Source organism: Halomonas sp. 3A7M, assembly GCF_014897875.1.
Taxonomy (GTDB): Bacteria; Pseudomonadota; Gammaproteobacteria; order Pseudomonadales; family Halomonadaceae; genus Vreelandella.
The window spans coordinates 1-107,170 of the sequence record NZ_JABUZD010000166.1; the positions used below are offsets into that span (position 1 = coordinate 1).

Genomic DNA, 107,170 nt, shown 5'->3' on the forward strand with positions numbered 1-107,170 from the left:
AATTTCAGGGCGTGGCTGTAGGTGCTGATTTATGGGCGCTTACGTAAAGCAGGTTCATCCCACTCAAAGTGCAGCCAATTGCGTTGTTCCCAGATATACATGAGACGATTGCCCCGCCTATTCAGATCATATTATGAGCCGATTATGGTTGATATTCGGCTCATGGGCTAGTGATGCAACTTTGATAGGCTAGCTATGGATCAACTAGGGGGTAACTGTGTCTACTTTAAAATCCGAATAGCGTCAATTGCGAGCCGCTTCGGATAAGATTTTGTCACTGTATGGATTGCCTCAAGCATAATGATGCACTTTTCTATGCAGCTGCCGATTTCCCCAAACAAGCAGCCATTATCGACGGTGAAGCGCACCACTACCAAGGGTGCTATTTCTGCCTAGTATGAGGTTCATCAGTTTTGGGTTAGTGAGAAATAAATGGAATATAATCTACCCACACTGGATACAAATAATCAGTTGGATCCAGTGCGCGCGCTTTATGGCATTCACTGTTGACAATGCCCGTCATAACATCTTGTTATTAACACAAGAAACCAACAACTTGGAATTGTCGACTAAAACAAAACCTATACGGTTTAAAATAAGATATTTATAAAACTCTACCTTATAAGATCATTGGGATCATCCCAGCCATCAAGATAACTATCTTTGTAAAGACCAGCTTCGAAATCGCTTAGACTACTATAATTATTAAAAATCTCTAAATGTCTTGGCCTTTTACTTTTAGTAGTATTTTTTATCATAGCGTCGAGTGTTATACGAGCTCTTTTTATACTTCCATACCTGTTATAACAATTTTCTATCAAAGAACAAAAATCATTTTCTTGAGCATATAAGCATAGAGTCCCCCTCCACCAATCATCAAACAAAAGCTCAAGTATATCTACTTCTCTATTAGAGCTAATCTCTTCTGAAGCCAAATGTTCTTGATACCTAAAATGCCCAAACGTGTAGCTGTCCGAATGAGAATCGTAAACAATAACATTACAAGGATCAATTAAATCAACAACGCAACTTTCCAACAATTTCTCATTGAAACTTTCACCAAAGTCAGATTTTATATATTTTATAATTTCGTTTTTTTGCATACTCCTTACACCTTTTCTATGCATAGAAAATGCTATTTTCTTTGCGCATCGTCTAAGCATATCACTAGTATTTTTTTGTCTATTTATTTTTTTATGAACATCATAGTCTCCAGTTAACAAACGCAATCTTTGCGAATATATTTCATTTTCTGTAGAAGGTGCATCAATACCTTTTTCTACTAATGAACAAGTTATAGTCGCTAAAAGTGGAGTTCTTATATTTTCAAATATATCTTTTTTCTCTATAGCACTAATTAATTTATTGGCTTGAGCACCATCACCAAACCATCCATTAATAAACCTTATAAGCTGAGGCTTCGTAAACGGGAGCAACGTTATACCTAAGAAACTTATATCTTTCAAATAACTTACGCAGTCTCTACTTGATACTATCAACTGAAGATTAGGCTTTTTTGACTTCAAACTAGATATTTCTAAAAGTATATTAGGAATAGTATTATACACCTCATCCAGACCATCTAGAATTAGCGTACCGCCTAGCGAAAAAATATTATTCACTTCTCGAATATTTTCTTTATTGACAATCAAACTTTTGCTCATAAGAACTAATGAGGCTATTAAATTACTTTCTAAAATATTTACACTTTCATTTGATTTTAAAAAATTGCTATATTTAGAAACCAAGCTATTGAGTGGAACATAAATAACTTCAGGCTTGTCTTTTTTAGCATACCTACTTGCATACATTTTTAAGGTTGTTGTTTTACCAACTCCTGCTCCCCCGTATATAGCAATATCATGTTTAGTTTCAAACACATCATGGGGAGAAATTGATACTCGATCCTTACCTGACGCACTAACTTTAAAGTCTATTGCTTCTTTGAGAAAGCTTTCACTGCTTCTAATGTGCGATAAAAAAGATAATGAACTTTCTATCTCTGAAAGAAAATCCTTCAAATCTAGAAAACTCATAACTCGATCATTAATATCTACAACGCCATTAAGATATTTTTCTCTTATAGATTTAACTCTATCCTCAATCATTTTAAAATCAATCTCCAGATTATACAAAGGAGCAGGTACTTTTTTATCTTTAAGAAAATTCAACTTTTCGCCAAGTGAGTTTCTTTTAGACAAGAGATCAACAAACACATCTAGCTCTTTATAAAAAACTATCGACTCTTCTTTTTTACTTATTTCAAATTTTAAATCAACACATTTATTTGAATCATAAAAATACTCAATTTCAGAAATAATTTTTGACCTTCTCTTATATTCATTTTCTTCAAGACTAAGCCTTTCAATTTTACCACTAAAGTTCAGCTGCTCTTTTTGCTCTTTAATCTTAGACTGCAACCTATTATTTAAATCTAATATTTCCTTTTCTATTGAATCAACCTCCTGAATTATACTTTTATTTTCTATGGATTCATAATCCTCCTTCCATTTTTCAAAAACACTCTCTATCTCAGACACATCTTGTGTCAATACAGAAATATTATAACTCTCTTTCAGCAATAAAATTTCTTTTCTTGTCACTTCCCATGAGTCTTCAAATATATTTATCTTATCTTTGACAAGAACAACATTTAAGTGAAGAAGAAGATTGCTATCAAAGTACCCTACAAAAAAACTTAAATCACTATAATAGTCATTAAAAATAACTTTATTCTCACTTTTGAGCGCTTGTAGCAACTCTTCATTATTATCTAGACTAGTAGAATACTGAGTTAACTTTTCCCCCATTGGAAGAAGCTTTTCAAGAAGCTCTGGCTTATAATCTCTTATATCATTGATTATTTGCACTCCATCATAAGGTCGCACCTCTATTGGCAAACCTATCATCTGAGACATTACTTCATCAAGAAACCTAGTCTTTATTTGCTCAGGACATGCTAAATAAACGAGATTAGGCTTTAAATCATTCCCTTCATTATCTTTTACAGTTGTAGTACAACACTGTCTCAATTGATGTACCAATGAAGTAAATTTCGCACCATCAAACGTTCTCTGAGAAGTGCCTATTTTTTTAGATTGAATATAAACTACAAACATTTCTTTCATAGGCGGTATACGTCGCTGAGCTATTAAATCTTTACCTTTTTCGTATGGCCCACCATTAAATTCTACTCTTTCGTAACCCATTGCCTCAAAAAGAGGTTTTAATATTTCTTTAGTAAACTCATCTTCACCTAAAGCAGCTAGTGACTCCAAAATTTTTCCCATTTCAAAACACCTAAAATCATTTTTATAGAGCTCCGATACTACTCAAAAACTGTGGATAAATTAATATATCAATAAAAATAAAAAAACCCGCCTACGGCGGGTTTATAAAGAAAAGAGCTAGCGAGTAAGTACTCACTCCCACTCAATCGTCGCAGGCGGCTTACTGCTCACGTCATAAGTCACCCGAGACACCCCTTCCAACTCATTGATAATCCGGTTGGATACCTTCTCCAGCAGCTCGTAGGGCAGGTGCGCCCAGCGGGCGGTCATGAAGTCGATGGTTTCTACTGCGCGTAGTGCGATGACCCATTCGTAGCGGCGGCCGTCGCCGACGACGCCTACCGATTTCACCGGCAGGAACACGGCGAAGGCTTGGCTGGTTTTTTCGTACCAACCGGCGGCGCGCAGTTCTTCGATGTAGATGGCGTCGGCATCACGCAGGATGTCGGCGTACTCTTTTTTCACTTCACCCAGAATACGCACGCCCAGGCCAGGGCCAGGGAACGGGTGGCGGTAGACCATATCGTAAGGCAGGCCGAGTTCGAGGCCGAGTTTGCGCACTTCGTCTTTAAACAGTTCGCGCAGCGGCTCGACCAGCTTGAGCTTCATGGTTTCCGGCAGGCCACCGACGTTGTGGTGGGATTTGATCACGTGCGCTTTGCCGGTTTTAGAGGCGGCGGATTCAATCACGTCCGGGTAGATGGTGCCCTGGGCCAGGAAGTCGACGCCGTCGATTTTGCTGGCTTCTTCATCGAACACGTCGATAAAGGTGTTGCCGATAATCTTGCGCTTGGCTTCCGGGTCGTTTTCGCCCTTCAGCTTGCCGAGGAACAGCTCTTCGGCGTCGACACGGATCACCTTCACGCCCATGTGCTTGGCGAAGGTTTCCATCACTTGGTCGCCTTCGTTTTTGCGCAGCAGGCCGTTATCGACGAATACGCAGGTCAACTGGTCGCCAATGGCTTTGTGCAGCAACGCCGCCACAACCGAGGAGTCGACACCACCGGAAAGGCCAAGCAGTACATGGCGGTCACCCACTTGCTCGCGTACGCGCTGCACTTGGTCTTCGATGATTTGTGCAGGCGTCCAGAGTTTTTCAGCGCCGCAAATATCCAGCACGAAGTGCTCAAGAATGCGCTGACCTTGCAGGGTGTGGGTCACTTCGGGGTGGAACTGCACGCCGTAGAACTGCTTCTCTTCCCAGGCCATGGCGGCAATCGGGCAGCTCGGCGTGGAAGCGGTCACGGTGAAGGTGTCAGGCACCTGAGAGACCTTGTCGCCGTGGCTCATCCATACGTCTAGCAGGCCTTTGCCGCTGTCGGTATCGATGTGGTCTTTGATGTCTTTGAACAGCGGGGTGTCGCCGTCGATTTGAATCTGGGCGTAGCCAAATTCGCGCTGGTTAGAGCCTTCCACTTTGCCGCCAAGCTGCTCGGCCATGGTCTGCATGCCGTAGCAGATACCAAACACCGGCAAGCCCATTTCGAACACGCACGCCGGTGCTCGCGGGGAATCCAACTCGGTCACCGATTCCGGGCCACCGGCCAGGATGATGCCGTTCGGGTTGTATTCGCGAATTTCTTCTTCGGTGATGTCGAAGGCGCGGATTTCGGAGAATACACCGATCTCACGCACACGGCGGGCGATCAGTTGGGTGTACTGGGAGCCGAAGTCGAGAATCAGGATCTTATGGGCGTGAATGTCACTCATGGCGGGGTCTCGGTTAAGCGGTGTGGGTGCCGCTGTTAAGGCCAAAAAGCAAGCGGCGGGGCAATGCCCGCCGCGCCATTTAACTAAACGTGCTGGTTAGCTCACCCGGTAGTTGGGGGCTTCTTTGGTGATCTGCACGTTGTGAACGTGGGATTCGTTAAAGCCAGCGCTGGTAATTTGTACAAATTCCGGCTTGGTGCGCATTTCTTCAACACTGCGGCAGCCGGTGTAACCCATGGAAGCGCGCAGGCCGCCCATCAGTTGGTGAACGATAGCGCCCATCATGCCTTTATAGGGTACGCGGCCTTCAATGCCTTCCGGCACCAGCTTCTCGGCACCTTCGCTCTTATCTTGGAAGTAGCGGTCGGCGCTGCCCTGGTTCTGAGACATGGCACCCATGGAGCCCATGCCACGGTAGGCTTTGTAGGTACGGCCTTGGTAAAGCTCAACTTCACCCGGCGCTTCTTCGGTACCGGCCAGCAGGCCACCGACCATCACGGCGCTTGCGCCAGCGGCGATGGCTTTGGCTAAGTCACCCGAGAAGCGAATGCCGCCGTCGGCGATCAGCGGAATATCGAACTCTTTGAGCGCTTCTGCCACGTTAGACACCGCGGTGATTTGCGGAACACCAACGCCTGCCACAATACGTGTGGTACAGATAGAACCGGGGCCAATGCCCACTTTAACGGCGTCTGCGCCCGCTTCAGCCAGCGCTTTGGCGGCAGCGCCGGTGGCGATGTTGCCGCCAATCACTTGAATGTTCGGGAAGTTCTCTTTAATCCAGCGCACGCGGTCGATAACGCCTTTAGAGTGACCGTGGGCAGTATCAACAATGATCACATCGACACCGGCTTCGGCCAGCGCAGCAACGCGATCCGGCGTTTCCGGGCCAGTGCCAACGGCTGCACCTACCAACAAGCGGCCATCGCTATCTTTGGCAGCCATCGGATACGTGCGGGCTTTTTCGATGTCTTGGAAAGTTACCAAACCGCGCAGATGAAACTCGTCATCGACGATCAGCATTTTCTCGATGCGGTGTTCGCGCATTTTGGCTTTGCTGGTTTCAAGGTCGGTGCCTTCCTTGACGGTAACCAACCGCTCGCGGGGGGTCATGATGTCCGCTACGCTGTCGCCGTGGTTGGGCTGGAAGCGCATATCACGCTCGGTCACAATACCTACCAGGGTTTCGCCTTCTACGACGGGGAAGCCAGAAAACCCGTTCTCACGCGCCATCGCCAGCAGGTCATCCAGCTTCGCCTTAGGGCTAACGGTGACTGGATCTTTTACAATCACGCTTTCGTGCTTTTTAACCTTACGCACTTCAGCGGCTTGCTGACTCATGGTCATGCTCTTATGGATAATGCCGATGCCGCCTTCCTGAGCCATCGCAATTGCTAGACGCGCTTCGGTAACGGTATCCATTGCAGCGGAAAGCAGCGGGATATTGAGTGAAATATTGCGGGTCAGGCGGGTTTTGAGGCTGACATCCTTGGGCAGAATATCGGAGAAGCCGGGAACGAGGAGTACGTCATCGAACGTAAGTGCTTCTTGGGCCATACGTAGCATAGCGGCAACACCCTGATAGAAGAGGAAGTGGGGCGTGGAAAGTTAATCCCCTATTATAGCGTTTTGAGGGCCTTTCCAGCAATGTGAAGAAGGTTTTCAATCCAGACCAATGGCTAATAAGCTAGGATTCTTGCGAAAACTACCCACTCGCTCACTCTCTTTTTAAGGTTGCTCTATGCCCGATACACCACAAGCGCTTTCTGTTAGTCAGTTGAATCAGCGTGCCAAACAGACCCTTGAGCGCGATGTGGGCGAAGTGTGGGTAGAGGGCGAGCTTTCCAATGTTTCCCGCCCGGCGTCTGGGCATATTTACTTCACCTTGAAGGATGACCGGGCACAAATTCGCTGTGCGCTATTTCGCCAACGGGCGCGTTTTGTATCGGCGCCTATGCGTGATGGCGATCAGGTAAAACTACGCGGCCGGGTCTCGCTGTTCGAACCGCGCGGCGATTATCAGTTGATTGCTGACGCCGTACAGGCGGCGGGCTTGGGGGAACTGCTGGCAGCGTTTGAGCGCCTAAAAGCGCAGTTGGAAGGCGAAGGTGTGTTTGCCAATACGCGCCCCCTGCCCTTTCCTCCCCGCAAAATTTTGATATTGAGTTCCGCCAGCGGCGCAGCCATTCGCGATGTATTGGCGGTACTGGCGGCGCGCTGGCCACTGGCAGATGTCACGCTGATTCCGGTGCCTGTACAAGGCAACGAGGCCGCCCCTGCGATGATTTCGGCACTGGGGTTACTGAACCGACAGGCGCGCTTAGACCCTGACCAGGATGTGGTGCTGATCACCCGCGGCGGCGGTAGCTTAGAAGACCTGTGGGCGTTTAATAACGAGCATCTAGCACGGGCGATTTTTCACTCCCGCTTGCCGGTGATGTCGGCAGTGGGTCACGAAGTGGATGTCACCCTGGCGGATTTCGCCGCCGATATGCGCGCCCCTACCCCATCAGCAGCGGCCGAGCGTTTGGTGCCTGACCAACATGCGCTTAAGCAACAATTAATCCAGGCAGAAAACCGCTTACAGCGTGCCATGCAGGCACGCTTAGAGCGGGATAGCCAACGGCTGGATACCCTGCGCGCCCGCCTTCGCCACCCAGGCGAGCAACTTGAACGTCAACGCCAGCACGTTACCGCCCTTTGTCAACGGCTGCAGCGCGCCATACAGCAAACCGTTCAGCAGCAGCAAGTGCGGGTCACCCAGTTAAGCAAACGCTTAGCCAGCCAAGACATGGTGCGCCTGCACCGAACAGAGCAAGAGCGTGTTAGTCAGCTCCAGCGCCGTTTAGCCAGCGCTATGCAGCGAGCGCTGGAAGTGCGTCAGGCACGCTTGAGTAGCGCCGCCCGTGAACTAAATGCCATCAGCCCACTGGCGGTGTTGGGGCGCGGCTATGCCATTGCCCAGGATGAAAAGGGCCATGTCATTCGCCGGGCAGAGGACACCGCGCCAGGCCAGAAGCTCTCGCTACGGCTGGGAGAAGGCAGGCTAAACGTAGAAGTAAAGCGGCGCTACAAGCAGTAGCGCTCAGCGCATCTCAATATCCAGCTCGGTGATAAAGCGGTCCCGCCGCGAAATTGCCTTACCTGCGTCATCTCCTGACAGCGTGGCACAGGCATTAATCAGGCACTCCATGGCGGCAAAATAAGCCACCATGCTGTTGGAAATAAAGCTGCTTTCATGGGGCACCAGGATAGATACCTGGGCATACTCAACCAGTGCGGAGCTGGCGTAGTCGGTTACGGCCAAGGTTTGAATGCCATGAGCCTGCGCCATCCGGCACACATCCACCACTTGGCGCGTATAGGGCTGGCAACTGGCGGCAATCAGTACGTCACCTTCGGACATCGACGCCAGCCCTTCCGCAACCCCATTGGTAGCGTCGCTAAGCAGCGCTACATCAGGGCGCAACATGCCTAACCCGTAGGCTGAGAAACTGCACAGCGCATGAAACTGACGCACTCCGTACAACCGAACCCTGGGCGCATTGATCACTGTTCGGGCGAAAGTTTCAATATCATCATGCTTCACCCCTTGCAGAAAGCGGTCGATATTGTGCTTATTTTCAGCGCATAGCTGCTCCGCCTGGACATGCAAACTGCGCTTGTCGGCAGCCAACGCGCTGGCAGCATGGTCGCGGTAAAAAGAGGCAGAAGAGGTAAAGCTCGCGCTCAGCAGAACTCTTTGTAGATCGCTGAAACGGGCATAACCGAGAGAGCGTGCCAAACGAGAAATACTCGATGGGTTGACCTCTAGCCGACGAGCTGCCGAAGAAATAGACAGCAGCACCTGATCCCCCTGAAGGTCGATCAGGCGTGCCAGCACTTCTCGCGATTTGGGGCCAAGACGTAGCTCGCTCTCGCCCCGGGCAATGCTAAGCGCCAGTTCACGCAGACCGTCAACGGTTTCCGGGGGCTGGCGCTCAGCTATCGAGTGTTTAGAGGGCGAAGAGTCAACTTGCGAAGAAGAGTTTTCCGTCATAAGCGGGTGGCGCTCCAGGGCGATCATAAAGTTGCCATGCTACACCATCCACTTCAAGACGCATGACCGCCGTGACCAGAGTATTCTCGTGATCAGGGTCGTCAGCACTCAGTCGCAGAATGGGCAGGCCGCTGGCTTGTTGATCATGCAGGATAGCCAGCGGCGCAGTCTCTCCTTCCGCTAGCAGCTGATCTCCACGCTGCTGTCGGTCTCGTGAGGAATCAGTAACCCATTGCGATGCCAGACCACTGGGGTGATACAGCGCATGATTAGCATGCACGCTGGGGGCATTTAGCGCTATCTGGGCAGCATCCCCACCACCAAACTCAATACTCATCACCTCTCGCTGCCCGCATTCGGCAAGCGAAAAATGAAAGCCGCCGCACTCATTGTAATGCTGCAGCAGTGCCACGACACCGGCCACATTGGGTTGGCTTAAAGCCGCCCGGCCTAACACCATTCTTGGCACCCTGGGCGTCACATTGAGCAAGCGCAAATTATTGACCGCCTGCACCCAGCCCTGGCGGGTAAACGCCAGCGTGTGGCCCGGTATCGAGCCGGGATAGCAGAAAGCGGTAAACCCCTCTCCCATTGCTGATGTCACTTCAGCCATAAAACAGTGGCCACGGAAGAATGGCAGGCCATCCTCATTATGCGCCACCAGCGGCGTTTCTCCGGGGAGAACCAAGGTCGTGCAGCCGTCCGGTGCATGGGCCAACAGGTCACCCCGGCAGTTCCAGGCAAATACCGCTTCAATAGGTAGGCTAAGACCTTCCGCAAGCCCCTCTAGCTCTTCCCACACTTGAGGAAAATCACGCTGCGTATTGGCTGCCATGATAGCAACAGCGTTCCGGTGAATCGGGTCGTTAATTTCAGCCCAGATAGCGCTTGGCAGCAAAAAGCGATGCACCGCATCACGCCCTGCGCGCCCAAGGGCAACGCCGATGTCGCGTGGCTGCCCATTGATAATCTGCCAGCCAATAGAGCTCGTTTGTTTAGACATGGCGCAGAAAGTCCTTCATCCGGTCATTAGGCGGGTTATCAATGACATCAACAGGGTTGGCATCAACCGCAATTTTACCGTGTTCCATAAAAATCAAGCGCGTGCCAACCTGTTTGGCGAAGGACATCTCATGGGTCACCACCACCATGGTCATCTGCTCTTCTGCCAATTTCTGCATAACATTCAGTACTTCCTGCTTAAGCTCAGGGTCAAGCGCTGAGGTAGGCTCATCAAACAGCATTACTTTGGGTTTGATCGCCAACGCCCGAGCAATAGCGACCCGCTGCTGCTGCCCACCAGAAAGCTCATGAGGATAGTGTTTCGATTTATCCCCCAGGCCGACTTTTTCCAATAGCCCCTGGGCACTATTATCAGCCGCCTTACGTCCCATTTTGCGCACATGGCGTTGGCCAAAGGCCACATTTTCCAGCGCTGTCATTTGTGGAAATAGGTTGAATTGCTGGAAGACCATGCCCGCTTCCTGGCGAATTTCGCGCAGCGTTTTGTTGCCTCCCTTAACGCTCATGCCATCAACGAGAAGGTCACCCGAGGTGATCATTTCCAGCCCGTTAATACAGCGCAACAAGGTGGATTTTCCAGAACCGGATGGTCCTATGAGCACGACCACTTCGCCACGATTGATATCCAGATCAACCTTATCAAGTACCTTAAGCGGGCCAAAGTGCTTGGACACATTCTTGAATTCTATGATGGCGCTCATAAGATCCTCATCCGCTTCTCAACGATACGCAGCAGCAGCGACAACGTGCCGGTCATAATCAGGTAGAACACGGCAACCGCCGTCCATATTTCGACTGCACGGAAGTTAGCCGCCATGATTTCCTGGCCGGTGCGCGTCAGTTCGCCGACACCGATCACAATAAACAAGGAAGTATCTTTCAGGCTGACAATGCACTGGTTACCCAGCGGTGGAATCAAGCGGCGAAAGGCGAGCGGTCCAACGATATAGACCACCACTTTCCAGCGCGGCAAACCGATAGCACGTCCTGCCTCGGTTAATCCTTTTGAAATCGACAGCACTGCGCCACGCACAATCTCAGCAACGTACGCCCCAGCATTAATGACAATCGCAAGGATTGCTGTCGTCATCGGGTCAATGCGGATATCCACCAGCACCGGCAAGGCGAAATACAGAAACATCACCTGTACAACAATCGGCGTACCTCGAATAATTTCGACGTAGATAAACGCCAGTGTATTGAGGATATAGCCGCCGTAGGCGCGCATCAGGCCAATAACAGCCCCCAGCGTAATACCACCGATCAACCCCGTTACGGTGATATACAGCGTGATTTTTGCGCCATTGAGCAACGCGGGCAAAAACCCTATAACAATCGACCAATCGATATTCATCTAGACTCTCCTGACAATCCAACGTCAGCGGAGGAAGCCCTCCGCTAGTAAATAAAATTTCAGGAGATTATTCGTTGGGCGATTCGCCGAACCACTTCGCATAAATTTCGTCGTAGCGGCCATCTTCCCGCATAGCCGCTAATGCTTGGTTAACTGGCTCGACCAGCTCGCTTCCCTTGGGAAACGCAATGCCATACTCGTGCGCCATCATCTGCTCACCCACGGCTTTTACTTGGCCGTCACCAGCGGTGGCAATGTAGTAGAGAACATTGGGCGTATCATGCATCGCGGCATCAACGCGGCCGGTGCGTAACTCCAGGTAGGCATTGTCGATATTGGGGAACTGGCGTAGCTCGGTGTCGGTGAAGTTTTCCCGTGCATAGTCAGCAGCAGAGGTGCCGGTGCGAACGGCCAGCATTTTACCTGCTAAGTCTTCAGCACTTTCGATATCACTATCAATTGGCACCATGATGCGGAAGCCGCTTTCGTAGTAGCCATCTGAAAAATCAATCACCTCGGCACGGTCTTCACGGATAGTAATCCCCGCCAGGGCAACATCTAACTGGCCAGTCTGCAGGCCGGGAATAATGCCATTGAAATCCATTGGCCTTAGTTCGAACTCCAGCTCAAGCTCTTCGGCAATCATTGTCCACATATCGATATCAAAACCGACATATTCACCGTCTTGAGCAAACTCAAAGGGCACAAAGGCAGTATCAGTGGCAACCACTAGCTTGTCTGCGGCGGCAGTCGCTGCAGTGAGAGAAAATGCAGTAGCAGCCATTAACGTGGTTAGTGTTTTCATGGAGAAGTCCTCGTGACGTCGATGTTATTGGTTATGTGTGAGTGACGTAGCGTGTAGATAACGGTGTTGTTATTGGTTTGGTTTAGATGGGCTTGGATTGGCTTTGCTGGTTTTATCTACAAGCATATCTGCAAATATAATTGCACAAATACATAAAATGACCAAATATTTTCATTTATTTTTTACACGCATACGAAACCGGGTGTCGCAAAGACACCCGGCTCATCTAGATATTTCTCTTTAAGTAAGCGTTTTTAGGCTAGATTTTTCACCAACACCTTGGATTTTCGGGCGTGGTTGTAGGCTTCGCGTTTTAGCGGCGGCAGATCATCTAAGCTTGCAGCACGGAAGCCGTGTTCGACAAACCAGTGAGCCGTGTGGGTAGTTAACACAAACATTTCGGAAAGCCCACGCTGCCGGGCGCGGCGTTCTAACGCTTCCACTAAGCGCTCGCCGCGCTCACCGCCGCGATAGTTACCGTGCACCGCGACACAGGCCATTTCCCCCACCGTGGTGTCTGGAAAAACATGCAATGCTGCACAGCCAATCACCATGCCATCACGTTCGATGACCATGTAGTCGTCGATTTCGTGCTCTAGGCGTTCCCGCGAACGAGCCACCAACATGCCACGTCGCTCCAGTGGCTCCAGCAGCTCTAGCAGGCCAGCGACGTCGTTCAACGTGGCTGGGCGCAGTTGCTCGTAGCGGTGTTGGGTGATCATGGTGCCAACGCCGTCACGGGTGAACAGTTCCCCTAACAGCGCATCGTGGTTGCGCCAGGAAAGCAGGTGGGTGCGCGCCACCCCTTCTCTGGCGGCGGTGCAGGCGGCGTTCAAGTGGCGTGCCAGCTCACTGCCCGGTAACGCCTGTTGCAGGCGCGGCTCGGCCTCTGCCGGGGAAAGCTGGCGCAATAGTGCACCGTGTTCGTCTTCAAGCCCTTCCGACTCGCCTAATAGAATCAGCTTATCCGCTTTCAGCGCGACGGCAGCCTGTTGTGCGACTTCCGAGGCATCTAAATCAAACACTTCACCTGTGCTGGAGAAGCCCAGCGGCGGCAGCAGCACCAGTGAGCCTTTTTCCAACAGCCCTTCAATAGCGCTCGAACGCACTCGGCGGACTTCACCACTGTGATCAAAATCGATGCCTTCACGCACCCCTAATGGCTTAGCGGTCACCAAGTTACCGGAAATCACGCTAAGCTCTACACCGTGTAGCGGCGTGCTAGGCAGCCCCAAGGAAAGACGAGCTTCTAGCCATAAGCGCTGGTGTGCGGCCACCTGTTCCACGTGAGCCATCACCGCTCGATCAGCTACCCAGCGACCATCCACCCGTGTTGGCTCGACACCGGCAGCCGTCAATGCGTCATGCACTTGTGGGCGAATACCAAACACCACAACTAGCCGCACCCCCAGGGTGTGTAGCAGCGCTAAATCTTGAATCAGTTGCTCTCCTCGGCCAGACGCCATGGCTTCGCCCTCAATTAAGATGACAAAGGTTCGTCCCCGGTGCGCATTAATGTAGGGCGAAGCATTACGAAACCAATCAACAAAAGGGAAGCGTGTGTCCAAGGGCCGCTCTCCGGCAGCAGGTGAATGAAAGTATCAGCGTTTACTTTAACAGAGCATAAAAAACAGCGGCACCTTCTTGTGTAAAAGAAGATGCCGCTGTGCGTTTGGCCAAGCAGTCACGTATAGGGCGGAGTTACCCCTTGCTGTTAACCAAACATGCCTTTGAACATAAAGAAGAACAGAATAGCCAAACCAGCCCCGGCAGGTAGCGTAATCAGCCAGGACATGGCGATGGTGCCAATAACACGCAGGTTAAGCGCCGCCATACCCCGGGCAAGCCCTACGCCTAATATCGCCCCCACCAGTGTGTGGGTGGTTGAAATTGGCAGACCCGTGCCGGAAGCTAATACCACTGTGGTCGCGGCTGCCAGCGTGGCAGCAAAGCCACGGCTGGGAGTGAGTTCAGTAATACCGGTTCCCACGGTGGCAATGACTTTGTGGCCGTAAGTTACTAAGCCCACCACGATGCCAGCACCGCCCAGTACCAATACCCACCAGGGCACCAACGCAGAGCCTTCAATTTGGCCGCCAGTTTGTACCACGCTAATGACCGCCGCTAGCGGGCCAACCGCGTTCGCAACGTCGTTAGAGCCGTGAGCAAACGCCATGGCGCACGCAGTAAAGATCATTAATACGCCGAAGACCCGCTCAACATTGGCGTATCCAAAGTGATCGTTGGCATTTTTCTCAAACTTGATACGACGCTGCATCAACAGGCCTACACCCATGATCACAAGTCCTAACAAGATAGACAGCAGCAGGCTTTGACTAAAGGTCAGGTCTAGCCCAACGTGAGACAGACCTTTGGTTAGCGTGACCATCGCCACAATAAAACCAACCAAAAATACGTAGCCCGGCACATAGCGTTTGGCAGCCATAAAGGGATTATCATTTTCAAAAATCAGGTGGTGCACTGATTTGAACAGCACGAAGCCGATAGTACCCGCTAAAAGAGGAGAAACGACCCAGCTTGCTGCAATGGTGCCAACAGCGCCCCAATCAACCGTAGAGGCACCCAATCCCGCTACGGCAAAGCCCACAATGGCGCCTACAATGGAATGCGTCGTGGAAACCGGCCAACCTTTCATCGATGCTGCCAGTAACCAAGTACCCGCTGCTAGCAGCGCTGATAACATACCGTACACTAGTAACTGTGGATCTTCCTGGAGCAATTCTGGGTCAATAATGCCTTTACGAATGGTGTTGGTCACCTCACCACCCGCCAGCCATGCGCCTAAAAATTCAAAGACTACCGCAATCAAAATTGCTTGTTTGATGGTGATCGCTTTCGACCCCACCGAGGTCCCCATCGCATTGGCAACATCATTCGCGCCAACGCCCCAAGCCATAAAAAAGCCAAACAAACAGGCCAGGATGATAAAAATTTCACCGTGCTGGGCAATAATCTGCATGGGTACCCCTTAGCGTGCGGTCAAAATCTGTAGGCGGCTGCCCACGCGTTCAGCGCGATCAGAAACTTCACCGACCCACTCAATGATTTTGTAAAGGAAAATCACATCAACAGGCGGAAGTTGGCTTTCAAGCTCAAACAGTTGGCGACGTATCGCGATCTGCTGGCTGTCGGCTTGGTGCTCAAGTGTGTGCAGCTCACGGATCATATTCTGGATAACATCGGAAACATTGCGTCCAAAACCGGACTCAAGCAGCTCTTTCAGCTCTTCAAGCGCTTGGCGAGCCTGGGACACACACGCCACGCTGGTACGCATATAATCGCGCATGGGATCGGCCAGCTCATTGGGCACACGCATTTTACGCCCCAGCATAATGCCGGTAATGTCGCGCACCTTGTTGGCGATTTTATCCTGCACGCTGATAAGGTCGAGCAAGTCGGACCGCGAGACGGGAAGGAACATCGTATTGGGCAGGTTAAGCCGAAGCTCTGTTTTCAACGTGTCGGCGTCATGCTCTAAGCGGGTAACGTTTTCACGCAGTACAGCTGCGGTATCCCAATCACCGGCAAGCGATGCTTCGAAGAACGGCAACAGTTGGTCGGCACATTCATTGGCCTTGACGATGTGGGCCAGCAGCGGCTGGAATGGCGAGCGGCCAAACATCGCGGAAAAAGGGTTGGAGGTAACCATATAGCCTTTAGCCTGTTTTCGGGGAGCCTGGAAATGGCGGCGCCAGTATAAAGAGTGCGCTCGCCGCCGTCATGAAAAGTTCACAATGTCATGAAAAATTAATTGAAACGTCACAATACAAAGGTGGCTAATGTCATGAAAAATTCAACATCTACTGCTGATTCTGTTTCAGCGCCTACCGAAATAGAGCTTAAACTCGCCCTTGCGCCAGCTCAACTAAACACGCTGCTGTGCCACGCAGCACTAGCCGAAACACCCCAACGTCAACATCTGTCGAACACCTATTTCGATACCCCTGCGGGAGATATGGCGAATGCACGGATTGCCGTGCGCTTACGCCAAGTTGATGATCGCGTGCTGCAAACGGTGAAAACCGCCGGCCATGGTGGTGGCGGCCTTTCTACCCGACAAGAGTGGGAGTGGCAAGTTCCTAGCCCACAGCTTGACCAGCATGGCTTGGCTGCCCTTCCGCCGTTCAAAGGTTCACTAGGCACCGTCATTTCCGCGCTACAACCTGCGCTGCGCACCGACTTTACCCGGCGCAGCTGGCAAATCGACTGGCAGGGCAGCCATATCGAGCTAGTGTTGGACGAAGGAGAGATTGTCAGCGGTGGTGCTCAAGCGGCTATTTGCGAGGTCGAGCTGGAACTCAAAGCGGGTGAACCAGAGGCGCTTTGGGCGCTAGCATTAACGCTCGCGGAAAGCGTACCGCTGCGCCCTTCTGATACCAGCAAAGCCGCTCGCGGCAATGCGCTAGGCGTGCAGCAGTGGGCACTACCTGACGCTGACGCACCGGCTGAGTGGCTACACAGAGCCACAGTGGCGCTGGACGCCTACCACGACAGTGGTCTTGCGGAACACTTAACTATCGCACAGCAGGCATTAGCCACACTGGCGACCCATCCGCAGTTGGATGAAGGTACCCGCCGTAACGCTCAGACGCTGACCACAGCACTGACTGATAATGGCCACCCAACGCCCGCTTATGGCGCTGCTGCGTTAACCCTGGCGCATCGCTTCGCCTATCAAACCACGCTACGCTAGAAACATTCAGCCCACTTCAGGATGTCGCGATGAGTTTTCAATTAACTCCCGGTGCAGAAGGACTGCGCACACGGCTTTTTCATATTATTTTCGAGTCCGATACGCCGGGAGCCAAAGGGTTTGATATTGCGCTGATTATCGCCATTCTAATCAGCGTGGCGGTCATCTTGCTGGACAGCGTAGATAGTTATTCCGAACGCTACGGGCACATTTTTTACTATGCAGAGTGGCTATTTACGCTACTTTTCAGCATTGAACTGGCGGTGCGGATTTACTGTTTAGAGCGACCAACGATTTACCTCAAAAGCTTCTACGGTATTGTCGATGTGATCGCGATTATCCCAGCCTGGTTAGTCCTGCTGATGCCTGGTGCCCACGGACTCGTCATTGTTCGGGTGCTGCGGGTGCTACGCATTTTCCGGATTTTGAGATTGATGGAGTTTATCGGCGAGGGGCGTTTACTGCTCGATGCGCTTAAACGCAGCCTTCGTCAAATCCTGCTGTTTTTTAGCAGCATCATGATGGTCGTCATACTGTTTGCTGCGCTGATGTACACCATCGAGTCACCAGAAGCCGGTTTTACCAGCATTCCTATGTCGATGTATTGGGCGATCGTGAGTATGACCACGGTGGGCTACGGCGATATTGTCCCCGCCACGTCGATAGGCAAAGCGATCACGATGATTCTGATGCTGTTGGGCTATTCGATTATTGCCGTGCCTACCGGGGTATTTTCCGCCCAGGTAATCCGCTCTATTCGCGAAGACCGTTATTCAGAAGAAGCCTGCCCCGGCTGTGGCCATGACCGCCATGAAAAGCGCGCTCGTTACTGCCTGCGCTGTGGCACCTGGCTGGATGAAGACAGCGAAGACCCGCGTAAGAAAGCAGCAGATCAAAAAGAAAAAGATAGCCACGGGGGAGACGAAGACACAAACACGCCCCAGGACAGCTAACCAAAATAGCCAAACCCAGGGCGCGCAGTAATTCATTTAGGAAGATTATGTGATTGCTAGGCCGCTACGTTGATCAATCGGTGCTCAGGTCGGCCTCGATAATAAACAAGCGGCCGCCATCCACAGTGTTGGCGTCCAGCATCTTCTGCTCGAGTTGACCATCGGTGGACCAGGTGGCGAAATCATCGTCGTTCAGTACCCCCAGGCGTTGGTCATCAATCACCCATAGACCTTCCATTTTATCGTGGGGATAGTTGACTTCCGCCACCATATCCACCACCAGAGACTTGCTCACTGGCTCAATTCCAGCGCTGGCCAGAGCGCCCCACCCCTGCTCTAGAACCACTTCTTCCAAGGTTTTGCCTGCCAAGGTTAGACCCAGCTCGGCATCCTGTTTCAGGTCGCCGTTGGCTGAGACCGCTTCAAGATTGGTGCCCGAGGCAAGGTCAATGCGATAAACCTGCTTCTGAGCATCGGGCGCCGCAGCCTCATCACCGTCGGGGCCACCGCTCAGAAAGCGGCCATCTCGTTCAAGCACCAAAAACTCAGTGGCGCTCAGGGCAACAAGCTCTGAGTTGGAATTCTGATTTTGCTCTTGGCGGTAGAGGTACTGTCCAGTCTCGCCCGAGTCCAGGTTCACCGTGACGATGCGGGTGATATCCAGGTCTTTCACCGTACTGCCCGGGTTGTACAGTGTGGACTGCATAATACCTACCAGCGTTTTCTCATCCGGCGTGATAGCCAGCCCTTCCATACCTCGGTTGGCACGCCGATTGGCAAACTCTGCTGGCAGGTTCATCTCGACCCGGTCATCGTCGGCAAAGGGGTTGATTCGACCGATTTCACGACCTTCGGCATCGAAGTGGACCATGTGCGGACCGTACTCATCACTAACCCAGAAGGTGCCGTCCGATAGCGCCACCAGCCCTTCGCCATCCAGACCATAATCATCCAAGCGGATCGGATTAGTAACTTCATTATAGGGCTGGCTATCGTCTACTAAGATCGGCTGGCCATTGGCATGGTAAGGGGTTTCACCTGTTCCACCGAGTGCCAAGCTGTTAGGCAGACCACTGATCTCGGTTCCGTCGGGGCGCTTGAGTAGAATGGTAGTAACCTGTTCGATCACACCGTTCGTTTGAAGCTCAAACAGGCCGATACGGGGCGTATAGTCCGGTGTCGGAAATATTTTCCCCTTGCCATAGTCACCAACAAAATTGGCATTGGGGCCGCGGTCAGTCAATGCATAGAAGCGCGTTGAATCCGTGGGATGAGCGGTCATTGCCGACCCAAAACCGCCATTACGGATCTCAAAAGCCTGCTGAGATTTGCCATCTATTAGATCATCCCGTAATACGCTGTGGGGAAGAAACACACCAGCGGCGGGGAAGCTGTCGAACACGGAGACATTGGCATCATCAGCGTTAGCGTTATCAGCACAGCCCACCAGTAGGGAGGACGTCAGTAAGGATGCCATAAAGAGCTTATGACGGTTCATTGGTTAGTTTCCTTATCGAATACAAGTTGACGCCCGTTGGCGTCTCAGCCGCCTCCACAGGCACAATTTCCAGCGTGACCCAGGGCAAGGCAAGTTACGAAAAGTCTAGTGGCAGGAATATCTAATGGGGGTAGCGCCGTCACAGCTGTCTAACTGAAACGCGCTCACACCGACAAGGTTCGATTTGTTATGGCATATCGCTATTGTTCACGGCCACCACGATAATTTAGTGACAACCAATGACAGGTGAATGACATGTTAGTGACTAGCGGCACGGGGACAACTTACGGGGTTAATAAGGAAAACGCCCTGGCTATTAACCAGGGCGTCTCCTCTATAGTAACGGCACGATGGAAGTGGTTACATTTTATTCGCTTTCAAACGGAGCTTCCCACGCGTTAAGCTCCGCGTCGCTCCAGCTTCCGTAACTGGCATTGGGGAAAACAATCCAGTCTTGACCAAAGCGCTCAGCGTGGTCGTTAACTAGGTCGCGCTGCTCTTCAAGACTTGCGTCGACAAAATCACCCGAGAAGTCATGCAGCGTATCGCCCAACTGCATCACCAACGTATGACTGTCTTCGACGATAGCGCGACGCTCAGTCTTGGGTGGGCCAAGTAGCATGACGCGCTCGTCAGATACCTGGGGAAGCTCTAATGCTTCCATAGTGGCCAGCGTATCCGCTTTATTTTCTTGGTAGCGATCCGACACATAGTAGATCGACACACCTTGCTCATCGGCAAATTCGAGAAAGTCTTTCGCGCCTGGGATCAAACGTGGCTCGCCCTCGCGCTCCCAATGCAACCAAGTATCCCAAGTAGTGAAGTCGTGGCAGGCCTGCATATCGCGCACTAGCAAAGCGCTATTATCGATGAGCGTCTCATCCACATCGGTAATGATGGCCAAATCGGCACCCTCACCATGCGCCTCAATTTGTTTTTCCAAGCGATAGGTCGCCAGCTCAAAGCCTTGGCGCTGTAAAGCAGTTATTTCTGCGGATTGCTGTTGGTAACGAAGCCCCATGGCGTACTCAACTTGATCACAAGCGCTAGCGTCGTCGGCTACTGCGTTCCCTGATAAAGGAAGTAGCGCCAAGCTTGCAAATGCGGTTGCAGTGGCAGCGTTGCGGTATCGAGATATCGTCATTAAGCAATCTCCTGTCAGTGATGGTTATCAGGTTAAGAGGGGAATCCCACACCATCCATCATTATTAATTATCAATAATAGACATAATCATCATAATTTATTTTTATTGGTCATTCAAATAAAAAAGATAGCGTGCTAAATGAATAAGTTGATACGCATATCATGTTCAACGATTTTTGTGGATTTTGGGTGATGAGGAGACAGGCGGGACGACAGCAACCCCCTCGTGACTTACCACCAGGAGGTTGCCAATACCAACTAGAGAATGGTGTTAACTCGTAAACGGCGTAATATCGCCGCGGCCTTCCCGCACAATTTTGGGCGGCAGCTCGCGCAGGTCAATCACACTGGTGGGGTCAAGGTGGCAGGCACCGCCGTCGATAATGGCATCAAGGTGTGAGCCGAAGCGGTCGCGAATCTCCTCAGGATCGCTCATTGGCAGGGTATCTCCTACCGGAATCAAGGTGACGCTCATCAACGGCTCACCCAACGCATCAAGCAGCGCGTGGGTAATGTGGTGATCAGGCACGCGCACGCCAATGGAGCGGCGCTTCGGGTGCAGCAACAGGCGCGGAACCTCTGTGGTGGCATCCAAAATAAAGGTGTATGGGCCAGGGGTATGAGCCTTCAGCAGCCGAAATACTGCGTTATCCACTTTCGCGTAAGTGCCAATCTCGGAAAGATCCGAACACATCAGCGTGAAATTGTGTTTATCGTCTAACGAGCGCAGCCATTTGATCTTTTCAATGGCTTTTTTTTCACCCAAGTGGCAACCCAGTGCATAGCCCGAATCCGTCGGATACGCGACCACACCACCTTTGCGGATAATATCTATCGCTTGATCAATCAAGCGTTTCTGCGGGTTTTCGGGGTGAATCTGAAAATATTGACTCATCGCTTGCTCCTGCCCTTGGGCATATCGTTGTCCATTTAGTTTCTAGGTTAGCCGATATGCGGTTTAAGACCCAGGACCTAACATACCACTGGGCGCATCGCGCAAATGAACTAAGCGCGGATGCTGCCAAATCGGCGGCGCAGCAGTGCGCGGTATTAAGCTCATACTACCGGGGGCGGCGTGGCTGCCAGGAAAATGAAAATCGCTGCCCATGGAGGCGTATAAATCGCGCTCCACTAATTGCCGAGCGAGATCGCGAGTGCTGTCTGGATTCTGCTGACCACTGACCAGCTCAACGCTCTGCCCACCTGCGGCTTGAAAGGTATCCATCAGCAAACCTCGCTTGCGCCGGGTAAGCCCATAGCGCAGCGGGTGCGCCAGCACCGCAACGCCGCCTGAGGCAACCACCCAGGCGACTGCGTCACTGATTTCCGGCCAATGAGCTTTTACATCGCCTTTTTTACCACTGCCTAAATAGCGCTTAAACGCGCCAGCCCAGTCATCAACCACTCCTTCAGCGACCAGCGCGCGGGCAAAGTCGGGCCTGCCTAAGGGGCGGTCGCTGCCTGCCTGGGCACGTGCCTTTTCGAGCGCGTCAGGTAAGCCCATTTTTTCCAGCCGCTCGGCAATCACTTCAGCACGTTTAATCCGTGCTTCGCGCTGCAGTGCAAGCCCTTCTACCAGAGGCCCCTGCAAGCCGCCGGGCATAAGCGCCACTACGTGGATATTAATTCCCTGCCAGCGCGTGGATAACTCACAGCCAGGCACCAGGCAAAGCCCTGCTTGCTGCGCCGCGATGTCAGCTTCTTCAATACCTTCCATGGTGTCGTGGTCTGTCAGCGACATGTGGGTAAGACCACGTGCAGCGCACAGCTTTACCAACTCGGTAGGAGTAAGCGCACCATCTGACGCGGTGGAGTGCATGTGTAAATCCACCGTATAACGCTGGTCGGCATCAAACACGCGGGGCAGGTTTACAGGAAGATAGTTCGCAGGAAGTAGGGGCATAAGCATGACGCCGTGTGGCGAGTTTGTCAGAATAGGGTGGTGTGAATAAAACAGGCACCCTGTTTTCCCTTAACGGTATACAGTCGCTCACCATGGTGCGCGCTTACAGGGGCGCGGTCAATTCAGTACGGAACAACCGTCCTAGCATTCAAGGAGTTATCCCCATGCTTTACGCTATTATCAGTGAAGATGTATCCAACAGCTTGGAGCGCCGTCTAGCGGCACGCCCGGATCACCTTGGTCGCCTGGAAAAGCTACGTGATGAAGGCCGTTTGGTTCTGGCTGGCCCCCACCCCGCTATTGATACCGATAATCCAGGCGATGCAGGCTTTAGCGGCAGCTTAGTCGTTGCCGAATTTGACAGCCTTGAGGACGCGCAAGCCTGGGCTGACGCCGACCCTTACATCATTGCGGGGGTCTATGCCAAGGTAATTGTTAAGCCATTTAAAAAAGTAATGCCTTGACCGATAGAGTCGAGTGTGAAGAGTCCGCCTTCTTTTTCACAGAGCCTGTGGAAAACTCTGTGAAAACTCGGCGGACGCTTTCCCCAAAGCTAGAGCTGATGCCCTTATCAACAAGTTGATCAATTTTCAACCTATCTTTAACACAAACTTCATCAGTACGGGGATACCCGCGTGACTCAACGCTCTACTGCCCTGCCCCCGCTCGCGGCGTTAACGGCTCCTTTACTCACTTGGAACGAGGCATCCCCCCATTCAGAGGCCTTCGACGATGTGTATTTTTCCAGGGAAGATGGCCGGGCTGAAACCGAGCACGTTTTCCTGGGGGCGAATCACCTTCCTAAGCGCTTTGCGGACTGGCAACACAGCCGCGCTTTTGTGATTGGCGAAACAGGCTTTGGCACCGGGCTTAATATGCTGTGCGCGTGGGACTGTTTTGAACAACACGCACCGAGCACTGCACGTCTTCATCTGTTATCCACCGAGAAATTTCCGCTTGACCGAGTGTCTCTTGAGCGCGCACTAAGCGCCTGGCCTTCGTTAGCAAATTATGCACAAGTGCTATGCGCCCAATGGCCTGAAGCCGTCAGCGGCATTCACCGTCTGCATCTCAACGAGCGAGTGACTCTCGATCTGCACTTTGGCGACACCACCGAACGACTGAAGCTACTCGACGGTCAAGTCGACGCCTGGTTCCTAGATGGCTTTGCTCCTGCTAAAAACCCAGAAATGTGGCAGCCTGAGCTATTCGAGGCCATGGCTGCACGCTCTCGCCCTGGGGCAACATTTGCCACGTTTACCTGTGCTGGTGTCGTTAAACGAGGGTTAAAAGCAGCAGGGTTTAGCTGGCAAAAGGTCCCTGGGTTTGGGCGCAAGCGGGAAATGTTAGCAGGCGATATCGACACACCGCCCAAAGACACTCGCCGCCAGTTAACACCCTGGTTCACGCCGCCTGCGGCAAGGCCAGCGAACCATGTGGCCGTCATTGGAGCAGGCATGGCCGGTTGCAGCGTGGCCGCAGCGTTAGCCAAGCGGGGAGTTCAGGTAACGCTCATTGAACGCGATGCACCCGGCGCTGGTGGCTCCGGCAATCGCCAGGGAGCGCTGTATGTAAAGCTAGCCGCGGAAACGAATAACCAAAGCCGGTTCTATTTATCAGGACTTCTCTACAGCCAGCGCTGGCTTAGCCAACGCCAGCGGGCGTCCTCCTCGTCACAGGAAACGCCGCTGTGGCAACCATGTGGCGTGGTACAACTGGCGTTAAGCGACAAAGAGACTGTTCGCCAGCAGCGCTTTATGGCACGCCACCCGCTGCCAGAAGCGGTGGTATCCGCTCAAACCGAGACGCTTGGCGAGCTGGCGGGTGTTCCGATCACAGCGGGGCACGGACTGTTTTATCCCCAGGCAGGCTGGGTGCGCCCCAAACTGCTCTGCGAACAGCTGCTACAGCACGTGAATATCACCTTGCACCAGGGGGAAGTGACAACCCTTCAGCCCGACGGTAAAGCTTGGCAGGTCGTGTTGGCCAGCGGCGAAACGCTGACCACTGATCACGTTGTGGTAGCCAATGCGTCGCTGGCTAACCACTTTGAACAAACCGCAGCGCTGCCGCTACAGCAGGTTCGCGGACAAGTGAGCGAAGTGAAGCTGCCCGAGGGCGTTCAAGGCCCGCAACGTGTGGTATGCGCGGGTGGCTATGTGTCGCCGCCAGTAGAAGGTGTGCTGACGTTTGGGGCCAGCTTTGTGCCTAATAATTCCACGAGCGACGTTACGACAGCAGACCATCAGCGCAACATTGATGAACTACGCCAAACACTGCCGGAATGGGTCGCCACCCTTGAAACGGCGGGCTTAACGCTAAGCCCCGACACGCTCGCAGGTCGTGCTGCGGTAAGGGCAGCCAGCCCTGACAAAAGCCCCTACGCGGGGCCAGCGCCCAATGCCGACGCATGGCAGCAGGATTACGCGGTGCTGCAAAAAGATGCTTCTAACGCGCCAGATACCCTAGGAGAGCACCATTCAGGGCTGTGGATATCTAGCGCACACGGCTCTCGGGGCCTTTCCAGCGCTCCACTCTGCGCCGAAATCATTGCCTCGCGAATGTGTGATGAGCCGATGCCGCTAGAGCTAACGTTAGTGGATCATTTACACCCTGGGCGACGGATTATCAGTGCGCTAGTACGCGCTCAGTAATCGCCCTCTTCCTCATCATCGGCAAGATCTCGCCCAAAGGAGCGCCATTGGGCGAGCGTCATCACCTCGGTCATTTCTAACTCAAGATCGTGAGCAATAATCAACTCGTGACGCTCAAGCTGCTGTTTAAGCTCGGCTACCCAGCCGCTCATACCTGCGCCGGTATCAGCTGTATCGTATCCTTGGCGTGTCACAAATGCTTCAAGCAAAGCATCCAGCGTTTCCGGCGGCAGCATGCGTGCTGGCACTTCAATAAAACGGCTCATTCACTCTGCTCCCAGGCAGCTAGACGCTCGATAAAGGTGGCTTCATCGATCACTTCAACGCCCAGTTGCTCTGCTTTGATTAATTTGCTGCCTGCGGCCTCGCCCGCTACCAAGCAGGTAGTTTTCTTGGAAACACTGCCGGCCACCTTAGCGCCTAACGCTTGCAGCCGCGCCTTACCTTCATCGCGGGTCATGCTGTCCATCGTGCCGGTGAGCACCCAGGTCTGCCCCTCTAAGGGTGTCGGGCCTTGCGTCACTTCACTCTCTTGCCAGGTGATGCCCGCATCAAGCAGTGCTTTCAGCGTTGCCAGATTATGCGGTTGACGGAAAAAAGTGTAAACATGGGCGGCGACAATCGGACCAACATCATTCACCGCTTCCAGCGCCGCTTGATCAGCGTCTTGCAAGGTCTGAAGTGTACCGAAGTAGCTGGCTAAATTTGCCGCTGTGGCTTCGCCTACTTCGCGAATACCCAAGGCGTAAATAAAACGTGCCAGCGTGGTGTGCTTGGCCTTATCCAGGGCATTTACCAAGTTGGTCGAGGACTTTTCCCCCATGCGTGGCAGCGTCTGAAGCTGCTCAGCGGTGAGATGAAATAAGTCTGCTGGCGTTTTCACCCAGTCCAGGTCCACCAACTGTTCAATCAGCTTCTCACCCAGCCCATCGACATCTAGCGCTTTACGGCTGGCGAAATGCTTCAGCGCCTCTTTACGCTGCGCGGCACAATAAAGCCCACCCGAGCAACGAGCGACCGCCTCGCCTTCCAGCCGTTCAATATCCGAACCACACACCGGGCAGTGCTCGGGAAAGGTAATCACGCGCGCCTGGGCAGGACGCTTGTCGATATCGACGCGTACCACTTGGGGAATCACGTCGCCTGCCCGACGAATGGCCACCGTATCACCAATCATGACACCTAAGCGGGTGATCTCATCTGCGTTATGCAGCGTAGCGTTTGATACCGTCACACCAGCAACGGTGACGGGCTCTAGCCTAGCAACCGGGGTAATCGCGCCAGTACGGCCTACCTGAAACTCCACATCGTTAAGGGTCGTGACTTCTTCCTGGGCAGGAAATTTAAATGCTACCGCCCAGCGTGGCGCCCGCGCCACAAAGCCAAGCTCCCGCTGGTGGCGCAGATCGTTTACTTTAATCACGACGCCATCGATGTCGTAACCCAATTGGTCTCGCTTTTCACCCAATTGCTCGCAGTAATCAGCCACCAGCTCAGGGCCATTGACAGTCCGAAGCTCCGTGCTGGAGCGAAAGCCCCATGCCTTAAGCCTTGCCATTTGCTGGCTATGAGTTGTCATTGGGCTACTGCTAAGCTCACCATCGCCAAGATTCGTCATATCGAGCCGGGCAACTTGATAAGCATGAAACTCTAATGGGCGCGTTGCGGTAACCCGCGGATCGAGCTGTCGCAGACTGCCAGCCGCCGCATTACGCGGGTTAGCAAATACCTTGCTGCCTTCTTCCCTCGCTCGATCATTGAGTGCTTCAAAGCCCGCATGGCGCATAATAACTTCGCCGCGTACTTCTAATAACGCTGGAATGTTGTCGCCCATTAGCTTTAACGGAACAGACCGCAAGGTGCGCAAATTCGATGTAATGCCTTCTCCGGTACGGCCATCGCCACGGGTTGCGCCACTGACCAGTACGCCCTGCTCGTACACTAACGATACCGCAGCACCGTCGAGCTTTGGCTCACAGCTAAACTCAACGCTATTAGCCTGACACTCCAAACGTTCAGCGACACGCTCGGCAAACGCAGTAATATCATCACGGCTAAATGCGTTATCCAAAGAAAGCATGGGAATCGCATGAGCGACTTCAGGAAACCCTTCCGCTGGCGTGGCCCCTACGCGCTGGGTAGGGGAATCCGGTGAGATTAAATCGGGATACTCAGACTCCAATTGCTTCAACCGCTGCAGCTTGCGGTCGTAATCTGCGTCGGTCAGCTTAGGTTCATCTAAGATGTAATAGCGGTAATTAGCGTCGTCCAAATCGGCACGCAGTTGGCTAATCTCTTCCAGCAGTTTTTTCTCAGGCTGACTCATTCAGTTGTTCCGGCATACAAAAACAGGTGTTTAGTAACAAAAACACCCGCCTTCCTTAGGAAGGCGGGTGTAAACGCAACGCGATGCTTAACGCGCTTGCAGTTGGCGCTGCAAGCGATGGCGACGTTCAAACTCATGAACGCGCTGCCTTGCAAACTCAATGGTTTGCGCCGTCATTACGCTACGGTTTTCATCTTTAAGCTCACCGCCCATATGGCGTACGACAACCATCGCCGTTTCGACCATCGCTTCAAACGCTGCTGAGCTATCTTCAGCGCCGGGCAGCGGCATCAGGAACGTAATACCAGGGGTCACAAACTCATCCATTTCTTCAATGGGGAACGTACCAGGCTTAAGTACATTCACCATTGAAAATTGCAGTTCGCTATCGAAGCTTTCTGTTTCAAAACGGTGAAAGACACCCATCTCACGGCTGTAGCGAAGACCGCAGGCCATGATTAGCTCAAGCAATTTACCGCCATCAAAACCTTCAGGCTCCCGCGAAAGCACACTGATCACGACCATTTCAGAAGCGTCGGTGAGTGCATCTCTGGCCCGCTCGCTATTAACATCGTGGCGTAACGCTTTTTCTAACGTCGGGTGTGTACGAACAACATTATCCCGATGGCCCGTTTCAGGCACATAATCGTCGTAGTCATCAACATCGTGATAACTCTCGTCGTGCGCAGAAATCGTCGGCTCATTATATTGCGCAGCCTCGCGCTCCGCGGCAGCGGTCATCGCAGCGGCCTCACGCGCTTCGGCTTGCTCTTGAGCAATACGCGCTTTTTCAGCGTCGGCTGCCTCTTTTGCTTCACGGCGCTGCTGCGCCTCAAGCGCTTTACGCTCGGCTTCAAGTGCTTTACGTTCTGCTTTTTGCTTGGCTAGTGCTTCCGCACGTTTCGCCTTCTCTGCTTTCTTACGCTCTTTCTCTTTACGACGCTCAATCAAACGACGTTTAAAGGAACGTCCAATGCCTTCGAAGTCGACCAAGCGGTATTCATCAACCTCATCGTCGTCTAGCTCTCTGTCTTCACCGGCAGTATCTGCACGTAGTTGACGCCGCTTGGGCGTGTCAGCAGCATGTTGTACTGCGTCTTCAGGTTCAACTCTTAGCGTCGGTTCTGCTTCTGCAGTCGGCTCAGCTGCAGCACTGGGCTCTTCCGAGGCGTTCTCGATTGAAGCATTTACGGTTGATGCAATTTGCTCATCAGTTCCAGCTGATACCGCCTCTAGGCGGCTGTTAGCTTCAAGATTTTCAGCTTCTTCGTATTGAGCCGTTGGCTGCTCTTTATCAACACCCACTTGCTGGCCTTGCTGGCCGCTAACGCCTGGCTCGTAATGCTCGGTTGGTTCAGATACTGGCTGTGAATCGTGGCTATCAGGGCGATAGGCTTCAGCTGTAGAGGCAAGCTTGCTACTCGTCGTTTGGCGAGTAGCATCTGTGTGCTGAGTTTTATTGCTAACAGTATTGCTGGGATTCTCATCAGCCATAAATATGCTAGGCTCCCGGCGCTCGGGTTCAGGAATTGCAGACATGCCTAACGTGTGCTCGGCTGAAGCAGTGTCTGGCTGAACGGATGTATGACTCGTCGACGTGGGATGACCGACAGCAGAAGGCGGTGCATGTTTTCGAGGCTCATTTTTCCGAGACCACGAAAAATGCGCATTGGCTTTTGACTTGGCCGAACTGGCAGAGTTGGAAAAAGAACGGCGAAAATCAGACAGTACTTTGGAAGGCCCTGGGTGCTCTTGGCGTTCCAGCTTAGGTTTTTGACCAAGGTTACTGTAGTCAGCAGGCTTAACGACCCGAGCACCACCGTTAGGCAGCTCCCAGTTTATTTCCGCTTCTTTGACTTCATCATTAAATTCTTCGAATTTAGCGGCTGGCAAGTCTTTGACTGCTTGATCCAGACGGGGCACACGGCGTTGGCGCTGAAGCCTTCGCACACCGTCAACGACGATGAGCGAAACCAGTGCCAGTCCTAGAATGATTAACCACTCTCTTAATTCCATGTCGAGCATTCCATGGGTCAATATACCGGTTGCAAAGGCGCAATGCCTTAATGACGTAACATATCCGAAATTAGCTAATTATCATCAAGCATAGCGCGGTTGCTACGAAAAGGGCCACTTTTTGCAGATTTTCACGCTTTAACACCCCTATAAGGTGTGTTTTAGGCCAAATCTTTGACTATATCAACTAAGAAAAGTGCCATTTTAGCGCTAATTTATCCCGACAGGACACATCGTCACATCATCGTCTGCTTTCTACAGGGAGAATTTCGCTCCCTTGCTCGCCTTTTCACACCGCAATATGACAAGCCCACATTCAAACTTACGTAACGAAACGCCACTGCTCTTCTGCCAAATTGCCCAGCCAACTGCTGTTCGATCAAAAGCTATTCTGTTACAAACCTATCTTACAAACCTGCCTCACCAAAAAATCCGTCGTAACAAACAGCATTTAATAGCTAATGAAATCATAGCATATATGTTTTAAACCCTTAACTAACGCTGTACAAAGATAATGAAAGTTCACATTCCAGATTTGTCCATTTTAGATCGACGAACATGCTTAGCGGCACGATACGCTTTAGCAGAAGCAGCCCCCCAGCGTCATGATCAAAGCAGTTAATCAGAAACTGAGAAAAAATATAAATCACTGATCAACAATGAATTTTATAATCAAAAGATAAAGAAAGAAACGCTATTAATAGCCACTAATGAGCATACTCTGGGATAGCTAAGCAAAAGCAGCACGACTCATTATCCATTCAACTCACAACCCGTCACAGGCTTCCTCATCCACCATTTTTGCATATTTCCCGAAGCATTTAAGGGGTGAAAATTCGTTTTGTTCGCCACCATTGGGGCCTCAAACTTGCCGAGAAAGCACTTAATCAACCAGCGCTGCAGCCTCATCAATCCCTACCGAAACAAGCCTGGACACACCAGGCTCCTGCATGGTGACACCCATCAATCGTTCGGCCGCCTCCATAGCAATTTTATTATGGGTGATATAGATAAACTGAACACTTTCCGACATTTCTTTAACAAGTTTGGCGTAGCGCCCTACGTTGGCATCATCCAGCGGGGCATCGACTTCGTCCAACATACAGAAAGGCGCGGGGTTCAACTGGAAAATTGCGAAAACCAACGACAGTGCAGTTAACGCCTTTTCTCCCCCTGAGAGTAGGTGAATAGTACTGTTTTTCTTACCTGGCGGCCGCGCCATAATTGCCACACCGGTTTCCAGCAAATCATCCCCGGTAAGGGTTAGCCAAGCAGCTCCCCCACCGAAAACCCGTGGAAATAGCGTTTGTAGACCCGTATTAACCTGGTCAAATGTTTCTCGGAAGCGAACGCGAGTTTCCTGATCGATACGTTTAATCGCACGCTCTAACGTTTCTAATGCTTCGGTAAGCTCAGCATGCTGAGCCTCCAAGTAGTTACGCCGTTCGGCTTGCTGATCGTACTCTTCGATCGCCGCAAGGTTAATGGCGCCTAAACGGCGAATCTTATCTGTGGTGTTTTCCAACCGCTCCTGCCAAGCAGTTTCGCTGGCGTCGCTAGGCAAGTGCTCTGCTAGAGCATCGGGATCATGGCCTAGCTCTGCTAATTGCTCATCTTGGGTAGCCGCTTTCAGCGCCAGCGCTTGTACATCCATACGCCGCTGCTGTAACTGTTCACGACTTTGTTCCAAGTTGCGCTCGTGCTGCTGGCGAGCCAGCTCGTCGTTGCGCAGCTGCTCTGCCAATGCCTGAGCTTGCTGGCGGGTATCATTCAGACGCCGCTCCTGCTGCTCGCGCTGGTGTAGCAACTCCTCTAATTCTTCGGCAGCCAATTCGTCTGGCTCTACCAGCATTTCTCGTGACTCTTCTAACTCAGCAATACGCAGCGAAAGGCGCTCTTCACTATCGCTACTACGACTTTGCTGGGCTCGCAGGCTATCCCGCTCAGCGTTCAATCGCTCTCGCTCTAGCGCCAACGCCTGCTGACGCGCCTTCATGGGAGCATGTTGTTGATTTAACTGGTCACGCTGCTCACGTTGGCGACTGCGCTGTTCAGCGCTGGTTTCACGGGCTTCGGCAGCAGCTTCTAACTGTTCCATCGCAGCATGCCATCGAGCACGCTGCTCTTCTAAAGTGAGCGTTAACTCCGCCTCATCCTCTTGTAGTTGGGCGAGTTCATCATCCAACTCAGTGGCGCGGCTCTCTAAATGTTCCAGGCGCTGAGCTAGCCGCTGCTCTTTCACCGCAAGCTGTTGGAGCGAAGCAGCGTGGGCACGTTCTTGCTCGGCCTGCTGCTCACGGGTTTGCTCTAGCACTTCAATGGCTTCGCTAGCGGCTTCGCACTGCTCATCCAGCAACGCTAACGCGTCTTCATCCTGGGTAAGGCGGGCGTCTAATTCGTCAAACCGACGGCGTGTCACCAGCAGTGCATCAACACCTTCACCATTGGCCTGTTGGTGCAGCCAGCCGCGTCCACGCCATACGCCTTCGCGGCTGACAACACTCTCTCCAGGCGTCAAATTACCTAGTAGTGTCTCAGCATCTTCGTTCGTTTCTGCGAAGTGAATACTTGCTAACCATTCGCCTAACGCACCTGCCCCCGACACCAGCGAATCCAAGCGCTGCGCGGATGTCGCTGGCCGCTCAGCCTGGTCGATTAAGCACCAATCAGTGGCTAGGGCATTAGGCAGCGCGTTTAGCTGGTTCGCAGACACTAAACGGGCATTTAACCACGGCGCCAGCAGCCAGGAAATCACTCGCTCCCAGCCAGATGTAACACTAATCGCTTCACCAAGACGTGGCGCATCGGCTAAGCCGTGAGCCGCTAATGCATCGCTCAGATCTGGGTCGTGATCAGCCAAGGCGGCATCAATTAACGCCTTCAATGACGCGAGTTCGCCTTGATGTTGACTTAGTTCAGCACGCTGCTGATCACGCGCCTGGGTGGCCTGCTGATAAGCGGCTTTGGCATCGCTATAGCGCTGTTGCCAATGGTCACGTTCGGTTTGAAAGGCTTCAGCGCGCTGTTCAGCCTCTTCCCGCTGGGCTTGGCATTCAGCGTGTTCATTGCGCAGTTCAGCGACATCGGCAAGTTCGCCACGCTGCTGACGGCGGCGCTGGTTCTCCGCCTGCATACGCGCAATACGCTGCTCTAAATCGCGTAATTGGTCTTGGCTACGGTCCGCTTCCCGACTGGCATCGCGCCAGTGATTTTCTGCATCGGCCCACTGCTGTTCGGCAGTTTCAAGAGCAGGAGTCGCATCCGATAAGGTTTGCTCAAGTGTTTCTAGCTGCTCTTCAAGGGCTTCATGCTCTGGTAGCAAGTCCTCTAAACGAGCCTCTATCGCGCCAAGTCGCTCTTGATCGCCTTCGCTGACTCGGCGCTGTTCATCAAGGTCGCGGCGCGCCGTTGCTATATCGCTCGCCAATTGAGCTTCACGACTGCGGCGATGCGCCTGATCCTGCTCCAAGCGGGCAATCCGGGTGGTGGTTTCAAAAAACTGCTGCTGGTGGCGTTCTAGTACATCGGCAAGTTCATCGTGCTGTTCGCGCGCTTGTTCCAGGCGCGTTTCACACTGACGTACGCCAAATACGTCTTTCTCAACCGCAATTTCCAGCTCGCGCACTCGGCTTTCTTGGTGAGATTGCTCAGCACGCAATGCGCGTCCGCGTACTAACGCCAGCTCGCCTTTTAGCCGGTACTCCTGCTGCTTTAACTCTTGGTAGCGCTTGGCTGCTTCTGCCTGACGTTTAAGGCGTTCGAGCTGTTTGTCCAACTCTTCACGGATATCATCCAGGCGTTCCAAGTTCTCCTGGGTGCGGCGCATACGGTTTTCGGTTTCCCGGCGACGCTCTTTATATTTTGAAATGCCCGCAGCCTCTTCCAGCGTGGCACGCAGGTCATCGGGGCGTGCTTCGATTAGCCGTGAAATCATCCCCTGGCCGATAATGGCGTAAGAACGCGGGCCTAAACCAGTGCCCATAAACAGATCAGCGATATCTCGCCGACGACACTTTTGACCATTAAAGAAGTAATTGGATTGGCCGTCGCGGGTGACTAAGCGCTTTACCGCAATTTCTGAGTACTGCGCGTAAACGCCCCCCATGCCACCATCGCGGTTATCGAATTTGAGCTCGATAGAGGCTTGGCTGATCGGCTTACGACCGGTGGAGCCGTTGAAGATAACATCAGCCATCGATTCACCGCGCAGGGTTTTAGCTGAGGATTCCCCCATTACCCAGCGCACCGCATCGATGATATTAGATTTGCCACAACCGTTTGGCCCAACGATGGCGGTCATATTGCCATCGAAGGGCACCGTTACTGGATCGACAAAAGACTTGAACCCAACAAGACGAATAGAGGTTAAGCGCATTGCGACCCTTAGCTGCAGTTGTTTGCGTGGACGTTATTCAAAAACGCGGTCAATAACAACATTTGCCGCATCATCCTCACTAATAGGTCCAACGCTTACGCTCTCCAGATCGCCAAACAGATCACCAGGCTGAGGGGTCGCCTGACCAGATTGCGAAACGCGAACGACTAAGCGTGCTTCACGCACCTGGGAGATTTGCGCTTGGGGTGACATGGCCGCGTCGTCATCCAGCACAACAGTTATGGGAAGCTCTGACACCTGGGCACGAATAACAGCCAGCGGCGGCAGCTCGCCTTGCATGTCTCGAGCAGTAATAAACACGCTAGCATCGTCACTGACGTTATTCATCAGTGCTTCGTCTAATGAAACAGTCACACGCACGCCCTGGCTTTGGGCGGCCTCAACCGCCGCTGCTTCTGGCTCTACCCCTAAACGCTCTTGAGCAACGCGAATACCTTCGCGCAAGGAGGATGCCGTTTCGGGATCTTCTATGTTTGCGACAGCACGACGCCAGTGGTCTACCGCTGTTTCATAGTTACCATTATCAAACGCATGAATGCCAAGCAAGCCGAGCACTGTGGGCTGGCGTGGGTCTTGCGCTAGCGTCTCATCCACTAGCGACTGTACCTCGGGAGTCAGTTCACGTTCCGCCATAAAAAAGCGCAGTTGAGCAAGTTGCGCTAACAGCGGAGGAATCCGCCCTTCAATAGCAATCAACCGCTCTAACGCATCGGCTGCTTTATCGGCCTGACCGGTTTCACGGTAAAGCGGAAACAGTGAACTCCACACATTGGGATTATTCGGCTGACGCTCGGCTTCTGCTTCCATGCGCTCTAAATACATGACCAGTGAGCCATCGGGGTCGTTTTGCACTTCTTGCTGAATAGCGTAAAGCGTTAAATCGCCTTCCGCGCCGTTTTGCTGATACCAAAACGTACTCGCTCCCACCACGGCCACCATCACCAAGGGGATAGCAAGCCTGCCTGCCGTCGCCGTTTTTAAGGGGCGTTTAGTACGGCTGGCGGTGTCTTCCAACAGGCTACGCTCTAGCTCCAGGCGGTCTTCTTTAAACCGCTCCTCATCCATATCGCCACGTTCGTGAGCAGCTTCCAAGGAGGCCAAACGACGCTTAAAAATCGCCACGTTTTGCTCATCAGCGGTATCGTTAGCTTCGAAGTGATCTAGCTTGTCGCGTAGCGCGCGGGCATCGCGCATCGGCGCTATCAATAACCAAAGCGCGGGGAGTAATAGTAAAGCAATCGCAATCCACAGCGGTGTCATGAAGACCTCTCGCGGTTAATCAGGGCATCCAGGCGGGCACGTTCTTCGGCGCTAAGCGCTTTCGCTGAGGCATTACGACGAGCGCGAACCATCATCACGACAACCACGACGCCGAGCAGCACCAAACCTATCGGCAACCCCCACAGCAGGTAAGTGCGGTTTTCTAAACGCGGGTTATAGAGAATGTACTCTCCAAACCGCTGCACCATGTGGTTAACAATCTCGATATCCGATTGACCATCCTGGAGCAATTGATAGACACGTTCACGCATGTCCGCGGAAATTGGCGCATCAGAATCATCGATTGCCTGGTTCTCACACAGAGGGCAGCGCATCGAAGCGGTGAGATCATGGTAACGCTGCTCCGTAACAGGATCGTCGAACTCACGTATCTCAATCCCGCCGGCCAACGCGCCGCTAGTCAGTGTCAGCAGCGTGACGGTAAGCATTAAGCGTATTAGCGCCATTTTTCCACCTCCGGCAGAATGCGTTCACGAACGTCTTCCGGCGACACGTAACCTTTGTGGTGGTAGCGAATGACACCGTCAGCATCAACCAAGAAAGTTTCCGGCGCACCGTAAACCCCCAGATCAAAGCCAAGGCTACCATCGGGGTCAAACACATTAACTTCGAAGGGATCCCCAAACTCGCTCAAGAACTCCAGCCCTTTTTCGCGAGTATCACGATAGTTAATGCCGACCATGCGAATGCCCTGATCAGCCAACTCCAGCAACTGCGGCATTTCCTGCTTACAAGCAGGGCACCATTCGCCCCATACATTCACCAAGGTGACATCGCCAGTTAACAGGGTTTGATCAACTTGGCGATTTTCATCGCGCAGTGTCGTGGCTTCAAAGGTAGGAAACTGCCTGGCCATTAGCGCCGAGTCGCGGTGCGAAGGGTCGCGCCCTAGCCCTTGATAAAGGAATAAGGCAATCCCCAGAAAGCCAATCGGTAGTAGTAAAAGCAATAGACGACGTGTCATACCATAGCTTCCTTCGACGTTGCAGACTCAGACGTTGCAGAAGCCGGGCTAGCAGGCGCTTTGCGCGATACGACACGACGGTACCGCTTATCAACTATCGCCAGAATGCCACCGAAAGCCATCAACAACGCACCGAGCCATAACCAGCGTACAAACGGTTTGTATTGAACACGCATAGCGTAGCTACCATCGCCAAGGTCTTCCCCCATGGCGACATAGAGGTCGCGGAAAAGCCCGGGGCGAAGCGCCACCTGGGTCATTGGCATTCTGGTAGCGAGATAGAGGCGCTTTTCTGGACGCATCACAAAGCTGCGTCCAGAGTCGCCACGCTGCACTTGAATGATAGACGTGTCTGCCAGGAAGTTCGGGCCCCGGCGATTTGCCAGTTCCGTCATGGTGAATTGATAACCTGCCACTTCAACAGTCGTGCCCGGCGACATCCGCACGTTGCGTTCGATGTTGTAATTGGAAACAACGGCCACGCCAACAATGGTGACCGCAATGCCCACATGACCAAGCACCATGCCCCAATATGCTAACGACAGCTTGCGCAGCCCCGCCAAAAAGGAGCTGGCATGGCGGACTTTATTGAACACGTCACGCACGATAGGCAGTACGATCCAGAGCGCCGAAACAATGCCCAAGGAGACCCAAAGATTCCACTCGCCGCCATATAGCAACGGCATAGCACCGCCCAGGACCAGTGCAGCGGCGCCTGACAGCCAAAGCTTACGCCACAGTTCACTGGCACTCATGCTTTTCCAGCGGGCGATCGGGCCCAGTCCCATAAACATGCACATCACCACCGTTAGCGGTACAAAAAGTGCATTAAAGTACGGAGGCCCTACGCTGATTTTACCTAACCCAAGGGAGTCCAAAATTAGCGGGTAGACCGTCCCTAACAGTACGGTGACCGTCATAATGACCAGTAGAATATTATTGACCAACAACAACGAGTCACGGGATAACCAATTAAAGCCGACTTTATGGCTCACACGGGGCGCGCGCAGCGCAAATACCAGCAGCGACAGCGTTACGGTAATCGCCAACAGCATTAAGATAAAGAAGCCGCGGGAAGGATCGTTAGCAAACGCGTGCACTGAGGTCAGCACGCCAGAACGCACCAGGAACGTACCCATTAATGACAGCGAGAAAGTTGAAATAGCCAGCAGTACTGTCCAACTTTTAAACGAACCGCGCTTTTCAGTGACCGCCAACGAGTGCACCAGCGCCGTTCCCGTTAGCCAGGGCAACAATGAGGCGTTTTCGACTGGATCCCAGAACCACCAGCCGCCCCAGCCCAGCTCGTAATAAGCCCACCAACTACCTAGCGCGATGCCTACGGTTAGAAATGCCCAGGCCACATTAGTCCAGGGACGTGCCCAGCGGGTCCAGGCAGCGTCTAAACGCCCACCTAGCAACGCAGCAATGGCAAATGCAAATACTACCGAGAAACCGACATACCCCATATACAGCATCGGGGGATGCACAACCAACCCGAAGTCCTGTAGCAGCGGATTAAGATCAGCCCCGTCTTGAGGCATATTCGGCAGTAGCCGCTCAAATGGATTGGAGGTCATCAAGATAAACAGCAGGAAGCCAACGCAGACCATTCCCATGACGCCTTGCACTCGCGCCACCATATCGCGCGGCAAATCGCCGGAAAATACTGAAGCGGCATACCCCCAACCAGCCAGCATTAAGCTCCACAATAAGACCGAGCCTTCATGATTTCCCCACACGGCACTAAACTTGTAGTACCAGGGCAGTAGCGAGTTGGAATTATTGGCAACGTTCGCCACGCTGAAGTCATCCAGCATATAACTGGCTGTTAGGCATAAATAGGCAATGGCAATAAACAGGAACTGCCCTGTTGCCATGGGCTTGCCATAAGCCATCCACAGCGGGCGCCGAGTGGCCGCGCCTGCCAGCGGCATCACAGCTTGTATCACGGCCATCAACAGGGCAATGACCAGAGCAAAGTGGCCTATTTCAGGAATCATTTTGATGAACATGCGCGCTCCGAATTAGCAGTGGGCATAACCGCCTGCTTGACACGATAAGACATTAATAATCGCTTGCTTGGGGGGTGCCTTCCTGCTCCAAACGCTTACCCACCTCAGCCGCTTTTGCCTGATAATCTGCCGGGGAGTAACCTGCTTCTTCTAATGCTTGCGCCACTTCGGGCGGCATATAATTTTCATCGTGGCGGGCTAGGACTTTATCGGCATATAAGCGCCCATCTGTCTGAAGTTCTCCTACCACGACCACCCCCTGCCCTTCACGGAAAAGATCCGGCAGGATCCCGCTGTAGTAGACCTCCAAATCATCGACGTAATCCGTCACGGTAAACTCAACATCAAGGCTTTCAGGATCACGCGACACCGATCCCTCTTTAACCATTCCGCCCGCGCGAATCTGGCGTTCCATGGGCGCATCGCCCTGAGCAATCTGTACCGGGCTAAAAAATAAATTGATGTTGGAGCGCAGCGCATAAAGTGTCAGCCCCACCGCTATCGCGGTTAATGAAACCAACCCTAAAATAACGAACAGCTTCTGTTTACGTTTAGGCGTCATGACGAACGTCCCTTTGAGCAGAGTTAACTGGTGCTTGCGCGGCCTGGGAGTGGGCGTTTTGGCGGCGCACACGGCGCTTCACGCTTTTCAGCAGTTGGCTGCGTTCGAGGCGCGCATGCCAAACTATCACCAGCATCAACAACGCAGTAATGCCCCAAGCAGCCCACACATAAAGCCCGTGGCCACCCATGGCAAAAAATTCATTAAGTGAGGAAAAAGCCATTATCTCACCTCCTCTACTAGCTCTTGCACCCAGCGCTTATTGGTTTCACGGCGCAGTATTTCACTGCGCGTACGCATCAGGGTTAACGCTATAAAAAAGCAGTAGAAACCGAGTACCATAATGAGCAGCGGTGCCCACATTTCCATGGGCATTGCCGAACGTCCGGTAATCGTAAACGAGGCAGGCTGGTGCAGGGTGTACCACCAGTCCACCGAATATTTGATGATCGGAATGTTAATCACGCCCACCATCGCCAGCACTGAGGCTGCACGAGATCCGCTATCGCGACTACTGAAAGCACCGCGCAGTGCAATGACACCTAAATACAAAAACAGCAAAATCAGCATGGACGTCAAACGCGCGTCCCACATCCACCAGGTTCCCCAGGTAGGCACTCCCCATACTGCGCCTGAAAAAAGTGCCACAAAGGTCATCGCCGCACCTAATGGCGCCATCACTGTGGCCGCCATATCGGCTACTTTGATTTTCCAGACCATAAATACCAAGCCTGAAATTGCCATTGAGACAAAAATGGATTGAGCTAGGAAAGCGGCAGGAACGTGGACATAGATAATCCGAAAGCTATTGCCCTGCTGATAATCCGCGGGAGCAAATACCAGCCCCCAAACGCTTCCCAGCAGCAACAGGAGCACCGCCGCTGCCCAGAACCAGGGCTGAAGCTTGGCGCTAATCGCGTAGAACCACTTGGGTGATCTCAGTTTATTTATAAAGGCCCACATGGTGTTTTCGTCCTTTAACCGTTGATGCTGATGCGTAGCGAGGCGGCAATAGCCCAAGGTGCTAGCATTAACGAAATCGCTAAAAGTGCGCCCAAAATAGCCAGATGCGCCGCGATACCATCGCCTAAAATAGCGGCCTGCACGGCGCCAGCGCCAAAAATAAGCACTGGAATATAGAGCGGCAGCACCAGCAGTGACAGCAATACACCGCCGCGAGCTAATCCGACGGTCAGCGCGGCGCCAATGGCACCAATCAAGCTGAGGCTTGCGGTTCCCAATGCCAGCGATAGCGCTAAAACCATGTAACTACCGGCAGGAAGTGCCAACATGATACCTAAAATCGGCGCCATAAGTGCCAAAGGCAGTCCTGTCAGCAGCCAGTGAACAGCAACTTTGGCAAGGCTAAGCGCCGCCAGCGGCTGAGGGGCTAACAGTAGCTGCTCCAAACTGCCGTCGTCGTAGTCGCTCCGGAACAGACTATCCAGAGAAAGCAATGCCGCCAGCAATGCCGCCACCCACAGCAACCCAGGCGCTATTTCTGCCAGTAACTGGGGATCAGGTGAAATGCCGATCGGAAAGAGCGTAATCACCAAGGCAAAGAACACCAATGGGTTAAGCACTTCACCACGACGACGTAGCAACAGCGTTAGATCTCGCTTAAAGGTGGCACTAATGGCAACCATGAGCCCACCGGAAGGCGCATGCATCGACATTTCTGGGATGCCTGTCGTGGCGTGTGAGCTTGGCAACGCTGTCTCCTTCTACCCCAGTTGAACGCGCCTAAGCACGGATGATGCGGTTAACTCATGATGTGTCGTCACTAAGACACAGCCTCCCGCGTTGGCATGCGCAACAAGCTGCGCTTCTAGTGCTGCCACTCCATGGCGATCAATGGCTGTAAAAGGTTCATCCAGGACCCACAAAGCCCGCTTAGTAAGCGTCAGTCTCGCAAGGGCAATTCGCCGCTGCTGCCCAGCGGAAAGCTGTCCTGCGGGTACATCTTCAAAGCCACTAAGCCCAACCTGTGCCAGCGCTTCTTCACGCTGGTAATCGTCGCCTTTTTCGCCGCTAAGCGCTTGGTACCACGCTAAGTTTTCCAGCGGAGAAAGCCCCGCTTTTATGCCAGGGGCATGCCCTAAATAGAGTAGATTGGCGAGAAAATGTTCACGCACCTCGCGCATTGAGTCGCCATTCCAATAAATGTCGCCATGGTAGTCGCTCAACTGGCCTGAGAGAATTTTCAACAGTGTCGTTTTTCCGCTCCCGTTAGGGCCTTCAATGCGCACTATTTCACCACGTTGAATATCAAGATCTAGCCCCTCAAACAGCCAACGATCATCGCGTTCACAGGCTAGCTGTCGGGCTTGTAGGCAGAGGCTCAAGGATATCTCCAGGCACGTAGATTTTGCGTCGAACTCTACACGGAAAGCCCCTTTCTCGCCAGTCGCTCTCTGCGGTCAGGGGTCGCATCACACTTCAACCAATCTTCGCTTAAGAACAATAGACAATGCAGAGCACTAGCACTGTATGCAAAAACAGGTCTATACTACAAATACTGTATGAAAAAACACTACCGATTATAAACACAGCAATCTGCTCAATTACACGCCTAGGGAGCGGGCGCTGCATTGGAGAAAACTGCATGACGATGACAATGCCAACACCCTTGAACATAACTCAACATGCGCTATCTCAAACGACGTCGAATACAGGACGCCCTGCTTATTCGGCGCCTCGTGTAACACGGCGCAACACGTATGCGCTTCGCGTGCGCGGCAACAGAATGCGTGAATGCAATCTATTCGATGGCGATGTCATCATTATTCGCCGCTATCAACAAGGTAGCCATCAAGAAACCGCTATCGCGACGATAAACCAGCGAGAAGTTGCCCTAAAGCAACTTTCCATTAGTCGGCTTGGCGTTCACTTATGGCCCGAAGATGCAGCCATGCCTGCCGTCTTCCTGCATAATTGTGATATTCAAGTGCTGGGAATGGTGATGGGCGTCGAGCATGGCGCTAACAACACTCGGCACCACTAATTCGCCACCCGCTTTAGGGAGCATCGATTGCGTTACCGAGTTCCAGACCTAGCATCCGCCACATGGCATACCGCTGAAATTGAGGTTGAAAAAAGTCGCTTCCTCACGTGGATATGCCATGCACCCAACACAGCTGACTATCATGCAATGCTACAGGCAGCAAAAACCGCTCACCCCAACGCAAGTCATCACTGCACGGCCTTTATTGCTGGCCCTCCTGGTGAACAAACGCACATAGGGTTCTCTGATGACGGCGAACCCGGCGGCACAGCCGGCAGGCCCATGTATCAAGCTTTGCTCGGCAGCCAGATGGGTGAAATAGGCTGTGTGGTGATTCGTTACTTTGGCGGCACCAAGTTGGGCACGGGTGGACTCGCCCGAGCTTACGCACAGTCGGTTAACGCCGGGATTGAAACATTACCTACCCGCGAAGTCGTCGAACGGGATAACTACCAGCTGCGTGTCAACTTTGCCCATGAAGCCGTCGCGCGCGCTTGGTGTGACGAGCAGAAAATTCCCGTCCAACAGGCAGAGTACGATGGCAACGGCGTATGCCTCACGATTGGCTGGCCAAGAGATGAGGCCTTAAATTTCACTACGCTTGAAAATCGTCTAAAGACAGCCCTCGATATTCAAAAAGTGCCGCCACAATAAGATTATTATATCGCTGACAAAAAAACGCGACTTACGCGAGCAATTGCTCGGTAAGTCGCGTTTTAGTCGCTAACCATTACGTAACGATAACTGCGCAATGGCACTGCTAGCGGGTTTTAACCTAAGTATTTAATCATCACACCCGCCGCAACAGCAGAACCGATAACACCTGCCACATTAGGACCCATGGCATGCATTAGCAGGAAGTTATGCGGGTTCGACTCCAAGCCAACCTTATTAGCCACTCGCGCGGCCATCGGCACTGCCGAAACACCTGCGGCACCAATCAGCGGATTAATCGGCATTTTGCTGACCAGGTTCATCAGCTTCGCCATCAACACGCCTGCGGCCGTGCCAATACCAAACGCCACAATACCCAGGCCCAAGATACCCAGCGTTTCGAATGCCAGAAAGCTATCTGCCATCAGCTTGGAACCAACCGATAGCCCTAAGATAATCGTCACGATATTGATCAGAGCGTTTTGCGCTGTATCCGATAAGCGCTCAACCACACCGCACTCACGCATCAAGTTACCAAAGCAGAACATCCCTAACAGCGGCGCTGCATCAGGTAGGAAAAGCGCGACGGCAATCAATAGCATCAGCGGGAAAACGATCTTTTCCAGCTTGGATACCGGACGCAGCTGCGTCATCTTAATTTGACGCTCTTTCTGCGTGGTCAGCAGGCGCATAATCGGCGGTTGAATCAGCGGCACCAGCGCCATGTAGGCGTACGCCGCTACTGCGATAGCACCCAGCAACTCAGGAGCCAATACGCTTGATACATAAATAGACGTTGGACCATCAGCACCGCCGATAATACCAATGGCGGCCGCTTGATTAAGGGAAAAGTCCATCACCCCCAGCGAGGTCAGCATCACAGCACCAAACAGTGTGGCAAAAATGCCAAACTGAGCAGCCGCGCCTAAAAAGAGCGTCCGCGGGTTAGCCAGTAACGGGCCGAAGTCGGTCATGGCCCCCACGCCCATAAAGATAATCAGTGGCGCAATACCAGAGGCAATCGCTACTTTATAGAAGTTATAGAGCATCCCATCGCTATAACCTACGCCAACCGCAATATCCTTTGCCGCACGTAATTGATCGGGAGCCGCTGCGTCGTGGGCAATCGCTTTAAGCGACTCTCGCCAAGCTTCTACACCACTTAATGGATCAAGGGTAGCCCCCAGTACGGAAGCTATCTGCTGCAGCACAGCAGGTTTTGCCACCTCAATCGCTTGATCGAGCGCTGAGATTGCCAAGCCCGCCTCAGGGATATTGGCAAGAATGCCGCCAAACCCAATTGGCACCAGCAGCAACGGCTCAAACTTCTTGTGAATGGCAAGATAGAGCAGCCCAAGCCCTACCAAAATCATGGCCGCCTGACCAAGCTCAAGGTTATAAAGCCCCGAGCCCTCCCATAAGGTAATTAGTTTTTCCATTGCCAAATGCCCTTAAAGCTCGATCAGCGAATCGCCGACGGTGACGCTGTCACCCTCGCTGACGTTAACTTTCGATACGGTACCGGCACTACTGGCGCGCACTTCGGTTTCCATTTTCATGGCTTCCAAAATAATCACCACATCGCCATCCGCTACTTGGTCACCCGGGCGTACATTGACCTTGAAGATATTGCCAGCAAGCGGTGCATCAATGCTTTCTCCACTAGATGCAAGCGTTTCCTCTTGGGGTGCGTTAGTACTCACTGCCGCCTGTTCCTGCACCGCGCCTATCTCGCCACCTTCAGACACTTCCACTACAAACGCTTTGCCATTGAGCTTAACGGTGTACGTTTCCGGGCCACTCGAAACCGCTGGCGCTTTGTTTGCGGCTTTTGCCGGTACGTTAGCGCTTTTCGCCTCAGCCACTTGAGGGGCAGGTTCGAAGGCATCCGGGTTGTCACGATTTTTAAGGAATTTCAGACCAATTTGCGGGAACAGCGCGTAGGTCAGCACGTCATCTATTCCCTGCTCGCCGCCGGCAATACGAATGCTGTCTGCGCTCGCTTTTTCTTTAAGCTCGGCAGCTAGTCGATCCATTTCTGGCGACAAGTTATCTGCCGGGCGGCAGGTGATCGGCTCGCCGCCTTCAAGCACGCGTTTTTGCAGCTCAGCATTAAACGGCGCGGGCGCGGAGCCGTACTCACCTTTTAACAGTGCCTGAACTTCTTTGGAGATGGACTTGTAACGTTCGCCCATCATGACGTTCATCACAGCTTGAGTACCCACAATCTGGGAGGTCGGCGTCACCAGAGGAATAAAGCCAAGGTCTTCGCGTACGCGGGGGATTTCACTCAACACGTCGTCTAGCTTATCGCCAGCGCCCTGCTCTTTAAGCTGGCCTTCCATGTTGGTGAGCATGCCGCCAGGCACTTGGGCAATCAAAATGCGTGAGTCAATACCGCGCAACGAGCCTTCGAACACCGCGTACTTTTTGCGCACTTCACGGAAATAGCTGGCGATATCTTCCAACAATTCCAGGTCAAGGCCGGTATCACGATCGGTATCTTTGAGCATGGCCACGACAGACTCAGTCGGACTATGACCATACGTCATGGACATGGAAGAGATCGCAGTATCGACATTATCGACGCCTGCCTCGACGGCTTTCAAAATTGTCGAGGTCGACAACCCGGTAGTCGCATGACAATGCAAGTGAACGGGAATAGACAGCTCTTTTTTCAACCGCGTGACAAGATCATAGGCAATATAAGGCGTCAGAAGCCCCGCCATATCCTTGATAGCCAGTGAGTCAGCGCCCATTGCGGCAATGGTTTTAGCGAGCTCTACCCAGCTATCCAGGGTATGTACCGGGCTAACCGTATAAGAGATGGTGCCTTGCGCATGTCCACCTACTTGGCGAACCGCCTTGATAGCACGCTCAAGATTACGCGGGTCATTCATCGCGTCAAACACGCGGAACACATCAACCCCGTTAGTCTTGGCGCGCTCGACAAATTTATCAACCACGTCATCGGCGTAGTGGCGATAGCCTAATAAGTTTTGGCCACGCAACAACATCGCTTGAGGTGTATTCGGCATCGCCTCTTTCAGTGCCCGAATACGCTCCCAAGGGTCTTCACCCAAATAGCGAATGCATGAATCAAACGTTGCTCCACCCCAAGTCTCTAATGACCAATAGCCAACATTGTCGAGTTTTTCGGCAATCGGTAGCATGTCATCAAGACGCAAACGGGTGGCAAACAGCGATTGATGGGCATCGCGAAGAACAACATCAGTGATCCCCAGAGGACGTTTTGTTTCATTCATGGTCGTGGCTCACAATTTTCACGTTATGGATTTGTAGTAAATTTAACAAAATAAATAGTAATTGAGCGGTAGGATAGCTACAAAACTAGGGCCTTACTTACGGCGCGAAGAACGATAACGGTGCACTGCAGCACTAATCACTGCCCTGACTTCATCATCCTGGCCTTTCGGTGCAGATGGTTTTGCATTATTTCGACCGCTTGGCGCTGCTATAGGAGCAGGCTGAAAACGGCTAATCAACTTCGACATTAGCGTAACGCTAATTACCAAAACCGTAAGAAAAACAAATACAAAACCCATACCCAACCCCATAAGGGCAAGCCCTTCCTGGAGCAACTCTGACTCTTGCATACCGCATTCCCCCTCTTTCAAATGCTTTTCGGCACACCAATAGCCTCTAAAGGCGCTTGGCGCAGTGAGGCTAATACACTAACCTGCCACATCCAGGATAGATTGCAATCGCGCCATAGTGGAAGTCATGGTTGTTAATTTACTACATAAAGGCAGGATAGGCCTAGCGCCTATGGAAGGTGTCATCGACGCCTTAACGCGTGATTTACTGACTCAGCAGGCAGGTTTTGACTGGGCAGTGACTGAGTTTGTCAGGGTGGTCGACACACGACTCCCCCCTCGCGTGTTCTATAAACATTGCCCCGAACTGTCAGCAGGCAGCGTCGCCACCCCTAGCGGCGTTCCCGTGCATTTGCAGCTTTTGGGATCAGACCCCGTGGCGCTAGCCAGCAATGCGCAACAGGCGCTCTCGCTGGGCGCTATCAGCGTTGACCTTAACTTTGGCTGTCCCGCCAAACTGGTTAATCGTCATGATGGTGGCGCATCGCTACTTCGCCAGCCAGATCGCGTCTATCGCGCCGTAAAAGCGGTCGCCGAAGCATTAGACGGCGAAATTCCAGTGACGGCTAAAATCCGCCTTGGCTTTTCTGATCGTCGCTTAGCAGTCGCTTGCGCCCAGGCCACAGAAGCTGGCGGCGCTGCACAGCTTGTTGTCCATGGCCGCACACGAGATGAAGGCTATCGCCCACCTGCACATTGGGAGTGGATTGGCAAAGTTCGCCACCAGGTATCAATCCCTGTCGTTGCAAACGGCGATATTTGGACACTAGAGGACTACTGGAAGGCTCGCACGCTATCAGGTTGCGAGGATGTCATGCTTGGCCGTAGCGCTCTCTCAGACCCATGGCTTGCAGCTCGCATACGCCATTGGCAGCGCACAGGAGAGCGCCTCCCTGACACCACCTGGACAATGCGTGCCAACGTGCTAAAGCGATACGCCGACTTACAGCGGCGACAACTACCAGATCGAGTAGTAGTGTCACTCGTCAAGCAGTGGCTAGCACAAATGCGCCAAGGCAATAGCGAAGCGAATCATCACTTTCAGCGCCTGAAACGCCTTACGGATCTCGATACACTGCTTAACAACCTGATTCCCAGCACATCACTTTGCTGCGAGCCCGCATAAGTCGCTTCGGCATTAAATTAGAATAAAAAAAGCGCCCTTCTGCTGTGCACAGAAGGGCGCTTTAAACGATCGCAAGACCAAAGTACGAGCCACCATGGCCAGGCTAGAAAAGAAAAAACCCGCTTTCAATAGAAAGCGGGTTTTTCGAATTTGGCGCGCCCGGGAGGATTCGAACCTCCGACCCCCTGATTCGTAGTCAGGTACTCTATCCAGCTGAGCTACGGGCGCTTAACAGTTTTTAATATCGCCTTCGCGAATAAAAAACATAGTAACATCAATAACTTCTTAATTCAAGCTGGCGCGCCCGGGAGGATTCGAACCTCCGACCCCCTGATTCGTAGTCAGGTACTCTATCCAGCTGAGCTACGGGCGCTTATCCAAATTGATGTTGCTTTATGCAGTTGGCGGAGAGAGAGGGATTCGAACCCTCGATAGGGCTATAAACCCTATACTCCCTTAGCAGGGGAGCGCCTTCAGCCACTCGGCCACCTCTCCTCAACGGCACGGCGCGAATATTACCGATTTTGACGACTGCTGTCCAGCCCTACGCCAATTTTTTTCGCACCGCTCCGTAGTTACCGCTTAAACGCCTTGTAGTAGACGCAACACAGACAACCATTTACTCAGATTCGCTTTCGCTGTTGCGTTCACGCTGAATGCGTTGGTAAATCTCTTCACGGTGAACCGCAACGTCTTTTGGTGCGTTAACACCAATACGTACTTGATTACCTTTCACACCTAACACTGTAACGGTGATCTCATCACCTATCATCAGTGTTTCGCCGACACGGCGGGTTAGGATGAGCATGGCTGATCTCCTTCTCAGACGTTTTTATACAACGGGATGTGTCCGCTCAAAGCGGCACCACACTATTATGCGGTATGGGTGCCGCCACCACCAATGGCTCAAGCTCCTATGACACCCTAACCTCCCGTTGAAAGAAAGCTCACCACCACACGGCAGCAAGTATCCTTCAGCGTAGAAGGTTTAGTGCGCAATTGTTATTCAGATTCGATATCAGACCTATCTAAACCGAATGCTTTGTGCAAGGCATTAACCGCAAGCTCCATATGCTTTTCATCAATAACGACGGAAATTTTAATTTCAGACGTGGAAACCATACGGATATTGACGTTCTCGTCGGCCAAAACACGGAACATTTTAGAAGCAACACCGGCATGAGAGCGCATACCAACACCCACAAGCGATACTTTGGCAATGTTGTCATCGCCACGTAGCTCGCCGCCACCCAAGTCAGGAATTACTGTCTCTTCAAGTAACTTCTTGGTCGCTTTGTAATCGCCTTTAGCAACGGTAAAGGTGAAGTCGGTGTAATCACCAGCAGGCGCCACGTTTTGCACAATCATATCGACTTCGATATTGGCATCGGCGATAGGACCAAGAATACGCGACGCGACACCTGGCACATCAGGCGTATTCAACAGGGTTAATTTAGCTTCGTTTTTAGTAAAAGCGATACCGGAGATTAGCGGTTCTTCCATAGCGTCCTCGTCTTGGTCTGCGTCTGCAACAATTAGGGTGCCGGGGCCATCTTCAAAGCTCGACAGCACGCGAAGTGGTACGTTGTACTTGCCCGCAAATTCGACGGCGCGAATCTGTAGAACTTTGGAGCCCAGGCTTGCGAGTTCAAGCATCTCTTCCACGGTAATGCTCTCAAGGCGCTGAGCCTTGGAACACACGCGAGGGTCTGTGGTGTAAACACCATCAACATCGGTGTATATCTGACACTCATCAGCACCAAGCGCCGCAGCAAGCGCAACACCTGTGGTATCAGAACCACCACGCCCAAGCGTCGTAATATTGCCGTCTTCATCGACACCCTGGAAGCCAGCCACCACAACCACTTTGCCTTTATCAAGGTCAGCTTTCAGGTCATCGGTTTCAATGCGCCGAATACGTGCTTTGGTGTGGGCGCTATCGGTGTGAATGCCGACTTGAGCCCCCGTATGAGAAGTAGCAGAAACACCTATCTGCTGAAGCGCCATTGCCATCAGCGAAATGGTCACCTGCTCGCCCGTTGAGAGCAGCATGTCCATTTCACGCGGCGCTGGGTCATCATTGATTGCGTTTGCCATATCCGTCAGGCGGTTGGTCTCTCCGCTCATCGCGGACACCACCACTACAACTTGGTGGCCTTGATCGCGAAAGCCTTTAACCTTTTCCGCCACGGCCTTGATACGGTCGACAGAGCCCACAGAGGTGCCGCCGAACTTCTGTACGTATAATGCCATATGCCGTTTTTTCCTATAGGTTCGGGAATGGAGAGTGAGTATTGTTATTGCTATTTAACAAAAAGCCGGTAGCAAATAGTGCCACCGGCCTTTGTAATTAGCTAAGCGTATTTTCCAGCCAAGCCGGCACGCTGCTTAATGCTGCTGGCAAGGCATCGGGTAAACTTCCACCCGCTTGAGCCATATCCGGGCGACCACCACCCTTTCCACCTACCTGCGAAGCCACATGATTGACTAATTCACCCGCTTTTACGCGGCCGATTAAGTCCTGGGTAACCCCAGCAATCAAGCTCACCTTACCTGCCGCGGTATCCGCAACCCCAAGCAGGATAACGCCTGAGCCAAGCTTGTTTTTCAACTGATCAAGTACGCCACGTAAATCTTTACCCGAAACACCCTCAAGCTGGGTGACCAGTAACTTAACACCGTTGATCTCTTGCACCTGGCTAAGCATGTCACTGCCCGCAGCGCTTGCCAGCTTCGCTTTAAGTTGCTCAAGCTCTTTTTCCAGCGCGCGGTTACGCTCAACCAGCGATTCAACCCGAGCTTCCACTTGCTCGGGCTTGGTTTTCAGTCGTTCGCCAAGCCGCTGAACACGAGCTTCCTGCTCACGGAAGTAAGCCAGCGCATTTTCACCGGTAATCGCTTCAATACGACGCACGCCAGAAGCGATACCTACTTCGCTCACCACATGGCAACAACCAATATCACCACTACGGTTCACGTGAGTACCACCACACAGCTCGATAGAGAGGTCATCAGCGCCAATGGTCAGCACCCGCACGTTATCGGCATACTTAGCTTCAAATAGCGCGGCCGCCCCTTTTGCCTTCGCCTCTGCAAGGCTCATCTGCTCCGTTTTGGTCGGCGCATTCGCTAAGATCTGCTCATTTACCAGCCGCTCTACTTCCGCTATTTGCTCTGCGGTCATCGGCTCGAAGTGGCTAAAGTCAAAGCGCAGGCGCTCTGCGTTTACCAGTGAGCCTTTTTGCTGAACATGATCACCCAGCACCATACGCAGTGCTTTATGCAGCAAGTGAGTCGCCGAGTGATTACGGATGGTCGCGCTACGCAAGCTGGCATCCACCTCGCCTCGCACGTTAGCGCCGACGCTCAACGCGCCATCGACCATAATGCCTTGGTGAAGGTGGTGGCCACTCTGTTTCTGCGTGTCGGTTACCTGGAAGCGACCGCCATCAACATATAAGTAACCGGTGTCGCCCACCTGGCCGCCCGATTCACCATAGAATGGCGTACGGTCCAGTACAACAGTGCCTTTCTGGCCAGCTTCCAGAGCCGCTAACGCATTACCTTCGCTATCCACGATGGCAGTAACTGTCGCTTGGTCGGCCAGATGTTCGTAACCTGTAAACTGGGTTTCACCCTCCAGGTCAATAGCAGCGCTGTAGTCAGCGCCAAACTGGCTGGCCGCCCGCGCACGTTCACGTTGCGCTTCTAGCTCGCGCTGAAAACCGGCTTCATCCAGTGTGACTTCACGCTCACGGCATACATCCGCCGTCAGGTCGAAGGGGAAACCGTAGGTATCGTAAAGCTTAAAGACGGTTTCGCCAGGTAGCATGTCACCCTGCAGCTCTTCAAGCGCCGCATTCAACAGCCCCATGCCATGGTCCAACGTGCGAGCAAACTGCTCCTCTTCTTTAAGCAGCACGCGGGTAATTTGTTCGCTCGCTTCACGCAATTCAGGATAGGCGTCGCCCATCTCAGCATCTAGTGCGGTTACCAGCTTGTGGAAAAACGGCTCGGAAGCACCCAGTTTATGCCCATGGCGAATCGCCCGGCGAATAATCCGACGTAGCACATAGCCGCGCCCTTCGTTGGAAGGCAGAACGCCGTCTGTAATCAAGAAGGCACAAGAGCGAATATGGTCGGCAATCACGCGTAACGAAGGCGTCGTGGTGTCACCATGGCCTGTCGATTCAGCAGCAGCTTTCAGCAGGTTTTGGAACAGATCGATCTCGTAGTTGGAGTGAACGCCCTGCATTACAGCAGCCACCCGCTCCAAGCCCATTCCCGTATCGATAGAAGGCTTAGGCAGCGGATTCAATGTTCCAGCGGCATCACGATCGAACTGCATGAACACCAGGTTCCAGATTTCGATGTAGCGATCGCCATCTTCTTCAGGGCTGCCAGGCGGGCCACCCCATACTTCTGGACCATGATCAAAAAAGATTTCAGAGCTGGGGCCACAAGGACCGGTGTCGCCCATTTGCCAGAAATTATCTTCATCAAGCTTTGAGAAACGCTCAGGGTCAATGCCAATCTCATCTTTCCAGATACGCTCGGCTTCATCGTCACTGATATGCACCGTGACCCAGAGCTTCTCTTTGGGCAGGCCCAACGTTTCCGTCAGAAATGTCCAGGCAAAGCGAATGGCATCACGCTTAAAGTAGTCACCAAAGCTGAAGTTACCCAGCATTTCAAAAAACGTGTGGTGACGCGCCGTGTAGCCAACGTTATCTAGATCGTTGTGCTTACCGCCAGCACGCACGCAGCGCTGGGCTGACGTGGCGCGTACATAGGGTCGCGGGTCACGGCCAAGAAAAACGTCTTTGAAGGGCACCATGCCTGCATTGGTGAAGAGCAGCGTCGGGTCATTGCCCGGCACTAGAGAGCTGGTGGGCACAATAGTATGCCCCTGCTTTTCAAAAAAAGATAAAAAGGCCTGTCTGATCTCTGCGCTTTTCATAGGGTATCCGTGACAAGAAAGCATGATGCCCCAGGGCGCTATCGCCGCCACCCGCTGGGGTCGCAAAAGGTGCATTATAACGCAGTTGTCAAACGACTAAAGCCGCAGTTAGTGGCAGAACTAAAACAGAGGGTGAAAAAACACCCGGAGAAGGCTTATATAAGGGAAGTTACAAGCAAGACAACGCGTAGCGGATTTGTTCAAAATTAAAGCCGCGTGTGGCGAGAAAACGCTCGCGTTTAGCACGCTCTTTGGGAGTATCACCTGGCGAGGAAAAGCGCCGAGCCAAGGTATCGCGAGCTAGCTCAAACCAATCTACGGCCTCGCGCTCTTCTACTGTGGCAAAAGCCGTCGTTGACGTTTCTTGATCTACGCCCCGCAGGCGCAGTTCGCCCTTAATGCGAATAACCCCTTGCCCACGAAGAATCCGTGAACGTATAAAGCTTTCAGCAAAACGTTCATCGGACTGTAAGTTCTGCTCTTCTAAGCTATTCAGACAGACATCAATCTCATCAGGCTGAAATGATTTTTGCTGCAACTTGCGCGCTAGCTCAGCACGAGAGTACTCGCGCCGAGACAGCATTTGAATCGCTACTTCACGCGGCGTTAACTCACCGCTGGAAGAAAACATAGCGTTTACTCAACGGTTTAGAGAACAGCATCATAAAGAGGCTTACAGCAAATCATCATCGCTCTCAGCGGCAACATCTGCCTCAGGAGCTTCTTCTTTTTTTACATCCGGGGGAGCAAGCAGTTGCGCTCGGATTTGCGCTTCAATCTCTTCCATGGTTTCAGGGTGCTCTTCTAAATACTGAGCTGCATTGGCTTTGCCCTGACCAATCTTTTTGCCTTTATAGCTGTACCACGCGCCCGCCTTGTCTACCAAGCTGCACTGGACGCCCAGATCAATCACCTCGCCCGCATGGTAGATACCCTTACCGTAGAGAATTTGGAACTCAGCCTGGCGGAATGGCGGCGCCACTTTGTTTTTAACTACCTTCACACGGGTTTCGTTACCAGTAACTTCATCACCCGATTTTACGGAGCCTGTACGCCGAATATCCAGGCGTACGCTGGCGTAGAATTTAAGCGCATTACCGCCGGTCGTGGTTTCGGGCGAACCGAACATTACGCCGATCTTCATGCGGATCTGGTTGATAAACACCACTAAACAATTGGCGTTTTTGATATTACCGGTAATTTTACGCAATGCCTGAGACATTAAGCGTGCTTGAAGACCAACGTGGGAGTCGCCCATTTCGCCTTCGATTTCAGCACGCGGCGTTAATGCAGCCACGGAGTCGATCACGATCACATCTACCCCGCCGGACCGTACCAACATGTCGGTAATTTCCAGCGCTTGCTCACCGGTATCAGGCTGGGAAACCAGCAAGTCGTCTAGATTAACCCCGAGCTTTTCTGCATAGCTTGGGTCCAGAGCGTGCTCTGCATCGACGAACGCACATACTTTGCCCTGTTTTTGCGCCTGCGCAATGACTGACAGGGTCAGAGTCGTTTTACCTGATGACTCTGGGCCATAAATTTCACATACGCGCCCAAACGGCAACCCGCCGATACCAAGCGCAATATCAAGCCCCAATGAACCGGTGGAGACAGACGGCATTATTACGCGCGGTGCATCGCCAAGGCGCATAACGGTCCCCTTACCAAACTGGCGATCAATCTGGCTAAGTGCAGCATTTAGCGCTTTGGTGCGGTTGTCATCCTGAGCCATGCAGAAATTCCTCATTACAAACTGTATAATTAGCCAGTAGTATGCCAAAGATTAGCGGCTAAACAAATCCTCAGCACCATATTTAATGTTTATTTCTTTTCACTGCCGTTGGCCTGGGCCGTCAAGCGCGCAACTAGGCCTGCCAATGCTTCACGTACGGCTTGTTCGCGTACCGCCTGTCGGTCGCCGTGAAAGTGGAAACACGCTGCCTGTTGGCTTTCTGCACTGCCCCAGGAAAGCCATACGGTACCAACAGGCTTCTCTTGACTGCCACCATCAGGGCCCGCCACCCCACTGACGGCAACCGCTAAATCAGCCCCACTTGCTAAGCAAGCCCCCTTAACCATTGCATTAACTACTTGCTCGCTGACCGCGCCATGGGCTTCGATAAGCGTCTCGGGCACATCCAACATACGCGTTTTAGCAGCATTGGAGTAGGTTACGTAGCCTGCTGTAAAATACGCAGAGCTACCTGCCACAGAGGTAATTGCGCTGGCGATACCGCCGCCTGTACAGGACTCTGCTGTGGAAACTTCAACCCCAAGCTGCTGACACAGCCTTCCCAACCGCTGAGCGAGCAGTGATAGGTCAAGATTCTTCAGGCTTGAAACGCTAGGTGCCATGGTGACTCCTTCATGTGAGACCTCAGTTCAGCGTAGAATACCGTGTTTAACTTTCTCAAAGAAATTGCTCAAAGAAATTGCCCAAAGAAGTCGTTTAAAGTAACTGCCAAAGAACATGCCGCAAGCTGAGACTGCTTGCGCAACGCTCAACCAGGACGCCCATGTCACAGGCCAGCCCCGCTCATACGCCAATGATGGCGCAATATCTTAAGATCAAACGCGATCACCCAGAGGTACTTCTGTTTTACCGGATGGGGGATTTTTACGAGCTATTTTTCGATGATGCCAAGCGCGCCGCAATGCTGCTGGATATCACCCTTACCCAGCGCGGCCAATCAGGCGGTAAACCTATTCCTATGGCAGGCGTGCCCTACCATAGCGCTGAAGGCTATTTAGCCCGTTTGGTGTCAGCTGGTGAATCCGTCGCTATCTGCGAGCAAATCGGCGACCCTGCCACAAGCAAAGGCCCCGTTGATCGACAAGTAGTGCGCATTGTCACCCCTGGCACGCTTCACGATGAAGCCTTACTGGATGCTCGCCGAGATAACGTGCTGGTCGCTGTTGCGCCCGGCAAAGATGGCTGGGGCCTTGCATGGCTGGAGCTTTCTAGTGGGCGCTTCAATGTCTTGGAAGTAGAAAGTGAAGCCGAGATGCAGGCAGAGCTAACCCGCCTGTCGCCTGCCGAACTGTTAGTGCCCGAAAGCTTGACCTTGCCCGACGCATGGTCACAAAAGCGCAGCCTAAGACGCCAAGGGGAGTGGCTGTTTGACTTAGACAGCGCCACGCGCAGCCTGTGCGATCAATTTGAAGTCCAGGATTTACGCGGCTTTGGTTGTGCGCACTTAACCAGCGCACTCATCGCGGCGGGCGTACTAATCGATTATGCCCGAGACACCCAACGTTCACGACTGCCCCACGTAACGGCCATTAGCGTCGAAAACCGCGATGATGCCGTAGTGATTGACGCGGCCAGTCGGCGCAATCTGGAAATTGATATTAATCTCGGCGGCAACAGCGATAACACCCTGGCCAGCGTGTTAGACACCTGCACCACCGCGATGGGTTCGCGATTACTAAAGCGCTGGCTTAACCGCCCGCTGCGCCAGCGTAATGTCGTGGAAGGACGTCACGCTGGCGTGGCGTTGCTCTCTATTGAAGCAGCTTACCTACCGCTACGCGATACGTTGAGTGATGTAGGCGACGTCGAGCGCATCCTGGCCCGCGTCGCACTGTATAGCGCGCGCCCTCGGGATTTGGCGCGCCTGCGCGACGCCCTGGTAACGCTACCCGCACTTGAGCAATTGCTAAGCGAAATTGATAGTGGTAGCGCTATCGATGGTCTTAAACCTCACATTCGCCCCTACCCAGAAATAGCCGATACCTTAACTCGCGCGTTGGTTGAGAATCCTCCGGTAGTCATTCGCGATGGCGGCGTGATTGCGAACGGCTTTGACGCCGAGCTAGATGAGCACCGTGGCATGGCTGAGAATGCCGGTGAGTACTTAGTGCAGTTGGAGCTGCGCGAGCGCGAACGCACTGGCCTGGCCAATTTAAAAGTCGGCTATAACCGGGTTCATGGCTACTTTATTGAACTACCTCGCTCTCAGGCTCAGCAGGCGCCCGCCGACTACATCCGTCGTCAAACGCTAAAAAATGCTGAACGCTTTATTATTCCAGAACTTAAAGAGTTTGAAGATAAAGCACTCTCGGCCAAGTCCAGAGCCCTCACGCGTGAGAAGTGGCTCTACGAACGCCTGATGGGTGAGCTCAACGCGGCGCTTCACGCACTGCAAAACACCTCGCGGGCATTGGCTGAACTTGACGTACTCTGCGCCTTTGCCGAGCGTGCTGAGGCACTCAATTGGGTAAGGCCCCAGCTACGGGATGCCACTGGCCTTAGAATTACCGCTGGACGGCACCCCGTGGTCGAACATGTCAGCGATACACCGTTTGTGCCCAACGATGTCACGCTAACACCTGATCAGCACATGCTGATTATCACCGGCCCCAACATGGGCGGTAAATCAACCTATATGCGCCAGACCGCGCTCATCGCGCTGTTGGCGCATAGCGGCAGCTTCGTACCCGCCGATAGCGCTGAAATAGGCCCTGTAGATCGTATTTTTACCCGCATAGGCTCGTCAGATGATCTAGCGGGTGGTCGCTCTACATTTATGGTAGAAATGACCGAAACCGCTAATATTTTGCACAATGCTACCGAACATAGCTTGGTGTTAATGGATGAGATTGGCCGTGGTACCAGCACTTTTGACGGCCTTTCACTGGCCTGGGCAAGTGCTGAATACCTAGCCGAAGCAAAGGCACTCACCCTATTTGCCACGCACTATTTTGAAATGACCGCACTGCCGGAACAAGCCGAGGGTGTGGCAAATATTCACCTAACAGCCACCGAGCACGGCGACAGCATCGTGTTTATGCACCGTATCGAAGCGGGTCCTGCGAGTCAGAGCTATGGCTTACAGGTAGCCCAGTTGGCAGGTGTTCCCAACCATGTGATACGCAGAGCCCGTGAAAAACTAATGGCCCTCGAGCAGCGCGATGTGGATGAGTTGCAGCGCCCAAGCGGCGCTTCTACAGCACCGCAACAAAACGACTTGTTCGCCAGCGCACCGCACCCGGTGGTGGAAGCGTTAGGCAAGGCCGATGTAGACGATTTAACACCCCGCGAAGCGCTAGCGCTGCTATATCAGTGGCGAGAGCTACTGTAATGGTATGAAAGGAAAGCCATGAGCGCTTGCCGCCGCGTAAGGGCACCACTAGAATGTCGCCCATACTGTTTTATCTTATAAGAAACGGCCGATTTATAACCATTAACTATTGACCACGACCGGGAAGCTCCCGGTCCCGCAAGAGGGATAGCAAGATGACGTTTGTCGTTACCGAGAACTGCATCCAGTGCAAATACACCGACTGTGTTGAAGTCTGCCCGGTCGACTGCTTCTACGAAGGCCCCAACTTCCTGGTCATTCACCCAGACGAGTGTATTGACTGCGCCCTGTGTGAACCGGAGTGCCCCGCAGAAGCTATCTTCTCAGAAGATGAGCTACCGGATGGCCAAGAGCAGTTTATAGAAATTAATGCTGAATTAGCCGATGTATGGCCGAATATTGCCGAGAAAAAAGATCCGCTGCCCGATGCAGAAGAGTGGGATGGCAAAACAGGTAAGCTGGAGAAGCTCGAACGCTAATCTTAGAAGCCACGCATTTTCAGACCAGCGTTCGCGCTGGTTTTTTTGTGTGCCACGGGCTGGGCATACAAAAAAAGGCGGCCCGTAGGCCGCCCGCTCCAAGCACTTCCTCTGACCACTCCCTGTGTCAAACTCCTCAGATAACATCCTTGCCAGAACCCACATCACTGTGTCACCTAGCGTATCTGACCTGCATCCCGTTGCATCCTGCCTGAAGCATCCTTGCCTCCCCTGTCCTGAATGCATTGTGGCAGAAAGCCATCACAACTCAAGCAGACCAAAACGGCAACGGGCGAGCCACTGCGGCTCGCCCGTTATCAAAAACTCATAAAAATCAAAAACATAAACTAAAACAAAAAAGCAATTAAGCGATTAGCGCCGGCATTTGTAAGATATCTCTTACAAAATCTTGAGACATCTCTTACACGCCGACGCCCATTTGCGCTTACTGCCCTTTAATGGCTTTCAAGCCAGGGTAAGCCACATCGCCCAACTCCGCTTCGATGACGAGCAGGCGGTTATATTTCGCGACGCGGTCGGAACGACACAGAGAGCCCGTTTTAATTTGGCCTGCACAAGTGCCCACGGCCAAATCGGCAATCGTGGTATCTTCAGTTTCACCACTACGGTGTGAAATAACCGCGGTAAAACCAGCGTCCTGGGCCATTTTGATCGCATCCAGCGTTTCAGACAGCGAGCCAATCTGGTTGAATTTGATCAGAATCGAATTACCAATTTGCTCGTCGATACCACGCTTAAGAATCTTGGTATTGGTAACAAACAAATCGTCGCCAACCAGCTGTACTTTGTCGCCTAGCTTGTCAGTCAGTGCTTTCCAGCCCGCCCAGTCTGATTCATCCATACCATCTTCGATGGAAACGATCGGATAGTCCGCACAGAGGCCCGCCAGGTAATCGGCAAACCCTTCGGCATCGTAGCTTTTACCTTCGCCGGAAAGGTTGTACTGGCCATCTTTGTAGAACTCGGAAGACGCGCAGTCTAGCGCCAAGGTAACGTCTGTACCCAGTGCGTAACCGGCATCAGCAACAGCTTGCTTAATGATCGCCAGGGCATCTGCGTTAGATGCCAAGTTAGGAGCAAAGCCGCCTTCATCACCCACGGACGTAGAAAGACCTTTAGCAGACAGTACTTTTTTTAGCGCGTGGAAAATTTCCGCACCCATGCGTAGGCCTTCACGGAAGTTTGCCGCGCCTACTGGCTGTACCATGAATTCCTGGATATCAACGTTATTATCGGCGTGCTCACCACCGTTAAGAATGTTCATCATCGGTACCGGCATGCTGTACTGCCCCGGCTGGCCATAAAGCTCGGCAATGTGCGCATATAGCGGCACACCTTTAGCGTTGGCAGCGGCTTTAGCGGCAGCCAGCGACACCGCCAGAATGGCGTTCGCACCCAGATTCGCCTTATTTTCAGTGCCATCCAGGGCTAGCATTGCGTCGTCCAGCCCACGCTGATCACGCGCATCCATTCCCAACAACGCAGCACTGATTTTGCCATTCACGGCCTCAACGGCTTTTAAAACGCCTTTGCCAAGGTAGCGTGTCTTGTCGCCATCGCGCAGCTCGAGCGCTTCGCGGGAGCCTGTAGAAGCACCGCTTGGCGCACATGCTTCACCTACGGCGCCACTCTCCAGGCGAACCATGGCCTGAACGGTCGGGTTTCCGCGGGAATCGAGCACTTCTAGTGCGCTGATTTCAACAATTTTGGTCATAACAGTGTCCTTTGGTTGTCAGTCTAATGGATGATTGTGGGTCCAATGTATACCATATTTGCCGTCGCGGTTAACGGATGGTCAAAGGCGTAAACCCCTTCACCAAGGCATCTAGCTGCGAAAGCTGAGTCAAAAATGGCTCTAATTGATCTAATGGCAGTGCGCAGGGTCCATCGCACTTAGCATTATCTGGGTCAGGGTGGGCTTCCAGGAAGATCCCCGCCAAACCAACGGCCACACCCGCACGAGCCAACTCTGCCACTTGGGCTCGACGGCCATCGGCACTGTCCGCACGGCCACCTGGGCGCTGCAAGGCATGGGTGACATCGAAAAACACCGGGTAACCGGTCTGTTTCATATCGCCAACGCCCAGCATATCCACCACTAGGTTGTTGTAGCCGAAGCTGGTACCACGCTCGCATAGCATCAAACGGTCGTTACCGGCTTCCTGAAACTTAGTGAGGATATGGCGCATTTCGTGAGGTGCTAGAAACTGCGGTTTTTTGATATTAATCGCCGCGCCGGTGTTAGCCATCGCCACCACTAGATCGGTCTGGCGGGCAAGAAACGCTGGCAACTGAATTATGTCAGCGACTTCTGCCGCAGGCTCTGCCTGCCAAGGCTCATGAACGTCGGTAATGATGGGCACACCATAGCGCGCTTTAATATCCGCTAGGATCTGCAAACCTTTTTCTATCCCAGGCCCACGATAAGAGTGGATAGAACTACGGTTCGCTTTATCAAAGCTTGCCTTAAAGACATAAGGCATCCCGAGCTTTTGCGTCACATTAACGTAAGCCTGCGCCACTTCATCAGCAAGCGACGCTGACTCCAGCACATTCATGCCGCCCAATAACATTAGCGGCAAAGAATTGCCGGCGGTTAGGCCGGCAACGTTAATATGACGCTCTGGAAAGGATGATTGAGAAGTCGAAGCCATGTTATTCGCTCTCCCTCTTATTCCTGAGTCGTTGTATGAGCACGCGTACGTGCCGTTTTGTGCTCTAAGGCAGCATTAACAAACCCAGAGAACAGCGGGTGTCCGTCACGTGGTGTCGAGGTAAACTCCGGATGGAATTGACACGCCACGTACCAAGGGTGGTCAGCCAGCTCGACGACTTCTACCAAGGACTGATCGACGCTCTTGCCAGAAATAACCAGACCTGCCTGCTCTAACTCATCAATAAACTGGTTATTGACTTCAAAGCGGTGGCGATGACGCTCGACAATCTCATCAGCACCGTAGGCTTCGCGAGCTTTGCTTCCGGATTTCAAATGACAGACCTGACCGCCTAGGCGCATGGTGCCGCCTAAGTCAGACGCGGCGTCACGCAGCTCGATCTTACCTTCAGCGTTAATCCACTCGGTAATCAGGCCCACCACGGGGTGCTTGGTGTCGTGGGTAAACTCGGTAGAGTTAGCATCTTCCCAGCCAGCCACGTTGCGGGCAAATTCGATGACCGCGACCTGCATGCCCAAACAAATACCCAGGTAGGGAATGTTGTTTTCACGCGCGAACTGAGCGGTAAGAATTTTGCCTTCCACACCGCGCTCGCCAAAGCCGCCAGGTACCAGGATGGCATCTTTGCCAGCTAACCGCTCGGTACCGTGACGCTCGATATCTTCGGAGTCGATATAGTCGACATTGACCTTAATACGCCCTTGAATGCCTGCGTGAATAAGCGCTTCGTTGAGCGACTTATAGGCGTCCAGCAGCTCCATGTATTTACCGACCATGGCAATGCTTACCGACTTCAGCGGATTCAACTTGGAATCAAGCACCTTGACCCATTCGGAAAGGTCGGCAGGCTCTGCTTCCAGACGCAGCTTATCGCAAACAATGTCATCCAGGCCGTGCTCATGAAGCATCAACGGAATCCGATAAATAGTATCGGCATCCTGTAACGGTACAACGGCACGCTCTTCCACGTTAGTGAACAGGGCGATTTTACGGCGCTCGCTCTCTTCGAGCTCTACTTCGCTACGGCAAATCAAAATATCCGGCTGGATACCAATCGAGCGTAGCTCTTTGACGCTGTGCTGAGTCGGCTTGGTCTTGGTCTCGCCTGCCGTCTTGATATACGGCACCAGCGTAAGGTGCATGTAAATCGCCCGACTAGCGCCAAGCTCACTACGAATCTGACGAATAGACTCTAAGAACGGCAGTGATTCGATATCACCCACCGTGCCACCGATTTCTACCAGCGCCACATCAAAGCCTTCACCGCCAGCATAGACGCGCTGCTTGATTTCATCGGTAATATGCGGGATGACCTGAACGGTACCGCCCAAGTAATCACCACGGCGCTCTTTGCGCAGTACATTTTCGTACACGCGCCCCGTCGTGAAGTTGTTCCCTTGGGTCATTTTGGTGCGAATAAAGCGCTCGTAGTGCCCTAAATCCAAGTCCGTCTCGGCGCCATCTTCGGTGACGAACACCTCGCCGTGCTGGAAAGGACTCATGGTGCCCGGGTCCACGTTGATGTAGGGGTCGAGCTTGAGCATGGTGACCTTAAGGCCGCGGGCCTCTAGAATCGCCGCCAGCGAGGCCGACGCGATGCCCTTGCCAAGAGAGGACACAACGCCGCCGGTCACGAAGATATATCGTGTCATGGAAAACCTGTCGAAACGTGATCAAAAGGCGTAACAGAAAGCCACACCAGGATGGGATGACAGAATAGCAGAGTACGCCTAAAGGCTCAATTTGAACTGCAGGTGGCAGAGGGGCGAAGACGCCCCTCACTATCAAAACTAAACGCCTAGGTAATCCAAAATCCCCTCAGCAGCTTGGCGGCCTTCGTAAATCGCGGTGACCACCAGGTCAGAGCCGCGCACCATATCGCCACCAGCAAAAATTTTCTCATTGCTGGTTTGGTAGGCGTACTGGCCATGCTCTGGCGCTTTTACGCGATCACGCTCATCGACCTGGATGTTGGCGCTATCGAACCACGGCGCCGGGCTTGCCTGGAAGCCGAAAGCTACTACGACTGCGTCGGCGGCAATAATTTCTTCAGACCCAGGCACAACTTCAGGACGTCGACGGCCATTTTCATCGGGCTCACCCAAACGAGTACGCACGACCTTAACCCCTTCGACCTGCTCTTCACCCACCACCGCAACCGGCTGGCGGTTGAACAGAAACTCAACGTCCTCTTCTCGCGCATTAGCCACTTCACGGCGGGAACCGGGCATGTTTTCTTCATCACGGCGGTAAGCGCAGATCACGCTGTCGGCGTGCTGGCGAATCGAGGTCCGATTACAATCCATCGCCGTATCACCACCGCCAAGCACCACCACACGCTTACCTTCCATCGAGATAAAATCGTTAGGATCCTTTTCAAAGCCTAAGCGACGATTAACGTTGGCGATCAGGAAATCGAGTGCTTTATACACACCAGGTAAATCTTCGCCGGGGAAGCCACCTTCCATGTACTTGTAAGTGCCCATCCCCAGGAAAACAGCATCGTACTCCTGCAGTAGCGTATCGAATTCGATGTCGGTACCAATTTCGGTATTCAGACGAAACTCGACGCCCATCTCTTCAAAGACGGCGCGCCGACGCTCCATCACGTTCTTTTCCAGTTTAAATTCTGGAATACCGAAGGTAAGCAGACCGCCAATCTCGGGATACTTATCAAACACGACGGGCTTGACGCCATTACGTGCCAAAATATCAGCGCAACCAAGCCCCGCAGGCCCTGCACCTACGATGGCGACCTTCTTATCGGTCCACTCCACCTTAGACATATCCGGACGCCAGCCCATCGCAAACGCGGTGTCGGTAATGTACTTCTCTATCGACCCAATAGTAACCGCACCAAAGCCATCGTTCAGCGTACAGTCGCCCTCACACAAACGATCTTGCGGGCACACGCGGCCACACACTTCCGGCAGCGAATTGGTTTTGTGTGAAAGCTCGGCTGCTTCAATAATATTGCCTTCCACCACTAGCTGAAGCCAGTTGGGAATGTAGTTATGTACTGGGCACTTCCACTCGCAGTACGGATTGCCGCAGTGCAGGCAACGATGCGCCTGGCTCGCCGCATCGGTAGGCTTAAAGGGCTCGTAAATTTCAGCGAACTCTTTGGACCGTGTGTGTGCGGCTTTTTTCTGTGGGTCTTGACGACCCACATCTACAAACTGGAAATCGTTATTTAAACGGTTAGCCATGATTTCTCTCCTCGAAGCGTAGGCCCTGGCGGGTTATTCCGGCTGACGCCGAGATTGATTCAGCAAACTACCCAAGCTTGCCGCTTTTGGCTTCACTAGCCAGAAGTGACGCGCGTAGTCGCCGAAGTCTTCCAGAATCGCCGCGCCCCGAGCGGAGCCTGTCGCCGCAACGTAGGCTTCAATCATTTCACGCAAATGACGGCGATACGCTTCCATCGCTTCGGTATTGACCCGGTGGATTTCGACCAGCTCGTGGTTGTACTTGTCCACAAAGGTACGGTCTTCATCCAGAACGTAAGCAAAACCACCGGTCATGCCCGCGCCAAAGTTAACGCCCGTTTCACCCAGTACGCAGACCAAGCCACCGGTCATGTATTCACAACAGTGGTCACCTGCGCCTTCAATCACAGCAGTAGCCCCAGAGTTACGCACGGCAAAACGCTCACCCGCAGTACCTGCGGCAAACAGCGTGCCGCCCGTCGCACCATACAGGCAGGTGTTACCGATAATGGCGGTTTTGTGGCTTTCAAACTGACTAACCTTGGGCGGCACAATCACAATGCTGCCGCCGTTCATGCCTTTGCCCACGTAGTCGTTGGCATCGCCCTCGAGATAGAGGTTTAAGCCACGGGCGTTCCACACCCCGAAGCTTTGTCCAGCCACCCCGGTAAAGCGCGCAGTGACCGGAGCAGATTCCAAACCATCTTCACCGTAGCGTTTGGCAATCGCGCCAGAGCTCAATGCACCTACGCTGCGGTCACAGTTAGTAATAGTGAAGTCAAACTCACCTCCAGATTGGCTTTCAATGGCCTCTTTCAGTACTGCCAACACTTCCTGGTTCTTAGCACCCGGGTCATGGGGCACATTACGACTCACCTTACAGAACTGCGGTGCATCTGCAGGCACAAAATCATTCGAAAGCAGTGGCGCTAGATCCAATTTACGCTGAGCAGCCGTGTTGCCTTCCAATACTTCAAGCAGATCGGTGCGGCCAATCAGATCTGTCAGCTGACGCACCCCTAACATCGCCATCAGTTCACGCACTTCTTCAGCAATAAAGCGGAAGTAGTTTTTCACCATATCGACAGTGCCGCGGAAGTGCTCACCACGCAGGAAGTCATCTTGCGTTGCTACGCCGGTGGCGCAGTTATTCAGGTGGCATATACGCAGGAACTTACAGCCCAACGCCACCATCGGCGCCGTACCAAAGCCAAAGCTTTCAGCCCCCAAAATCGCCGCTTTAACGACATCAAGCCCCGTTTTGAGACCACCATCAGTCTGCAGGCGAATCTTATCGCGCAGGCCGTTAATACGCAGCGCTTGGTGCACTTCAGGTAACCCAAGCTCCCAAGGAGAGCCCGCGTGCTTGATAGAGGTCAACGGGCTTGCCGCGGTACCACCGTCGTAACCAGACACAGTGATCAGGTCTGCATAGGCCTTCGCCACACCAGTGGCAATGGTGCCAATGCCTGGCTCAGAGACCAATTTCACGGAAACCTGGGCATCTGGATTGACTTGTTTGAGATCGAAAATCAGCTGCGCCAAGTCTTCAATCGAGTAGATATCGTGGTGTGGCGGCGGTGAAATCAGCGTCACACCTGGCACCGCGTAGCGCAGCCGGGCAATCAACTGGTTCACTTTACCACCTGGCAACTGGCCACCTTCACCGGGCTTGGCACCCTGGGCAACTTTGATCTGCAGCACTTCCGCATTGACCAAATAGGCCGGAGTAACACCGAAGCGGCCAGAAGCAATCTGCTTGATTTTCGAACTACGGATGGTTCCATAGCGGGCAGGGTCTTCACCGCCCTCGCCGGAGTTGGAGCGCCCGCCCGCCTCGTTCATCGCTTGGGCCAACGCCTCATGAGCTTCAGGAGACAGCGCGCCTAGCGACATCCCGGCACTATCAAAGCGCGGAATCAGCGCCTCAATCGGCTCAACATCCTCTAATGGAATGGGCGTTGCAGCAGGTTTGAGCTTAAGCAAGTCACGAATCGTGGCAACCGGACGCTCGTTGACCAACTGAGCAAATTTTTTCCACTTTGCGTAGCTGCCTTCTTGCACCGCCGCCTGGAGCGACTTCACAACATCGGGGTTGTAGGCGTGATACTCGTAGCCATGAACATACTTCAGCATACCGCCTTGAGAAATGCCTTTGCGGGCAATCCAGGCATCTTTCGCCAGTAGCTCTTGCTGCATTTGCAGCTCAGCAAAGCCTGCGCCCTGAATGCGGGATGCCATGCCGACAAAGCAGGTATCCATAATCTCATCGGATAGCCCCACCGCTTCGAACAGCATAGAGCCACGGTATGAAGCTAACGTTGAAATACCCATTTTCGAAAGAATTTTGAACAACCCTTTCTGCAGACCTTTGCGGTAATTCTCACGAGCATCAGCTGGATTGCCCGTTAGCTCACCGGTGCGATGCATATCCGCCATCACTTGGTAAGCAAGCCACGGGTACACAGCCGTTGCGCCCACGCCAAACAACACGGCCATTTGGTGGGCATCCCTTGCAAAGCCGGTTTCCACCACAATGTTGGCGTTCGGCCGCAGCGCCAAACGACCAAGATGAGAGTGAACGGCTCCCACCGCTAAAGCCGCCTGGATGGGCAACTGTCCTTTGGGAAGGTCAGCATCGGTCAACACCAGAATCACCTTGCCCGCTTTTACCTGCGCTTCAGCTTCCTGGCAAAGCAAGGTGACTGCCCGCTGCAGACTGGTGTGCTCCGGGTCGTAGCCGAGTGACAGCGTGTGGCTAGCAAAGGCAGGATCATCCTGGCTGACCAGCGCAGTAAATTTACGCGGTGACAGCACGGGTGTTGTCAAAATCAAACGGTGGGCATGCTCAGGCGTTGCCTTAAAGACGTTCAGCTCCGCACCACAGCAGGTCTCCAGCGACATAACAATCGCTTCACGCAGAGGGTCGATCGGCGGATTGGTCACCTGGGCAAACTTTTGACGGAAGAAATCAGTTAGCAGACGCGGACGGCTAGACAACACCGCCATGGGGGTATCATCACCCATCGAGCCAACCGCCTCCTGGCCACTTTCTGCCAGCGGGCGCAGCACCTGATCACGCTCTTCAAAGCTCACCCGGAACATTTTCTGCTGAACATTTAGTGCGTCGGTGTCCATTGTCTGGAAACGCGCAAGCTCAGTCAGCGCTGACTCTAGGTAATTGGCTTCTTGCTTGAGCCAGCGCTTATACGGATAAGCTGACTTCAGGCGGTTATCGATATCCTGGGTGTGCAGCACTTCGCCAGTCTGAGTGTCTACCGCCAGCATTTGGCCTGGGCCAACGCGACCCTTAGCGACGACATCCTCAGGGCGATAACCATAAGTGCCAATCTCAGACGCTAGCGTAATGTAGCCATTCTTGGTAATCACCCAGCGTGCGGGACGAAGGCCGTTGCGATCCAGCATACAAACGGCTTGGCGACCGTCGGTCATTACCACACCGGCCGGGCCATCCCAAGGCTCCATGTGCATGGAGTTGTATTCATAGAACGCGCGTAACTCGGCGTCCATGGTCTCAACGTTTTGCCAAGCAGGCGGCACCATCATGCGCACCGCACGATGTAGCTCCATACCGCCAGTCAGCAGCACTTCCAGCATATTATCCATGCTTGAGGAGTCTGACCCGGTGGTATTAACAATTTCGTCAAGCTCAGCAATATCAGGCAAGCGCTCGTTAACAAAATTGGCTTTACGGGAGTTCGCCCAGCCGCGGTTGGCTTCAATCGTATTGATCTCGCCATTATGAGCCAGCAGGCGGAATGGCTGGGCCAGCGGCCAGCGCGGCGCAGTGTTGGTAGAGAAACGCTGGTGGAACACGCAAATGGCGGTTTCCAAACTTGGATCATTCAGGTCTTTGTAGAATGCCGGCAAATCTTCCGGCATGACTAAGCCTTTATAGGAAACAACTTCTGAAGAGAGTGAAGCAACATAAAAGTCTTCATCGCTACGTAGCGCTTGCTCTGCATAACGGCGCGCCATAAACAGATCGACATCGAAGCGATCACTGCCTAAATTTCCACTACTAGCTGGCTGAACAAACAACTGCTCAATTCGCGGCAGACAGTCCAGCGCCATTGGGCCACATACGCTAGAGTCGGTGGGCACTTCGCGCCAGCCCAATACCTCTAAACCACGGCTGCTTAGCTCGCGCTCAAGGGTTTCTTTAGCATGAGCGGCACGTGCATCGTCATCTGGCAAAAAGATGACGCCTACAGCAAAGCGCTCGCCAAGCTCCGCATCAAGCGCTTGCTTCGCGGCAGCGCGCATGAATTGCACCGGCATTTTCAGCAGCAGGCCGCAACCGTCACCGGTTTTTCCGTCTGCCGCAATACCGCCGCGATGGGTCATGCAGGTAAGTGATTCAATAGCAGTTTTCAGCAAGTCGTGGCTGGCCTGCCCTTCCATATGGGCAATAAGGCCAAAGCCACAGTTATCGCGAAACTCGCCAGGCTGGTGAAGACCTCTATTCATGGGCGTGCCTCTAGTCAGCGTATTTATTTAGCAGCGTTTTCATGTTATCGTAACGGGTTTTTCTTATTTTTGACCTCTTACTGCCCATTAAAAATAGGGCATTTCCCGCTTCCACCGCTTCAAGAAAAGGTCGCTCAGCATAGCGATTTGCCTGCGTGTAGCGCAATCACCCAGAACCCGCCAATCCCTAAAAAACCTTGTCAAATCTTGCATTTGCATTAACGCTTAATAAAAAAATATATTAACTTCAACCACTTGCAAAGCAGCTAAACGATATTTAAACGATAAAAACACGTAATTAGACTTTAGTATCAATCTGCTCAAAAACCCCATGCCGATAGCGCATAAGGCATGCGGATTACATACAGAACAATCATCACTTAACGGCCAGACAACAAAAAACCCACGCGATGGTGGGTTTTCTGTGCGGCCTTGTTTGTTAAAACTGATCAGCAATACGGTCTATCAGTACTAATAAACAGTACTGGCTTTTGATTGTTTATAGCCAATACGCCTAGGCATTTAGTCGCGCGGATAGTGATGAAGTAGCACGCGCAGCATATCAGGCGGCGTGGCGTCACTGACGCAGGCGTCGCCCAGGGCATTGAGCAGCACCAAACGTAGCCGAGTATCAATATTCTTCTTATCTAGCTTCATGCGGGCTAAAAAGTCATCTGCCGACATTCCGGCAGGCGCGGCTAGTGGTAGCCCAGCGCTTTCAACAACTGCCTTAGCACGCGCGAGTGCATTGCTATCTATCCAGCCAAGCTGATGCGAAAGCGTTGCTGCCATCGCCATGCCTGCGCCCACGGCCTCACCGTGCAACCAGTTGCCATAACCTTGATGAGCTTCAATCGCATGACCGAACGTGTGCCCTAGGTTCAACAACGCGCGAACGCCCTGCTCAGTTTCGTCATCCGCCACAATGTCGGCTTTAATCTGACAACTTTGAGCAATCGCTTCGGCAATCACCGCAGGCTCAACACTACGTAGCGCCTGCATATGCTCTTCCAACCAGCTTAGGAAGCGCTCATCACGGATTAATCCGTACTTGATCACTTCTGCCAGGCCTGCGGAAAGCTCCCGGCTAGGCAGTGTGGCCAAAGTGTCGATATCCACGATGACGGCTTTTGGTTGCCAAAAAGCACCAATCATATTTTTACCCAGCGGGTGATTAACACCGGTCTTCCCACCCACCGAAGAGTCTACCTGGGATAATAACGTAGTAGGCACCTGAATAAAGGCAACGCCACGTTGATAAGCTGCCGCTGCGTAACCGACCATATCGCCAATCACACCGCCCCCTAAGGCAATCAGCGTACAGCGACGATTAAAGCCCGCCTCTAACAGCGCATCCCAAATCCGGCTTACCTGCTCGATGGTTTTATACTGCTCCCCGTCAGGTAGCACTACCGTGCGAATGTCTAAATGACCAGGCAGACCGACGCAAAGCGTTTCTAAATAAAGCGGTGCGATAGTCTCATTGGTGACTACCATCACCTGCTGACCCGCGAGATACGGCTCCAGCATATTGGCGCGCTTTAGCAGCCCAACACCAATATGGATCGGGTAGCTACGCTCACCCAATGCGACAGTTAGCGTACGCTGGGCACTTGTCATGTCAGTCATTGTGATACCTTTTTACTTTGAGCCCGCGCAATTTCCAGAGGGTCCACCATGCGATGGACACGACGCAGAATTTCGTTGACTACCGCACGTGGGCTGCGCCGATCCGTGCGCACCGTAATATCCGATGTCGCTCGATACAGCGGATCTCGTGTGGCGAACATGTCGTTCAGCACCTGTTCGCGATTATCACACTGTAATAGCGGTCGATTTCGATCTTTAGCAGTGCGCTTCAGTTGCTGGTCAACGGTGGTCAGCAAATAAACCACGGCGCCTCGCTCACGCAGAGCACGTCGATTCTCTTCGCGCAGCACTGCGCCACCGCCGGTAGCCACTACCACACCAGATAACTGAGTGAGCTCGTCAATCATCTGACTTTCGCGCTGACGAAAGCCAGGCTCACCTTCAACGTCAAAAATCCAGGGGATATCCGCACCACAGCGGTCTTGTATGGCGTGATCGCTGTCAAAGAACGAGCGCGACAACTCAGCCGCGAGTAAGCGGCCTATCGTGCTCTTGCCAGCCCCCATGGGGCCAATTAAAAAAATATTGGGTAACTCTTGCATCAGCGAACCGCCAAACCATCATCAAGTAGTCGTGGAGTAATAAAGACCAATAACTCTACCTTTTCATTGCTCTCTTCGGTATAGCGGAATAGCCGCCCAAGCCAAGGAATATCTCCTAGCAGCGGTGTTTTCGCTATTTGGCTCAACTGCTCTGTTGTCAAAATACCGCCTAACACTACCGTTTGCCCATTATCGACCAGCACTTGGGTCTCTATCTGGTTGGTATCAATCGGCGGTTCACCACCAAACTCACTTTCCCGGAAGCTATCGTTTTTAATCACCAAATTCATAATGATGCGGTTATCCGGAGTAATTTGTGGCGTTACCTCCAAGGAAAGCTCGGCCTCCTTGAACTCTGTATCTGGATTCCCTTCTGTATCTACGCTCTGAAAAGCCCGCTCTTCACCTTGACGAATAATAGCTGTTCGTTGGTTAGCTGTGATCACTCGGGGCTGAGAAATCGTCTGGCTTTTGCCCTCACTTTCCAGCGCTCGCAGCTCAAGATCTAGCAGCACGTCCCCTGATAGATAACCAAAACTAAACCCCGTGTTGGCAGCCGCCGCCGAACCTAGATCTACTGCGAGGCCACCCTGGGCACGGCTAATATTGTTAGGGTTAAGGTTACGCCGAGAAAACGTACCATCATCGTTTTCTAAAAAGCCGCGGGTACTCGACACGCCCCAGTTAATCCCTAGCTCCCGAGACGCGGTATCTCGGGCAATGACAATTCTTGCCTCAATTTGCACCTGACGGACGGCGACATCCAAGCGGTCTAAAGTGCCGATAATAGTGCGTACCTGCTCTGCCGTATCTTGCACCAGTAACGTGTTAGTACGCTGATCAATACTAACTCGCCCTCGGTCGGTTAACAGCCCAAAGCCGTCGCTACCACGCAACAGTTGGGCAAGATCTTCGGCACGGGCGTACTTTATTTCAATGAACTCAGTGACTAATGGCGCAAGCGTTTGGCGTTGGTTGCGTGTTTCTATCTCTTGCCGTTCAAGAGCCGCTAACTCGCTGGCAGGCGCCACTACGATCACATTACCCTGCTCCCGACTTGCCAGCCCTTGGCTTTGTAAGATCAGCGCTAGCGCTTGATCCCAGGGAACATCGTTCAAGTTAAGCGTAATGCGTCCGGCAACGCTATCACTGGCCACTAGGTTTAGGCCAGTAAACTCTGCCAGAGTGGCCAGCACTGCACGCACTTCAATATCTTGAAAGTTCAGGCTTAAGCGCTCTCCGGTGAAAGATATTCCCTGCTGTTCTCGCTGCTGTTGTGTAGCCTGACTCACCGGCTGCACTTCAATCGTCAACGTACGCCCGCTTTGCGATGAAGCCATCGCGATGGGGCCGTTCGTTTGTAGCTCCAGCCGCACATCACGCTGTCCAAGATGAGGGGTAATACGGGTAACCGGCGTCGCAAAATCAGTGACATCGTAAACCTGGTTAAGCGCATCAGGCAGCGCCACATTACGCAGCTCCGCAATAATGCTGCCCTCACTACCTTCACGCACATTAGCGACCACACCAGCACGATCAAATGTCACCACGACACGCCCTGCACCATCACCTCCACGCCGGAAATCAATATTTTCAACACGCGGTCCCTGGATGAACGGGGAAGTCTGGATAGCGTTAGTCGCTTGGGGTGCCGGCATAGACACAGAACTACCTGATGCTAGTGTGACTCTTAACTGCTCACCGACGACTCGAGCGGTATAATCAAGGGATTCATTCGAATCAACCACGAGACGCGTCCGCCCACTGCCCTCTAACACCGTCACTTGTTCAACAACACTACTACTGACGCCGATACGGCGTTGAGCAAGCGCACTTTGTGTATCTGCCAAATCCAGCGCTAGACGAGGAGGTGCATCTAATCGATAGCCACTTAGCTGGGCAACGCCGCCACTGAACTGCAGCACTAGCTCAACGTCACCGCCATGAGCTTGGCGCACATCGACATTAGTAAGCACTGATGCCATGCAGACCGATGGCACTACCGCAATTAATAACAGCAACGTTCGATAACATTTAGCAGCCATAAGCGATATCCATATCTGATAGCGAGTGAACAAGCTATTCCTCAAGGGTGAGCGTTACCTGGCGTTGCTGCCACCCTTGCTGAGGGCTAAAAACACGTTCAACAATAGTGATTCCTTGTGGTTCAATCTGGTTAATAAGGCCATGGTTGGTGCCTAAATAATCACCTTCTCGAACACTAACAACCTCCCCCTCGGGAGGCTCAATCAATGCAACTTGCTGCTCTCCCATACGTAGCGTACCCACTAAGCGCAACGTCTGGAGTTGAAAACGCTCTAAAGGCTCTTGAGCGCGCTGCTGTTCGGGGGCAAACTCGCGCACCGCCTGCTCCACTTGCAATACGTTTTCGCGCATACCCTCCGGTGCTAAGAAGGGACTGCGCGCACCGCTAAAGCGATAATCAAGCGACTGATACGTTGGCAATTCCTTCACTACCTCGGGCGCTTTCCCATCAGGAGTACGGCGTATTTCTGCAAGAGTTTGATCTAGCTGCCCCAGCTGAGGGTCACTGCAGCCAGCTAAGCCAGCAATACACAGCAGGCCTACCAAACGCTTCATGGTGCAGCCTTTTCGCTGTAAGTGCGTGCAAGCAGCGACATGCGTAGCATGTCACCATTCTGATCAACAGGCGCTAGTGTTAAATCGTGCTGGGTAATAATTCTCGCCAAATCGCTAATATCCGAAACAAATTGTGCCAATGCATAGTAATCACCGCGTACCTGTATATCTAAGGGGTGCTCTATATAGTGCGTGTTACTCACCGTAGGTCGCAAACGGATAGTTTCAATGGTTAGTCGATTTTCGATAGCGGCCTCACTGATGCTATCTAATAAAGAAGGAATTTCTGCACTGGTAGGCAGCATCGCCTGCATCTGCACCATTTGATTTTCAAGAGCAGTCAACTGATTGCGAATATCCGGCAGAAAAGCGGCTTCAGACGCCTTGCGTCGATACTCGACCAGCAGACGCTCCTCTTGACGCTGCTCTGCTGCAAGCAAATCGCGAGCCTCCCCCACCAGCCACCCGTTGATAACTAATAGGGCAACTAAAAAAACAAGTACCGCTATCATGGCTTTAAGCAGCCAGGGCCATTCGCCTGCTTCTTTGATATCCAACGATTGCCATTCAACGCTTCGCAGACGCAGCCAATCATTTTTTATGCGTTTACGGATAGGCGTCATGGTGCCGCCTCCATGGAAACGGCTTCTTCAGGAGACAGCTGCCTTACTTCAAACTGGAAAACACGCCGACTGTCATCTTGGCCACTAGCAACCTCGGAAAACAGCGGTACGCCTAACCCTGGTATAGCTGCAATTTGGCGTAGTTGCTCAGAGACCTGACGTTCATTACTGGCAACCGCTGAAAGACTGATTTGCTGTCCGCTACGTGACAGACGCTGATAGACAACCCTATCTGCGACGCTAGCAGCAATATCGTTAAACAGCCTCACTGTACTCATGCGTTCGTTATTAAGCGTGTGGAACAGCGCCAGTTGCTCTTCCAACCGCCCGATATCGCTCTGATAGCGTTGTACATCAGCGATTTCATTGTCTAACTGCTCAATACGAGTAGAGATATGGGCATTGCGCTGCTGCTGGGCAGCTAACTGCTGTTGGTATACGTGCAATACCACAACGCCACACGCCACGCCCAGCAGCAACATAAACAACATAACACCGTAAAATTGCCGCGTCCGTCTCTCTCGCCACCCCTCACGCCAGGGTAAAAGATTAATATTAATGCTCATTGGCTAACTCGCATCGCTAACCCACCCGCCGTTAGCATCGCTGGGGCAGCGTTTCTTAACGCTTCTTCACTGAGTCGTTTGTTAATGCGTAAACGCTGCAATGGGTTGGCGATACTCACCGACATACCGCTATCATCAGCAATACGCTCAGCGAGGCCTGGAATGACACTAGAACCACCCGCGAGTACAGTATGTTGCACCTCATGCTGACGACCCGCGGTGTAATAAAGCTGCAGCGAGCGTCTCCCCTGCTGTATCACCGTTTCTATAAAAGGCGTGAGCACTTTCTCTTGGTAGTCGCTAGGTAGACCACCACGCTTTTTAGCAACGCCCGCCTCTTCTATGCTCATGTTGTAATACTCGCGGATGGCATCTGTTAGCTGGCGTCCGCCAAACGCTGTATCACGGCTATAAACGATATGCCCACCCCGTACGACATGGAAGGCGCTCATATTGGCTCCGATGTCGAATAGCCCCACACAAGCAGTTGAGTCGTTTGCCACGTTTGACTGCTTACGTAGCTCGGCCAATGCGCGCTCTAAAGCGAACGTCTCTACATCGACAGCGGCAGGCTCCAGCCCCGCACGCTCTAGCGTTTCGGTAAGCAGAGTCACGTCTTGCTGACGACACGCTACTAATACAACTTCTTGCTGGCTCTCATCGAAAGGAGCAGGACCTAGACACTGAAAATCAAACGCCACCTCACTGAACGGAAAGGGAATATAGCGGTCAGATTCGGCGGTTATTCGCTCTTCGATCTCCTCTTCGCTTAACGAAGCAGGAAAAGTAAGCGTTTTAGTAATGGCAGCGCTCGCTGGGACGGCCACTGCTGCTTTACGAGTAAAGGGCTTTGCATGCTCGACAGTACGCCGAAGCACGCTCGCCACTTCATTAATGTCGCGGATGCGGCGCTCAACAACTGCACCTTCTCGCAGCGGTTGAACAGCGTAGCTGTCTACTTGGTAGTTATCGTTAGACTGTTTGAGCTCTAACAGCTTGACAGTCGCCGATGTAATATCGACTCCAATCAACCCTTTACCGGGCTTGAGTAAACGCATCCTGGGTTCGGCCCCGCCTGCCTATCGTGCGAATTTTGAGGTTACATGATTTTTAGTGAAGTCACACGCGAATGGCATTACGGCATATCAACACTGGTGACTGCTGCCTCGCCTTCCTATAATGGCAGCCAATTGCGTGATACGGTCGTTTAGTTACCGTGTCTATTCTCCTTTTCACGGGTGCACTCTGTTCATGACGTTTTTTCGAACCCTCATCCTGTCACTTTTTTCGCTAATCGTTGCGCTCATTGGCGCCACCGTGTTGGCAGTGGTGGGCGCCGCTATCTATTTTTCCCCTGGCCTGCCTGATGTGCGCCAGCTGCAAGATTTCGAGCTACATACACCGCTTCGCATCTTCACCAATGATGGCAAACTCATTGGTGAATTTGGCGAAGAGCGCCGTATGCCCGTCGACTTCGCTGATATCCCACAGGATATGATCAACGCACTGATCGCAGCGGAAGATGCCAGTTACTTTGATCATGCAGGCGTTGATCCTCGTGGTATCGCCAGGGCGGCGGTTGAACTGATCCAGAGTGGCGGCTCCATTCAGTCTGGCGGCTCGACCATTACCATGCAGGTTGCGCGTAACTATATGTTGACGCTTGACCAGACATTCACGCGGAAAATTCGCGAGATTCTGCTTGCCCTACAAATGGAGCAGATTCTTGATAAAGATGAAATCTTCGAGCTCTACGTCAACAAGATATTTCTCGGTCATCGCGCCTATGGCATCGCAGCCGCATCAGAAACTTATTATGACAAGCCATTGGCTGAATTAACGCTGGCTCAAACGGCAATGATCGCGGGACTGCCTAAAGCACCCTCAGCCTTTAACCCACTGGCTAATTCAGAACGCTCGCTTATTCGCCGCAACTGGATTCTGTTCCGCATGCGCGAGCTAGGACATATTGATAATGATGCTTATCTAGCGGCTGTGCAGGAGCCGGTGACAGCCCGCCGGCACTACACCCAAACCGAAGTAGACGCGGCTTATGTTTCAGAAATGGCTCGCCAATATGCTATCGAACGATTTGGAGATAAGGCGTATACCGGTGGCTACCGAATTTACACCACGATTGATAGCGAAATGCAGCCCTATGCTCACCAAGCATTAGCAAATGGCCTGCTGGCTTACGACCTTCGCCATGGCTGGCGAGGCTCAGAACAGCAAGATATCGCAGCCAGCTTGGTAGAAGCTCAAGAGCAAACCGCTACTCAAGGGCTTGAAGAGGAACTTTCAGAATCACCGGAAATTCGTCAAACCGCTCGCCAAGCAGCTGAGCGTAGCCAAACACAAGTTGAGGGTGTCGATGGTGACGTCAGCAACTGGCTGCAGGTATTAGAGCGCACGCCCAACTATGGCCTGCTTCAGCCTGCGATTGTGGTTGAGAGCAGTGGCCGTGAAATGCAGGTACTTACTCGCGGTGGCGAACTGCAAACGATTGCCTGGAGCGGCCTAAACTGGGCACGCCCCTATTTGAGCCCACGCAGTCGTGGTGCCGAACCAAGTAGCGCAGATCAAATTGCTGTTCGCGGCGACTTAGTCCGCGTGATTGAAAACGAAGATGGATCGCTACGCTTGTCGCAGCGCCCCGACGCCGAAGGTTCCTTGGTTGCACAAGATCCACGCACTGGCGCTATTTTAGCCTTACAAGGCGGGTTTGATTTTAATGCCAGTAAGTTCAACCGTGCCATCCAGGCCCAGCGTCAATCCGGCTCCATCTTTAAACCGTTCATCTATCTTGCTGCCCTAGAAGATGGCGGTATGAACGCAGCAAGCGTGGTCAATGATTCCCCCGTCGTACTAGATGACGGTAGTAATTCATTATGGCGCCCAGTCAATTCAAGCCGTGATTTCCTAGGCCCGATGCGCTTGCGAACAGCGCTTGCTCGTTCGCGTAACTTGGTCACCATCCGTGTGCTTCAAGCTACGGGATTGGACCATACTATTCGCTACCTAGAAGGATTTGGCTTCTCCCCCGACCGCCTACCACGCGGGCTGTCACTCGCCTTGGGCAGCGCCAGTTTAACGCCCCTGGAAATGACCAACGCGTATTCCGTTCTTGCCAACGGTGGTTTTCAGGTCGCGCCATGGTTTATTGAACGCGTCACGCGTAACGATGATGAGGAACTTGTGGATGAAGCAACGCCTCAGGTTGCCTGCCCTAGCTGCGCTGAGGGGCAGGAAACAGTTGAAATCGACGGCAAGGAGTACCCAGTAGCTGCTCGGGTCGCTGACCCTGCTGCTGTCTATATTCTGCGCGACATGCTGCGTGACGTCATTACGTCTGGCACCGGTCGTGGTGCTCTTAGCCTGAACCGCGACGATATCGTCGGCAAAACGGGTACCACCAATAACCAGCGTGATGCCTGGTTCGCAGGCTTTAACAGCGACTTAGTGACCACAGTATGGGTAGGAAAAGATAGCAATGAGTCCACCGCTGAATATGGCTCTAACGCAGCACTACCTATCTGGGTTGACTTTATGGGCGATGCACTAGAAGGCACCCCATCAGCGATCCCCGAACGCCCGGATACTGTTGTTAGCGCACGGGTAGACCCCTCCACCGGATACCGCTTGGCGGATGGTCAGTCAGGGGGCATTTCTGAGCTCTTCCACCGTGACCATCTTCCCGGCTACCAGCAACGTCGCATTAGTCGTGAACTGGAAGAAGCTAGTGGCTCGCAGGGGTCTGGTACCGCAGAGTCCATTTTCTAAGCCGTACCTGCACAAAGCAAAAGCCCGGAGACCTAATGGTCTCCGGGCTTTTTTTATGGCGTACATTAACGCCCTACGATTAGCCGTCCATCGGCAGACGTTCTCGCTTGCTGGCAAACCAGTTGGCACCAATCGCGGCAATCATCACCACCACACCCGCAATTTCCGTTAGCAGATTTGGGTAGAAAACCCCGAAAATAGCAGCGCCAATCGCCAAACGCGGTAACCAAGACATCTTGGTAAACAGATAACCTTCAAGCGCGGCAGCAAATGCACACAGCGCCAGAATAGCAATCAACGCATTCCAAACCACCACTGGCACGGGGCCACCGACAATGATTTCTGGATTAAACACCATAAATAGCGGAATTAAATAGAGACCTTTGGCAAATTTCCAGGCTTGGAAGCCAGTCTCCATGGGTTTACTGCCTGCAATTGCGGCCCCCGCAAAACCGGCCAGAGCGATAGGCGGTGTCACATTGGAATCTTGGGAGTACCAGAACACCACTAAGTGAGCAATCAGTAGCGGCACTCCAAATTCAGCGGTCAACGCTGGGCCCACCAGCACAATCAAGACAATATAGCTCGCGGTAACCGGCAGTCCCATCCCCAAAATCAAGCTTGCCAGCAGCACCATCACCAACGCCAACACTAGGTTGCCGCCAGAAAAAGCCAGCATCATTGAGGAAAACTTCAATCCTAGCCCTGTCAGGCCCACAACGCCGACAATAATCCCGGCCACGGCACAAGCCATAGAAACCGCAACGGCATTCCGCGCCCCCAGCTCCAACCCCTGAACCAACTTAACGAGCCCCGCCCACACCACACCTTTGGTGCGGCTCATGGTGACCGGCTGACCTTGCTTGGGAGCAATAAAGAAGTACCAAAGCGCATAGCGAAGAACCGCCACAGCGATGATCGTGACAACGGCGTAATACCCCACGCGCATTGGCGACATACTCATCGCTAGCAGCCACACTAGCACCGCTAGAGGAAGCAGGAAGTGCCAGCCATCTTTCATGACTTGGCGCATTTGCGGCAACTCGCTTTTCGCCAATCCCTGCATTCCCTGCTTCAATGCAATGATATGGACAAATAGATACACCGTTGCAAAGTACATAATCGCCGGCAGAATGCTGACTTTAACGATTTCCAAATAGGGCGTGTTGGTATATTCCGCAATTAAAAACGCCCCCGCCCCCATTAAAGGCGGCATAATTTGCCCACCGGTAGAGGCGGCTGCTTCTATTCCTCCCGCCTGTTTTGGCTGATAGCCCAGCTTTTTCATCAGCGGAATGGTAAATGCCCCGGTGGTCACCACGTTGGCAATCGCACTACCCGAAATAGAGCCCATACCGGCTGAAGCCAGCACGGCAGCTTTCGCGGGGCCGCCCCGCTGGCGGCCAGTGGCCGCATAGGCCATATCAATAAAAAACTTGCCAGCGCCAGTGCTTTCCAAAAAGGCACCAAAGAGTACGAATATAAAGATGTAGGTCGCCGCAACACCCAAAGGCAGACCAAAGATGCCTTCTTGCCCTAAATAGAGCTGCCCTGCGACGCGCTCCAAGGTATAGCCTCGATGCTCTAAAATGCCGGGCATCCATTCGCCTAGCCATGGCAGTTCACCCCTAGGCCCTGAAAATGCGTAGATAATGGCAAGCAGGCCGATCACCGTCATGCCAAACCCAACGGCTCGACGACTTGCTTCCAACACGGTAACCGTCGCAATACAGGCCACTAAAATATCGGTGTCACTCCAGAAGCCGGCTCGATTGATAATCTCATCCAAAAAGAGCACCAGATAGCCACCGGTAGTCAAAGCCCCAGCAAAGAAAATTAGATCAATGCCCCACCCCAGCACTCCACGTTTGCGCGTTGGCCCAAACACAGGAAACATCAAAAATGCCAGCAACATAATCAACGCTAAGTGAATACTGCGTTGATAGAAAAGCCCAAGGGGCTGGATACCAGCAGAATAGAGCTGGAAGAGTGAAAGCCCCACCGCAACCACGGTGATACACCACAGAACCATGCGGGGCTGCATCGCATTCGCGCCGGGCATCACAACCGGCGGTGGAGTGGATTCGTTCATGAACGTCCTCGGAAGCGTTAACTACTATCGTTTTTATTCACGCGGAGCGGTGCTAGGTGATAATAATTGGATAATCACACGTTGCCCGGCTGCGTACTCACTTAAACTCACCGGTGAATGCTCACCATTCGGCCACACCACTTGGTGATTGACGGCAGAAGAACCGACTCTTAATGCATAACGGTTATTTGCTACGGGCTCATTAATAGCATTAATCCAATAACCGCCCTCACCATCTGAGACCTGCTCACCACGGCCAAAGATATGACCAAGCCCTGCGGCAAAGTCTGGTTGATGACTACGCTCAAGTTGCATAACGCCTGCCGCGTTACGATAACAATCCAGTACCGTAAAGTGCTCAACAGAATGTCGCCACTGGATACACCAGCGGCCTTCTGAAGGCACCAGCGCATCCACAAGAACACCGCCTTGTTCAGTCACTACAGCTAAACGCATAGACGCATTCACCGAAGCGGGGGAAGCCCCCACTTCGGCGAACGGTAGACATGCAAAAAGTAGCGCCATCAGTCGTTGCTGCCACTGCATGGCAATATCCTTATGGCAATGTCTTATGGCAAGACCTTTAACCGTTAAGGGCGCAGACGATCAGGAATATCCGCTCCTACTTCTTCAAAGTAGCGAATCGCCCCCGGGTGCAACGGCACAGGCGTAGAGTTCATAGTGAACTCAATGGTAGTGTCGTTGGCGGCAGGGTGAACAGCAATCAGCTCATCAGTGTTTTCAAATAGTAGCTGAGTTAGCTGGTAAGCGAGTTCTTCGTCCATATCAGAATTCACCACTAATACGTTGGGAATACCGATGGTCTGAACAGACTCATCCATACCGTCATACATACCCGCTGCCAGCTCGTAGGGCGCGAACACCGCCTCCGCTTCCTGTGCGTTGGCCACTTCTTCATCGGAGAGGCCAATTAAGCGGATATCACGGGTAGCGGCAAGGTTAAGAATAGAACTGGTGGGGGGCCCAACGCTCCAGAAACCGGCGTCGATATCGCCATCACGAATGGCATCTGCGGTTTCGTTAAAATTGAGTCGCTGAGGGGTAAAATCTTCATAACTAATGCCGTTGGCTTCCAAAACGGCACGCGCATTTAGCTCGGTGCCACTGCCTGGTGCACCCACGGAAACACGCTTCCCGGCCAGATCAGCGATGGTCTCGATATCCGACTCAGCCAGCGTCACCAACTGCACCGCATTCGGGTAAACAGAGGCCAGTGCACGAGTGTTTTCAATCTGACGGCCGTCAAAGTCGCCGCTGCCGTTATAAGCCTGATAAACCGTGTCGGCCAGCGCTAGCGCCAAATCGGCGTCGCCACGCATAATCAGCCCCATATTTTCAACTGAGGCACCAGTAACCTCAGCAGTCGCCTGAGCGCCTTCAATATGGTTATTAATCATTTCAGCGAAGCCACCGCCGATCGGATAATAAACCCCGCCGGTACCGCCGGTCGCGATTGAAAGCTGTTGCGCACTGGCTGGAAGTGCAACAGCCAACATGGATGCTGCCACTGTATATTTTAGAGTTCGCATAAGCGGTTCCTCCGTCCTGTTTGGACTTATAAGTATGGTTGACGATAAGGAGGTGTGAAGTCCCAGCCTCTGGTTACCGTAAACGGCAAGCAAACGCGGTGCAATGACGTTAGCACGGCTTTAGCGTGAGATGCTAATGCAACGCTATTCGCCGATGGCGTCCGTATAAATGTCGTTACCTGTGCCAAATGTCTAAAATTTATTGATAATAGCGATTAGTTAATGCAGATCGCCACGCCCAACGTTGGCCTAAGGAGATATCATGGAGCACGATGCGCCGCGCCCGAACCTAGCCATCAGTGCCTATCGCGCCCTGAAGCACGACATCATTCGCGGCCGTTATGCACCTGAAGAGAAGCTTTTAATGAGCCGCCTCAAGGAGTATTACGGCGCCAGTACCGGTCCTCTACGCGAAGCGCTTTCCCAACTAGTTGCCGACCGTTTGGTGATTGCGATTAGCCAACGTGGCTATCGCGTTGCCCCCATGTCGCTGGCCGAGCTGAACGATATTTACGACGCACGCGCGCAGTTAGAAGGCCTGATTTTGCGCCTGGCCATTGAGCGCGGTGACGACGACTGGGAAGCCAACGTCCTCGCCACCGCTCATCGGCTAGCTAAAGTGACCGAGGTAAGCTCCCCCGATGAGCTGTTGGATGGTTGGGATTTGCGCCATAAGGCATTTCATACCGCCATTGCTAGCGGCTGCAACTCTCCACACCTGTTGCAGATGCGCGACACGCTGTTTGATCAGGTTGAACGCTACCGCCACCTGTGGCTGCAGGAAACGGTGATGTCTCCCCAGGCACTTGAAATCAAAAGACAAGAGCATGCCGCCTTGGTAGACGTCATCCTGGCTCGTGATACAGAACAAGCGGCTAACCTCATGCGTGATCACTTAATGACGCCTGTCCCGATTATTACCCGTGTTCTCAAGGAGCGAGGGATCAATTAAATTCTTTATTTTAAAATGTAGATATTTTAATAAAACGACGATACATTGAGCCGTATCAAAATGACTATGTAGGAGTTCACGCCATGACCCGCTTCAATTGGGACGACCCGCTGCTGCTCGAACACCAACTCACCGATGAAGAGCGCCAAATTCGTGATGCAGCTCACGACTACTGCCAGGAAAACCTGCAGCCACGCGTGCTGAGTGCTTTTCGTGAAGAGCGCTTTGATCGTGAGATCATGAGCGAGATGGGTGAGCTTGGCCTGCTGGGTGCAACCGTCGCCCCTGAATATGGCGGCTCCGGCGTGAATCATGTGGCCTACGGACTCATTGCCCGCGAAGTAGAGCGCGTTGATTCAGGCTACCGCTCAGCGATGAGCGTGCAGTCATCACTGGTGATGTATCCGATTGAAGCCTATGGCTCTGAAGAGCAGAAGCATAAATATTTACCTAAGCTCGCCAGCGGAGAAATGGTCGGCTGTTTTGGTTTAACCGAACCTGACCATGGCTCAGACCCTGGTTCAATGATCACTCGGGCAGAAAAAGTTGACGGCGGCTACCGCTTAACCGGTGCCAAAATGTGGATTACCAACAGCCCGATTGCCGATATTGCGGTGGTTTGGGCAAAGTCCGCCGCCCACGACAATCAAATCAAAGGCTTTATTGTTGAGCGCGGTACCGAAGGCTTCAGCACCCCCAAAATTGAAGGCAAGGTGTCGCTTCGCGCCTCCATCACCGGTGAAATCGTACTGGACAATGCCTTTGTCCCTGAAGAAAACCTATTGCCTAACGTTAGCGGTTTAAAAGGTCCTTTCGGTTGCTTGAATAAAGCGCGTTATGGCATTGCCTGGGGCGTCATGGGCACCGCTGAGTTCTGTTGGCATGCCGCACGCCAATACACCTTAGACCGCAAACAGTTTGGCCGCCCGCTGGCTGCAAATCAGTTGATCCAGAAGAAACTCGCAGACATGCAAACCGAGATCACCCTGGGCTTACAGGCTGCGCTACAGGTAGGTCGCCTGATGGATAGCGGCAATTGGGCACCGGAGATGGTCTCACTCATCAAACGCAATAACTGCGGTAAAGCGCTAGATATCGCTCGCCAGTCTCGCGACATGCACGGCGGCAACGGCGTTTCCGATGAGTACGGCGTTATTCGTCATATGGTGAATTTGGAATCGGTAAACACCTACGAAGGCACTCACGATGTACACGCCTTAATCTTGGGTCGTGCCCAGACCGGTATTCAGGCATTTTTCTAAATAGCGACAAGTGAGGCACCTAATGAGCACAGCAGCCAAGCCACTAGCAGGCATCAAAGTACTCGATATTTCACGTGTACTGGCTGGCCCGTGGTGCGGGCAAATGCTCGCAGACATGGGGGCTGATGTGATCAAGGTAGAGCGCCCCGTCAGCGGCGATGATACTCGCCACTGGGGCCCTCCATGGCTCTCTGGCAGTTCAGAGTCGGCCTACTATCTCTGCGCCAACCGAGGCAAGCGCTCGGTCACCGTCGATATGGCCAAGCCTGAAGGCCAGGCATTGATTAAACAGCTCGTCGCCACCTCCGATGTGTTACTTGAAAACTTCAAAGTGGGCGGTTTGAAAAAGTACGGTCTGGACTATGAGAGCCTGAAAACACTGAATCCTCGGCTTATCTACTGTTCAATCACCGGCTTTGGCCAGGAAAGCCCTTACGCACACCGCGCCGGTTACGACTTCATGATTCAGGCAATGGGCGGCATTATGAGCCTAACCGGCAAGCCTGATCATGAGCCCGGCGGTGGCCCCGTCAAAATCGGCGTTGCCTTTACCGATATTTTCACTGGCCTGTATGCCGCCAATGCCGTGCTGGCAGCGCTTTACCAGCGCCGCGATAGCAACGTCGGATGTCATATTGATATGGCATTGATGGACGTTCAGGTGGGCGTACTGGCGAACCAGGCGCTCAACTACTTAACCTCCGGTCAAGTACCTCAGCGGCTGGGGAATGCACATCCCAATATCGTTCCCTACCAAGCATTTGCCACTGCTGATGGCCATATGATTGTGGCCGTCGGTAATGACGAGCAGTTTAAGCGTTTCTGCCAAGTGATCGATCAACCAACGTTGCCGCTGGACCCACGGTTCGCCACCAACGGCGCACGGGTGCAGTACCGCACTGTATTGGCTCCTCTACTGGAAGCCGTATTACTAACGCAGAAAACTGATGAATGGCTGGCTGCCTTTGAAGCTGCCGGTGTGCCTAGCGGACCAATCAACACCTTGGATCGCGTCTTCGACGACCCCCATGTCAAAGCACGTGGCTTGAAGCAAACGCTTCCCCACAGCCAAGCCGGTCACGTCGACTTAGTCGCAAATCCTATCCGTATCAACGGCGAGTCCATCAGCGCTCAGACTCCCCCACCCTCACTGGGTGAGCACACGCAGCAGGTGCTTGACGAGCTTGGCATTACCAGCGAACAGCGCCACGCTTTGCAACAAGCAGGCATTATTTAGCACTGAATAACGCCTTATCTTACAAAGTGAGCGATAACGCTGCTCAACTATTATTGCGTTGCCATACATGTGTTAACGTTTTCTGCGCACTATGCTGAGGTAGTACTCACTACACAGAGGAGTTGAGCCATGAGCAACGCCGAGCTAAACGAACTGAAGCAGAAGTATGTCGCCGCGGGCGCCGCCAGCCCCGCCACTGCTTTTGCGGATCGCGCTGAGAATGCTGAGATCTGGGACGCCGACGGCAATCGCTTTATCGACTTCGCAGGTGGTATTGGCGTTTTGAACGTAGGGCATCGCCATCCTAAAGTGGTTGCTGCGGTGAAAGCCCAGCTGGATAAGGTCATGCACACCTGCCAAACAGTGATGCCTTATGAAGGCTATGTAAAAGTTGCTGAAAAACTTAGCCACCTCGTACCGGTTCGCGGCCACGCCAAAGTAATGCTGGCTAACTCCGGTGCAGAAGCGTTGGAAAATGCCGTTAAAATTGCCCGCGCTGCCACCGGCCGCTCTAACGTCATTTGTTTTGACGGCGGTTATCACGGCCGAACGTTCTACACCATGGCCATGAACGGCAAAGTAGCCCCGTATCAAAGCGATTTTGGCCCGATGCCAGGCACGGTATTCCGCGCGCCTTATCCGGTGCCCTACCACGGTGTCAGCGAAGACGAAGCCCTTCGTGGTCTGAAAATGACCCTGAAAACCGACGCCAACCCAAAAGACACTGCCGCGATTGTCTTGGAGCCGGTGCTTGGCGAAGGCGGTTTCTATCCTGCATCTAAAAGCTTCCTGGAGAAGATCCGCGAAATTTGCGATGAGCATGGCATGCTGATGATCATCGACGAAGTGCAGTCTGGCTTTGGCCGAACCGGCAAAATGTTCGCCATTGAGCACAGCGGCGTTGAGCCGGACATCATGACCATGGCGAAAAGTATGGCTGACGGCATGCCAATCTCTGCGATTGTCGGCACCGATAAGGTCATGGACGCCTCAGGCCCTAACTCTCTGGGCGGCACCTATACCGGTAGCCCTACCGCCTGCGCCGCGGCACTGGCCGTGATGGAAGTATTCGAAGAGGAAAACATTCTTGAGAAAAGCCGAGCGCTGGGTGAAAAGCTAGCGGCTCGTTTTGGCGAGTGGCAGACCAAGTTCGACTGCATTGACCATGTGCGCAACATGGGCGCTATGGCGGCATTTGAGCTGGTCTCGAACAAAACGGATCGCACGCCCACTCCAGAACTTGCCGCGGCGCTGTGTAAGAAAGCCCGTGAGGAAGGCTTGATCCTGCTCTCCTGCGGCATGTACGGCAATACGATTCGCTTCTTGATGCCCGTCACGATTGAAGACAGCGTCCTCAACGAAGGGCTGGATATTATCGAATCTTGTTTGGAATCGCTGGTTTAGCAGTTACTAGCGCCAACATTGACGCCGCCCAATCGGGCGGCGTTTGACTATTTCTTGTATACGTAGTGCTAGAACCAGTGCTAGAACCAGTGCAAGGCACCAGCACAAGCCAAAGCCCCCCCTCCCAGACCAATTTCAACCGCCCTGTCGCTATTCAGTCCCTTCTCGTCGCTATTGGAAGTAGTTGGCTGGTCAATGACTGTAGTTTAAGAAATATCTTCAATAATAAACAGTGGGGAAGATTGCATGATTCCTAAAACTACTATGAAAAACAGCAGTTTTAAACCGGTCAGTAAAGCGTCCATGGTGTTAGGTATGTTGCTGGTTAGCGGCTACTCCTATGCACAGTCAATCAATATGGATTTTTCTAATGAATATAACGCTACGTCAATACATGCTCAGGGAGATGCTTACTTTATTGATAAAGTAAAAGAGCTAACAGATGGCGATATAGGTATTACGCTGCATACGGGGGGAGCATTAGGTTTTAACTCAGGTGACCACTTTTATGCTGTCGCCGATGGAGCCGTTGATATAGCCGATACATTATCGGGCACCATGAGCGGAATCGATTCTATTTTTCTGCTCTCTTCCTTACCGTTTATTGTAGAAGACATTGAAGATGCACGGCGCCTATATGAAATAGCTAAACCCTACTATGAAGAGGTATTTGAAGATAATGATCAAATATTACTCTATGCATCTCCCTGGCCACCCAGCGGTATCTGGTCAAAAACAGCAATAGCCAATCAGAGCGATCTTGAAAATTTGAAAATCCGTACCTTTGATCGCAATGGAACGGAGACCTTTCGCAACGTGGGAGCTTCCCCTGTGAGTCTGTCCTGGGGCGATGTGGTGCCGCAGTTGGCGACCGGCGGCATCAGCGCGGTATTAACCTCGGCAGAAGCCGGCGCCAACGGCAGCTTCTGGGAGCATCAAGATCATTTTTCAGCGGTTCAATATGCCATTCCGCTTAATATGGTCCATATGAACAAGGCCGTATTTGATTCATTGAGCGCTGAACAGCAACAAGCCCTTCTTGAAGCAGCCAACCTGACCGACCAGCATAACTGGGCGGCGGTTGAGATACGTACCGAAGAAAACTACCAAACGCTTGGCGAGCATGACGTAGCCATCAGTGATCCCGTCTCAGCTGATTTACTGAATGCCCTCTCTGAAGCATCCACCAGCGTTGTTGAGAACTGGCTTGAAAACACCGGTGATGTGGGTCAGTCAATTTTGACTGAGTTCAGAGGCGAACAATGATATTGCTAAAGGGCATGGAGCGTATCTCCATGCTGCTTAATAGGATCGGTGCAGTGATTGCTATCGTGCTGATTGTTTATATGCTGGGGCATATTCTGCTGGAGATAACACTGAGGTTCTTTGGCCACTCCACCTATATCCTGGATGAGTATATTGGCTATGCAGTCGCCACCATGTCTTTTCTGGGCCTTCCTTATGTACTTGAAAAAGGGGGGCTTATCAGAGTTTCCCTGTTACTTGAGCGGATCCCGGTGAATAGGCGATGGCCGCTTGAGTTTTTCAGTAGCCTATTAACTGCCAGCTGCTTTTTATGGATATCTACGTTCTGGTTTCAGAATGTTCAGCGAAGCTTTAGCCGCGGTGTGGTCAGTGAAACACTCGCGGAAACGCCTATCTGGATACCTGAAGGCGCCATACTGATTGGCATGTGGCTGATCTCTTTTTCGCTTCTTGTCAGAGCCTTGAAAATACTGATGCTGCGCTCTCAGTACTTGCCTGTAGCTGAATAAGATTTAACTGATGGGAAGTGACTCATGGACATTTTTTGGACGGCTATCGGCGTTGCGTTTCTGCTGCTTTTCTTACTGACCATGGGGACATGGATTTTTGCCGCCATGCTGGCAGTTTCCATTGGCTCTCTCTGGCTGTTTGGAGATTTCAGTGCAGACCGCATTGGCCTGATTTTATCGCGAATTTTATACCGAGCTAGCAATAGCTGGGAGTTATCTGCGATTCCCCTGTTTATTCTCATGGGAGAATTGATATTTCGCTCCAATATCTCTGAGCGCCTGTTTAAGGGTCTGGTGCCGATTACCAGCCACTTGCCCGGCGGAATTCTGCATACCAACGTTTTGGGCTGCACCCTGTTTGCGGCGGTAAGCGGATCAAGTGCGGCGACAACCGCTACGATTGGTAAAATTACCACGCAAGAGCTGAAACAGAGAGGCTACGACAGAAACCTATCCATTGGCTCACTGGCGGGCGCCGGTAGCCTGGGTCTATTGATACCGCCATCGATTGTGATGATCGTCTATGGTGTTCAGGCCGAAGTATCCATCAGTCAGCTGTTTATGGCGGGAGTGGTGCCCGGGCTTTTGATAGCCTTTCTATACAGCTGCTATATCGGCTTCAGATCATGGATGGCGCCATCATTGGCACCGAAGAGTGTGATATCTGACCAGACGATCTGGCAGTCCTTTGTATTGCTGCTGCCCATATTGGTGCTGATCTCCATCGTGATTGGGTCAATCTATAGCGGTATTGCAACGCCTTCAGAAGCGGCAGCAGTGGGTGTCGGCGCCACTTTGCTGCTATTAGGGTTTGAAAGACAGTTAAACATCAGGCTGTTTGTTGATGCATTTCGTGGAACGCTAATAACGTCGATCATGGTCTGTAGCCTTCTCATCACGGCCACGCTTTTATCCACGGCGATGGGGTATCTGCATCTACCGCGTGAGTTGGCCGGATGGATTGCCGAGCAGGACTTCAGCCCCATGGTGCTGCTGTTTGCCCTGGCCATTTTCTATATCGTGCTGGGGCTGTTCCTGGATGGCATTTCGATTACCGTGATGAGCCTGCCAATCACGCTGCCGATTGTCTTGCTAGCGGGGTTTGACCCCATCTGGTTCGGTATCTTCCTGATTATCATGATTGAGCTTGGACAAATTACGCCGCCCGTCGGTTTCAATCTCTTTGTGCTGCAAAGCCTGACAGGCGAAAGTATCAGCCGCGTGGCATGGGCTTCGCTACCGTTTTTCCTGCTCATGTGTGTAGCCGCACTGCTTGTCAGTATCTGGCCACAAATAGCCCTATGGTTGCCCAGCGTCATGGCCGGTTAAGTGCAGGTAGCTGTTAAAAAATGCCGCCCGATCTAATCGGGCGGCGTTGCTTTAACGCGGACGTCGGTCGCCTTCGAGGAAATTAGCCGTAAAGACCGCTTTGCCGTGAGTCTCGAACGACCACTTCATCACATCGCTTAAAGCGGTCATCACCGCATCGAACTCTCCGAACACCTGGGTACTCATTCGATTAGGGTGAACTTCTAATCCTGTCGCTTCCAAACGTTTTACCACCTCTTTCACCACTGGCTTAAAATCATCGGCCAGCGGGTAATAGCTTAGTTGTACGGAAAGATACATCCTGCCTCCTTATACGCTTTATGCGCGCTTACTGGCTCCCTGTGAAAAGCTCTGCCAGGCCGCCAATATAGCCGCCCGTGTCTCATCAGGATGCTCCATAGGGAACATGTGAGTACCCGGAACTTCGCTAGTAGCTAACCCACGACGCTGAAGCCGCTTGACCCGTGTGGGGGTGAGTAAATGCGACTCCTGCCCTGCCACCAAGTGGATCGGCACACCGACGCGACGTGGCAATCCCGATAGATGATCTGGCAGATGGCGAAATATCTCTACCTCAATACCTGGGTCGAAGGTTAGCTCAGCGCTACCGTCATCCAGCAAGCGCGTGCCTGCTTCAATGTAGTCGTTCAATGCCTCTGGGGTAAAGCGGCGAAATAACCCACGGCGGCGCAGCGAGTCAGCCATGGCTTCTCGGCTAGGCCACACACTGCGCCGCCCCTGGGTTTTACCAGCAGGGGTGATGCGGTCCATAAAACCAAATCGCTTCGCCGCTTTCATCACCCAGGCATCCGGCCCCAGCATCAACGGCGGGTCAAGCATAATGACGCCGCAGAAGCGTTCTGGCTGTTTATCTGCCGCCATGGCCATCAGCGTACCGCCTAACGAGTGACCAACACCCAATAACGGTGTGTCTGTAACCGGCAAGTAGCTCAACAGTTCATCGACTAAATTGCCCCAGTTATGGTTCACCGGGTAATCCGGGTGATGCCCCAATCGATCTAGCGGATGGAGGTCAAACGACTCTGCCAGTGGTTCCAGCAGCGTGCGATAGCTTAAGCCAGGAAAGCCATTCGCATGGGCAAACACTAAACGAGGGCGTTGGGTGGCATGGGCAGACATGGTTAGCTCGCAAGGTAGGAAGACAGGAAAGCAGCGTGGCAGTAGCACCCACGCTAACTAGCTAGCAAGTAGACAAACTATCATACGTCTGTTTTAACGCGCCTTTGTATGAGCGTCAATCGACATAAGTATTAACAGGCTAATTAAAACAGCGAGAGTTGCTGAACGGTGGCTTCTTCTGCCAAACGATAGCCCACGCCTAATAGCCGAACGGGCCTCTCCCCTCGCGCCCAACCAATAGTTAACAGGGATTCGAATTGATCCAGGCTAGGTGCAGGGTCGGCGTGTTCAACCGTGGTTTGGGTAAAGTCGTTGAATTTGACCTTGACCATGACGCCACGCACGCCAGGCGCGGGGTCTAGTCTGGCATAGCGCTGCTCTAAGTCGTTGAGAAGATCGGGTAACTGTTGGCGACAGGCTTCCAGGGTGGGTAAGTCCTGGGAGTAAGTTTGCTCGGTGCTGATCGATTTCCGCTCACGATGAGTTTTCACTGGCCGCTCGTCGCGCCCAAAGCTAAGCTCGAACAGCCGATGCCCAAAGCGGCCAAACTGTTCGACCAGCTCAGTGAGCGGACGAGCCCGTAAATCCGCACAAGTTTGAATACCCAACCCCGCCAGTTTTTCAGCCGTGCGCGGCCCTACGCCGTGGATTTTCTTGACCGGCAGTTGCTGCACAAAGCCATCGATATCGTTCGGCGTGATCACAAACAGACCATCGGGCTTGCGCCAGTCGCTGGCAATTTTGGCAAGAAACTTATTGGGTGCGACACCTGCCGAGACGGTAATACCTACTTCCTGTTTAACCCGTTGGCGAATCGCTTCGGCCATGCGAGTGGCGCTGCCGTTGCACAGGGAAACATCAGTAACGTCTAAAAAGGCTTCATCTAGCGAGAGCGGTTCAATCAGTTCAGTCACATCGCGATAAATCGCAAACACTTGACGCGCCACCGCTTTGTATTTGGCCATATCACCGCGGATCACGGTCAAATGTGGGCAGCGTTTGAGTGCCTGCGCCATGGGCATGGCCGAGTGGATGCCAAATTCGCGGGCGGGGTAGTTACAGGTAGCGACAACCCCGCGCTGCTCAACGCTGCCACCTATCGCAATAGGCACATCGTTAAGCGCTGGGTTGTCGCGCATTTCAACCGCTGCGTAGAAGCAGTCACAGTCGCAATGAATAATTTTGCGCACAGGTTGCCCTTGCCTCCGCCCTTACCTGTAAATAATCACAGTTTACCACAGGAAAAGCCGAGGTTACGTACCGCAAAACGTTCTTAGTACCTGCTCGTTTTCCGTTGCAGGGGCTGCAAGGCGGCGTGCTTCTGCGGATTCATCAAAGGGCTGCGTGACCACCGCAAGTAAGCTGTGAAACGGCGCAAAATCGCCCTCGTAAGCCGCATCAATAACTTCCTGAACGCGGTGATTGCGGGGAATAACAACCGGATTAGCACGCCGCATAGCAGCTAAGCGCTCGCTGTCTTGGCTGGCAACCTGTGTTGCTTGCCACTTATCTAACCATGCCGCCAACTCATTGGGCTGGGTGGTCAGCGCCAGCAGTGCTTCTTTATGCGTTTCACCTGAGGTGCTGGCGTAATGTGTCAGCGCATCAAAGGTGGCGGTCATATCCATCCGCCCCTGGTGCATCTGGCTTTCCAGCTCCTCCATTAGCGTTACCGCTTGGTCGCTGTCTGCTGCAAGGCCGAGCTTATCCGCATGCAGGCGGCGCTGCTCGGTATCAAACAGTGGCCCAAAGCGGCGGATGATATCGGTGGCCTGCTCGACGACGGTATCGCCCTCTTCGCGCATCAGCGGCAGCAGCGTTTCGGCAAAGCGGGCTAGGTTCCATTGAGCAATGGCGGGCTGGTTATCAAAGGCATAGCGCTTGCCTTGATCAATCGAGCTGTAGACTTTTTGCGGGTCAAACTGCTCCATAAAGGCACAGGGGCCGTAATCAATGGTTTCTCCGGCAATGCTGCAGTTGTCGGTATTCATCACGCCATGAATAAACCCAAGGCTCATCCACCGCGCCACCAGCGCTGCTTGGCGAGCAACCACCGCCTCTAACAAGGCTAAATAAGGATCGTCTGCACTAGCGGCTTCGGGATAGTGACGCTCAATCACATAGTCGGCCAACGCTTTTAGGGCAGCTTCGTCTCTGCGTACCGCAGCAAATTGAAAGGTGCCCACACGAATATGACTGCTTGCCACACGGGTAAAGACTGCGCCGGGCTCAGGCAGTTGGCGCACGACTCGCTCGCCGGTCGAAACGGCGGCTAACGCACGGGTGGTGGGTACGCCCATTGCAGCCATAAATTCGCTGACCAGATACTCCCGCAGCACCGGCCCCAGCGGCGAACGACCATCGCCACCACGGGAAAATGGCGTGCGCCCGCTGCCCTTGAGCTGAACATCGCGCCGTATGCCGTTCTGGTCGACGACCTCCCCCAGTAACAATGCGCGGCCATCGCCCAACTGCGGTACAAAGTTACCAAACTGATGCCCAGCGTAGCCCAGCGCCCGTGGCTCTGCGCCCGGCGGCAGCTGATTGCCACTAAACCACTGGGCAAGGGTGGCATCATCAGGCTTACTCTTCAGCCCTGTCTTAACTCCCAGCGTTTCTGCCAGGCGCTCATTAAATACAATCAGCGCGGGCCGGCTCACTGGCGTGGGCTGACAGGCCATCCACAGTGGCTCGGGAAGCGTTGCAAACTGGTGTTCAAATGACAGCACGGGCGACTCCGCTGTTGGTGACAATCGTTGCCTAATACCCTAGCACTTTAGTCAAGTAAACGCTGCTGCAAACAGCCGACAGCGTACTCTAGCACCGGCGTTAACGGCGCACGCCACTGATGGGTCAACAGCGCATCGGCGCGAGTGACGCCCAACGATAGCGAGGCAACTGGCAAACCCATGGCGTGGGCATCGCGGCAGAAGCGGTAGCCTGAATACACCATCAACGAGGTGCCCACAGCCAACACGGCATCGGCGTTTTGCAGCCCTGCTTGAGCAGCCAAGCGCCGCGCTGGCGGCACCACATCGCCGTAATAAACAACTTGGGGCTTTAAGATGCCTTGGCAGCGCGGGCAATCCAGCACCTTAAACGTCGAAAAATCAGTTTCTAAATCCGCATCGCCGTCGGGCGCATGGTGGGCATCTAGCGCTGCAAAACGCGGGTTCATCCTGGCCATTTCGCTGTGCATGGCGTGCCGCATGAGTTGATAACCGCATGTCATGCACGCCACCACGTCTGCTCGTCCATGCAGATCAATGACCTTGCTGGAACCCGCCCGCTGATGCAGACGGTCTACGTTCTGTGTCACCAGCAGTTCCACGTAGCCCATGCTTTCAAGCGCCGCTAGTGCACGATGCGCACCGCTCACTTGGGCTTCACGCATAGCTTTGAAACCGATCAGCGCCCGCGCCCAATAACGCTGGCGTACGGCAAGTGAGGCCATAAAATCGCCATGCTGTACCGGTGGCGGTCGCTTCCACTGCCCGTCGGCATCGCGGTAATCAGGAATGCCGCTGTCGGTGCTTACTCCCGCGCCAGTAATCACCCACAGTTTAGGGTAGCGCTCAATAAACTCCGCCAGCGCTTCCCCCGCCTGCGCGATGCTATCTGTCATTTCCACGGCCTGCGTCAATGGATCACCCTATGCAACACTGCGACAAGTAACCGATACTGTATGACAATAAAGGGGTATGCAATATGCCCTCGTTATTCAACGTAAGGAGTGTCTCATGCAGTGGGATCACGAGATTATCATTGTCGGCGGTGGCATGGTGGGTGCCGCGCTAGCGGCCCGTTTAGGACATACCGGCATGTCGGTTGGGCTAGTAGAACGCGGCAGCGCCCCCACCCCGCTTAGCGGCGATTATGACCTGCGTATCTCCTCACTTAATGCCCGCTCGCTGGCGTTTGTAAAAGCGAGCGGCACCGTGCTTCCCGAAGAGCGCAGCTGCCCGTTTCGCCATATTGATGTCGCCAACCAGGATGGCTCCGGCCATTCGCTGTTTTCTGCCCAGGACAGCGGCATGGACGACTTCGGTATTTTTATCGAAAACCGCACCCTGCAATATGCGTTGTGGCAGCGCTTAGAGAATCTTCCCAGCGTGACCTGCTATACCCAGTGCGCACCGCTCAGTACCATGGCGGCCAGCACCGGCCGCATGCTGGAGTTAGATAATGGCAAAACCTTAAGCGCCCGTTTGATTGTTGGCGCAGATGGCGCGCATTCGACGCTACGAGAACTTGCTGGCATTACCGTTAGTAGCTACGACTACCATCAGCGGGCGATGATTATTAACGTGGAAACCGAGCTCCCCCAACAGGATATTAGCTGGCAGTGCTTCACCCCCACCGGCCCGATTGCCATGCTTCCCTTACCAGGCCATCGTGCATCGCTGGTGTGGTATGACAGTGACAAAGCCACCAAAGCCCGCGAACAGCTCTCCAACGACGCCCTAAAAACGGCCATTGAAACAGCCTTTCCCAAGCGGCTAGGCAAGCTAACCCGTGTGGTCGCAAAGGCGAGCTTTCCAATTAGACGCCAGCACGCCAAACGCTATATCGGTAAGCGCTTAGCCCTGATTGGCGATGCCGCCCACGTGGTGCATCCGTTGGCAGGGCAAGGGCTGAATATTGGCCTGCACGATGCCGACACCCTGGCAGAGCTGATCATCAAAGGCCGCGACCCAGGTGACGCTATCAGCCTGCACCGCTTCGAATGCCATCGCCGCTTGGCCAACCAAGCCATGATTGCCGCCACCGACAGCTTCCATCACTTGTTTACCGGTGCAAAACCGCTACGCCAGTTGGGTGATCTCAGCCTGCATCTTGCCGAACGCGTACCGCTCGCCAAACGCATGATGATGCAACAAGCTAACGGGCTAAACCCATTTAAAATGCGCTAAAGCCGACTACGCTATGAGGGTGGCAACGCAGCTGTTGCCCACAATAATCATAACAATCCCTCATTTAAGGAAGGCATATGGTTCTCAAGCAACGACACTCTTTATTGACCGTGGTGACAGTTACCAGCCTCGGATTACTTGCAGCATTACCGCTACTGGCCTGGGATGGCGTCGTCGAAAAACAAACCTTCGAGATGCAAGACTTCACCACTCAAGGCGGCGAAACAATTCCCGAACTTGCGGTGGGCTGGGAAGCCTACGGTGAATTAAACGACGCCCGTGACAATGCCATCTTAATCACCCATTTCTTCTCTGGTACCAGCAACGCAGCAGGTCGTTATGATCCGGATGGCGAGCCAACCGGCTACTGGGATGCCATCATCGGCCCCGGCAAGCCACTGGATACCGACGAGTACTACATTATTGCGTCCGATACGCTGGTGAACCTCAACGCCCACGACCCCAATGTCACCACCACTGGCCCCGCCTCTATCAATCCAGACACCGGCGAACCGTGGGGAATGGATTTTCCTGTGGTAACGATTCGTGACTTTGTCGAGGTACAGCGTGCGCTGTTAGAGAGCCAGGGCATTGAATCGCTACACGCGGTCATGGGAGCCTCGATGGGAGCACTTCAAGCGTTTGAATGGGCCAGTGCTTACCCTGACAAAGTGGATAGGTTGATCCCCGTTATCGGTGGCGGCGTGACCGACCCCTGGTTGCTGGCAACGCTTAGCGCTTGGGCGGCGCCCATCCGCTTAGACGCCAACTGGAATGAGGGCAACTACTACGATGGAGAGCCACCCACCGATGGCCTAAAAGAAGCGCTCAAGATCGTCACCCTCAACGCCAATCACTGGCAGTGGGCCAACGAAACTTTCAACCGCGACTGGGCCGACGAAGAGCGCGATCCCGCTCAAGATATCAACGCCCGCTACGCCATTGAGCAAACGCTGGATGACGTCGCCGCCGCCCGCGCCAAGCTTTCCGATGCCAACCATCTGCTGTATTTGGTTCGTGCCAACCAGCTCTTCATGACTGGCCACGGTGACTCGTTAGAAGAAGGACTGGCCGCCATCGACGCCCCCACGCTAATGCTGTATAGCGAAAACGACCTCGTCTTTGCCCCCGAAGGCGTACGCCGCACTGCCGAGCTGATAGAAGCCGACGGCACCGAAGTGACGCTTGAAACCCTGGAAGGCAACCGCGGTCATTTAGATGGCGTCGTCTCCATCGACCAAGCCAGCGAAACGCTGCGAGCGTTTTTGAAATAACTTTTGAAATAGCTTTTTAGACCGTTTTTGGAAAAACTTGTGGAATAACGAAGTAAGCACTGGCTTCCCTGGAAGCCAGTGCTACTAAGCGGCTTCAACGTCAAACAAGTGGCATCATCAAAACACAGCCGATTGTCAAAACCAAAGACGTACATTATTCTGTACATGAACAACATCATGAACAGGAATTACTTATGGATGCCATTAGCTACACGGCGGCTAGAACCAATCTAGCGAAAACAATGCAACAGGTCTGCGAAGATCACGTGCCCATGATCATTACCCGTAACAAGGCGCAGTCTGTGGTCATGATCTCTTTAGAGGATTATGAGGCATTGCAAGAGACCGCCTACCTGCTGCGCGCCCCCAAGAATGCTCAACGCTTGCTTGAGTCGATTGCCGAGCTAGAGCAAGGTGGCGGCCAAGAGCGGGAACTCTTGGAATGAAACTCATCTTCGCTGAGCATGCCTGGGAAGATTATTTATACTGGCAAAAAACGGACAAAAAAGTGCTCAGCCGTATCAATAAGCTAATCAAAGAAACCCAACGAGAACCCTTTGGCGGCGTTGGTAAACCAGAGCCTCTTAAACACGGCTTGGCCGGTTACTGGTCTCGACGCATCAACGAAGAGCACCGGATGATTTACAAGGTGACTGACGATGCGCTGCTGATCGCCCAGCTTCGGTATCACTACTGATACACGCGCGGAAAAACTACTCGCCCACCATCTCAGAAAAGTAACCCGTTTTTTCCAAGCTGTATTCACCAAAATCCCGCGCCAAGAAAAGCGAGCCTGAATAGACGCACTCAGCTTCTTTGCGGATATCCTCAATGGACGGCGACGCATGGGAGCTGAACTGATAACGCGGGCTGAAGTGCGTCAGCACCAAACTAGGTAGCTTTATCGATTCGGCAAAAGCAGCGACAAGTTTGGCGTAGCTATGCCCCACATCACCGACCTTCTCAGCCATCTCTTCGGTATAGGTGGCCTCATGCACCAACACCTGCGCCCCCGCACACGCCTCGCTCAATAAGTCAGGCTGGTCATTGTCTCCAGCGATCACTACTTTCCTGGGCTTGTTCTTGAAGATTAGGTAGTCATGGCTTTTTAACTGCTCACCTGCAAACTCACTATCAACCCCTTGCTTCAACTGCCCCCACAACGGCCCCCTTGGAATCCCCTTTTGCGCTAGCTTATCCACGTCCAGGGCAGCATCAACCTTTCGCTCCGTAAATGTATAGGCATAAGACGCCACTCGATGTGAAAGGCTGAATGTCTCAACCGCGATGTTCTCAAACTCAACGCTTGGCAGGTCGTCTGAGGCGATAAACTCCAAGGCAAAAGGTAAGCATAGCTGCGTCACCTCGCAGGTTGCCTTCAACCAAGTTTTGATACTTGCAGGCGCAACAATAGTAAGTGGCGCTTTCCGGCCACCCATAGCCGCACTCGCCAAAATGCCCGGCAGCCCGTAGCAGTGGTCGCCGTGCACATGGGTAATCAAGATGGCTTTCAACGAATGGAACGACAGCTTGGTATGCAAGACCTGATGCTGGGTACCCTCACCACAATCAACCAGGTACCAGCCCTTCCCTTTGCTTTCACGCAAAGCGATCCCGGAGACATTTCTTTGTTTGGTGGGCACACCAGCGGAGGTGCCCAGGAAGAGTAGGTTCATATCGCGTCCGTGCTTTCTCTTTAGAAACCTGAACCTAGTCTGGCGGCATACAGATTTCCAATAAGTTTGGTTGCTCAGCTTTATACGACAGGATGCCAACGACGACAGTCGCAATCGTTAAGCGGCCTCAAAATCCAGTGGCTGCAGGTCGTCCAAATTAATTGTGCTGCGAGCCACCCATAGGTCATACATGTCCTGCATTGATAGCCAGCTCTCCGGGGTACGTCCGAGAACCTTCGACAAGCGCAAAGACATTTCGGGGCTAATGCCACTATCCCCTTTGAGCAACCGTGACAAGGTGGATGGTGAAACGCCCAAGTTGGAAGCAAGCTGACGGGAGCTGATACCAAAAGGTTCTAGGTACACTTCCCGAATAAATTCGCCGGGATGCGGCGGATTATGCATCGTCATTAGTGATAATCCTCATAATCAAGAATGTACGCATTGCCATCTCGAAATTCGAACGTCATGCGCCAATTTCCGTTGATCCAAATTGACCACCGCGCTTTGTCTCTCCCCTTCAACGGGTGGAGCCTAAAACCAGGGATATCCATATCTTCTACTGACACGGCCGTGTCCAGAGCGGCAAGCTGCATATGCAATTTCTTGGCATGATCCGCCTGTATACCAGCGGTGCTACCACTAGCGTAGAAGCGCTTGAGTCCCTTGTGGCGGAATGATTTAATCATAAACACATCATAGCGCGTTGCGCACCGCGCAACAATTAGACTTATATTATTTGAATTACCCGAGCCCGAGCCAACAACGTACTCTTTCGGGATTTGGAGTAGCGCTAATCTAATAGTGATAACGATACGAAATGATCGTAATCGCATTATCATCAACTGCGTAGACTAATCGATTCGTATCATCTATACGTCGCGACCAAAAACCTTATCGTCCGACAAACCTGAGTATGGTGGCCTTCGCACTCAATATGCACCCTCTAAAGCACTCTGCATAAAATGCCCAATAGAATTGATGGGCAAACTGATGGCAAAGTGCCATGAAAGCCCATCAATATCCATTTAGCGTACTGCACTTAGTTTCTGTACTTGTCTTTACACTATCTTCTCAAAACAGCAACAACGCCAAGCTAATGATAACACCGCTCACCACCAGCACGACGGCACAGTAACCCATGATATCCCTAGCCTTTAACCCAGCGATCGCAAGGGCGGGCAAGGCCCAGAACGGCTGAAGCATGTTTGTCCAGCTATCTCCCCAGGCGAATGCCATCGCCACTCTAGATGTGTCGGCATTCAGCGCCTGAGCAGCCTCCATGACAATCGGTCCTTGAACCGCCCACTGACCACCACCTGATGGCACAAGCATGTTAATTAAGCCAGCGGAAAGGAAACTCCAAACCGGCAGTGTATCCGCTGTTGATATATCAACAAACACTTGGGCAAGGTCTCCTGCTAAACCAGACTGGGCCATGATACCCATGAGCCCCGCATAAAACGGGAACTGGATGATGATGCCACTAGCACCTTTCACAGCTTCATTAATCTGCTCCAGGAAGCTACTGAGATTTTTGTGTAACCCGATACCAATGAAGATCAGCGCAAATATGATGACATTTAGATTGAGCCCCCCGCCATTAACAGCATAGAAAATCAGCGCAGCAATGCCTAACAGAGAGATTAGCAGCGCAGGCCAGATTGAATGTTCAAGGAGCTCTGCTGGCCGTGAGACATCAGCCTTGATAGGAGGCTCATCTGAAAAATCGGTAAAGGGGACAGACTCACTGTTTTTCATCATTAGATAGTTGGTGAGCGGAAGAGCGATGAACATCGCCAAGATCAGGCCAATATTCAAGGGACTGAAGAGCGTCTCACTGGTCGGAATCAAGCCAACGCTGTATTCAAGGAAATGCCCAGAAGTCGCTAAGCTGAGTGGTATCGAACCAGATAGCCCTGCATGCCAGATCAGAAAGCCAGAGTAAGCACTGGCGATCAATAGCCGATAATCGACAAATGGTACGCGCTTGGCCAACTCTTTGGCTAGAACTGCTCCGACAACGAGCCCTATACCCCAGTTCAGCCAACTGGCCAGAAGGGAAATAACAGTCACTATGACTATAGCACTACCAGGTGTTCGCGCAGAGTCGGCGATACGCAGCGTTAGATACTTGAACAATGGCGTAGTAGCTACCACGAAACCTGCGACTAGAATCAAGACCATCTGCATCGCGAACCCATGCAGACTCCAGAACCCATCCATCCAGTAGCCGAGCATCTTAGTAGGTGCATCTCCTCTGAATACCACGCAAGCCAACATAATCACTATAGTAAGTACGATCACGATGACTAGCGGATCAGGAAGATAGCGGTCAAAGATTCGCGTCAACCCATTGGTAACACCACCGAATAGCTTATTTTTTTTACTTATTTTCAAGGTATTATTAGACATTATTATTCTCCTGCCCTGATATTTAACCGTGATGGACCAGAGTAGCTGCGGCTAAGTCTTCCAGTGCGGTACCAACAGCTTTGAATACCGTACATTCCTGTTCCGACCTGCGCGCCGGGCATTGGCAACGGCAAAGCTCCTCTAGAGTGCCAATGACGGCATCCCGGCTTAGGTCACCTAGCTGTATCGGTTGGAGAAGATCCCCTGACTTTTCCAGGGCTTCCTCAGTATCGATGAAGAGACTGTTGTTCACGACGGCATTAGTATCTGCCTCGCGCATTTCCGGAGTGAAGCTACCTATTAAATCGAGATGGCTGCCCGGAGTCAGCCAAGCTCCTTCAATCAATGGCTTTGTTGACAAGGTCGCGCAGCTGATAGCGTCTGCCCAACCAACGGCTTGTTCCAAATCCTCGACTACATGTGCAATGAAGCCATCTTGATTGAGTTGTCCTACTAACCGTTCTGATGCAGCGCGATCGATATCCCAGACGGCAACTTCTTCTATTGGTAGCACCTCCCGGTAAGCGTAGGGAATAAGGCTACCCACTCGCCCTGCCCCCAGCAGCGTCAAGCGCTTGGTGGAAGGGCGTGCTAGAAGTTTTGCCGCTAGCGCCGAAGCGGCAGCGGTACGTCGTGAAGTGATTTCGTTGCCATCGACCTGGGCTACAGGCTCTCCCGTACTACGGTCATAAAGCATGTAAGTCGAGAACAGCCCAGGAAGCGATCTACTGGCGTTGTTAGGAGCAATATTGACGGTTTTTATTCCTAAGAACCCGGCATCGCTCCAAGCTGGCATAATCAGCATCGTCACAGGATCATCCGGAGTTCCGATGTTGTGAATATGTCTGCGAGGCGCCGTGCAGCCACGCTTAAACATTTCTTCCAGCGCTGGAATTAAATGGGAAAAAGGAAGTGCATTCCTCGTTTCTTCTCTAGTATATATTTTCATCTTAAACCCTCTTATTTTCGTTTATATGTCTAATTCCAGGTCGCTTACGGGAATAGCCTGGCAGGTCAAACACACACTAGGGTCTTCCGGCTCTTGCCCATTGAGGTGGTATACCTTTCCGGAAATGATACGAACGGCACAGCTCTCGCACTGCCCAACGCGGCAACCACTGGGCATGCTAATGCCCTGTTTTTCAGCAAAACTTAGCAATGGCCCTGCGGCTGAGCTCCAGTTAAGCCCGCGAGAGTTTGAGCGCACGAAGGAGACGCGATATTGCTGATCATCGTTGGAATTGATTGTTACTGGTGATCGGAACGCTTCGCTAAAAATATCGAACCTAGGTACTCCTCTTTCGGTTAGTTGATTACTGATGGCTGTCATCATGGGATCTGGGCCACATAGATATATGCGTGCTCGTCGCTCAATTAGTGAGTTCGATACGACTGAGGCTGACACCAAGTCGTTTGAGTCGTAATCCACTCCCATGCGGTCTGTCGTCAGCGGATCGTTGTAATAGTTGATTACCGTCAATCTAGATAAACGAGGTAGCAGCTTATTTATTCGTGCTCTGAAGGCATGACTCTGGCTATTACGGTTTGCATAGTGGATCCACACTTCAGGCATGTTGTCAGAGTCAACTAGGGTTTCCAGGTAGCTAATAAAGGGCGTGATGCCGATACCACCAGCGAAGATAATAACGGGCTGCGGCAATGATTCAGGCAACACAAATCGGCCACCGGGAGCGCCGAGGTGCACTTCTTGCCCAGTTTTGAGATGATTATGGAGGTAACCTGACATTCTGCCTTCAATGGCATTGCCCTGTTCGTCGGCACCCCGCAGGTGACGTACAGCAATACGGTAACTGGTTCTCCCCTCCTCCTTAGCAGAGCCAGTCAGAGAGTAGGCACGGACTAATTGCTGGTCAGCGCTGCCCTTGTTTAAGCACAGCGTAATATGCTGACCAGGAAGATAATCGGGTAGTAGCGACCCATCTGGAGTAGCCAGTTCGACGGCTAAAACATCGGCCGTCTCTCGCCTCAAAGTGCGGACTTTAAATGGCCTAAAACCCTCCCAAGTTCGCCGTCTGGTATCTTGAGTGGGATCCCTCCGAATATCACAGTTGAACGAGCGCATTGGCACAGAGCCACTGATGGGGTCCGAGTCACGCGCGCTGATGAGGTTATTGTAGTTACTATTACCGGCACCAACGACAGCATAGCCAGCGCGCCCAAGCTCATTACAGCTTTGCCACCAACCGAATTCAGCGACAATAACGCCAACATCCAGGTCCGAACTGAGACTAGCGCAGAAACGAGCCTGTCCCTCTGTCGTTTCGATTAATATCCAGTCGCCCTTTTCAATGCCTTTCTTAGCCGCTAAGTCAGGGTTGAGTTGGGCAACTGGCAGCGGGGATCTTTTGCGCAGCGACACAATCGAACGATGCTGGCTATGGCAGAAAAAACCGTTCTTGATCGACGTGAGCTTATAAGGGAATCGGGAGTGGGCTTGCCTCGCTGCAAGCATGCCATCAGCGGTTGGTAACGGGTCATACCCATGACGCAACAGCTTTTCTGAATACAGTTCAACCCGCCTAGTGTATGTCTTAAAGCCCTGGATCTTGCCATTACTTATGCTGGAGTACTGCTTTTGTGTTTGTGGCAGTTTGTAGCGGATACCCTCCGGCTTCTGGCGCAGCTGCGCTACCGTCAGATCCAGCGGCTGCAGCATCCAGTTCCATCCAGCCTCGACACTCCCGTTAAAAAAAAGCTCGTCCATACCTAGCGCCTCAGCTAGGGCGAAAACGATATCGGTATCAGATTTCGAATCGCCTCTAGGCGCGACTACTCGCTGGCGCAGTTGGACATGCTCTACTGCTAGTTCGTTTATCTCGAAACCAGCACGCAGAGCTTCTCGTTCCCAAGGAGTATTAACTGGCAGGAGAATATCAGCGAAACGCGAAGACGGTGTTTCGAACAGATCGCAATGCACATGGAACTCGAGCTGCTGCAAGGCTGTAATACCCAGCTCGACATCTCCCTGGCTGGCCATAAAATTAGTGCCGAACCCCATAAATGCTCGGACACGATACGGTTGGCCTTCGATGATAGAGCGATAGAGATCCCGAGCAGTAATCCACCCCTGAGCGGGTGGTCCTAATGGACGTTGGTCAACGCCCAATGCCTTATTTAGTTGTGCGGGCTCGATAAGATCCAACCCATTGATGGGCCGCACAGGCAATTGCCTGTATGCACGATTTCCTCCCAAGACGTCGAAACTACCGGTCAGTGCATAAAGGATGGCAACGGCACGTTCGGTCTGTGTCGCATTGCTATGCTGCCCAATACCCGTCCAAGAATGATACGCAACACGCTTGCTGGAACTGAGCAACTCCGTCGCCTGTGCCAGTGAATGAGCGTCGACACCGGAGACTCGCTCTACTACATCAGGGGTATAAGGCGCGCAGGTGCGCTCTAACAAAGCAAATACGGGCTCGCAGGCAACGTTGCCACCATTGCAGAGCGGAACACTATAGCGTCCTGCCAAAGCAGCATGGGCGGCGTGAGCAAGTGACGAGCCACTTTCCGGTGCATAACAGGCAGGCGAGTTAGTTTCACTGTTCCACACCACGAACGTATCGGGAATATTTTCATCCGCTAGTGCTCCCGCAAAATCACAGTCCTCTGCCCGCAGCAACGTCCCATCATCTGTACGAACCAGAAGAGGAGCATTTGTCCAACTACGAACGAATTGCTGGTCAAACCCCTTGCCCAGGAGTAACTGTCGCACTAGGCCCAGTACAACCACTAAATCGGTGCCTGGGCGGACACGAAGCCATACATCCGCACTAGCCGCCAGAGGCGTTTTACGCGGATCGACTACGATCATCCGCGCCCCGTTGCCCCTTCCTATTCCGATGGCATTGGCTTGGCTCAACCACGTGCTTGTAGGGTTGTGGCCCCACAGCATGATCAGATCGGAGTTGGCATAGTCCGCTGTAGGCATGCCACATCCGAATGTAAAGGCATGGGCATAATCTTTGTGCCAGTTGCAAACTTCAGTGCCATAACAAATATTGGGGCTTTGAAAGGCTCGGATGAATCGCTCAACCCAATCAATGCTATCCGACATGGGAGTACCGCTAGGGGTAGTTACACCAAAAGCGACTGACTCAGCCCCTGTCTCGGCTTTAATCTCGGATAGTCTTGCTGCAATGGTCGTAATCGCTTCATGCCAAGAAATTCGTTCCCAACATGGATCATCCGCGGTCTTTGGCGTTGTTCGACGCATAGGATAGAAGAGCCGGTTAGGGCTATGCACCAACTCGGGTGCGGCCCGCCCCTTCATGCACATTGCAGCGCCGGTGGGATGGTCGGAGTCTGGCTCCACCTTGATGAGACTTTCGCCTTCTACGCGGTTAATGGTTCCACACCGCGACCGGCATAAAGTGCAATAACCTCGCTTATCTTCAACTGGCATGGGGAAACTCCAAAAACAACGTTAGCCTTTTAAAACAGAACCTAGACTCACGCGGTCTTAATTACTAATATATATTTTTTAATAACCATTATTGAAAAAATAGATATGAACTCAGGAATTACGCTTCGACAATTAGAGTATTTGGTATCGCTGGCAGAAACGGGGCAAGTGACCCGTGCCGCCCTGCGTTGTCACGTCTCTCAATCGTCGATGACCATTGCACTTAAGAATTTGGAACAAAGTCTTGGCGCTCAGTTGTTCCAACGCCATGCCAAGGGCGTCCGTCTGACGGAGGCTGGGGAGAGGTTCGCGCGCAGGGCGCAAGACACCCTTTCGAGCGTCGAAGATGCCATCGAGGAAATCCGCCGCACCCCAGATGATTTACATGGGCAGGTACGCATCGGTATCACAGAGACAATATCGGCTTACCTAATTCCCCTGTTATTGGTATCGCTAACTAAGCAGTTCCCCAATCTGAATGTCGTCATGGAAGAGCGCGATAGGGCCAGCATCGAGAAGGGGCTGCTCGACAATAGCTTTAACCTAGCTTTCATTCTTGTCTCCAACATGGACGTTCACGAAGAGCTAGAGCACGAAACGATGCTGCGCTCCCCCAGGCGACTATGGGTCGACAGTGAGAGTCCGCTTCAATACCCCGAAAGCCTTTCCCTAGAGAAGATTGCCGAGACTGGCTTTATCCTTTTGGATATGGATGAACACGTTGAAACGGTGAAACATTACTGGGGAGAGTATGGCCTTGCGCCTAAGGTCGCATTCAAGAGCAGTTCGCTAGAGGCAGTCCGAAGTTTGGTCGCGCTTAGCCAAGGAGTCACGATTTTGTCTGACCTGGTATATCGCCCATTTTCCCTAGAAGGGCGACGCATTATCCGGCGGGACCTAGATGAAAGTCTTCCAACAATGGACATAGGTTGCGTATGGAAAAAAGGAGAAGAACTGCCGCGTAACGTTGGAGCCGTAATCGACTTCATTCGCCGCACAATTAGTGAGCAAGTACTGTGATATCGAGATCATCTTGCCTTTGGTTCAAAAGCCTATGCAGAGCCTTTACGTAACAACGGGAAAAGGCTGGCTGCAAAGCCGCAATTTAGTAGCCGTCGCCGTGGCGAGCCTGGTTATACATGAGTTTCCTCTGGAATCTGAACCAACAGGTCAGTCACCCCGATATCCACACCCGCCTGAGATAGCAAAGTAGAAACTTGCCCACGATGGTGAGTTTGATGATTAAAGAAATGAAGAACCAGGCTCGAATATCGTTTATTTGCAGGAATCCCTTTGCTATTGCGATAGCTGAGAACGACATCCAGGTCACCGTCGGATAGTTCGGCTACCCAATCGATAATCCTCTGATCCAACCAACTACGGTGTTCAGATAGACGACCAAAATCTTCAAAGACAATCTGATCCAACGTAGTCGGCTTTGGAAGATCAGCAACCTCGCGCAAAGAGGCCACACAGGAGGGATGCGTAGCAAACCGTTTGAGCCAGATAGTGTCACCCACTAGGATATGATTCAGGGTTCCTAAGATGGAACCGAAGAAGGCCCCACGGTCTTTGGCTAAATCAGTGGCAGAGAGGTGGCCTGCAGCCTCATAAACCTTTGAGTTCATCCACTGATTGTAGGAAGCCAGCATTGCAAAGTGATCTTTAAGGCTCATCCGAGGTTCCTCTCAGGTATAACGAGGCTGTAGAAAAACCCGATTTCGAGCCGTTTCCACTGCCTGTTGTCCTTATTCATTTACCCAGCCGGTCATCCGGCTGAGTAATATTAATATCGGCATTTAGCCACTTGAGCGCCCAGCTTAGCCCGCTGAAGACCGCCTGCTGGGTTCACAAAGCAACTTACTCCACTCTAAGCCCTTCATAACGCGGCCAAGTGGCCGTAATTCGCCAACTTCTCAATATTGTGAACCAAGCAGTAGAGCTGCCATTGGCCTTGCACCTTTTGCTTACCCCGAAGGCTGAAGCGGTTCAG

88 protein-coding genes, 3 tRNA genes and 1 pseudogene are annotated in these 107,170 nt (G+C 52.7%); 23 read left to right on the forward strand and 69 right to left on the reverse strand.

The window, feature by feature from the left end; genetic code table 11:
• Positions 1 to 614: 614 nt before the first annotated feature.
• From INT19_RS16115 to guaB, 3 genes are all read right to left on the reverse strand, one after another.
• Positions 615 to 3,290 carry an NACHT domain-containing protein gene (locus INT19_RS16115; RefSeq protein WP_193061483.1) on the reverse strand — a complete coding sequence of 892 codons (2,676 nt, stop codon included), beginning with the start codon at positions 3,288 to 3,290 and terminating at the stop codon, positions 615 to 617.
• A gap of 132 nt (positions 3,291 to 3,422) precedes the next feature.
• Positions 3,423 to 5,000 carry a glutamine-hydrolyzing GMP synthase gene (guaA, locus tag INT19_RS16120; protein WP_120387289.1) on the reverse strand — a complete coding sequence of 526 codons (1,578 nt, stop codon included), beginning with the start codon at positions 4,998 to 5,000 and terminating at the stop codon, positions 3,423 to 3,425.
• A gap of 96 nt (positions 5,001 to 5,096) precedes the next feature.
• A complete protein-coding gene (gene guaB / locus INT19_RS16125) occupies positions 5,097 to 6,566 on the reverse strand; it encodes an IMP dehydrogenase (RefSeq protein WP_038481789.1) in 1,470 nt (489 codons plus the stop codon).
• 175 nt (positions 6,567 to 6,741) lie between these two features.
• Between guaB and xseA the strand changes: the two genes are divergently transcribed.
• A complete protein-coding gene (gene xseA / locus INT19_RS16130) occupies positions 6,742 to 8,082 on the forward strand; it encodes an exodeoxyribonuclease VII large subunit (protein ID WP_193061484.1) in 1,341 nt (446 codons plus the stop codon).
• Between the two features lie 3 nt (positions 8,083 to 8,085).
• Here the strand turns inward: xseA and INT19_RS16135 are convergent, their stop codons facing one another.
• The 8 genes from INT19_RS16135 to INT19_RS16170 all read right to left on the reverse strand — a co-directional run bounded on the left by INT19_RS16135 (position 8,086) and on the right by INT19_RS16170 (position 15,891).
• Complete coding sequence (locus tag INT19_RS16135; RefSeq protein WP_193061485.1) at positions 8,086 to 9,039, reverse strand: MurR/RpiR family transcriptional regulator; 954 nt, start codon at positions 9,037 to 9,039, stop codon at positions 8,086 to 8,088.
• On the reverse strand, positions 9,011 to 10,042 hold the full coding sequence (locus tag INT19_RS16140; protein ID WP_193061486.1) for a C45 family autoproteolytic acyltransferase/hydolase: 1,032 nt from the start codon (positions 10,040 to 10,042) through the stop codon (positions 9,011 to 9,013). The genes INT19_RS16135 and INT19_RS16140 overlap by 29 nt, the downstream gene beginning before the upstream one ends.
• Entirely contained in the window at positions 10,035 to 10,763 is a 729-nt protein-coding gene (glnQ, locus tag INT19_RS16145; protein WP_193061487.1) for a glutamine ABC transporter ATP-binding protein GlnQ, read from the reverse strand. The genes INT19_RS16140 and glnQ overlap by 8 nt, the downstream gene beginning before the upstream one ends.
• Positions 10,760 to 11,416, reverse strand: coding sequence for a glutamine ABC transporter permease GlnP (gene glnP, locus INT19_RS16150; RefSeq protein WP_193061488.1), 657 nt, complete (start codon positions 11,414 to 11,416; stop codon positions 10,760 to 10,762). Before glnP ends, glnQ begins: the two co-directional genes overlap by 4 nt.
• A 67-nt stretch (positions 11,417 to 11,483) precedes the next feature.
• Positions 11,484 to 12,221, reverse strand: a complete 738-nt coding sequence (gene glnH / locus INT19_RS16155; RefSeq protein WP_193061489.1) for a glutamine ABC transporter substrate-binding protein GlnH — start codon at positions 12,219 to 12,221, stop codon at positions 11,484 to 11,486.
• A gap of 254 nt (positions 12,222 to 12,475) precedes the next feature.
• On the reverse strand, positions 12,476 to 13,789 hold the full coding sequence (gene argA / locus INT19_RS16160; protein WP_193061490.1) for an amino-acid N-acetyltransferase: 1,314 nt from the start codon (positions 13,787 to 13,789) through the stop codon (positions 12,476 to 12,478).
• A gap of 146 nt (positions 13,790 to 13,935) precedes the next feature.
• Positions 13,936 to 15,201, reverse strand: coding sequence for an inorganic phosphate transporter (locus tag INT19_RS16165; RefSeq protein WP_193061491.1), 1,266 nt, complete (start codon positions 15,199 to 15,201; stop codon positions 13,936 to 13,938).
• 9 nt (positions 15,202 to 15,210) lie between these two features.
• A complete protein-coding gene (locus INT19_RS16170; RefSeq protein ID WP_089039040.1) occupies positions 15,211 to 15,891 on the reverse strand; it encodes a TIGR00153 family protein in 681 nt (226 codons plus the stop codon).
• 135 nt (positions 15,892 to 16,026) lie between these two features.
• Here INT19_RS16170 and INT19_RS16175 point away from each other — a divergent pair, with 135 nt between their 5' ends.
• Complete coding sequence (locus INT19_RS16175; RefSeq protein WP_193061492.1) at positions 16,027 to 16,935, forward strand: CYTH domain-containing protein; 909 nt, start codon at positions 16,027 to 16,029, stop codon at positions 16,933 to 16,935.
• Positions 16,936 to 16,964: 29 nt separating this feature from the next.
• Positions 16,965 to 17,888: an ion transporter gene (locus tag INT19_RS16180; protein ID WP_193061493.1), complete on the forward strand. Its 924-nt coding sequence runs from the start codon at positions 16,965 to 16,967 to the stop codon at positions 17,886 to 17,888.
• Positions 17,889 to 17,961: 73 nt separating this feature from the next.
• Here the strand turns inward: INT19_RS16180 and INT19_RS16185 are convergent, their stop codons facing one another.
• The 4 genes from INT19_RS16185 to INT19_RS16200 form a co-directional block, all read right to left on the reverse strand.
• On the reverse strand, positions 17,962 to 19,386 hold the full coding sequence (locus INT19_RS16185; protein WP_193061494.1) for an esterase-like activity of phytase family protein: 1,425 nt from the start codon (positions 19,384 to 19,386) through the stop codon (positions 17,962 to 17,964).
• Between the two features lie 367 nt (positions 19,387 to 19,753).
• Positions 19,754 to 20,530 carry a 5'-nucleotidase, lipoprotein e(P4) family gene (locus INT19_RS16190; protein ID WP_089039044.1) on the reverse strand — a complete coding sequence of 259 codons (777 nt, stop codon included), beginning with the start codon at positions 20,528 to 20,530 and terminating at the stop codon, positions 19,754 to 19,756.
• A gap of 271 nt (positions 20,531 to 20,801) precedes the next feature.
• Positions 20,802 to 21,425: an L-threonylcarbamoyladenylate synthase gene (locus tag INT19_RS16195; protein ID WP_193061495.1), complete on the reverse strand. Its 624-nt coding sequence runs from the start codon at positions 21,423 to 21,425 to the stop codon at positions 20,802 to 20,804.
• Positions 21,426 to 21,488: 63 nt separating this feature from the next.
• The gene (locus tag INT19_RS16200) at positions 21,489 to 22,433 is read right to left on the reverse strand and encodes a PHP domain-containing protein (protein ID WP_193061496.1); all 945 of its coding nucleotides are present in this window, start codon (positions 22,431 to 22,433) and stop codon (positions 21,489 to 21,491) included.
• Between the two features lie 164 nt (positions 22,434 to 22,597).
• Between INT19_RS16200 and INT19_RS16205 the strand changes: the two genes are divergently transcribed.
• Positions 22,598 to 22,897: a YciI family protein gene (locus INT19_RS16205; protein WP_038481742.1), complete on the forward strand. Its 300-nt coding sequence runs from the start codon at positions 22,598 to 22,600 to the stop codon at positions 22,895 to 22,897.
• A gap of 171 nt (positions 22,898 to 23,068) precedes the next feature.
• On the forward strand, positions 23,069 to 25,087 hold the full coding sequence (gene mnmC, locus INT19_RS16210; protein ID WP_193061497.1) for a bifunctional tRNA (5-methylaminomethyl-2-thiouridine)(34)-methyltransferase MnmD/FAD-dependent 5-carboxymethylaminomethyl-2-thiouridine(34) oxidoreductase MnmC: 2,019 nt from the start codon (positions 23,069 to 23,071) through the stop codon (positions 25,085 to 25,087).
• On the opposite strand, the gene INT19_RS16215 is transcribed toward mnmC, so the two are convergent.
• The 13 genes from INT19_RS16215 to ccmA all read right to left on the reverse strand — a co-directional run bounded on the left by INT19_RS16215 (position 25,081) and on the right by ccmA (position 40,992).
• A complete protein-coding gene (locus INT19_RS16215; RefSeq protein WP_193061498.1) occupies positions 25,081 to 25,353 on the reverse strand; it encodes a YheU family protein in 273 nt (90 codons plus the stop codon). The genes mnmC and INT19_RS16215 overlap by 7 nt on opposite strands.
• Positions 25,350 to 27,413 (reverse strand): NAD-dependent DNA ligase LigA, encoded by a 2,064-nt coding sequence (gene ligA, locus INT19_RS16220; protein WP_193061499.1) that lies wholly within the window; start codon positions 27,411 to 27,413, stop codon positions 25,350 to 25,352. The genes INT19_RS16215 and ligA overlap by 4 nt, the downstream gene beginning before the upstream one ends.
• An 87-nt stretch (positions 27,414 to 27,500) precedes the next feature.
• Complete coding sequence (locus INT19_RS16225) at positions 27,501 to 29,429, reverse strand: cell division protein ZipA C-terminal FtsZ-binding domain-containing protein (RefSeq protein ID WP_193061500.1); 1,929 nt, start codon at positions 29,427 to 29,429, stop codon at positions 27,501 to 27,503.
• Positions 29,430 to 30,312: 883 nt separating this feature from the next.
• The gene (gene smc, locus INT19_RS16230) at positions 30,313 to 33,804 is read right to left on the reverse strand and encodes a chromosome segregation protein SMC (RefSeq protein ID WP_193061501.1); all 3,492 of its coding nucleotides are present in this window, start codon (positions 33,802 to 33,804) and stop codon (positions 30,313 to 30,315) included.
• A 33-nt stretch (positions 33,805 to 33,837) separates the two neighbouring features.
• Positions 33,838 to 35,085, reverse strand: a complete 1,248-nt coding sequence (ccmI, locus tag INT19_RS16235) for a c-type cytochrome biogenesis protein CcmI (protein ID WP_193061502.1) — start codon at positions 35,083 to 35,085, stop codon at positions 33,838 to 33,840.
• Positions 35,082 to 35,552, reverse strand: a complete 471-nt coding sequence (locus tag INT19_RS16240) for a cytochrome c-type biogenesis protein (RefSeq protein ID WP_193061503.1) — start codon at positions 35,550 to 35,552, stop codon at positions 35,082 to 35,084. Before INT19_RS16240 ends, ccmI begins: the two co-directional genes overlap by 4 nt.
• Complete coding sequence (locus INT19_RS16245; RefSeq protein WP_038481718.1) at positions 35,543 to 36,070, reverse strand: DsbE family thiol:disulfide interchange protein; 528 nt, start codon at positions 36,068 to 36,070, stop codon at positions 35,543 to 35,545. The genes INT19_RS16240 and INT19_RS16245 overlap by 10 nt, the downstream gene beginning before the upstream one ends.
• Positions 36,067 to 38,085: a heme lyase CcmF/NrfE family subunit gene (locus INT19_RS16250; protein ID WP_319022199.1), complete on the reverse strand. Its 2,019-nt coding sequence runs from the start codon at positions 38,083 to 38,085 to the stop codon at positions 36,067 to 36,069. Before INT19_RS16250 ends, INT19_RS16245 begins: the two co-directional genes overlap by 4 nt.
• 52 nt (positions 38,086 to 38,137) lie before the next feature.
• Positions 38,138 to 38,647 (reverse strand): cytochrome c maturation protein CcmE, encoded by a 510-nt coding sequence (ccmE, locus tag INT19_RS16255; protein ID WP_038481712.1) that lies wholly within the window; start codon positions 38,645 to 38,647, stop codon positions 38,138 to 38,140.
• Positions 38,637 to 38,870: a heme exporter protein CcmD gene (gene ccmD / locus INT19_RS16260; RefSeq protein ID WP_193061504.1), complete on the reverse strand. Its 234-nt coding sequence runs from the start codon at positions 38,868 to 38,870 to the stop codon at positions 38,637 to 38,639. The genes ccmE and ccmD overlap by 11 nt, the downstream gene beginning before the upstream one ends.
• Entirely contained in the window at positions 38,870 to 39,610 is a 741-nt protein-coding gene (locus tag INT19_RS16265) for a heme ABC transporter permease (RefSeq protein WP_038481706.1), read from the reverse strand. The genes ccmD and INT19_RS16265 overlap by 1 nt, the downstream gene beginning before the upstream one ends.
• Before the next feature lie 14 nt (positions 39,611 to 39,624).
• On the reverse strand, positions 39,625 to 40,323 hold the full coding sequence (gene ccmB, locus INT19_RS16270; RefSeq protein ID WP_172422509.1) for a heme exporter protein CcmB: 699 nt from the start codon (positions 40,321 to 40,323) through the stop codon (positions 39,625 to 39,627).
• A gap of 48 nt (positions 40,324 to 40,371) precedes the next feature.
• Positions 40,372 to 40,992 carry a cytochrome c biogenesis heme-transporting ATPase CcmA gene (gene ccmA, locus INT19_RS16275; RefSeq protein WP_089039059.1) on the reverse strand — a complete coding sequence of 207 codons (621 nt, stop codon included), beginning with the start codon at positions 40,990 to 40,992 and terminating at the stop codon, positions 40,372 to 40,374.
• Positions 40,993 to 41,252: 260 nt separating this feature from the next.
• On the opposite strand from ccmA, the gene INT19_RS16280 reads away from it, so the two are divergent.
• A complete protein-coding gene (locus INT19_RS16280) occupies positions 41,253 to 41,651 on the forward strand; it encodes a LexA family protein (RefSeq protein WP_193061505.1) in 399 nt (132 codons plus the stop codon).
• Between the two features lie 27 nt (positions 41,652 to 41,678).
• Positions 41,679 to 42,305 carry an IMPACT family protein gene (locus INT19_RS16285; RefSeq protein WP_193061506.1) on the forward strand — a complete coding sequence of 209 codons (627 nt, stop codon included), beginning with the start codon at positions 41,679 to 41,681 and terminating at the stop codon, positions 42,303 to 42,305.
• 116 nt (positions 42,306 to 42,421) lie between these two features.
• On the opposite strand, the gene INT19_RS16290 is transcribed toward INT19_RS16285, so the two are convergent.
• From INT19_RS16290 to INT19_RS16300, 3 genes are all read right to left on the reverse strand, one after another.
• Positions 42,422 to 43,744, reverse strand: a complete 1,323-nt coding sequence (locus tag INT19_RS16290; RefSeq protein ID WP_038481690.1) for a sodium ion-translocating decarboxylase subunit beta — start codon at positions 43,742 to 43,744, stop codon at positions 42,422 to 42,424.
• Between the two features lie 12 nt (positions 43,745 to 43,756).
• On the reverse strand, positions 43,757 to 45,571 hold the full coding sequence (gene oadA, locus INT19_RS16295) for a sodium-extruding oxaloacetate decarboxylase subunit alpha (RefSeq protein WP_193061507.1): 1,815 nt from the start codon (positions 45,569 to 45,571) through the stop codon (positions 43,757 to 43,759).
• Between the two features lie 93 nt (positions 45,572 to 45,664).
• Entirely contained in the window at positions 45,665 to 45,922 is a 258-nt protein-coding gene (locus INT19_RS16300; protein ID WP_089039064.1) for an OadG family protein, read from the reverse strand.
• 127 nt (positions 45,923 to 46,049) lie between these two features.
• Here INT19_RS16300 and INT19_RS16305 point away from each other — a divergent pair, with 127 nt between their 5' ends.
• On the forward strand, positions 46,050 to 47,048 hold the full coding sequence (locus INT19_RS16305; RefSeq protein ID WP_226912853.1) for a tRNA dihydrouridine synthase: 999 nt from the start codon (positions 46,050 to 46,052) through the stop codon (positions 47,046 to 47,048).
• Positions 47,049 to 47,199: 151 nt separating this feature from the next.
• On the opposite strand, the gene INT19_RS16310 is transcribed toward INT19_RS16305, so the two are convergent.
• The 9 genes from INT19_RS16310 to INT19_RS16350 form a co-directional block, all read right to left on the reverse strand.
• Positions 47,200 to 47,276, reverse strand: a tRNA-Arg gene (locus INT19_RS16310).
• Between the two features lie 68 nt (positions 47,277 to 47,344).
• Positions 47,345 to 47,421, reverse strand: a tRNA-Arg gene (locus tag INT19_RS16315).
• Between the two features lie 29 nt (positions 47,422 to 47,450).
• Positions 47,451 to 47,543: transfer RNA gene (locus INT19_RS16320), tRNA-Ser, on the reverse strand.
• Between the two features lie 124 nt (positions 47,544 to 47,667).
• Positions 47,668 to 47,856 carry a carbon storage regulator CsrA gene (gene csrA / locus INT19_RS16325; RefSeq protein WP_009722197.1) on the reverse strand — a complete coding sequence of 63 codons (189 nt, stop codon included), beginning with the start codon at positions 47,854 to 47,856 and terminating at the stop codon, positions 47,668 to 47,670.
• A 194-nt stretch (positions 47,857 to 48,050) separates the two neighbouring features.
• Positions 48,051 to 49,301, reverse strand: coding sequence for an aspartate kinase (locus INT19_RS16330; RefSeq protein ID WP_193061508.1), 1,251 nt, complete (start codon positions 49,299 to 49,301; stop codon positions 48,051 to 48,053).
• Positions 49,302 to 49,398: 97 nt separating this feature from the next.
• Positions 49,399 to 52,008 (reverse strand): alanine--tRNA ligase, encoded by a 2,610-nt coding sequence (gene alaS / locus INT19_RS16335; RefSeq protein WP_193061509.1) that lies wholly within the window; start codon positions 52,006 to 52,008, stop codon positions 49,399 to 49,401.
• A 169-nt stretch (positions 52,009 to 52,177) separates the two neighbouring features.
• Entirely contained in the window at positions 52,178 to 52,639 is a 462-nt protein-coding gene (locus INT19_RS16340; RefSeq protein ID WP_193061510.1) for a regulatory protein RecX, read from the reverse strand.
• 42 nt (positions 52,640 to 52,681) lie between these two features.
• Positions 52,682 to 53,743, reverse strand: a complete 1,062-nt coding sequence (gene recA, locus INT19_RS16345; protein ID WP_193061511.1) for a recombinase RecA — start codon at positions 53,741 to 53,743, stop codon at positions 52,682 to 52,684.
• A gap of 89 nt (positions 53,744 to 53,832) precedes the next feature.
• Entirely contained in the window at positions 53,833 to 54,366 is a 534-nt protein-coding gene (locus INT19_RS16350; protein ID WP_193061512.1) for a CinA family protein, read from the reverse strand.
• Positions 54,367 to 54,527: 161 nt separating this feature from the next.
• Here INT19_RS16350 and mutS point away from each other — a divergent pair, with 161 nt between their 5' ends.
• Entirely contained in the window at positions 54,528 to 57,095 is a 2,568-nt protein-coding gene (gene mutS / locus INT19_RS16355; RefSeq protein ID WP_193061513.1) for a DNA mismatch repair protein MutS, read from the forward strand.
• Positions 57,096 to 57,250: 155 nt separating this feature from the next.
• A complete protein-coding gene (fdxA, locus tag INT19_RS16360) occupies positions 57,251 to 57,574 on the forward strand; it encodes a ferredoxin FdxA (protein ID WP_009722190.1) in 324 nt (107 codons plus the stop codon).
• Positions 57,575 to 58,019: 445 nt separating this feature from the next.
• Here fdxA and eno read toward each other — a convergent pair whose 3' ends face one another.
• The 12 genes from eno to pilM all read right to left on the reverse strand — a co-directional run bounded on the left by eno (position 58,020) and on the right by pilM (position 75,010).
• Positions 58,020 to 59,309, reverse strand: coding sequence for a phosphopyruvate hydratase (gene eno, locus INT19_RS16365; RefSeq protein ID WP_193061514.1), 1,290 nt, complete (start codon positions 59,307 to 59,309; stop codon positions 58,020 to 58,022).
• A gap of 70 nt (positions 59,310 to 59,379) precedes the next feature.
• Positions 59,380 to 60,249, reverse strand: a complete 870-nt coding sequence (gene kdsA, locus INT19_RS16370) for a 3-deoxy-8-phosphooctulonate synthase (protein ID WP_193061515.1) — start codon at positions 60,247 to 60,249, stop codon at positions 59,380 to 59,382.
• 17 nt (positions 60,250 to 60,266) lie between these two features.
• Positions 60,267 to 61,922: a CTP synthase gene (locus INT19_RS16375; RefSeq protein ID WP_089039078.1), complete on the reverse strand. Its 1,656-nt coding sequence runs from the start codon at positions 61,920 to 61,922 to the stop codon at positions 60,267 to 60,269.
• Positions 61,923 to 62,060: 138 nt separating this feature from the next.
• Positions 62,061 to 63,479, reverse strand: a complete 1,419-nt coding sequence (locus tag INT19_RS16380; RefSeq protein ID WP_193061516.1) for an FAD-dependent oxidoreductase — start codon at positions 63,477 to 63,479, stop codon at positions 62,061 to 62,063.
• A gap of 33 nt (positions 63,480 to 63,512) precedes the next feature.
• Positions 63,513 to 67,970: a glutamate synthase large subunit gene (gene gltB / locus INT19_RS16385; RefSeq protein ID WP_193061517.1), complete on the reverse strand. Its 4,458-nt coding sequence runs from the start codon at positions 67,968 to 67,970 to the stop codon at positions 63,513 to 63,515.
• Between the two features lie 522 nt (positions 67,971 to 68,492).
• A complete protein-coding gene (aroB, locus tag INT19_RS16390) occupies positions 68,493 to 69,599 on the reverse strand; it encodes a 3-dehydroquinate synthase (protein ID WP_193061518.1) in 1,107 nt (368 codons plus the stop codon).
• Complete coding sequence (gene aroK, locus INT19_RS16395; RefSeq protein WP_038481630.1) at positions 69,596 to 70,162, reverse strand: shikimate kinase AroK; 567 nt, start codon at positions 70,160 to 70,162, stop codon at positions 69,596 to 69,598. Before aroK ends, aroB begins: the two co-directional genes overlap by 4 nt.
• On the reverse strand, positions 70,162 to 72,207 hold the full coding sequence (pilQ, locus tag INT19_RS16400) for a type IV pilus secretin PilQ (RefSeq protein WP_193061519.1): 2,046 nt from the start codon (positions 72,205 to 72,207) through the stop codon (positions 70,162 to 70,164). Before pilQ ends, aroK begins: the two co-directional genes overlap by 1 nt.
• A gap of 34 nt (positions 72,208 to 72,241) precedes the next feature.
• Positions 72,242 to 72,763 carry a pilus assembly protein PilP gene (locus INT19_RS16405; protein ID WP_193061520.1) on the reverse strand — a complete coding sequence of 174 codons (522 nt, stop codon included), beginning with the start codon at positions 72,761 to 72,763 and terminating at the stop codon, positions 72,242 to 72,244.
• Positions 72,760 to 73,386, reverse strand: a complete 627-nt coding sequence (locus INT19_RS16410; protein ID WP_193061521.1) for a type 4a pilus biogenesis protein PilO — start codon at positions 73,384 to 73,386, stop codon at positions 72,760 to 72,762. Before INT19_RS16410 ends, INT19_RS16405 begins: the two co-directional genes overlap by 4 nt.
• Entirely contained in the window at positions 73,383 to 73,952 is a 570-nt protein-coding gene (locus INT19_RS16415; protein WP_193061522.1) for a PilN domain-containing protein, read from the reverse strand. Before INT19_RS16415 ends, INT19_RS16410 begins: the two co-directional genes overlap by 4 nt.
• Positions 73,949 to 75,010: a type IV pilus assembly protein PilM gene (gene pilM / locus INT19_RS16420; RefSeq protein ID WP_193061523.1), complete on the reverse strand. Its 1,062-nt coding sequence runs from the start codon at positions 75,008 to 75,010 to the stop codon at positions 73,949 to 73,951. Before pilM ends, INT19_RS16415 begins: the two co-directional genes overlap by 4 nt.
• Positions 75,011 to 75,203: 193 nt before the next feature.
• Between pilM and INT19_RS16425 the strand changes: the two genes are divergently transcribed.
• Positions 75,204 to 77,732 carry a penicillin-binding protein 1A gene (locus tag INT19_RS16425; protein WP_193061524.1) on the forward strand — a complete coding sequence of 843 codons (2,529 nt, stop codon included), beginning with the start codon at positions 75,204 to 75,206 and terminating at the stop codon, positions 77,730 to 77,732.
• A 79-nt stretch (positions 77,733 to 77,811) separates the two neighbouring features.
• Here the strand turns inward: INT19_RS16425 and INT19_RS16430 are convergent, their stop codons facing one another.
• The 3 genes from INT19_RS16430 to INT19_RS16440 are packed head-to-tail and all read right to left on the reverse strand — an operon-like array spanning position 77,812 to position 81,374.
• Positions 77,812 to 79,824 (reverse strand): TRAP transporter permease, encoded by a 2,013-nt coding sequence (locus INT19_RS16430; protein WP_193061525.1) that lies wholly within the window; start codon positions 79,822 to 79,824, stop codon positions 77,812 to 77,814.
• A 33-nt stretch (positions 79,825 to 79,857) separates the two neighbouring features.
• Positions 79,858 to 80,370: a DUF1850 domain-containing protein gene (locus INT19_RS16435; RefSeq protein WP_193061526.1), complete on the reverse strand. Its 513-nt coding sequence runs from the start codon at positions 80,368 to 80,370 to the stop codon at positions 79,858 to 79,860.
• 44 nt (positions 80,371 to 80,414) lie between these two features.
• Positions 80,415 to 81,374, reverse strand: coding sequence for a TAXI family TRAP transporter solute-binding subunit (locus INT19_RS16440; protein ID WP_193061527.1), 960 nt, complete (start codon positions 81,372 to 81,374; stop codon positions 80,415 to 80,417).
• Between the two features lie 262 nt (positions 81,375 to 81,636).
• Between INT19_RS16440 and csiR the strand changes: the two genes are divergently transcribed.
• The 7 genes from csiR (at position 81,637) to INT19_RS16475 (ending at position 89,333) form a co-directional block, all read left to right on the forward strand.
• A complete protein-coding gene (gene csiR, locus INT19_RS16445) occupies positions 81,637 to 82,326 on the forward strand; it encodes a DNA-binding transcriptional regulator CsiR (RefSeq protein ID WP_038481603.1) in 690 nt (229 codons plus the stop codon).
• An 83-nt stretch (positions 82,327 to 82,409) separates the two neighbouring features.
• Positions 82,410 to 83,588: an acyl-CoA dehydrogenase gene (locus INT19_RS16450; protein ID WP_083001338.1), complete on the forward strand. Its 1,179-nt coding sequence runs from the start codon at positions 82,410 to 82,412 to the stop codon at positions 83,586 to 83,588.
• A gap of 22 nt (positions 83,589 to 83,610) precedes the next feature.
• Positions 83,611 to 84,825 (forward strand): CaiB/BaiF CoA transferase family protein, encoded by a 1,215-nt coding sequence (locus tag INT19_RS16455; RefSeq protein WP_193061528.1) that lies wholly within the window; start codon positions 83,611 to 83,613, stop codon positions 84,823 to 84,825.
• Between the two features lie 129 nt (positions 84,826 to 84,954).
• Positions 84,955 to 86,229, forward strand: coding sequence for a 4-aminobutyrate--2-oxoglutarate transaminase (gabT, locus tag INT19_RS16460; protein WP_193061529.1), 1,275 nt, complete (start codon positions 84,955 to 84,957; stop codon positions 86,227 to 86,229).
• Positions 86,230 to 86,475: 246 nt separating this feature from the next.
• The gene (locus tag INT19_RS16465) at positions 86,476 to 87,495 is read left to right on the forward strand and encodes a TRAP transporter substrate-binding protein (RefSeq protein ID WP_193061530.1); all 1,020 of its coding nucleotides are present in this window, start codon (positions 86,476 to 86,478) and stop codon (positions 87,493 to 87,495) included.
• A gap of 29 nt (positions 87,496 to 87,524) precedes the next feature.
• Positions 87,525 to 88,004, forward strand: a complete 480-nt coding sequence (locus INT19_RS16470) for a TRAP transporter small permease (protein WP_226924681.1) — start codon at positions 87,525 to 87,527, stop codon at positions 88,002 to 88,004.
• 24 nt (positions 88,005 to 88,028) lie between these two features.
• The gene (locus INT19_RS16475) at positions 88,029 to 89,333 is read left to right on the forward strand and encodes a TRAP transporter large permease (protein WP_193061532.1); all 1,305 of its coding nucleotides are present in this window, start codon (positions 88,029 to 88,031) and stop codon (positions 89,331 to 89,333) included.
• Between the two features lie 51 nt (positions 89,334 to 89,384).
• On the opposite strand, the gene INT19_RS16480 is transcribed toward INT19_RS16475, so the two are convergent.
• The 5 genes from INT19_RS16480 to INT19_RS16500 form a co-directional block, all read right to left on the reverse strand.
• Positions 89,385 to 89,633 carry a YkoF family thiamine/hydroxymethylpyrimidine-binding protein gene (locus INT19_RS16480; protein WP_089039095.1) on the reverse strand — a complete coding sequence of 83 codons (249 nt, stop codon included), beginning with the start codon at positions 89,631 to 89,633 and terminating at the stop codon, positions 89,385 to 89,387.
• Positions 89,634 to 89,651: 18 nt separating this feature from the next.
• Positions 89,652 to 90,473 carry an alpha/beta fold hydrolase gene (locus tag INT19_RS16485; RefSeq protein WP_193061533.1) on the reverse strand — a complete coding sequence of 274 codons (822 nt, stop codon included), beginning with the start codon at positions 90,471 to 90,473 and terminating at the stop codon, positions 89,652 to 89,654.
• Between the two features lie 143 nt (positions 90,474 to 90,616).
• The gene (gene dinB, locus INT19_RS16490; protein WP_193061534.1) at positions 90,617 to 91,663 is read right to left on the reverse strand and encodes a DNA polymerase IV; all 1,047 of its coding nucleotides are present in this window, start codon (positions 91,661 to 91,663) and stop codon (positions 90,617 to 90,619) included.
• A gap of 63 nt (positions 91,664 to 91,726) precedes the next feature.
• Positions 91,727 to 93,202: a protein adenylyltransferase SelO gene (locus tag INT19_RS16495; protein ID WP_193061535.1), complete on the reverse strand. Its 1,476-nt coding sequence runs from the start codon at positions 93,200 to 93,202 to the stop codon at positions 91,727 to 91,729.
• A 47-nt stretch (positions 93,203 to 93,249) separates the two neighbouring features.
• A complete protein-coding gene (locus INT19_RS16500) occupies positions 93,250 to 94,098 on the reverse strand; it encodes an NAD-dependent protein deacetylase (protein ID WP_193061536.1) in 849 nt (282 codons plus the stop codon).
• Positions 94,099 to 94,213: 115 nt separating this feature from the next.
• Here INT19_RS16500 and INT19_RS16505 point away from each other — a divergent pair, with 115 nt between their 5' ends.
• The 4 genes from INT19_RS16505 (at position 94,214) to INT19_RS16520 (ending at position 97,357) form a co-directional block, all read left to right on the forward strand.
• Positions 94,214 to 95,386, forward strand: coding sequence for a UbiH/UbiF/VisC/COQ6 family ubiquinone biosynthesis hydroxylase (locus INT19_RS16505; protein WP_193061537.1), 1,173 nt, complete (start codon positions 94,214 to 94,216; stop codon positions 95,384 to 95,386).
• A gap of 77 nt (positions 95,387 to 95,463) precedes the next feature.
• Positions 95,464 to 96,660: an E22 family MetX-like putative esterase gene (locus INT19_RS16510; protein ID WP_193061538.1), complete on the forward strand. Its 1,197-nt coding sequence runs from the start codon at positions 95,464 to 95,466 to the stop codon at positions 96,658 to 96,660.
• Positions 96,661 to 96,854: 194 nt separating this feature from the next.
• Positions 96,855 to 97,106, forward strand: coding sequence for a type II toxin-antitoxin system Phd/YefM family antitoxin (locus INT19_RS16515; protein ID WP_193061539.1), 252 nt, complete (start codon positions 96,855 to 96,857; stop codon positions 97,104 to 97,106).
• Positions 97,103 to 97,357, forward strand: coding sequence for a Txe/YoeB family addiction module toxin (locus INT19_RS16520; RefSeq protein ID WP_193061540.1), 255 nt, complete (start codon positions 97,103 to 97,105; stop codon positions 97,355 to 97,357). Before INT19_RS16515 ends, INT19_RS16520 begins: the two co-directional genes overlap by 4 nt.
• Before the next feature lie 16 nt (positions 97,358 to 97,373).
• Here INT19_RS16520 and INT19_RS16525 read toward each other — a convergent pair whose 3' ends face one another.
• The 7 genes and pseudogenes from INT19_RS16525 to INT19_RS16555 form a co-directional block, all read right to left on the reverse strand.
• Entirely contained in the window at positions 97,374 to 98,336 is a 963-nt protein-coding gene (locus INT19_RS16525) for a ribonuclease Z (protein WP_193061541.1), read from the reverse strand.
• Between the two features lie 117 nt (positions 98,337 to 98,453).
• Entirely contained in the window at positions 98,454 to 98,747 is a 294-nt protein-coding gene (locus INT19_RS16530; RefSeq protein ID WP_089039102.1) for a HigA family addiction module antitoxin, read from the reverse strand.
• On the reverse strand, positions 98,747 to 99,025 hold the full coding sequence (locus INT19_RS16535) for a type II toxin-antitoxin system RelE/ParE family toxin (RefSeq protein ID WP_193061542.1): 279 nt from the start codon (positions 99,023 to 99,025) through the stop codon (positions 98,747 to 98,749). The genes INT19_RS16530 and INT19_RS16535 overlap by 1 nt, the downstream gene beginning before the upstream one ends.
• Before the next feature lie 109 nt (positions 99,026 to 99,134).
• Positions 99,135 to 99,230, reverse strand: a pseudogene (locus tag INT19_RS16540) (type II toxin-antitoxin system YoeB family toxin); the annotation flags it as partial.
• A gap of 180 nt (positions 99,231 to 99,410) precedes the next feature.
• Positions 99,411 to 100,751 (reverse strand): short-chain fatty acid transporter, encoded by a 1,341-nt coding sequence (locus INT19_RS16545; protein ID WP_193061543.1) that lies wholly within the window; start codon positions 100,749 to 100,751, stop codon positions 99,411 to 99,413.
• A 22-nt stretch (positions 100,752 to 100,773) separates the two neighbouring features.
• On the reverse strand, positions 100,774 to 101,700 hold the full coding sequence (locus tag INT19_RS16550) for an ornithine cyclodeaminase family protein (RefSeq protein WP_193061544.1): 927 nt from the start codon (positions 101,698 to 101,700) through the stop codon (positions 100,774 to 100,776).
• Positions 101,701 to 101,721: 21 nt separating this feature from the next.
• Positions 101,722 to 105,177, reverse strand: a complete 3,456-nt coding sequence (locus tag INT19_RS16555) for a molybdopterin-dependent oxidoreductase (protein ID WP_193061545.1) — start codon at positions 105,175 to 105,177, stop codon at positions 101,722 to 101,724.
• A gap of 105 nt (positions 105,178 to 105,282) precedes the next feature.
• On the opposite strand from INT19_RS16555, the gene INT19_RS16560 reads away from it, so the two are divergent.
• Positions 105,283 to 106,197, forward strand: coding sequence for a LysR family transcriptional regulator (locus INT19_RS16560; RefSeq protein WP_193061546.1), 915 nt, complete (start codon positions 105,283 to 105,285; stop codon positions 106,195 to 106,197).
• A 113-nt stretch (positions 106,198 to 106,310) separates the two neighbouring features.
• On the opposite strand, the gene INT19_RS16565 is transcribed toward INT19_RS16560, so the two are convergent.
• A complete protein-coding gene (locus INT19_RS16565) occupies positions 106,311 to 106,853 on the reverse strand; it encodes a DinB family protein (protein WP_193061547.1) in 543 nt (180 codons plus the stop codon).
• Positions 106,854 to 107,056: 203 nt separating this feature from the next.
• A partial coding sequence (locus tag INT19_RS16570) for a transposase (protein ID WP_193061548.1) occupies positions 107,057 to 107,170 on the reverse strand: 114 nt, incomplete at its 5' end.

Coding starts and splice junctions, on each gene's coding strand:
- INT19_RS16115 (WP_193061483.1), bottom strand. CDS start 3,290: ATGGGAAAAATTTTGGAGTCACTAGCTGCTTTAGGTGAAGATGAGTTT.
- guaA (WP_120387289.1), bottom strand. CDS start 5,000: ATGAGTGACATTCACGCCCATAAGATCCTGATTCTCGACTTCGGCTCC.
- guaB (WP_038481789.1), bottom strand. CDS start 6,566: ATGCTACGTATGGCCCAAGAAGCACTTACGTTCGATGACGTACTCCTC.
- xseA (WP_193061484.1), top strand. CDS start 6,742: ATGCCCGATACACCACAAGCGCTTTCTGTTAGTCAGTTGAATCAGCGT.
- INT19_RS16135 (WP_193061485.1), bottom strand. CDS start 9,039: ATGACGGAAAACTCTTCTTCGCAAGTTGACTCTTCGCCCTCTAAACAC.
- INT19_RS16140 (WP_193061486.1), bottom strand. CDS start 10,042: ATGTCTAAACAAACGAGCTCTATTGGCTGGCAGATTATCAATGGGCAG.
- glnQ (WP_193061487.1), bottom strand. CDS start 10,763: ATGAGCGCCATCATAGAATTCAAGAATGTGTCCAAGCACTTTGGCCCG.
- glnP (WP_193061488.1), bottom strand. CDS start 11,416: ATGAATATCGATTGGTCGATTGTTATAGGGTTTTTGCCCGCGTTGCTC.
- glnH (WP_193061489.1), bottom strand. CDS start 12,221: ATGAAAACACTAACCACGTTAATGGCTGCTACTGCATTTTCTCTCACT.
- INT19_RS16165 (WP_193061491.1), bottom strand. CDS start 15,201: ATGCAGATTATTGCCCAGCACGGTGAAATTTTTATCATCCTGGCCTGT.
- INT19_RS16170 (WP_089039040.1), bottom strand. CDS start 15,891: ATGGTTACCTCCAACCCTTTTTCCGCGATGTTTGGCCGCTCGCCATTC.
- INT19_RS16175 (WP_193061492.1), top strand. CDS start 16,027: ATGAAAAATTCAACATCTACTGCTGATTCTGTTTCAGCGCCTACCGAA.
- INT19_RS16180 (WP_193061493.1), top strand. CDS start 16,965: ATGAGTTTTCAATTAACTCCCGGTGCAGAAGGACTGCGCACACGGCTT.
- INT19_RS16185 (WP_193061494.1), bottom strand. CDS start 19,386: ATGAACCGTCATAAGCTCTTTATGGCATCCTTACTGACGTCCTCCCTA.
- INT19_RS16190 (WP_089039044.1), bottom strand. CDS start 20,530: ATGACGATATCTCGATACCGCAACGCTGCCACTGCAACCGCATTTGCA.
- INT19_RS16195 (WP_193061495.1), bottom strand. CDS start 21,425: ATGAGTCAATATTTTCAGATTCACCCCGAAAACCCGCAGAAACGCTTG.
- INT19_RS16200 (WP_193061496.1), bottom strand. CDS start 22,433: ATGCCCCTACTTCCTGCGAACTATCTTCCTGTAAACCTGCCCCGCGTG.
- INT19_RS16205 (WP_038481742.1), top strand. CDS start 22,598: ATGCTTTACGCTATTATCAGTGAAGATGTATCCAACAGCTTGGAGCGC.
- INT19_RS16215 (WP_193061498.1), bottom strand. CDS start 25,353: ATGAGCCGTTTTATTGAAGTGCCAGCACGCATGCTGCCGCCGGAAACG.
- ligA (WP_193061499.1), bottom strand. CDS start 27,413: ATGAGTCAGCCTGAGAAAAAACTGCTGGAAGAGATTAGCCAACTGCGT.
- INT19_RS16225 (WP_193061500.1), bottom strand. CDS start 29,429: ATGGAATTAAGAGAGTGGTTAATCATTCTAGGACTGGCACTGGTTTCG.
- smc (WP_193061501.1), bottom strand. CDS start 33,804: ATGCGCTTAACCTCTATTCGTCTTGTTGGGTTCAAGTCTTTTGTCGAT.
- ccmI (WP_193061502.1), bottom strand. CDS start 35,085: ATGACACCGCTGTGGATTGCGATTGCTTTACTATTACTCCCCGCGCTT.
- INT19_RS16240 (WP_193061503.1), bottom strand. CDS start 35,552: ATGGCGCTAATACGCTTAATGCTTACCGTCACGCTGCTGACACTGACT.
- INT19_RS16245 (WP_038481718.1), bottom strand. CDS start 36,070: ATGACACGTCGTCTATTGCTTTTACTACTACCGATTGGCTTTCTGGGG.
- INT19_RS16250 (WP_319022199.1), bottom strand. CDS start 38,085: ATGTTCATCAAAATGATTCCTGAAATAGGCCACTTTGCTCTGGTCATT.
- ccmE (WP_038481712.1), bottom strand. CDS start 38,647: ATGACGCCTAAACGTAAACAGAAGCTGTTCGTTATTTTAGGGTTGGTT.
- ccmD (WP_193061504.1), bottom strand. CDS start 38,870: ATGGCTTTTTCCTCACTTAATGAATTTTTTGCCATGGGTGGCCACGGG.
- INT19_RS16265 (WP_038481706.1), bottom strand. CDS start 39,610: ATGTGGGCCTTTATAAATAAACTGAGATCACCCAAGTGGTTCTACGCG.
- ccmB (WP_172422509.1), bottom strand. CDS start 40,323: ATGTCGATGCATGCGCCTTCCGGTGGGCTCATGGTTGCCATTAGTGCC.
- INT19_RS16280 (WP_193061505.1), top strand. CDS start 41,253: ATGACGATGACAATGCCAACACCCTTGAACATAACTCAACATGCGCTA.
- INT19_RS16290 (WP_038481690.1), bottom strand. CDS start 43,744: ATGGAAAAACTAATTACCTTATGGGAGGGCTCGGGGCTTTATAACCTT.
- oadA (WP_193061507.1), bottom strand. CDS start 45,571: ATGAATGAAACAAAACGTCCTCTGGGGATCACTGATGTTGTTCTTCGC.
- INT19_RS16300 (WP_089039064.1), bottom strand. CDS start 45,922: ATGCAAGAGTCAGAGTTGCTCCAGGAAGGGCTTGCCCTTATGGGGTTG.
- INT19_RS16305 (WP_226912853.1), top strand. CDS start 46,050: ATGGTTGTTAATTTACTACATAAAGGCAGGATAGGCCTAGCGCCTATG.
- csrA (WP_009722197.1), bottom strand. CDS start 47,856: ATGCTCATCCTAACCCGCCGTGTCGGCGAAACACTGATGATAGGTGAT.
- INT19_RS16330 (WP_193061508.1), bottom strand. CDS start 49,301: ATGGCATTATACGTACAGAAGTTCGGCGGCACCTCTGTGGGCTCTGTC.
- alaS (WP_193061509.1), bottom strand. CDS start 52,008: ATGAAAAGCGCAGAGATCAGACAGGCCTTTTTATCTTTTTTTGAAAAG.
- INT19_RS16340 (WP_193061510.1), bottom strand. CDS start 52,639: ATGTTTTCTTCCAGCGGTGAGTTAACGCCGCGTGAAGTAGCGATTCAA.
- recA (WP_193061511.1), bottom strand. CDS start 53,743: ATGGCTCAGGATGACAACCGCACCAAAGCGCTAAATGCTGCACTTAGC.
- INT19_RS16350 (WP_193061512.1), bottom strand. CDS start 54,366: ATGGCACCTAGCGTTTCAAGCCTGAAGAATCTTGACCTATCACTGCTC.
- mutS (WP_193061513.1), top strand. CDS start 54,528: ATGTCACAGGCCAGCCCCGCTCATACGCCAATGATGGCGCAATATCTT.
- fdxA (WP_009722190.1), top strand. CDS start 57,251: ATGACGTTTGTCGTTACCGAGAACTGCATCCAGTGCAAATACACCGAC.
- eno (WP_193061514.1), bottom strand. CDS start 59,309: ATGACCAAAATTGTTGAAATCAGCGCACTAGAAGTGCTCGATTCCCGC.
- kdsA (WP_193061515.1), bottom strand. CDS start 60,249: ATGGCTTCGACTTCTCAATCATCCTTTCCAGAGCGTCATATTAACGTT.
- INT19_RS16375 (WP_089039078.1), bottom strand. CDS start 61,922: ATGACACGATATATCTTCGTGACCGGCGGCGTTGTGTCCTCTCTTGGC.
- INT19_RS16380 (WP_193061516.1), bottom strand. CDS start 63,479: ATGGCTAACCGTTTAAATAACGATTTCCAGTTTGTAGATGTGGGTCGT.
- gltB (WP_193061517.1), bottom strand. CDS start 67,970: ATGAATAGAGGTCTTCACCAGCCTGGCGAGTTTCGCGATAACTGTGGC.
- aroB (WP_193061518.1), bottom strand. CDS start 69,599: ATGACTGACATGACAAGTGCCCAGCGTACGCTAACTGTCGCATTGGGT.
- aroK (WP_038481630.1), bottom strand. CDS start 70,162: ATGCAAGAGTTACCCAATATTTTTTTAATTGGCCCCATGGGGGCTGGC.
- pilQ (WP_193061519.1), bottom strand. CDS start 72,207: ATGGCTGCTAAATGTTATCGAACGTTGCTGTTATTAATTGCGGTAGTG.
- INT19_RS16405 (WP_193061520.1), bottom strand. CDS start 72,763: ATGAAGCGTTTGGTAGGCCTGCTGTGTATTGCTGGCTTAGCTGGCTGC.
- INT19_RS16410 (WP_193061521.1), bottom strand. CDS start 73,386: ATGACGCCTATCCGTAAACGCATAAAAAATGATTGGCTGCGTCTGCGA.
- INT19_RS16415 (WP_193061522.1), bottom strand. CDS start 73,952: ATGAGCATTAATATTAATCTTTTACCCTGGCGTGAGGGGTGGCGAGAG.
- pilM (WP_193061523.1), bottom strand. CDS start 75,010: ATGCGTTTACTCAAGCCCGGTAAAGGGTTGATTGGAGTCGATATTACA.
- INT19_RS16425 (WP_193061524.1), top strand. CDS start 75,204: ATGACGTTTTTTCGAACCCTCATCCTGTCACTTTTTTCGCTAATCGTT.
- INT19_RS16430 (WP_193061525.1), bottom strand. CDS start 79,824: ATGAACGAATCCACTCCACCGCCGGTTGTGATGCCCGGCGCGAATGCG.
- INT19_RS16435 (WP_193061526.1), bottom strand. CDS start 80,370: ATGCAGTGGCAGCAACGACTGATGGCGCTACTTTTTGCATGTCTACCG.
- INT19_RS16440 (WP_193061527.1), bottom strand. CDS start 81,374: ATGCGAACTCTAAAATATACAGTGGCAGCATCCATGTTGGCTGTTGCA.
- csiR (WP_038481603.1), top strand. CDS start 81,637: ATGGAGCACGATGCGCCGCGCCCGAACCTAGCCATCAGTGCCTATCGC.
- INT19_RS16450 (WP_083001338.1), top strand. CDS start 82,410: ATGACCCGCTTCAATTGGGACGACCCGCTGCTGCTCGAACACCAACTC.
- INT19_RS16455 (WP_193061528.1), top strand. CDS start 83,611: ATGAGCACAGCAGCCAAGCCACTAGCAGGCATCAAAGTACTCGATATT.
- gabT (WP_193061529.1), top strand. CDS start 84,955: ATGAGCAACGCCGAGCTAAACGAACTGAAGCAGAAGTATGTCGCCGCG.
- INT19_RS16465 (WP_193061530.1), top strand. CDS start 86,476: ATGATTCCTAAAACTACTATGAAAAACAGCAGTTTTAAACCGGTCAGT.
- INT19_RS16470 (WP_226924681.1), top strand. CDS start 87,525: ATGCTGCTTAATAGGATCGGTGCAGTGATTGCTATCGTGCTGATTGTT.
- INT19_RS16475 (WP_193061532.1), top strand. CDS start 88,029: ATGGACATTTTTTGGACGGCTATCGGCGTTGCGTTTCTGCTGCTTTTC.
- INT19_RS16480 (WP_089039095.1), bottom strand. CDS start 89,633: ATGTATCTTTCCGTACAACTAAGCTATTACCCGCTGGCCGATGATTTT.
- INT19_RS16485 (WP_193061533.1), bottom strand. CDS start 90,473: ATGTCTGCCCATGCCACCCAACGCCCTCGTTTAGTGTTTGCCCATGCG.
- INT19_RS16500 (WP_193061536.1), bottom strand. CDS start 94,098: ATGACAGATAGCATCGCGCAGGCGGGGGAAGCGCTGGCGGAGTTTATT.
- INT19_RS16505 (WP_193061537.1), top strand. CDS start 94,214: ATGCAGTGGGATCACGAGATTATCATTGTCGGCGGTGGCATGGTGGGT.
- INT19_RS16510 (WP_193061538.1), top strand. CDS start 95,464: ATGGTTCTCAAGCAACGACACTCTTTATTGACCGTGGTGACAGTTACC.
- INT19_RS16515 (WP_193061539.1), top strand. CDS start 96,855: ATGGATGCCATTAGCTACACGGCGGCTAGAACCAATCTAGCGAAAACA.
- INT19_RS16520 (WP_193061540.1), top strand. CDS start 97,103: ATGAAACTCATCTTCGCTGAGCATGCCTGGGAAGATTATTTATACTGG.
- INT19_RS16525 (WP_193061541.1), bottom strand. CDS start 98,336: ATGAACCTACTCTTCCTGGGCACCTCCGCTGGTGTGCCCACCAAACAA.
- INT19_RS16530 (WP_089039102.1), bottom strand. CDS start 98,747: ATGACGATGCATAATCCGCCGCATCCCGGCGAATTTATTCGGGAAGTG.
- INT19_RS16535 (WP_193061542.1), bottom strand. CDS start 99,025: ATGATTAAATCATTCCGCCACAAGGGACTCAAGCGCTTCTACGCTAGT.
- INT19_RS16545 (WP_193061543.1), bottom strand. CDS start 100,751: ATGTCTAATAATACCTTGAAAATAAGTAAAAAAAATAAGCTATTCGGT.
- INT19_RS16550 (WP_193061544.1), bottom strand. CDS start 101,700: ATGAAAATATATACTAGAGAAGAAACGAGGAATGCACTTCCTTTTTCC.
- INT19_RS16555 (WP_193061545.1), bottom strand. CDS start 105,177: ATGCCAGTTGAAGATAAGCGAGGTTATTGCACTTTATGCCGGTCGCGG.
- INT19_RS16560 (WP_193061546.1), top strand. CDS start 105,283: ATGAACTCAGGAATTACGCTTCGACAATTAGAGTATTTGGTATCGCTG.
- INT19_RS16565 (WP_193061547.1), bottom strand. CDS start 106,853: ATGAGCCTTAAAGATCACTTTGCAATGCTGGCTTCCTACAATCAGTGG.